The sequence below is a fragment of the Arthrobacter sp. MDB1-55 genome (genome assembly GCF_059092925.1).
The window spans coordinates 338,816-450,076 of record NZ_JBNHID010000001.1 but is presented as its reverse complement, the minus strand read 5'-3'; the positions used below and the strand labels follow the sequence as shown (position 1 = coordinate 450,076).

At 63.9% G+C, this 111,261-nt stretch carries 116 protein-coding genes and 4 tRNA genes (2 of these 120 only partly in view); 35 read left to right on the top strand and 85 right to left on the bottom strand.

Features of this window, described 5'->3' with window-relative positions:
• The 4 genes from glgX to glmS all read right to left on the bottom strand — a co-directional run.
• Positions 1-1,655, bottom strand: the 5' portion of a protein-coding gene (gene glgX / locus AC5RU3_RS02235) for a glycogen debranching protein GlgX (protein ID WP_493964761.1). 532 nt of this gene lie to the left of the window's left edge; the window shows 1,655 of its 2,187 coding nt (coding positions 1-1,655); the start codon lies at positions 1,653-1,655; its stop codon lies off the left edge, out of view.
• A gap of 111 nt (positions 1,656-1,766) precedes the next feature.
• Positions 1,767-3,296, bottom strand: a complete 1,530-nt coding sequence (locus AC5RU3_RS02230) for an NAD(P)H-hydrate epimerase (RefSeq protein WP_493964760.1) — start codon at positions 3,294-3,296, stop codon at positions 1,767-1,769.
• Between the two features lie 10 nt (positions 3,297-3,306).
• Positions 3,307-3,678 carry a holo-ACP synthase gene (locus tag AC5RU3_RS02225; RefSeq protein WP_309072614.1) on the bottom strand — a complete coding sequence of 124 codons (372 nt, stop codon included), beginning with the start codon at positions 3,676-3,678 and terminating at the stop codon, positions 3,307-3,309.
• Positions 3,679-3,686: 8 nt separating this feature from the next.
• Positions 3,687-5,609, bottom strand: coding sequence for a glutamine--fructose-6-phosphate transaminase (isomerizing) (gene glmS / locus AC5RU3_RS02220; protein WP_309072615.1), 1,923 nt, complete (start codon positions 5,607-5,609; stop codon positions 3,687-3,689).
• A gap of 123 nt (positions 5,610-5,732) precedes the next feature.
• Between glmS and coaA the strand changes: the two genes are divergently transcribed.
• The 3 genes from coaA (at position 5,733) to mscL (ending at position 8,132) form a co-directional block, all read left to right on the top strand.
• On the top strand, positions 5,733-6,713 hold the full coding sequence (coaA, locus tag AC5RU3_RS02215; RefSeq protein ID WP_375164463.1) for a type I pantothenate kinase: 981 nt from the start codon (positions 5,733-5,735) through the stop codon (positions 6,711-6,713).
• 35 nt (positions 6,714-6,748) lie between these two features.
• On the top strand, positions 6,749-7,642 hold the full coding sequence (locus tag AC5RU3_RS02210; protein ID WP_493964759.1) for a M15 family metallopeptidase: 894 nt from the start codon (positions 6,749-6,751) through the stop codon (positions 7,640-7,642).
• A 94-nt stretch (positions 7,643-7,736) separates the two neighbouring features.
• The gene (mscL, locus tag AC5RU3_RS02205; protein ID WP_458115434.1) at positions 7,737-8,132 is read left to right on the top strand and encodes a large conductance mechanosensitive channel protein MscL; all 396 of its coding nucleotides are present in this window, start codon (positions 7,737-7,739) and stop codon (positions 8,130-8,132) included.
• Between the two features lie 58 nt (positions 8,133-8,190).
• Here mscL and glmM read toward each other — a convergent pair whose 3' ends face one another.
• The 3 genes from glmM to rplM form a co-directional block, all read right to left on the bottom strand.
• Positions 8,191-9,543: a phosphoglucosamine mutase gene (gene glmM, locus AC5RU3_RS02200; protein WP_493964758.1), complete on the bottom strand. Its 1,353-nt coding sequence runs from the start codon at positions 9,541-9,543 to the stop codon at positions 8,191-8,193.
• A 112-nt stretch (positions 9,544-9,655) separates the two neighbouring features.
• Positions 9,656-10,153, bottom strand: a complete 498-nt coding sequence (gene rpsI / locus AC5RU3_RS02195) for a 30S ribosomal protein S9 (protein ID WP_458115436.1) — start codon at positions 10,151-10,153, stop codon at positions 9,656-9,658.
• A gap of 39 nt (positions 10,154-10,192) precedes the next feature.
• Entirely contained in the window at positions 10,193-10,636 is a 444-nt protein-coding gene (rplM, locus tag AC5RU3_RS02190) for a 50S ribosomal protein L13 (RefSeq protein WP_458115437.1), read from the bottom strand.
• Between the two features lie 314 nt (positions 10,637-10,950).
• Here rplM and AC5RU3_RS02185 point away from each other — a divergent pair, with 314 nt between their 5' ends.
• From AC5RU3_RS02185 to AC5RU3_RS02135, 11 genes are all read left to right on the top strand, one after another.
• A complete protein-coding gene (locus AC5RU3_RS02185; RefSeq protein WP_493964757.1) occupies positions 10,951-14,133 on the top strand; it encodes an ABC transporter permease in 3,183 nt (1,060 codons plus the stop codon).
• The gene (locus AC5RU3_RS02180) at positions 14,130-14,927 is read left to right on the top strand and encodes an ABC transporter ATP-binding protein (protein WP_493964756.1); all 798 of its coding nucleotides are present in this window, start codon (positions 14,130-14,132) and stop codon (positions 14,925-14,927) included. The genes AC5RU3_RS02185 and AC5RU3_RS02180 overlap by 4 nt, the downstream gene beginning before the upstream one ends.
• Before the next feature lie 154 nt (positions 14,928-15,081).
• On the top strand, positions 15,082-15,339 hold the full coding sequence (locus tag AC5RU3_RS02175) for a Flp family type IVb pilin (RefSeq protein ID WP_493964755.1): 258 nt from the start codon (positions 15,082-15,084) through the stop codon (positions 15,337-15,339).
• A 76-nt stretch (positions 15,340-15,415) separates the two neighbouring features.
• On the top strand, positions 15,416-15,799 hold the full coding sequence (locus tag AC5RU3_RS02170) for a TadE family protein (RefSeq protein WP_493964754.1): 384 nt from the start codon (positions 15,416-15,418) through the stop codon (positions 15,797-15,799).
• Positions 15,787-16,830, top strand: a complete 1,044-nt coding sequence (locus tag AC5RU3_RS02165) for a pilus assembly protein TadG-related protein (RefSeq protein WP_493964753.1) — start codon at positions 15,787-15,789, stop codon at positions 16,828-16,830. Before AC5RU3_RS02170 ends, AC5RU3_RS02165 begins: the two co-directional genes overlap by 13 nt.
• Positions 16,830-17,603 (top strand): Flp pilus assembly protein CpaB, encoded by a 774-nt coding sequence (gene cpaB, locus AC5RU3_RS02160; RefSeq protein ID WP_493964752.1) that lies wholly within the window; start codon positions 16,830-16,832, stop codon positions 17,601-17,603. Before AC5RU3_RS02165 ends, cpaB begins: the two co-directional genes overlap by 1 nt.
• Positions 17,600-18,802, top strand: a complete 1,203-nt coding sequence (locus AC5RU3_RS02155; protein ID WP_493964751.1) for a CpaE/TadZ family protein — start codon at positions 17,600-17,602, stop codon at positions 18,800-18,802. Before cpaB ends, AC5RU3_RS02155 begins: the two co-directional genes overlap by 4 nt.
• Positions 18,799-20,277, top strand: coding sequence for a TadA family conjugal transfer-associated ATPase (locus tag AC5RU3_RS02150; protein WP_493964750.1), 1,479 nt, complete (start codon positions 18,799-18,801; stop codon positions 20,275-20,277). Before AC5RU3_RS02155 ends, AC5RU3_RS02150 begins: the two co-directional genes overlap by 4 nt.
• 4 nt (positions 20,278-20,281) lie before the next feature.
• Positions 20,282-21,217, top strand: coding sequence for a type II secretion system F family protein (locus AC5RU3_RS02145; RefSeq protein WP_493964749.1), 936 nt, complete (start codon positions 20,282-20,284; stop codon positions 21,215-21,217).
• 9 nt (positions 21,218-21,226) lie between these two features.
• Entirely contained in the window at positions 21,227-22,111 is an 885-nt protein-coding gene (locus AC5RU3_RS02140; RefSeq protein WP_493964748.1) for a type II secretion system F family protein, read from the top strand.
• Between the two features lie 108 nt (positions 22,112-22,219).
• A complete protein-coding gene (locus AC5RU3_RS02135) occupies positions 22,220-22,669 on the top strand; it encodes an Hpt domain-containing protein (RefSeq protein WP_493964747.1) in 450 nt (149 codons plus the stop codon).
• A gap of 8 nt (positions 22,670-22,677) precedes the next feature.
• Here the strand turns inward: AC5RU3_RS02135 and AC5RU3_RS02130 are convergent, their stop codons facing one another.
• Positions 22,678-23,457, bottom strand: coding sequence for a response regulator transcription factor (locus tag AC5RU3_RS02130; protein ID WP_493964746.1), 780 nt, complete (start codon positions 23,455-23,457; stop codon positions 22,678-22,680).
• 259 nt (positions 23,458-23,716) lie between these two features.
• Between AC5RU3_RS02130 and AC5RU3_RS02125 the strand changes: the two genes are divergently transcribed.
• Complete coding sequence (locus AC5RU3_RS02125) at positions 23,717-25,387, top strand: sensor histidine kinase (RefSeq protein WP_493964745.1); 1,671 nt, start codon at positions 23,717-23,719, stop codon at positions 25,385-25,387.
• Between the two features lie 32 nt (positions 25,388-25,419).
• On the opposite strand, the gene AC5RU3_RS02120 is transcribed toward AC5RU3_RS02125, so the two are convergent.
• The 37 genes from AC5RU3_RS02120 to rpoB all read right to left on the bottom strand — a co-directional run bounded on the left by AC5RU3_RS02120 (position 25,420) and on the right by rpoB (position 56,281).
• Positions 25,420-26,349 (bottom strand): tRNA pseudouridine synthase A, encoded by a 930-nt coding sequence (locus tag AC5RU3_RS02120; RefSeq protein WP_493964744.1) that lies wholly within the window; start codon positions 26,347-26,349, stop codon positions 25,420-25,422.
• 25 nt (positions 26,350-26,374) lie between these two features.
• Positions 26,375-27,007: a 50S ribosomal protein L17 gene (gene rplQ / locus AC5RU3_RS02115; RefSeq protein ID WP_458115449.1), complete on the bottom strand. Its 633-nt coding sequence runs from the start codon at positions 27,005-27,007 to the stop codon at positions 26,375-26,377.
• Positions 27,008-27,072: 65 nt separating this feature from the next.
• The gene (locus AC5RU3_RS02110; protein ID WP_309071315.1) at positions 27,073-28,083 is read right to left on the bottom strand and encodes a DNA-directed RNA polymerase subunit alpha; all 1,011 of its coding nucleotides are present in this window, start codon (positions 28,081-28,083) and stop codon (positions 27,073-27,075) included.
• A 155-nt stretch (positions 28,084-28,238) separates the two neighbouring features.
• Positions 28,239-28,640 (bottom strand): 30S ribosomal protein S11, encoded by a 402-nt coding sequence (gene rpsK, locus AC5RU3_RS02105; protein WP_026545640.1) that lies wholly within the window; start codon positions 28,638-28,640, stop codon positions 28,239-28,241.
• Between the two features lie 52 nt (positions 28,641-28,692).
• Positions 28,693-29,070: a 30S ribosomal protein S13 gene (gene rpsM, locus AC5RU3_RS02100; protein ID WP_309071314.1), complete on the bottom strand. Its 378-nt coding sequence runs from the start codon at positions 29,068-29,070 to the stop codon at positions 28,693-28,695.
• 164 nt (positions 29,071-29,234) lie between these two features.
• Complete coding sequence (rpmJ, locus tag AC5RU3_RS02095) at positions 29,235-29,348, bottom strand: 50S ribosomal protein L36 (RefSeq protein ID WP_024475611.1); 114 nt, start codon at positions 29,346-29,348, stop codon at positions 29,235-29,237.
• Positions 29,349-29,435: 87 nt separating this feature from the next.
• Positions 29,436-29,657, bottom strand: coding sequence for a translation initiation factor IF-1 (infA, locus tag AC5RU3_RS02090; RefSeq protein ID WP_019481515.1), 222 nt, complete (start codon positions 29,655-29,657; stop codon positions 29,436-29,438).
• A 280-nt stretch (positions 29,658-29,937) separates the two neighbouring features.
• The gene (gene map / locus AC5RU3_RS02085; RefSeq protein ID WP_493964743.1) at positions 29,938-30,765 is read right to left on the bottom strand and encodes a type I methionyl aminopeptidase; all 828 of its coding nucleotides are present in this window, start codon (positions 30,763-30,765) and stop codon (positions 29,938-29,940) included.
• A gap of 2 nt (positions 30,766-30,767) precedes the next feature.
• Positions 30,768-31,340 carry an adenylate kinase gene (locus AC5RU3_RS02080; protein WP_309071312.1) on the bottom strand — a complete coding sequence of 191 codons (573 nt, stop codon included), beginning with the start codon at positions 31,338-31,340 and terminating at the stop codon, positions 30,768-30,770.
• Entirely contained in the window at positions 31,337-32,650 is a 1,314-nt protein-coding gene (gene secY / locus AC5RU3_RS02075; protein ID WP_309071311.1) for a preprotein translocase subunit SecY, read from the bottom strand. Before secY ends, AC5RU3_RS02080 begins: the two co-directional genes overlap by 4 nt.
• A gap of 259 nt (positions 32,651-32,909) precedes the next feature.
• The gene (gene rplO / locus AC5RU3_RS02070) at positions 32,910-33,458 is read right to left on the bottom strand and encodes a 50S ribosomal protein L15 (RefSeq protein ID WP_309071310.1); all 549 of its coding nucleotides are present in this window, start codon (positions 33,456-33,458) and stop codon (positions 32,910-32,912) included.
• Positions 33,458-33,670: a 50S ribosomal protein L30 gene (gene rpmD, locus AC5RU3_RS02065; RefSeq protein WP_458115451.1), complete on the bottom strand. Its 213-nt coding sequence runs from the start codon at positions 33,668-33,670 to the stop codon at positions 33,458-33,460. Before rpmD ends, rplO begins: the two co-directional genes overlap by 1 nt.
• On the bottom strand, positions 33,670-34,368 hold the full coding sequence (rpsE, locus tag AC5RU3_RS02060; protein ID WP_309071318.1) for a 30S ribosomal protein S5: 699 nt from the start codon (positions 34,366-34,368) through the stop codon (positions 33,670-33,672). Before rpsE ends, rpmD begins: the two co-directional genes overlap by 1 nt.
• A gap of 29 nt (positions 34,369-34,397) precedes the next feature.
• Entirely contained in the window at positions 34,398-34,781 is a 384-nt protein-coding gene (rplR, locus tag AC5RU3_RS02055; protein ID WP_309071308.1) for a 50S ribosomal protein L18, read from the bottom strand.
• A gap of 2 nt (positions 34,782-34,783) precedes the next feature.
• On the bottom strand, positions 34,784-35,320 hold the full coding sequence (rplF, locus tag AC5RU3_RS02050) for a 50S ribosomal protein L6 (RefSeq protein ID WP_309071307.1): 537 nt from the start codon (positions 35,318-35,320) through the stop codon (positions 34,784-34,786).
• Between the two features lie 20 nt (positions 35,321-35,340).
• Entirely contained in the window at positions 35,341-35,739 is a 399-nt protein-coding gene (gene rpsH, locus AC5RU3_RS02045) for a 30S ribosomal protein S8 (RefSeq protein WP_167994165.1), read from the bottom strand.
• A gap of 91 nt (positions 35,740-35,830) precedes the next feature.
• A complete protein-coding gene (gene rplE / locus AC5RU3_RS02040; RefSeq protein WP_309071306.1) occupies positions 35,831-36,406 on the bottom strand; it encodes a 50S ribosomal protein L5 in 576 nt (191 codons plus the stop codon).
• Positions 36,406-36,783 carry a 50S ribosomal protein L24 gene (gene rplX, locus AC5RU3_RS02035; protein ID WP_309071305.1) on the bottom strand — a complete coding sequence of 126 codons (378 nt, stop codon included), beginning with the start codon at positions 36,781-36,783 and terminating at the stop codon, positions 36,406-36,408. Before rplX ends, rplE begins: the two co-directional genes overlap by 1 nt.
• Positions 36,784-36,785: 2 nt before the next feature.
• Positions 36,786-37,154, bottom strand: a complete 369-nt coding sequence (rplN, locus tag AC5RU3_RS02030; RefSeq protein WP_026545654.1) for a 50S ribosomal protein L14 — start codon at positions 37,152-37,154, stop codon at positions 36,786-36,788.
• Positions 37,155-37,480: 326 nt separating this feature from the next.
• A complete protein-coding gene (gene rpsQ, locus AC5RU3_RS02025) occupies positions 37,481-37,774 on the bottom strand; it encodes a 30S ribosomal protein S17 (RefSeq protein WP_309071304.1) in 294 nt (97 codons plus the stop codon).
• Positions 37,771-38,118, bottom strand: a complete 348-nt coding sequence (gene rpmC, locus AC5RU3_RS02020; RefSeq protein ID WP_309071303.1) for a 50S ribosomal protein L29 — start codon at positions 38,116-38,118, stop codon at positions 37,771-37,773. Before rpmC ends, rpsQ begins: the two co-directional genes overlap by 4 nt.
• A gap of 2 nt (positions 38,119-38,120) precedes the next feature.
• Positions 38,121-38,537, bottom strand: coding sequence for a 50S ribosomal protein L16 (rplP, locus tag AC5RU3_RS02015; protein ID WP_026545657.1), 417 nt, complete (start codon positions 38,535-38,537; stop codon positions 38,121-38,123).
• Positions 38,538-39,380 carry a 30S ribosomal protein S3 gene (rpsC, locus tag AC5RU3_RS02010; protein ID WP_309071302.1) on the bottom strand — a complete coding sequence of 281 codons (843 nt, stop codon included), beginning with the start codon at positions 39,378-39,380 and terminating at the stop codon, positions 38,538-38,540.
• Entirely contained in the window at positions 39,381-39,746 is a 366-nt protein-coding gene (gene rplV / locus AC5RU3_RS02005; protein WP_026545659.1) for a 50S ribosomal protein L22, read from the bottom strand.
• 39 nt (positions 39,747-39,785) lie between these two features.
• Positions 39,786-40,067, bottom strand: coding sequence for a 30S ribosomal protein S19 (gene rpsS, locus AC5RU3_RS02000; protein ID WP_011692805.1), 282 nt, complete (start codon positions 40,065-40,067; stop codon positions 39,786-39,788).
• Positions 40,068-40,079: 12 nt separating this feature from the next.
• A complete protein-coding gene (gene rplB / locus AC5RU3_RS01995; RefSeq protein ID WP_309071301.1) occupies positions 40,080-40,919 on the bottom strand; it encodes a 50S ribosomal protein L2 in 840 nt (279 codons plus the stop codon).
• Positions 40,920-40,950: 31 nt separating this feature from the next.
• Positions 40,951-41,256 carry a 50S ribosomal protein L23 gene (rplW, locus tag AC5RU3_RS01990; protein WP_309071300.1) on the bottom strand — a complete coding sequence of 102 codons (306 nt, stop codon included), beginning with the start codon at positions 41,254-41,256 and terminating at the stop codon, positions 40,951-40,953.
• On the bottom strand, positions 41,253-41,918 hold the full coding sequence (gene rplD, locus AC5RU3_RS01985; protein ID WP_493964742.1) for a 50S ribosomal protein L4: 666 nt from the start codon (positions 41,916-41,918) through the stop codon (positions 41,253-41,255). Before rplD ends, rplW begins: the two co-directional genes overlap by 4 nt.
• Positions 41,919-41,920: 2 nt before the next feature.
• Positions 41,921-42,577, bottom strand: coding sequence for a 50S ribosomal protein L3 (gene rplC, locus AC5RU3_RS01980; RefSeq protein WP_309071298.1), 657 nt, complete (start codon positions 42,575-42,577; stop codon positions 41,921-41,923).
• 16 nt (positions 42,578-42,593) lie between these two features.
• On the bottom strand, positions 42,594-42,902 hold the full coding sequence (gene rpsJ, locus AC5RU3_RS01975) for a 30S ribosomal protein S10 (RefSeq protein WP_003803825.1): 309 nt from the start codon (positions 42,900-42,902) through the stop codon (positions 42,594-42,596).
• A gap of 400 nt (positions 42,903-43,302) precedes the next feature.
• Positions 43,303-43,905 (bottom strand): hypothetical protein, encoded by a 603-nt coding sequence (locus AC5RU3_RS01970; protein WP_309071297.1) that lies wholly within the window; start codon positions 43,903-43,905, stop codon positions 43,303-43,305.
• A gap of 72 nt (positions 43,906-43,977) precedes the next feature.
• Positions 43,978-45,168, bottom strand: a complete 1,191-nt coding sequence (gene tuf, locus AC5RU3_RS01965; RefSeq protein WP_309071296.1) for an elongation factor Tu — start codon at positions 45,166-45,168, stop codon at positions 43,978-43,980.
• Positions 45,169-45,289: 121 nt separating this feature from the next.
• Positions 45,290-47,404, bottom strand: coding sequence for an elongation factor G (gene fusA, locus AC5RU3_RS01960; protein ID WP_309071295.1), 2,115 nt, complete (start codon positions 47,402-47,404; stop codon positions 45,290-45,292).
• A gap of 83 nt (positions 47,405-47,487) precedes the next feature.
• The gene (gene rpsG / locus AC5RU3_RS01955) at positions 47,488-47,958 is read right to left on the bottom strand and encodes a 30S ribosomal protein S7 (RefSeq protein WP_026545667.1); all 471 of its coding nucleotides are present in this window, start codon (positions 47,956-47,958) and stop codon (positions 47,488-47,490) included.
• Position 47,959: 1 nt separating this feature from the next.
• Entirely contained in the window at positions 47,960-48,334 is a 375-nt protein-coding gene (rpsL, locus tag AC5RU3_RS01950) for a 30S ribosomal protein S12 (protein WP_026545668.1), read from the bottom strand.
• A 367-nt stretch (positions 48,335-48,701) separates the two neighbouring features.
• On the bottom strand, positions 48,702-52,595 hold the full coding sequence (locus AC5RU3_RS01945) for a DNA-directed RNA polymerase subunit beta' (protein ID WP_458115452.1): 3,894 nt from the start codon (positions 52,593-52,595) through the stop codon (positions 48,702-48,704).
• A gap of 176 nt (positions 52,596-52,771) precedes the next feature.
• Positions 52,772-56,281, bottom strand: a complete 3,510-nt coding sequence (gene rpoB / locus AC5RU3_RS01940) for a DNA-directed RNA polymerase subunit beta (protein ID WP_458115453.1) — start codon at positions 56,279-56,281, stop codon at positions 52,772-52,774.
• A gap of 388 nt (positions 56,282-56,669) precedes the next feature.
• Here rpoB and AC5RU3_RS01935 point away from each other — a divergent pair, with 388 nt between their 5' ends.
• Entirely contained in the window at positions 56,670-57,872 is a 1,203-nt protein-coding gene (locus AC5RU3_RS01935) for an acetyl-CoA C-acetyltransferase (RefSeq protein ID WP_493964741.1), read from the top strand.
• Between the two features lie 71 nt (positions 57,873-57,943).
• On the opposite strand, the gene rplL is transcribed toward AC5RU3_RS01935, so the two are convergent.
• From rplL to AC5RU3_RS01895, 8 genes are all read right to left on the bottom strand, one after another.
• Positions 57,944-58,324 carry a 50S ribosomal protein L7/L12 gene (rplL, locus tag AC5RU3_RS01930; protein WP_309071930.1) on the bottom strand — a complete coding sequence of 127 codons (381 nt, stop codon included), beginning with the start codon at positions 58,322-58,324 and terminating at the stop codon, positions 57,944-57,946.
• A 60-nt stretch (positions 58,325-58,384) separates the two neighbouring features.
• Positions 58,385-58,984 (bottom strand): 50S ribosomal protein L10, encoded by a 600-nt coding sequence (gene rplJ / locus AC5RU3_RS01925; RefSeq protein ID WP_309071929.1) that lies wholly within the window; start codon positions 58,982-58,984, stop codon positions 58,385-58,387.
• A 271-nt stretch (positions 58,985-59,255) separates the two neighbouring features.
• Positions 59,256-60,350 carry a GNAT family N-acetyltransferase gene (locus AC5RU3_RS01920; protein WP_493964740.1) on the bottom strand — a complete coding sequence of 365 codons (1,095 nt, stop codon included), beginning with the start codon at positions 60,348-60,350 and terminating at the stop codon, positions 59,256-59,258.
• Positions 60,351-60,473: 123 nt separating this feature from the next.
• Positions 60,474-61,181: a 50S ribosomal protein L1 gene (gene rplA / locus AC5RU3_RS01915; protein ID WP_309071927.1), complete on the bottom strand. Its 708-nt coding sequence runs from the start codon at positions 61,179-61,181 to the stop codon at positions 60,474-60,476.
• 198 nt (positions 61,182-61,379) lie between these two features.
• A complete protein-coding gene (gene rplK, locus AC5RU3_RS01910) occupies positions 61,380-61,808 on the bottom strand; it encodes a 50S ribosomal protein L11 (RefSeq protein ID WP_309071926.1) in 429 nt (142 codons plus the stop codon).
• A 119-nt stretch (positions 61,809-61,927) separates the two neighbouring features.
• Positions 61,928-62,752 (bottom strand): transcription termination/antitermination protein NusG, encoded by an 825-nt coding sequence (gene nusG, locus AC5RU3_RS01905; RefSeq protein ID WP_493964739.1) that lies wholly within the window; start codon positions 62,750-62,752, stop codon positions 61,928-61,930.
• A 59-nt stretch (positions 62,753-62,811) separates the two neighbouring features.
• Positions 62,812-63,129 (bottom strand): preprotein translocase subunit SecE, encoded by a 318-nt coding sequence (secE, locus tag AC5RU3_RS01900; RefSeq protein WP_375164425.1) that lies wholly within the window; start codon positions 63,127-63,129, stop codon positions 62,812-62,814.
• Positions 63,130-63,177: 48 nt separating this feature from the next.
• A tRNA-Trp gene (locus AC5RU3_RS01895) sits at positions 63,178-63,250 on the bottom strand.
• A 266-nt stretch (positions 63,251-63,516) separates the two neighbouring features.
• Between AC5RU3_RS01895 and AC5RU3_RS01890 the strand changes: the two genes are divergently transcribed.
• Positions 63,517-64,749, top strand: coding sequence for a pyridoxal phosphate-dependent aminotransferase (locus AC5RU3_RS01890; RefSeq protein ID WP_493964738.1), 1,233 nt, complete (start codon positions 63,517-63,519; stop codon positions 64,747-64,749).
• 119 nt (positions 64,750-64,868) lie between these two features.
• Here AC5RU3_RS01890 and AC5RU3_RS01885 read toward each other — a convergent pair whose 3' ends face one another.
• Both AC5RU3_RS01885 and AC5RU3_RS01880 read right to left on the bottom strand, forming a co-directional pair.
• Positions 64,869-65,519, bottom strand: a complete 651-nt coding sequence (locus AC5RU3_RS01885; RefSeq protein WP_309071922.1) for a LuxR C-terminal-related transcriptional regulator — start codon at positions 65,517-65,519, stop codon at positions 64,869-64,871.
• Entirely contained in the window at positions 65,512-66,756 is a 1,245-nt protein-coding gene (locus AC5RU3_RS01880; RefSeq protein ID WP_309071921.1) for an ATP-binding protein, read from the bottom strand. Before AC5RU3_RS01880 ends, AC5RU3_RS01885 begins: the two co-directional genes overlap by 8 nt.
• A gap of 124 nt (positions 66,757-66,880) precedes the next feature.
• Between AC5RU3_RS01880 and AC5RU3_RS01875 the strand changes: the two genes are divergently transcribed.
• The 5 genes from AC5RU3_RS01875 (at position 66,881) to AC5RU3_RS01855 (ending at position 70,795) form a co-directional block, all read left to right on the top strand.
• A complete protein-coding gene (locus AC5RU3_RS01875) occupies positions 66,881-68,356 on the top strand; it encodes a PspC domain-containing protein (RefSeq protein ID WP_493964737.1) in 1,476 nt (491 codons plus the stop codon).
• Positions 68,353-68,574 carry a hypothetical protein gene (locus tag AC5RU3_RS01870; protein WP_309071919.1) on the top strand — a complete coding sequence of 74 codons (222 nt, stop codon included), beginning with the start codon at positions 68,353-68,355 and terminating at the stop codon, positions 68,572-68,574. Before AC5RU3_RS01875 ends, AC5RU3_RS01870 begins: the two co-directional genes overlap by 4 nt.
• Positions 68,575-68,633: 59 nt before the next feature.
• A complete protein-coding gene (locus AC5RU3_RS01865) occupies positions 68,634-68,876 on the top strand; it encodes a PspC domain-containing protein (RefSeq protein WP_309124188.1) in 243 nt (80 codons plus the stop codon).
• A gap of 132 nt (positions 68,877-69,008) precedes the next feature.
• Entirely contained in the window at positions 69,009-70,034 is a 1,026-nt protein-coding gene (locus AC5RU3_RS01860; RefSeq protein ID WP_309071917.1) for a 6-phosphofructokinase, read from the top strand.
• 20 nt (positions 70,035-70,054) lie between these two features.
• Positions 70,055-70,795, top strand: a complete 741-nt coding sequence (locus tag AC5RU3_RS01855) for a GNAT family N-acetyltransferase (RefSeq protein WP_493964736.1) — start codon at positions 70,055-70,057, stop codon at positions 70,793-70,795.
• On the opposite strand, the gene AC5RU3_RS01850 is transcribed toward AC5RU3_RS01855, so the two are convergent.
• The 4 genes from AC5RU3_RS01850 to AC5RU3_RS01835 all read right to left on the bottom strand — a co-directional run bounded on the left by AC5RU3_RS01850 (position 70,788) and on the right by AC5RU3_RS01835 (position 73,878).
• Positions 70,788-71,189 carry an ankyrin repeat domain-containing protein gene (locus tag AC5RU3_RS01850; RefSeq protein WP_493964735.1) on the bottom strand — a complete coding sequence of 134 codons (402 nt, stop codon included), beginning with the start codon at positions 71,187-71,189 and terminating at the stop codon, positions 70,788-70,790. The genes AC5RU3_RS01855 and AC5RU3_RS01850 overlap by 8 nt on opposite strands.
• On the bottom strand, positions 71,186-72,271 hold the full coding sequence (gene ygfZ, locus AC5RU3_RS01845; RefSeq protein ID WP_493964734.1) for a CAF17-like 4Fe-4S cluster assembly/insertion protein YgfZ: 1,086 nt from the start codon (positions 72,269-72,271) through the stop codon (positions 71,186-71,188). The genes AC5RU3_RS01850 and ygfZ overlap by 4 nt, the downstream gene beginning before the upstream one ends.
• An 80-nt stretch (positions 72,272-72,351) precedes the next feature.
• Positions 72,352-72,951, bottom strand: a complete 600-nt coding sequence (locus AC5RU3_RS01840) for a nitrobindin family protein (protein WP_493964733.1) — start codon at positions 72,949-72,951, stop codon at positions 72,352-72,354.
• A 192-nt stretch (positions 72,952-73,143) separates the two neighbouring features.
• On the bottom strand, positions 73,144-73,878 hold the full coding sequence (locus AC5RU3_RS01835; protein ID WP_493965140.1) for a hypothetical protein: 735 nt from the start codon (positions 73,876-73,878) through the stop codon (positions 73,144-73,146).
• 247 nt (positions 73,879-74,125) lie between these two features.
• Between AC5RU3_RS01835 and AC5RU3_RS01830 the strand changes: the two genes are divergently transcribed.
• The 8 genes from AC5RU3_RS01830 to AC5RU3_RS01795 all read left to right on the top strand — a co-directional run bounded on the left by AC5RU3_RS01830 (position 74,126) and on the right by AC5RU3_RS01795 (position 82,603).
• The gene (locus AC5RU3_RS01830) at positions 74,126-74,830 is read left to right on the top strand and encodes a winged helix-turn-helix transcriptional regulator (protein WP_493964732.1); all 705 of its coding nucleotides are present in this window, start codon (positions 74,126-74,128) and stop codon (positions 74,828-74,830) included.
• Positions 74,831-75,048: 218 nt separating this feature from the next.
• The gene (mshD, locus tag AC5RU3_RS01825; RefSeq protein WP_309072324.1) at positions 75,049-76,032 is read left to right on the top strand and encodes a mycothiol synthase; all 984 of its coding nucleotides are present in this window, start codon (positions 75,049-75,051) and stop codon (positions 76,030-76,032) included.
• A gap of 71 nt (positions 76,033-76,103) precedes the next feature.
• Positions 76,104-78,329, top strand: a complete 2,226-nt coding sequence (locus tag AC5RU3_RS01820; protein WP_309072323.1) for an RNA degradosome polyphosphate kinase — start codon at positions 76,104-76,106, stop codon at positions 78,327-78,329.
• Entirely contained in the window at positions 78,329-79,294 is a 966-nt protein-coding gene (locus AC5RU3_RS01815; protein WP_458115463.1) for an NUDIX hydrolase, read from the top strand. Before AC5RU3_RS01820 ends, AC5RU3_RS01815 begins: the two co-directional genes overlap by 1 nt.
• A gap of 43 nt (positions 79,295-79,337) precedes the next feature.
• On the top strand, positions 79,338-80,147 hold the full coding sequence (locus AC5RU3_RS01810) for a thymidylate synthase (RefSeq protein WP_309072321.1): 810 nt from the start codon (positions 79,338-79,340) through the stop codon (positions 80,145-80,147).
• A complete protein-coding gene (locus AC5RU3_RS01805; protein WP_493964731.1) occupies positions 80,144-80,725 on the top strand; it encodes a dihydrofolate reductase in 582 nt (193 codons plus the stop codon). The genes AC5RU3_RS01810 and AC5RU3_RS01805 overlap by 4 nt, the downstream gene beginning before the upstream one ends.
• Positions 80,726-80,825: 100 nt before the next feature.
• A complete protein-coding gene (gene asd, locus AC5RU3_RS01800) occupies positions 80,826-81,980 on the top strand; it encodes an aspartate-semialdehyde dehydrogenase (RefSeq protein WP_309071442.1) in 1,155 nt (384 codons plus the stop codon).
• A 182-nt stretch (positions 81,981-82,162) separates the two neighbouring features.
• Entirely contained in the window at positions 82,163-82,603 is a 441-nt protein-coding gene (locus tag AC5RU3_RS01795) for a hypothetical protein (protein WP_493964730.1), read from the top strand.
• Between the two features lie 21 nt (positions 82,604-82,624).
• On the opposite strand, the gene AC5RU3_RS01790 is transcribed toward AC5RU3_RS01795, so the two are convergent.
• The 14 genes from AC5RU3_RS01790 to AC5RU3_RS01725 form a co-directional block, all read right to left on the bottom strand.
• Positions 82,625-83,698: a UDP-N-acetylmuramate dehydrogenase gene (locus AC5RU3_RS01790; RefSeq protein WP_493964729.1), complete on the bottom strand. Its 1,074-nt coding sequence runs from the start codon at positions 83,696-83,698 to the stop codon at positions 82,625-82,627.
• A complete protein-coding gene (locus tag AC5RU3_RS01785) occupies positions 83,695-84,135 on the bottom strand; it encodes a MaoC family dehydratase (RefSeq protein WP_493964728.1) in 441 nt (146 codons plus the stop codon). Before AC5RU3_RS01785 ends, AC5RU3_RS01790 begins: the two co-directional genes overlap by 4 nt.
• Positions 84,136-84,138: 3 nt before the next feature.
• Complete coding sequence (locus tag AC5RU3_RS01780) at positions 84,139-84,588, bottom strand: FAS1-like dehydratase domain-containing protein (protein ID WP_309071446.1); 450 nt, start codon at positions 84,586-84,588, stop codon at positions 84,139-84,141.
• Between the two features lie 65 nt (positions 84,589-84,653).
• Entirely contained in the window at positions 84,654-84,905 is a 252-nt protein-coding gene (locus tag AC5RU3_RS01775) for a hypothetical protein (RefSeq protein ID WP_309071447.1), read from the bottom strand.
• A gap of 60 nt (positions 84,906-84,965) precedes the next feature.
• Positions 84,966-87,521, bottom strand: a complete 2,556-nt coding sequence (locus AC5RU3_RS01770; RefSeq protein ID WP_493964727.1) for an AMP-binding protein — start codon at positions 87,519-87,521, stop codon at positions 84,966-84,968.
• A 5-nt stretch (positions 87,522-87,526) separates the two neighbouring features.
• Positions 87,527-88,675: an ABC transporter ATP-binding protein gene (locus AC5RU3_RS01765; RefSeq protein ID WP_309071449.1), complete on the bottom strand. Its 1,149-nt coding sequence runs from the start codon at positions 88,673-88,675 to the stop codon at positions 87,527-87,529.
• Positions 88,665-90,359 (bottom strand): ABC transporter permease, encoded by a 1,695-nt coding sequence (locus tag AC5RU3_RS01760; protein WP_309071450.1) that lies wholly within the window; start codon positions 90,357-90,359, stop codon positions 88,665-88,667. Before AC5RU3_RS01760 ends, AC5RU3_RS01765 begins: the two co-directional genes overlap by 11 nt.
• Positions 90,356-91,384 (bottom strand): extracellular solute-binding protein, encoded by a 1,029-nt coding sequence (locus AC5RU3_RS01755; protein ID WP_493964726.1) that lies wholly within the window; start codon positions 91,382-91,384, stop codon positions 90,356-90,358. Before AC5RU3_RS01755 ends, AC5RU3_RS01760 begins: the two co-directional genes overlap by 4 nt.
• Positions 91,385-91,532: 148 nt before the next feature.
• Positions 91,533-92,447, bottom strand: a complete 915-nt coding sequence (locus AC5RU3_RS01750; protein WP_458115469.1) for a DUF2797 domain-containing protein — start codon at positions 92,445-92,447, stop codon at positions 91,533-91,535.
• Between the two features lie 91 nt (positions 92,448-92,538).
• Positions 92,539-93,105: a type 1 glutamine amidotransferase domain-containing protein gene (locus AC5RU3_RS01745; RefSeq protein WP_309071452.1), complete on the bottom strand. Its 567-nt coding sequence runs from the start codon at positions 93,103-93,105 to the stop codon at positions 92,539-92,541.
• A gap of 67 nt (positions 93,106-93,172) precedes the next feature.
• Positions 93,173-94,597: a MinD/ParA family ATP-binding protein gene (locus tag AC5RU3_RS01740; protein ID WP_309071453.1), complete on the bottom strand. Its 1,425-nt coding sequence runs from the start codon at positions 94,595-94,597 to the stop codon at positions 93,173-93,175.
• A 126-nt stretch (positions 94,598-94,723) separates the two neighbouring features.
• A tRNA-Met gene (locus tag AC5RU3_RS01735) sits at positions 94,724-94,797 on the bottom strand.
• 55 nt (positions 94,798-94,852) lie between these two features.
• Positions 94,853-94,924, bottom strand: a tRNA-Thr gene (locus tag AC5RU3_RS01730).
• A gap of 152 nt (positions 94,925-95,076) precedes the next feature.
• Complete coding sequence (locus tag AC5RU3_RS01725) at positions 95,077-96,981, bottom strand: DEAD/DEAH box helicase (protein WP_309071454.1); 1,905 nt, start codon at positions 96,979-96,981, stop codon at positions 95,077-95,079.
• 424 nt (positions 96,982-97,405) lie between these two features.
• On the opposite strand from AC5RU3_RS01725, the gene AC5RU3_RS01720 reads away from it, so the two are divergent.
• Positions 97,406-99,178, top strand: coding sequence for a BCCT family transporter (locus AC5RU3_RS01720; protein WP_493964725.1), 1,773 nt, complete (start codon positions 97,406-97,408; stop codon positions 99,176-99,178).
• Positions 99,179-99,201: 23 nt separating this feature from the next.
• On the opposite strand, the gene AC5RU3_RS01715 is transcribed toward AC5RU3_RS01720, so the two are convergent.
• Together AC5RU3_RS01715 and AC5RU3_RS01710 are read right to left on the bottom strand one after the other, a co-directional pair.
• Positions 99,202-99,867 carry an MOSC domain-containing protein gene (locus AC5RU3_RS01715; RefSeq protein ID WP_493964724.1) on the bottom strand — a complete coding sequence of 222 codons (666 nt, stop codon included), beginning with the start codon at positions 99,865-99,867 and terminating at the stop codon, positions 99,202-99,204.
• Between the two features lie 35 nt (positions 99,868-99,902).
• Positions 99,903-100,652: an SDR family oxidoreductase gene (locus AC5RU3_RS01710; protein ID WP_309071457.1), complete on the bottom strand. Its 750-nt coding sequence runs from the start codon at positions 100,650-100,652 to the stop codon at positions 99,903-99,905.
• A gap of 65 nt (positions 100,653-100,717) precedes the next feature.
• On the opposite strand from AC5RU3_RS01710, the gene AC5RU3_RS01705 reads away from it, so the two are divergent.
• On the top strand, positions 100,718-101,890 hold the full coding sequence (locus tag AC5RU3_RS01705; protein ID WP_309071458.1) for an amidohydrolase: 1,173 nt from the start codon (positions 100,718-100,720) through the stop codon (positions 101,888-101,890).
• A 3-nt stretch (positions 101,891-101,893) separates the two neighbouring features.
• Complete coding sequence (locus tag AC5RU3_RS01700; RefSeq protein WP_493964723.1) at positions 101,894-102,346, top strand: hypothetical protein; 453 nt, start codon at positions 101,894-101,896, stop codon at positions 102,344-102,346.
• 6 nt (positions 102,347-102,352) lie between these two features.
• On the opposite strand, the gene AC5RU3_RS01695 is transcribed toward AC5RU3_RS01700, so the two are convergent.
• Genes AC5RU3_RS01695 through AC5RU3_RS01685 form a run of 3 tightly spaced genes read right to left on the bottom strand, consistent with a single transcriptional unit; the run spans position 102,353 to position 105,562 of the window.
• Positions 102,353-102,943, bottom strand: a complete 591-nt coding sequence (locus AC5RU3_RS01695) for a TIGR03086 family metal-binding protein (RefSeq protein WP_493964722.1) — start codon at positions 102,941-102,943, stop codon at positions 102,353-102,355.
• 60 nt (positions 102,944-103,003) lie between these two features.
• On the bottom strand, positions 103,004-104,158 hold the full coding sequence (locus AC5RU3_RS01690; protein WP_493964721.1) for a cystathionine gamma-synthase: 1,155 nt from the start codon (positions 104,156-104,158) through the stop codon (positions 103,004-103,006).
• A 27-nt stretch (positions 104,159-104,185) separates the two neighbouring features.
• Positions 104,186-105,562 carry a cystathionine beta-synthase gene (locus AC5RU3_RS01685; RefSeq protein WP_309072652.1) on the bottom strand — a complete coding sequence of 459 codons (1,377 nt, stop codon included), beginning with the start codon at positions 105,560-105,562 and terminating at the stop codon, positions 104,186-104,188.
• 75 nt (positions 105,563-105,637) lie between these two features.
• Between AC5RU3_RS01685 and AC5RU3_RS01680 the strand changes: the two genes are divergently transcribed.
• Positions 105,638-106,600 (top strand): DNA-3-methyladenine glycosylase family protein, encoded by a 963-nt coding sequence (locus tag AC5RU3_RS01680; RefSeq protein ID WP_493964720.1) that lies wholly within the window; start codon positions 105,638-105,640, stop codon positions 106,598-106,600.
• 194 nt (positions 106,601-106,794) lie between these two features.
• On the opposite strand, the gene trxA is transcribed toward AC5RU3_RS01680, so the two are convergent.
• The 3 genes from trxA to AC5RU3_RS01665 form a co-directional block, all read right to left on the bottom strand.
• Positions 106,795-107,178 (bottom strand): thioredoxin, encoded by a 384-nt coding sequence (trxA, locus tag AC5RU3_RS01675; RefSeq protein WP_493964719.1) that lies wholly within the window; start codon positions 107,176-107,178, stop codon positions 106,795-106,797.
• Between the two features lie 186 nt (positions 107,179-107,364).
• Positions 107,365-107,446, bottom strand: a tRNA-Tyr gene (locus AC5RU3_RS01670).
• Positions 107,447-107,562: 116 nt separating this feature from the next.
• Positions 107,563-107,784, bottom strand: coding sequence for a hypothetical protein (locus tag AC5RU3_RS01665; protein WP_493964718.1), 222 nt, complete (start codon positions 107,782-107,784; stop codon positions 107,563-107,565).
• A gap of 180 nt (positions 107,785-107,964) precedes the next feature.
• On the opposite strand from AC5RU3_RS01665, the gene AC5RU3_RS01660 reads away from it, so the two are divergent.
• The gene (locus AC5RU3_RS01660; protein ID WP_309071229.1) at positions 107,965-108,453 is read left to right on the top strand and encodes a YajQ family cyclic di-GMP-binding protein; all 489 of its coding nucleotides are present in this window, start codon (positions 107,965-107,967) and stop codon (positions 108,451-108,453) included.
• Positions 108,454-108,624: 171 nt separating this feature from the next.
• Here AC5RU3_RS01660 and htpX read toward each other — a convergent pair whose 3' ends face one another.
• The 4 genes from htpX to AC5RU3_RS01640 form a co-directional block, all read right to left on the bottom strand.
• Positions 108,625-109,503: a zinc metalloprotease HtpX gene (gene htpX / locus AC5RU3_RS01655; RefSeq protein WP_458115480.1), complete on the bottom strand. Its 879-nt coding sequence runs from the start codon at positions 109,501-109,503 to the stop codon at positions 108,625-108,627.
• Between the two features lie 78 nt (positions 109,504-109,581).
• Positions 109,582-110,229: a 4a-hydroxytetrahydrobiopterin dehydratase gene (locus AC5RU3_RS01650; protein WP_493964717.1), complete on the bottom strand. Its 648-nt coding sequence runs from the start codon at positions 110,227-110,229 to the stop codon at positions 109,582-109,584.
• Between the two features lie 50 nt (positions 110,230-110,279).
• Positions 110,280-111,005, bottom strand: a complete 726-nt coding sequence (locus AC5RU3_RS01645) for a GntR family transcriptional regulator (protein ID WP_309071226.1) — start codon at positions 111,003-111,005, stop codon at positions 110,280-110,282.
• Positions 111,006-111,007: 2 nt separating this feature from the next.
• On the bottom strand, positions 111,008-111,261 hold the 3' portion of the coding sequence (locus AC5RU3_RS01640) for a PTS sugar transporter subunit IIA (RefSeq protein WP_493964716.1). It continues 241 nt past the right edge of the window; 254 of the gene's 495 nt are visible here — the last part of the coding sequence; the start codon falls outside the window, past its right edge — the gene reads right to left on this strand; the stop codon is at positions 111,008-111,010.

Here is a 111,261-nt window from a genome sequence, read left to right as displayed (position 1 = left end):
TCCAGCTTGTCCCAGTGCACCCATGACAGCTCGGAGTCCTGGCAGTAGGTGTTGTTGTTGCCGTCCTGGGTACGGCCCAGCTCATCGCCATGGGCGAGCATCGGCACGCCCTGTGAGAGCAGGAGCGTGGCGATGAAGTTGCGCTGCTGGCGCGCCCTGAGGGACTGAACCTCGGGGTCGTCGGTAGGCCCCTCCACGCCGCAGTTCCAGGAGCGGTTGTGGGTTTCGCCGTCGTTGTTGTCTTCGCCGTTGGCCTCGTTGTGCTTCTCGTTGTAGGAGACGAGGTCCCGCAACGTGAAGCCGTCGTGTGCCGTGACAAAGTTGATGGAGGCCACCGGGCGGCGTGCCGAATGCTCGTAGAGGTCGGCGGAACCGGTCAGGCGTGCGGCGAACTCGCCGATGCTCGAGGGTTCTCCGCGCCAGAAGTCGCGGACAGTGTCGCGGTACTTGCCGTTCCACTCCGTCCACTGGGGAGGGAAATTGCCGACCTGGTAGCCGCCAGGGCCAACATCCCAGGGCTCGGCGATGAGCTTGACCTGCGAAACCACCGGATCCTGCTGGACCAGTTCGAAGAACGCCGAGAGGCGGTCCACTTCGTAGAACTCGCGGGCCAGCGCGGATGCAAGGTCGAAGCGGAAGCCGTCAACGTGCATCTCGGTCACCCAGTAGCGCAGGGAATCCATCAGCAACTGCAGGGCGTGCGGGTGGCCTACGTTCAGGGAGTTACCGGTGCCCGTGGTGTCCATGTAGTACTGCTTGTCGTCCTCCACGAGCCGGTAGTACGCGGCGTTGTCGATCCCACGCATGGAGAGGGTGGGCCCCATGTGGTTGCCCTCGGCCGTGTGGTTGTAGACGACGTCGAGGATTACCTCGATGCCCGCGAGGTGTAGTTCCCGCACCATCGCCTTGAACTCCTGGACCTGCTCCCCTGTGTCCCCGGTGGAGCCGTAGGCGTTATGCGGGGCGAAGAAGCCGATGGTGTTGTAGCCCCAGTAGTTGGACAGGCCTTTGTCCTGCAAGGTGCTGTCGTTGACGAACTGGTGCACCGGCATCAGTTCGATGGCGGTGACTCCGAGTTTCTGCAGGTGTGCGATGACCGAGGGGTGTGCAATGCCCGCGTAGGTGCCGCGCTGTTCCTCCGGCACGTCAGGGTGCAACTGCGTCAGACCCTTGACGTGGGCTTCATAGATGACCGACTGGTGGTAGGGGATCTTTGGCCGGCGGTCGCCGTCCCAGTCGAAGAACGGATTGATCACCACGCCGAGCATGGTGTGAGCGGCGGAATCGTCATTGTTGACGGAGTTCTCATCGCCGAAGTTGTAGCTGAACAGGGTTTGATCCCAGTCGTACTCGCCATGGATCGCCTTGGCGTACGGGTCGAGCAGCAGCTTGTTCGGGTTGCAGCGGTGGCCTTCGGCCGGGTTGTAGGGACCGTGCACGCGGTAGCCGTACTTCTGTCCCGGCACTACGTGCGGAAGGTAGCCGTGCCAGACGTAGCCGTCGACTTCCTTGAGTTCGATGCGGGTTTCGGTGCCGTCATCATCAATCAGGCACAGCTCCACTTTTTCTGCTACTTCACTGAAGAGGGCGAAGTTGGTGCCGGTGCCGTCATAGGTCGCCCCCAGCGGGTAGGCATCTCCTGGCCATAGCTCCATGTGTGCTCCTTGCTCGATGTGCGCTCCGACATCCTCGGGCGCTTGTCCTGCATCTTTTCATAGCGCAGGGATCTGACATTTTGGTGAACGTGCGTTACGGGCATGCCGAGGTTACGGCGGGTCGGGGTGCAGCAGGTCGCGGATCGTTCGGCCGATGTGGCGGGGCAGATCGCTCACCACAACGGGACCGCGTTTGGCTGCCCGCTGCCCTGCCAGCCCGTGCAGCATCGCTGCTGCCGCGGCCAACCCAGCCCAGCGTGCGTCCGGTGACAATCCCAGGGCGGCCCCGGCGTCGTCGTTTGAGGCGTTGGTGGCGACCAGTGCGCCCAGGATTCCGGCAAGGGTGTCGCCGGAACCGGCGGTGGCGAGCCAGGGGGTTGCGTTGGCCTGGCTGAAGACCTCGCCGGTCGGTGCGGCGACCACAGTGGTGTAGCCCTTGAGCAGCACGGTGGCGCCGGTGATTTCCGCCGCCCGGACGGCGAATCGGGCCGGTTCGGCTTCGATCGCGGTGCGCTCCACCGGCTCCCCGCGACGCTGGAACAGCGCCGCCAGTTCACCCGCATGGGGTGTAAGGATCACGTGGTTCCCGACCGTCTTCGGCAGCAGCGGAAGGGCACCGGCATCCACGACGGTGGGCAGTCCGAACGCGACGGCATCCCGGGCCCGCTGGCGTTGGCCGGGGTCTTCCGTGGCGCCCGGCCCGACGAGCCACGCCTGAACGTGGGATTCGGGGACTGCGCCCTGCGAGCACACCACTTCCGGGTGGACGGTGTTGATGAGCGTGGTCACCGGGGCGGGCCCGAGAAAACGAATCATTCCGACGCCGGTGGCCAGCGCAGCGCCCGTGGCCAGGACAGCGGCGCCCGGGTACATGGCGGACCCTGCGGCGATACCGAGGACGCCGCGGCTGTACTTGTGATCCGCCGGCTGCGGCTGGGAGTAGAAGTGGCTGAAGTCGTCCGGTTCCAGCGAATAGGTGCCGGGTGCAGGAAGAGTGCCGCTGAGTCCGATGTCGATGGTCGTGACCCGTCCGGCCAACCGTGCGCCGGCCCCGACGAGCAGGCCCGACTTCAGGCCCCCGAAGGTCACGGTGAGATCCGCAGCAAGTACCTCACCTGCGGCTTCACCGGTGTCGGCGTTGACGCCGCTTGGTACGTCGCAGGCGACTACCCGTCCAGTTGTTCCCTGCGAGTTCACCCTGGCGACCAACTGCGCCGCTGTGCCGCGGAGTCCGCCGACACCGCCGGTGCCGAGGATGCCGTCAAGAACGAGGTCCGCTCTGGTGGTGGGTCCGGCGATGCGGTCAATGGTGGTTTCGGTGAGCCGCTCAACCCGACCCCCGGCAGCGCGGAACGCAGCCAGCGCGTCAGTGTGCACCCGTTCGGAGGTGAGCACTGCCGTCGTGCCTGCTCCGCGGCGGTGAAGTCGGGCGCCGGCGTAGAGCGCGTCGCCACCGTTGTTGCCGCTGCCCACCAGTACGACGACGGAGCGTCCGTAGGTGCGGCCCGTCGCCTGGAGTTCCGCTGCACAGGCCTGTGCGAGGCCGTGCGCTGCACGCTGCATGAGCTCGTCGCCGAGGCCGGCCTCGAGCAGCGGGGATTCCGCTGCCCGGACCGAACTCCCGGCATAAGCACTAAGCATGCTTAGAATCCTAGCGGGTGGTGTCCGGATATTCCCCTTCGGCCACCACCATGGCGGTTGCGACACCGCCGTCGTGACTGAGCGACAGGTGCCAACGCTGCACGCCGCGCTTCTCAGCCACGGCCTGCACGGTGCCTGAAACCTGGACGGTGGGGCTGCCGTTGGCGTCAAGACCGATCCAGCAGTCCTGCCAGTTCATCCCGGCGGGAGCACCCAGCGCCTTGGCTACCGCTTCCTTGGCGGCGAAGCGCGCCGCGAGGGATCGGATGTTGAGCTCGCGTTCCGCGCCGACGAACAGGCGGTCACGCAGCCCGGGGGTCCGCTCAAGCTGGCGCTCGAACCGGGCTACGTCCACCACGTCGACGCCGATGCCGATGATCATCGGGCTGCCTACTCGACCGTGACGGACTTCGCGAGGTTGCGGGGCTGGTCCACGTCGTAGCCCTTGGCGGAAGCCAGCTCCAGCGCGAAGATCTGCAGCGGAACGGTGGTGAGCAGCGGCGCGAGCAGCGTCGAGGTCTGCGGGACGTGGATGACGTGCTCGGAGAACGCCTCCACCGAGTCGTCCCCCTCCTCCGCGATCACGATGGTGATGGCACCGCGGGCGCGGATCTCCTGAATGTTGGAGACCACCTTGGAGTGCAGGGAGTCGCGGCCACGTGGAGACGGCAGGACGACGACGACCGGCTGGCCCTCTTCGATCAGTGCGATGGGGCCGTGCTTGAGCTCACCCGCAGCGAACCCTTCAGCGTGGATGTAGGCGAGCTCCTTGAGCTTGAGCGCCCCTTCCATGGCCACGGGGAAGCCGACGTGGCGGCCGAGGAATAGCACCGACTTGGCATCGGACATCTCCCGGCCGAGCTTCTTGACGTCGTCCGCGTTGTCGAGAACCTGCTGAATCTTGGCGGGCATCTCACTGAGGTCACCCATGATGCGGTTGATCTCGTCGCGGAACTTGTTGCCGCGCAGCTGGGCCAGGTAGAGGCCCAGCAGGTAGGCAGCGGTGATCTGCGCGAGGAACGCCTTGGTCGATGCGACCGCGATCTCCGGACCGGCGTGCGTGTACAGGACGGCGTCGGATTCGCGCGGGATGGTGGAGCCGTTGGTGTTACAGATGGCGATCACCTTGGCGCCCTGTTCCCGGGCGTAGCGGACGGCCATCAGGGTGTCCATCGTTTCGCCGGACTGGGAGATGGCAACCACGAGCGTCTTCTCATTGACGATCGGGTCCCGGTAACGGAACTCGTGGGAGAGCTCGATCTCGGTGGGGATGCGGCACCAGTGCTCGATGGCGTACTTGGCGACCTGGCCGGCGTACGCGGAGGTACCGCAGGCGAGGACAACGATCTTGTCGACCGAGCGCAGGATCGACTCGTCGATGCGGAGCTCATCCAGCACCAGGTTGCCCTTGGCGTCGGTGCGGCCCAGCAGGGTCTGGCCAACGGCGTCGGGCTGGTCGTTGATTTCCTTCTCCATGAAGGAGTCGTAGCCGCCCTTTTCCGCTGCAGCGGCGTCCCAGTCGACGTGGAACTCCTTGCCTTCGGCGGGCGCACCGAAGAAATCGGTGATGGTGACGTCTTCGGGAGTGATGGTGACGACCTGGTCCTGGCCCAGCTCAACTGCACGGCGGGTGAAGTCAATGAACCCTGAGACGTCGGAGCCGAGGAAGTTCTCGCCGTCGCCGAGGCCCACAACGAGAGGTGAGTTGCGGCGGGCGGCAACGACGACGTCGGGCGCGTCCTGATGGATTGCCAGCAGGGTGAAGGCACCCTCGAGGCGCTGGCAGGCTTCCTGCATGGCTTTGGTCAGTGTGTCCTCGGTGCCGGCTTCGGCAAGGCGGCGGTAAATGCTGCCCAGCAGAACCGCTGCCACTTCGGTGTCGGTGTCGGAGATGAACGTTGCGCCGGCGTCGAGGAGTTCGACCTTCAGTTCGGCGAAGTTCTCGATGATGCCATTGTGGATGAGGGCGAGCTTGCCGTCGTCAGCGAGGTGGGGGTGGGCGTTCTGGTCCGTGGGCCCGCCGTGCGTGGCCCAGCGGGTGTGACCGATTCCGGTGAGTGAATCCGGAAGGGGTTCGGCCTCCAGCTCGGCGACCAGGTTGGTGAGCTTGCCCGACTTCTTGCGTGACTGGATGCCGTTCTCGGTCAGCACAGCCACACCCGCGGAGTCATAGCCGCGGTATTCGAGCCGGCGCAGGCCTTCCATGACAACGTCAAGGGCGCCGTGGCTGCCGTTTGAATCGACGTCGTCAATTACCGCGCTGTTCAGGGATGCGCCGCTGTTGCGGCCTACGTATCCTACGATTCCACACATGGGCTTAAGCCTACCTGCCGCGCGCCCTTTCCCCTGTCGCGGTCGCACGCGGTGAGGTGAGCCACACCGCGTGCGCCGTCCACCCGTTTGTTAATGTCCAGACCAGGGGGCAGAATTCCTAGGGTGAGTGAGCAATCGTCCGGAATCGGGCCCACGGCAACGGTGGACGCTGGTGTCACACCGTACGTCGAACTCGAACGGCAGACGTGGGCTCGCCTGTCCAATGAGATCGAGTCCCCACTGAACCTGGAGGACATCAGGCGGCTGCGCGGCCTCGGGGACGCACTCAACCTCGATGAGGTGCGCGAGGTCTACCTCCCCCTGTCCCGGTTGCTCTCCCTCTATGTTGCTGCTGCCGGTGAGCTGCATGCCGCGACCAACACGTTCCTTGGCGAGACCACCACCCGGACGCCGTTCGTGATCGGGGTGGCCGGCTCGGTGGCTGTCGGCAAATCCACGACAGCCCGTGTGCTCCGCGAGCTCCTGCGCCGGTGGCCGGGCACGCCGAATGTGGAACTGGTGACGACGGACGGATTCCTGTACCCGAACGAGGAACTGGAACGCCGCGGCCTGATGCAGCGGAAGGGCTTCCCGGAGTCCTACGACCGTCGTCGTCTGCTGCGCTTTGTCAGCGAGGTCAAAAGCGGGGCCGAAGAGGTCCGGGCTCCCTGGTACTCGCACCTGACGTACAACATCGTTCCGGGGCGGGAAGTGGTGGTCCGGCGGCCGGATGTGCTGATCGTCGAAGGACTGAACGTTCTCGCGCCCGCACGCACCCGCTCCGATGGACGCTCCGGCCTTGCGCTCAGCGATTTCTTCGACTTTTCCATCTATGTGGACGCCAAAACCTCCTATATTGAGGAGTGGTACGTCCAGCGTTTCCAGTCGCTGCGCAGCGGTGCCTTCGCGAACCCGGAGTCCTACTTCCACCGGTACGCCTCCCTCACGGATGAAGAGGCACGCGAAACCGCACTCGGCATCTGGCACCGCATCAACGAACCAAACCTTATGGCCAATGTCCTTCCCACCCGCGGCCGCGCCACCCTGGTCCTCACCAAGGAAGCCGACCACTCGATCCGAAGAATGCTGCTACGAAAAACCTGACGGCGCCCACGCGGCACCGCTCCTCCCCTGTGTGGGTGACGACGGCGGTGCTGCTCGTCGCGCTGTCAGGCTGCGGTACGCCTGCCCCTACCGTCGAGGCCACAACGACGGCGGCGCAAACGGCTCCAGCGACAACCGCACCTCCCAGCCCTGCCGCCACCCTCACTCCCGGGACCATTCCGGCTCCGGCCCAGCGCGCACCCGAGCCCGCTGACTCCCCTGCAGCCGCGCCTTCCACTGCCGCTCCGCAGGCCGTGCCGACTGCCTCGCCGACTGCCGTGCCGAGTGCAGCCCGGTCATCCGCTGCTGCGCCCCGTCCCGAGCCGGCCGAGTACAGCGACCCGTCGTCGCTGACCGTAGTGGTCAATAAGCGCCGGCCGTTGAACCCCGTTGATTACTTCCCGTCCGGGCTCGTGCTGCCGTCGGTGCCGCTCGCGGTGCAGGAACCGAATGCACTGCTGCGCGGCGAGACCGCAGCAGCAGTCGAGGACCTCTTCGAGGCTGCGGCGAACGACGGCGTCGGCCTCACCCTGGTCAGCGGGTACCGCTCCTATCAGGACCAGGTGTCCACCTACGCCCACTGGGTAGCCCAGAACGGCGGCAACACCGATGCCGCAGACCGTATCTCAGCGCGGGCCGGATTCTCCGAGCATCAGACGGGGCTCGCGTTCGACGTCGGGCAGTCCGACGGCGCGTGCACCCTGGCCCCGTGCTTCGCGGACACCGCGGCCGGGCAGTGGATGGCCGCCAATGCGCACCGGTTCGGCTTCATCCTGAGGTACCCGGCCGGGGCGGAAGCTGTCACCGGATTCTCCGGCGAGGCCTGGCATTACCGGCATGTGGGCGTGGACGTCGCCGAAGCGATGCGGAACGACGGCGCCGCCACCCTCGAAGAGTACTTCGGCCTCCCTGCCGCCCCCGGTTACTGATTCCGGTTACTGTTCCCCAGGAAGTCTTGTGTGGCCCTGGCGGCGTCGGGCCGCCTCACCGGATCCGGACAGAACATCCCGTAGCGTGAAACCCATGATCAACGGTTTCAAGGAATTCATCATGAAGGGCAACGTCATCGACCTGGCGGTTGCCGTGGTAATCGGTGCGGCTTTCAGCGCAGTGGTCAACGCCCTCGTGGAGAGCGTCCTCATGCCCCTGATCTCAGCGCTGGTGGGCTCACCGAACTTCGACGATTTCGCGAAGGTGACCATCAACGGCAACGAGATCCTGTTCGGGGTCTTCCTCACCGCCATCGTCAATTTCCTGCTCATTGCGGCCGCCGTCTACTTCCTGATCGTCCTGCCGATGAACAAGCTCTTCAGGCGGCGCGACCGCAAGCTGGAGCTCGAAGAGGACGTCAAGGCGGAGGTGGATCCCCAGGTTGCCCTCCTGACGGAGATCCGCGACAGCCTTCGCCAGCGCGCCTGACCCAGAGACACACCTGAGGACCGGAGTTCACCTCCGGTCCTCAGGTGATTAGCAGTGTCTAGGCAGGCTCGAGCGCGAGCTGGTTCTGCACGATTCCGGCCAGGGTTGCCGCAGTGCTTTCGGCGGTGGCCATGTCGGCCGCTTCTACCATCACCCGGACCACGGGTTCGGTACCGGAAGGACGGAGCAGGACGCGGCCCGTCTCGCCGAGTGATTCCTGAGCTTCGCGAACAGCGCGCTGGACCTCATCATTTCTGTTGACGCTCGACTTGTCGACGCCCTTGACGTTGATCAGCACCTGCGGCAGCTTGGTCATGATCGTGGCCAGTTCCTTCAGGCTCCGCCCGGTCTTCGCGACCTGAGCGGCGAGCTGAAGACCGGTAAGAACACCGTCTCCCGTGGTCGCGTAGTCGGCGAAGATCACGTGTCCGGACTGTTCACCGCCGAGGCTGTAGCCGCCGTCGCGCATCCCCTCGAGCACATAGCGGTCACCGACGGCGGTCTCCCGCATGCTGATGCCCGCATCGCGGAGGGCAAGCTTCAGTCCCAGGTTGCTCATCACCGTGGCAACGAGCGTGCTGTCCTTCAGCCGGCCCGCGGAGTTCAGGGCCACGGCCATGATGGCCATGATCTGGTCGCCGTCCACGACGGTGCCCTCGTGGTCCACCGCGAGGCAACGGTCAGCGTCACCGTCGTGGGCAATGCCCAGGTGCGCGCCGTGCTCCAGGACAGCTGCCTGGAGCTTCTCGAGGTGGGTGGAACCGCAGCCGTCGTTGATGTTGTTGCCGTCGGGATCAGCTCCAATGACGACGATTTCCGCTCCCGCGTCTGAGAACACCTGCGGGGAGCATCCGCTTGCGGCGCCGTTGGCGCAGTCGAGCACAACCTTGAGCCCGTCGAGGCGGTGCGGGAGGGACTGCAGGAGGTGAACCACGTAGCGGTCCTCAGCGTCGGCGAAGCGCTGGATACGGCCGACGTCGGGCCCCACCGGGCGGTGCGCGGGCGTGCTGAGTGCGGCTTCGATGGCGTCCTCAAGGGCGTCGTCGAGCTTCTTGCCTCCGCGTGCCAGGAACTTGATGCCGTTATCCGGCGCCGGATTGTGGGAGGCGGAAATCATGACGCCGAAGTCGGCCTTGAGGTCGGCAACGAGGAAGGCAGCAGCGGGCGTCGGGAGCACACCGGCGTCATACACGTCGACGCCGGCACTCGCCAGCCCGGCCTCGACCGCAGCCGCGATGAAGTCACCGCTGATGCGGGGATCGCGTGCGATGACGGCTGTGGGCCGCCTGCCGTCGGACTGTTCGTGCCCGAGGACTACTGCCGCCGCCTGGGCTAGCTGCAAAGCGAGTTCTGCGGTGAGGAGGCCGTTCGCTTGACCGCGGACGCCATCGGTCCCAAATAATCTACTCATCGTGGTCCATCCTAAGTCAGAGATGTTGCGGACCCGCGCTGGGGCAAAGAACGCGTTAAAGCGTTACGCCCGCCCGGCGATTGCCGAGCGGGCGTAACGGGTGGAGCAAGATTTAGCGCTTGGAATACTGAGGCGCCTTGCGTGCCTTCTTGAGACCAGCCTTCTTACGCTCGATGACGCGGGCGTCACGGGTCAGGAAGCCTGCCTTCTTGAGGGCGGGGCGGTTGTTTTCGCGGTCAATTTCGTTGAGCGCGCGGGCAACACCGAGGCGCAGCGCACCGGCCTGGCCGGAAGGGCCACCGCCGTGGATGCGTGCAATGACGTCGTACGCGCCGTCGAGCTCGAGGAGCTTGAACGGATCGTTGACTTCCTGCTGGTGCAGCTTGTTCGGGAAGTAGTCGGCCAGTTCGCGGCCGTTGACAATCCACTTGCCGCTGCCGGGCACAACGCGAACGCGTGCAACGGCTTCCTTGCGACGGCCTACAGCGGCGCCGCCGACGGTGAGCGCGGGGCGCTCCTTGGCCGGGGTGTCCGAAGCGGGTGCGGATTCCGAGGTGTAGCTGGTGAGCTCCTCGGTAGGTTCGTTCAGCTCTTCAGTGTTCTGAGCCACGGTTCTCCTTGAGTGATTCTTAGTCTGTGGTGGCCAGGACTACTGAGCGACCTGGGTGATTTCGAAAGTCTGGGGCTTCTGGGCCGCGTGCGGGTGCTCCGCACCGCGGTACACCTTCAGCTTGCCCATCTGCTGGGCAGCCAGGGAGGTCTTGGGGAGCATGCCCTTGATGGCCTTCTCCACAGCGCGAACCGGGTTCTTCTCCAGCAGCTCTGCGTAGGTGACGGACTTCAGACCACCCGGGAAACCGGAGTGGCGGTAGGCACGCTTCTGTTCGAGCTTGGCGCCGGTGAGGGCAACCTTCTCAGCGTTGATGATGATGACGAAGTCGCCCATATCCATATGGGGGGCAAAGGTCGGCTTGTGCTTTCCGCGCAGCAGTGTTGCGGTCTGGCTGGCAAGACGGCCTAGGACAACGTCGGTGGCGTCAATGACGTGCCACTGGCGGTTGATGTCGCCGGGCTTCGGGGTGTACGTACGCACGGTTTTTGCCTTCGTTTCTTGTTCTACGGTGACGCTGACTTACGGGAGCGTGAGCTCCAGATGCCAACGCAGCTGATGCATGCGTTACCGGAACTTCAGGTGAGGGCTGAATAAACACCGGTGATCCCTGGGTTCTCGGCCATTTCCGCGACCAGGTAGCTCTGCAACTGAGCCGTACGCGGACATGGACGTATCGAGATGGGACACGCACAACGACTTCCAAGGTTAGCGCGGACGTGACCCTCGGGTCAAAACAGGGTAGGCCCGACCAACACATAGGATGTTCTGAGGTCATCTAGGGGGAAGGGCGTGAGGTGAAGCTAGTCCATCGTGCTTCGCGTCGTGCCGGTTCCCGCCGGAGCCTCCTCGCCATTCTAGCGTTGACGCTCGCCCTCCTGACCGCCGTTCTGGCCGGCATCACCGGGTACGCGCAGCTTGCGGCAACCGAGGCTTTGCGGTCGCTCGCCACCGCGCCGGGCTCTCAGGGCTACTTCCGGGTCTCCACCACCGTGGCCGACGACGCCGGTGCGCAGCGCACGGGGGCAGATTCAGTTTTCGCGGAGCTTGGCCTTACCAATGGTCTGCAGATCTCGACCGCACCGTTCTCCGCACCGCTCCCCCTTGTTCCTTCCGGCGGCAGCGCCACCAATCTCCCCGCCGACCTCACTTTCCAGCCGGTCGGTTGGGCACCGACGACGACGCCGGTGGCCGGCTCCCTCGAAAACCTCACCCCGGACGGTGCACCTATAAGCAGGTCCGGTCCCGTTCCGGCGGCGATGGCGGCCTCAACCGCGGACTCCCTCGGCCTGGCTGCCGGTGACACCTTCGCTGTCGAAGGTGCCCAGGGAACCGTCCGGCTGGAACTGGTTGCAACCCTCAATCCCAACGGCCCGGATGCCGCATTCCTCGCCCCCGTGCCGGCGGAGGGAGTGGACTCGGCGCCGGTCGCCGTCGTCGTGCCTCCGGAAGTCATCCCGACGCTTACCGGCGAGCCGAAGCTGCAGTGGGTCTTCACGGTGGACTCGAATGCCGCTTCCGCCGCGGAGCTGTCCCGGCTTGCGGAGGGTTTGCGGAGCCTTCCAGAGCGTATGACCGACGACCCGGCCGTCAATAAGGGCGGGGCCGTTTCGTCCGGGGACCTGGCCGGCTTGCTCACTGACGCCGCCGACGCGACACAAGTCGTGCGGGCGGTACTTCCTGTTGCGCTCGTCCTGCTGAGTGCGGTGGGCGTGGTCACGGTGGTGCAGTTTGCGCGGCTGCTTTCCGAGGCCCGCTTGCGCAAAGGTCGGCCCTTGACGCAACGCGCCATGGAGGTTACGCCGCCTGTGCTGGTGGGGTGCCTGCTCGGGTGGGCCGCCGCCGTCGTTCTGGGTCCGTTGCTTTCAACGGGTAGCGAGACCTCTTATAGGGAGGGATTGACCGATTTCGCTTCGGCGAGCTGGGCTGTCCCGCTGCTGTGTGCAGGCTTTGCAGTGCCGTTGATCGTCGGAGTTGAGGTGTCCCGCGAGCGCAGATCCTCGATCAGCCCACGGACTGTGCGGATCCTGTTCCTCGGTGCGCTGGCCCTGTTGGTGGCCGTCACCGGGCTCTCGCTGTGGCAGTTGCTGGTGAACGGATCCCCAATGCTCGAGGCAGACGGCATCCTGGGCTTGAATCCGCTCGCTGTTCCGGCGCCTGCTCTGCTGCTGGTGTTCGGGGCGGCGGTGGCGATGGTGGTCGCGTGGGGGCTCGCCCGTGTGGTTGAGTCGAGGAGCGAATCCCGCGCGACGCTGGGGTTCACGCTGGCCGCGCGGCAGGTATCGCGTCGGTTCGGGTCCTCTGCCGTTCCGGTTGCGCTGGTCGCGGTCACGGTGGGCACTGCCGTGTTCACTGCCGCGTACGCGGAGACCACGAGCCGGTCCCAGCAGGCAGCTTCCCAGTTGAATAATGGGTCCGATGTGCGCGTCGCTCTTTCCGGGCCATCGGTGATCGGCTCAACGGAGGACGTTCCCGAGCTCGCGCCCTATGCCGGCGCGGAGTCGGTGACCGCGGCCTCTCTCGCTTACCGCGGTGAAGTTCAGCTGGCGTCAACCGCCGCTCCCCTGCTCGCGGTCGACACTGCCTCGTTGCCTGGGCTGCTGTCCGATGGGGCAAACCTTGTCGACATCGAGGAGCTCACCACCGCATTGGCGTTCGAGCCGCCTGTTCCCGAGCCTGCACTCGCACTGACTCCGTCGGCGACGACGGTCCGGATGCAGTTCACCTCCCGCGGCACTTCGGAGCAAACGGCAAACGACGACGGCGCAACCTCTCGCTCTGCCTCCGTCACTGTGTGGGTCCGCAGCGAGGCGGGGAACCTTGTGCCTGTCCCGGCGGGCACTCTTGTGCTGTCCGGTGCGGGCGATCAGGTGCACTCGCTCTCGTTTGGGCTCCCTGAGGGGTTGCGGCCTGCAGCAGTCATGGCGATTGATGTGGCGTTGGAGCCTTCCGAGGTCGCGCGCGGGTATGAGCTGGAGGTCACCAGCGTTTCGAGCGATGGTGGGATCGGGACCGGCCAGGGGCGCTTCACCGAGGACTCGACGTTGGGGCTGGCTCCCGACGCTTTCGGTGCTGCGCAAGCCGGCGTTGAGCCCGTCGAAGAGGGCATCGGCATTCGGTTCCCGGGGGAGGATGCTGATGCGGAGACCGCCAGGGCCCGCTTGATGGTGAGGGGTCAGGACGTCACGCCGCTGCCGGTAGCGGTCACGAGCGAGCTTGTCGCGGACCTTGGTCTTGCCGTGGGCGACTCGGTGACGCTCAGTATCAATGAGGTTCAAACAGAAGGCGTTGTAGCGGCTGTTTCGCCGATGCTTCCCGGGACTACCGAGAGCGCGGCCGTCCTCGCCGATCTTGAGGCCTACAGTTACGCATCGCTGGCGAGCTCGCCGGCACCACCGCGGCCCGGTGAGATCTGGCTCGCGTCGCAGGACTGGGACTCAACGGCCTCCGCTGTCGCTGAGCTCTCCGCCACAAGCGCCTCGGTGTCTACCGCCGATGACAGCCTCATCGGCCGGTTCCTCTCCCCCACCGGGACCGTCCTGTGGATTGGCGTGGTTGGTGCGCTACTCGTGGGTGGCGTTGCGATCGGGGCTGGCCTCGTGAACGTCTTGTGTTCACGCCGGCCCGAGGTGGCCATCCTGCGAGCGCTTGGGATGCACGCACGGGACCAGGTGCGCGGGCGCCGGTGGGAGGTGCTCAGCGTCGGCGGAGCCGCCATCGTGCTGGGGTTGCTGGCGGGGCTGGGAGTGGCAGCTCTGACGGTGCCCCTACTTGCGCGGGCGTCAGTGGTGGGTGCTTCGGCGGCGTTGCGGACGCCGATGTCCATCGACGTCGGGCCGCTGCTAGCTGTGCTGGTAGCCCAGGTCCTGATCCTAGTGCTGGCTGCGTGGATCTATGGTGACCGCGTGAAGGGGCAGTCGAGGACCGTCGAGGCGGATGATGTGCGGGCTGGACAGCAGCTTGAGGGGGCGGCGCGGTGAAAATACAGAAGACGACGCCGGCCGTCAAGGTCGTGAAGCTGAGCAAGACGGTCGGCTCTGACGAGGACGCCGTCGAGGCCCTCCGGGACGTTTCGTTCTCGGTCCAGCCGGGTGAGCTGCTGGTTGTCAAGGGGTCTCCAGGGCCGGGTGCGATGGCGCTGTTGAACTGCGTGGCTGGCCTCGAGGAGCCAGACAGCGGGAGTGTCTTCATCGGTGATCTTGAGCTGACGGCGATGCGTGAGTCAGACCGCGTGGCGCTGCGGCAGACACACATCGGGGTCTTGTTCCGGTCGGTTGGGTTGATTCCATTCCTCACCGTTGCGGAGAACGTCGAGGTGCCGATGCGGCTTGTGGGAATGCCGCCCACCGAACGCCGTGTACGCGTCGAGGAAGTGCTGGAACTCGTGGGGCTCGCGGAGCACCGACATGAACGTCCGGTGGCACTATCAGAGGACCAACAGCGGCGTGTGAGGTTAGCCCGCGCCCTGGCGAACCGGCCGAAGGCCCTGGTCGCTGACGAGCCAACGAGGCAGGTCGATAGCGCGGCCGCGTCGTCATTGATTGATTTCATGAGCGACCTCGTGCGAAATCATCAGATTCCTGCCATTGTGGCTACGGATAATTCGCTGCTCATGCAGCGTGCCGATCACGTTCTTGAATTGCATGACGGGTGTATAGTCGGTGCTTCCTCCAACGGTGATTCGATGATTCCCGAGCAGCTGGAAAAGGCGACGACAATGCTTGAGGTCCCGGCGGAAATGACCGCCCGACGACGCGGAATTACCGGGTCCTAGCGCAGGAAAAGCTCAAGGAAAAGCGCAGGAAAAGGGAACACGGATAGGGTTCGCGCAGGATTGGTTCAATCTTGGAGTTTTGGGGGATTCTCACTGTTACTTTTTTGGCAGAGCTGGTGAACGGCCAGCCACCCACTCGTACAGGAGAAATCAAATGCTGACTGCATTCCTGGCTGACGCCAAGTCCACCATCAAGGCCCGCACCAACAGCGACGAGACCGGCGCAACCGCCGTCGAGTACGGCATCATGGTCGCCCTCATCGCCATTGCGATCATCGTTGCGGTTACTTTGCTCGGCACTCAGCTCACCAACACCTTCAAGGGCGCCGCCTGCACCATGCAGGGCAAGACGTTCACCGCTGCCGCGCCTGCGTCGGGAACGACCGCCGCTGTAACCGAAAGCTGCGCCTAAAACTGCTTGACGGGTCTGGGCGAGAGCGATGTCTCCCCAGACCCGTCATTCTGCAATAGATGAAAAGGTGAACAGAATGGTGGAGCACAAGGATCGTGGCGCCGTCGCTGTGGAAATGGCGCTTCTCCTTCCCGTTCTGATCTTCCTGCTCCTCGGCATTATGGAATTCGGGCGTGCCTACAACGCTCAGGTCACGTTGACTAACGCGGCCCGCGAAGGTGTCCGAGTGATGGCGATTACCAACGATCCGGCGAAGGCTCGAGCGGCGGCAACTGCTGCAGCGTCTACGCTTCGTCCGGCATTGACGACCAGCAACTTCACTCCTGCTCCCACCCTGTGCAGCCCGACTGTCACCGGTGAGAGCACCACTTTCACCATCAGTTATTCACTCGGCACGTTGACTGGCATTGCCGGTCCTTTCACCATGACCGGCAGGAGCACGATGCTATGCGGCGGATAGCTCGCGATGATGAAGAACGGGGCGCCGTTGCCGTCATCGTCGCCATCCTCCTCGTCGTTCTGCTCGGTTCCGCCGCGATCGCCGTCGATGTCGGAATGCTCTACGCCGAGAAGGCTCAACTCCGAAACGGCGCCGATGCTGCGGCAATAGGCATAGCGCAGACCTGTGCTCTTAACGCCGCAGATCCCAAGTGCACGGCCGCGACCACCACGGGATCTCTCGCGAAGCAACTGGCAGACAGCAACGCGCTCGATGGCGCAAGCAATGCAAGCAGCGTCGCACTCGACAAGACCGCCGGCAAAGTATCGGTCACAACGGGCGCGCTTGAATCTGGCACGGCACCGAATAGGGTCTCGCTCTTTTTTGCACGTGCACTCGGATTCAACGATGCCGAAGTCACAGTTACCTCGTCCGCGGCGTGGGGTAGCCCGATCGCCGGAGAGACACCATTCCCTATCGCGTTTTCTATCTGCCAGGTTCAAGGTCACGTTGGAGGCGGCATACAGCTACTTCAAAGTCATGGCTCAGACGCCAACCCGGACTGCAACTACGGCCCCTCCGGACAGACTGTCCCGGGCGGATTCGGCTGGCTGGTGCAGGACGCCGGCAAATGCGGCGCCCAAATCGACATCTCGGTCGACGAGACGGACAGCACTCCCGGTAACAGCGGCCCTAACAACTGTGACGCAACCTTGAACGGCTGGGCAACTGCGATCAACGCTGGAAATCATCCCATCGTGATCCTGCCCGTTTTTTACAAGGTCACTGGAACGGGCAGCAGCGCTGTCTATGACCTTCAATCATTCGCCGCATACAAAGTTCATGGCTGGAAGTTCACCGGAAATGACATCCTCCCCATGACCTTCCGCAACACAGCCACCAATGTAGGTTCCGCCGCAGCCTGCACGGGAAATTGCCGTGGAATTATCGGCGAGTTCATCAAGTACGTCTCGCTTGTTGACGGTTACACCATGGGCACGCCTAACGTCAACGGCACCAATATCGTTCAATTGACCCTCGGAGCATCCTGATGAAGTCCCGCCTCATTGCCGGCGTCGCGGCAGTTATCCTTGCGCTTGTCGGAGCGCTCATGGTTTTCAGCTATGCCAACCGCGCGGAGGCGCGCGCCGTGCAGGATTTAGCACCGGTCGATGTCCTCGTCGTGCAGACTGCCGTGCCCGCCGGAACCCCCGTAGCGGACCTTGCAGCATCAGTCGCTACCACGCAACTTCCCGGCTCCTCTGTCGCCGATACGGCGCTCGCCAACCTGGACAGCTCGGCAGGAACGGTCACAGCTGTCGATCTTGTGCCCGGCGAACAGTTGCTGACGGAACGGCTCGTGAAACCGGAGGATCTCGTGACCCCTGGCTCAGTGGAAGTACCGGCGGGTCTGCACGAAGTCTCGATTCTCGTAGAACCTCAGCGCATCGCCGGCGGTCGAGTAACGGCCGGGGACTTTGTAGGCGTCTTCGTGTCCATGGCCGATAGCGGGCTCGAGGAAGCACCTGAGGAAGCATCAACCCAGCTCGTCTCGCCGCGCGTGCTCATCTCCGCTGTGCAGCGCGCCCCCGAACCGCCAGCTCCGGCCGCCGAGGACCCCGCGATGTCAGAAGAGGAGAAGGCGGAGGCAGAAGCTGAGGCGCTTCCCAGCGGCTCGCTGATGGTCACCCTGGCGCTCACCCCCGATCAAGCCACTCGTCTGGTCTACGCAAGCGAATACGAGTCCATTTGGCTCAGCAAGGCTACCGCTGCCGAGAACGACGCTCCGCCATTCATCGTCCAGGACAAGGAACTGTACCGATGAGCCGTTTCCTCCTCATCACCGCCGATACCGCCTTCGACCAGAAGGTACGTCTCGCCACCGCCGGGGGCCTTCCCGGAGAAGTGCTCTCGGTCAAACCCGAACTGCTGGCCCAGCCCGACGACTTGCTGGACCTGATCACAGTTCAGCAGCCCGAAGTTCTCGTGCTTGGTCCCGGCATGGCACTCGACGGCGCGTTTCGCCTGGCCACCATCGTCGACGTCCGATTCCCCAACCTCAGCATGGTGCTCGTCGCGCCGGAAGACTCAGGGATTGCACTAGCAGCGATGCGGGCCGGAATCCGCGACGTTGTTGATCCGACGGCAGACATCCCCACGGTCCGCCTTCTACTCGAGCGCGCCTGCCAAGCATTCGCCACACGGCACCGCACCGGACAGGTGCAGGCATCGGCGCCACAGCAGAAAGAGCATGGCCTGGTGGTTGGTGTGTTCTCTCCGAAGGGCGGAGTAGGCAAAACAACCATCGCCACCAACCTCGCCGTCGGACTCGGCAAGATTGCGCCGATGGGCGTCGTTCTGGTTGACCTCGACCTTCAGTTCGGTGACGTCGCCTCCAACCTGTATCTCGATCCCGAGTACTCGGTCCGTGACGCTGTCTCCGGTGCGGCGAGCACGGACACCATGGTCCTCAAAGCTTTCCTGACACCTCACCCGTCGGGCATCTACGCGCTCTGCGCCCCGAGCAATCCCGCTGACGCGGACACTATCTCCGCTGAGCAGCTCGGTACCCTCATCAAACAGCTCAGCGCAGAGTTCGCGTACGTGGTCCTCGACACCGGTCCGGGCCTCACCGAACATAGCCTTGCCGCCCTCGAGCAGTGCACCGACGCCGTCTGGGTGACCGGTATGGACGTTCCCAGCGTTCGCGGACTCCGGGCGGGTCTGGACATTCTCGGGAAACTCAATCTCTTCCCGGAAACCCGGCATGTGGTCCTCAATTTCGCCGACTCCAAAACAGGCCTCTCCGTCCAGGATGTCGAAGCGACGCTCGGTGCGCCGGTGGATGTCTTCGTTCCCCGGTCTCGTGCTCTGTCGCTGGCCACCAACCGCGGCATTCCCCTGCTTCAAGAGGAAGTGCGCGATCCTGCCACCAAGAACCTGAAAGGACTCGTTCAGCGGTTCAGCCCCGGGTGGCGCACCGGTAGCCAGCGCAAATCCCACCGCCGGGTGGTCATCCGATGAAGCTTTCCGAGCGCCTGAACCAGGCCAATCCGTCGGCCCCCACTTCCTCGCCGGTGCCGGTCCCAACGAAAACAGAAGAGCGCCCTCGAGCGGCACACTCCGCAACGCCGGCGGTCGACCCTGCATTCCATGGCGCCGTCGTCGTCGGCTCAGGCACGTCCATTGGTCCGGAATCTCCGGCAGCAGCCCACGTGGATGCCTTCGCCGGCCTGAAACAGCGCGCTGCCGAGGCGCTCTATGAGCGGATGGGTGCCCGCTTCAGCGACTCCACGCTGAAGGAAGAGGATCTGCGCGTCGCAGCACGTGAAGAGCTGAGCCAGGTCATCGACGCAGAGCAGGTTCCTCTGACACCCGACGAGCGTCGCCGACTCATTCAGGATGTCGCCGATGACGTGCTCGGTTACGGTCCGCTTCAGCGCCTGCTCGACGACGAGGACATCACCGAAATCATGGTGAACCGCGCCGACCAGATCTACATCGAGCGTCGCGGCCAACTGGTTCTCGCGGATACGAGCTTCAAGTCCGAGGAACACCTGCGCCGCGTCATCGAGCGCATTGTGTCCAAGGTGGGCCGACGTATTGACGAGTCCTCACCTTTCGTTGACGCGCGCCTTGAGGACGGTTCCCGCGTCAACGCCGTCATTCCGCCGCTGGCGGTCAACGGCTCGTCACTCACCATCCGAAAGTTCAGCAAGACGCCGCTGACGGTCGAGAAGCTCATCAGCTTCGGAACGCTCACGCCCGAGATGGCCGAGTTACTCGATGCGTGCGTGAAGGCGAAGCTGAACATCATCGTGTCCGGCGGCACCGGCACCGGTAAGACCACCCTGCTCAATGTGCTCTCCTCGTTTCTTCCCCACGGCGATCGCATCGTCACCATTGAAGACGCTGTCGAGCTTCAGATTCAGCAACAGCACGTAGTGCGCCTTGAGAGCCGTCCACCGAACACGGAGGGCAAGGGCGCAGTCACCATCCGCGATTTGGTCCGCAACTCCCTGCGTATGCGGCCGGACCGCATCGTCATCGGCGAGGTCCGTGGCGGTGAGTCGCTCGACATGCTTCAGGCGATGAACACCGGACACGACGGCTCACTCTCAACAGTGCACGCCAACTCGCCTCGCGACGCCGTAGCGCGCCTCGAGACCCTGGTGCTGATGGCTGGCATGGACCTGCCGCTGCGCGCTATCCGCGAACAGCTCGCCTCCGCCGTGAACCTCGTGATCCAGATTTCCCGTCTCCGCGACGGAACCCGCCGGATTACCCACGTAACCGAGGTGCAGGGCATGGAAGGCGACGTCGTGACCCTCCAAGATGCATTCGTTTTTGACTACTCGGCGGGTGTCGACGCCTCCGGTCGTTTCCTCGGCAAGCCCGTCCCCACCGGCATTCGGCCGCGCTTCATGGAGCGGTTCGAGGACATGGGCATCACCGTCTCCCCTGCGGTATTCGGCGCCGAGCTCAGCGGCAGGCGGTAGCACCATGACGCTGATGTTCTTGTACGGGACGGCGCTGTGCATTGCCGCGCTCGTGCTCCTCTTCTTTGCAACGCGCCCACAGCAGGCGGACATACCGTTGGACCGTCGACGGCCGCCGGCGGAAGCGTCAGACTCTCGCCTCAGCAAGTTCGCCGGCTCAGCCGTGCGGGCGGTGGAGCGGTACCTGAAGAAGCACCCTCAGCGCCTGTACCGCCCGGAGTTGCTTGAGACAGCTGGTGTGCGCCTGACACAAGCGGATATGTTCCTTCTCGTCTTCACCGGAGGTATTGCCGGCCTAGCGATCGGACAGCTGATCGGCGGGCCGCTGCTCGGTATTTTCTTTCTGGCCCTCTCGCCCGTCATCGGTCACCTGACACTGGTGTTTCGGATCAGCCGCCGGCGCTCGAAGTTCGAAGCCCAGCTCGGGGACACCCTGCAACTCCTCACCGGCGGCCTCCGCGCGGGCCACAGTATCCTTCGGGCCATCGACGCCGCCGCGCTGGAAGCAGATGCCCCCACCTCCGACGAGATGCGCCGTGTGATCACCGAGACCAGCCTGGGCAAGGACCTCCTAGTTTCCCTGCTGGACACGTCCAAGCGCATGGAAAGTGAAGACTTCGCCTGGATTGCCCAAGCGATTCAGATCAACCGGGAGGTCGGTGGAGACCTCGCCGAGGTACTCGACCAGGTCGGCGAAACCATCCGCGAGCGCAGCGAGATCAAGGGACAGATCCGCGCGCTGGCCGCCGAAGGAAAGTTCTCGGCCTACATCCTCGTGGCTCTTCCGTTCGCCATAGGCGGCATGCTTACCGTTGTCAGCCCCGGTTACGTGAACCCACTCTTTGAGGAACCCCTCGGCTGGGTCATGATCGGCGCCTCGGTGGTCATGATGGCCATCGGGTGCCTGTGGCTCCGCAAACTCATCGATCTGAAGTTTTAGGGGGCCGGCATGAACCCAATGCTTTTGACGTCGCTGCTTTTCGTTGCCGCTCCCCTGGGCTATCTGGGCTGGGCTTTGCTCAGCCCCGGTAACAAGTCGTATAAGACTATCCAGGCGAACCTTACCCGCGGCCTCCATGCGGCAGAGGAGGTACGCACCGACCGTTCCGGCGCGTTGGCGCGCCTCGGGTACAAGCTCACGCCGTCGTCGTACGTGGAGAAACTGGACAAGCTGCTCGCGCTGGCGGGTCGCCCTGCCTCCATGCCCCTCGGGAAGGTGCTCGGCGCCAAGCCCGCCCTTTGCATCGTGGCGGGTGCCCTCGGCTTCCTCATGGCGAACGCCGCCCAGAAGCCGACGATCACCATGCTCGCGATCTTCCTGACCCTGTTCGGCTACTTCATCCCGGATCTCCTGCTCTATAGCAAGGGACAGGAACGCCAGAAAGCGATGCAGCTGGAGCTCGCCAACACGCTGGACCAGATGCTGATCTCCGTCGAGGCCGGCCTGGGCTTCGAAAGCGCCATGCAGCGCGCGGGCGAAACCGGCAAGGGCCCCCTCTCAGAGGAACTGGTGCGAACGCTGCAGGACATGCAGGTGGGCCGCAGCCGGCGTGAGTCATACCTGGCCCTCGCTGACCGCACAAGCATTCCCGAGTTGCGCAGCTTCGTGAAGGCTGTTGTTCAGGCCGACGCTTACGGCATAGCGCTCAGCGGAGTGCTGCGCACCCAGGCGAAGGTGATGCGCGTAAAGCGGCGCCAACGTGCCGAGGAAAAAGCCATGAAGCTGCCGGTCACGGTGCTGTTCCCGCTCCTGTTCTTCATCTTTCCTGTGCTCTTCATCATCATCCTTGGTCCGGCGGTCATCAACGCGATCGCCACGTTCAGCGGACAATAAGTAGGCTCACAAAACGCTGCTAGAACACAATCCGAAGAATTCCGCAGTGTTTGCTCAGCATCCTTCCATTCACGCTTTTCTCACATCTTCAGAAAGTAGCGTTAGCTCATGGCTCTCTCCCGCCCCAGCGCAGACGACGACGCAGACTTCCTGCGCGGCGTCGGCGCTGAGCCACGGGAAGTGGTCGGCGGGCGCGGCGCAGACAGGACGCCACTCGTGGACGCGAATGTTCTTCATGATCTCGAGGATCAGCTCAACAGCGCCTCCGCAGCCCGCGCGTTCGTGCGCGACTACGTGGCTGTCTGGGATGAGAGAGACGCACGCATCTCCTCGGCAATCGCCCGGCGAAACCAGGCCGCGTCACTGGACGCAGTACTAAGCCTGAAGATTACGTCGACGATGGTGGGGGCGACCCAGCTCGTGTCCCTGGCCACCAACCTCGAGGCACTGCTTCGGGAGGGCAAGCTCGAGGAGGCAGCGGCTGCGCTGCCGCAGGTTCACCGGTGCGGCTTGCGCACCATGCGGCAGCTGACCGTCATGCACCTCGATCAAAAGTAAGCCCGAGATCAGTCAGCGCGACGCGGCACCAGCCGGTAACCAACGCCGCGGACGGTCATCAGCCAGCGCGGGCTTCGGGGGTCCTCCCCCAACTTCCGGCGCAGGTTCCCGATGTGGACCTCGATGGCTCGCTCATCGGCTTCGCTGATATAGGTCTCGGTCCGGTAGTACTGGCCCCGGACCACGCGAACCAGGTCGCCCTTCGTCCTTACAGCACCGGAACTGCGTAGCAGCTCGTGCAGCAGGTCGAACTCGCTGCGGGTGAGCACCAGTTCCTCGCCCCGCACCGTGACGGTCCGGGTGTCCTTATCAAGCTCAAGGCCGTTGTGCCGCAGCACGGAGTCCGGCCGCGCCGGTGGTGCCGGCTCCGGGGCGGGGGCGGCGGCCGTCGTCGTCGGTTGTTCACTGGTGAGGCCGCCGCGCGGGCGCCGCAGCATTGCGGCGATGCGGGCGCGGACCTCACGGGGCCGGAAGGGCTTGGTGACGAAGTCATCCGCCCCCGCCTGCAGCGCAGTGAGGGTATCGATTTCTTCATTGTGCGCGGTCAGCATGATCACGTAGCAATCGCTGAGTCCACGTATCCGGCGCAATACCTCGTACCCGTCGATATCGGGAAGACCGACGTCGAGAGTGACCAGCGTTGGGTTGTGCTCCTTGACCGCTTCCACCCCGGCGCGGCCGTCGCCCGCAGCATGGACAACAAAGCCCGATTGCGTGAGAACCGTGCTCACGAGGTTGCGAACGTCAAGATCATCCTCGACCACTACCGCCACACCTGGATCGCGCACTATTTCCTCCTGGTCCCCAACAGAACTGCAAGACCACAGTTCATCACAAAAGTACGGATCACCGCGATGACGGTGAACCGCCGAAACGTGCTTTCACAGTGTACGCGCGTACCGCTGTTCAGGGTCACAAATAGTGAACTTTGTGAACCGGTTCGGAATTATGGTGCTTCTGCTCTGTCCCGTCAGAGATAATGAACGTTATGTCGTGGTCTCAGAGGCATGTCCCTAGCGCTGTCTGCGCGCGCGCCGGGGTGGTGTCATGAGCGATCGCGTCATGTTTTTGGCGGCCAAGCGGGCCTACTCGAACCTAAGTTTCCGGGCCCGCGTGGGGCTTTGTGAACTGCCGCTGGCTCTGCTGGTTGCCGTTATCGCGATTATCGTTGTGGTCGTCTCCCCTGCCCTGCTGATGAACCCGCTTTTCCTTGGCGGCCTCGTCTTCCATGCAGTGCTGCTCGCGGCGGCGTTCCTCGCTCCCTGGGAGCGGCTGCGCGACGGCTCGTACGTGATCATCCCCCTGCTGGACTTCCTGGCCATCGCCCTCACCCGCAACGGTGCGGCAGACGTACTGCCAGGGCTGAGCCTGCTGGCCATTTTCCCGGTGATCTGGCTTTCCGCCTCGGAGATGAAACCGTGGCTCAGCCTGTTGTCATGTTTCGTCGGGCCGTTCCTCATCCTCGGCGTTTCCCCGCTGTTGGGCTCCGCCCCAAGGAGCCAGTTGGGAACCGCGCTCCTGCTGTGCCTGGCGATGGCCGTGGTGTCCATCTCGCTGCGCTTCGCCAGCCTCAACTCGGTGTACAGCCAGCGGAAGCTCGCGGCATCGAAGGCCGAGGTGGACCGGCTCCAGGGCGAAAACACCGAACGTGAACTGCTGCTCGAAGCCATCCTCGACACGATCGACGTCGGCCTCGTAGTCCTCGACGCCAATGGCAACCGCATGCTCACCAACCGTCAGCAGCGGTCCTATGACCTCCTTGTCCAGACGGGAGATTCCGACGGCGACGGCATCAGTCACCTCTACGCCGCGGACAAGACCACGCCCGTTGCAGTCAGCCGATATCCGGTGCAGCGTGCCGCTGCCGGAGAGACGTTCGCCAACTATCTGGTCTGGCTGGGCCCGGAGGACTCCCAACGGGCTGTCACCACGGCAGCCACTGCCATGTGGGACAGCGAGGACAAGTTCGCCGGCTCGGTGATCGTCTCGAACGACGTCACGGACATGGTTGAGGCGCTCACCGCCAAAGAGGATTTCGTGTCCAACGTGTCCCACGAGTTGTGGACCCCGCTCACCTCGATCATCGGGCACCTTGACCTCGTACTCGACGACGACCATCCCCTCCCCCACAACGTCACCCAGCAGCTCTCCGTGGCGCGGCGCAACGCCGAGCGCCTCTACGCGCTGGTCTCCAATCTTCTTGCGTCCGCGTCAGGCGCTGCCAGCGTCCACCTGCGTCCGACAGACCTGTCCGGGCTGGTGGAGCACAGCATCGAGTCCGCCTGGCCGCAGGCCGTCAACACCGGTGTGACCCTCGAAGCGGACGTGCCGGAGATCCTGTGGACCACCTCGGATCCGCTGCGGATCCGCCAAGTGCTGGACAACCTCATCTCGAACGCCATCAAGTACTCGCCCGACGGCGGAAAGGTCACCGTCCGCGCACGCAAGCAAAGCGACGCTGCACTGCTCGAGGTACAGGACACGGGCATCGGAATGTCGCCGAATGAGACCAAGCTGGTCTTCGGGAAGTTCTTCCGCACTGCTGCAGCGCGCGAATCGTCCATTCCTGGTGTAGGTCTTGGCCTTTCCATCACCAAAGCGATTGTCGACAGCCACGGCGGATCCATCCAATGCAGCAGCAAACCGGGTGCCGGTACCACTTTCACGGTGACGCTCCCCCTGCACCGCTCGGAACAGACCAGGACCGAACAGAACTAGCCGGGAAAGGGCTCGCCTTCGCCGCGGTGGTGTTAAGCGCCGTCCCGCTTCGCGCGGGTGAGTTCCGCCCGCAGAGCCAGCTCCGCGGCGTCGTCGGGGTAGCGCACTTCCTCCAGGACCAGCGGGTGCGCCGGTGCGAGGAAGGACCGTGAGTCCTTCCGCCGTGAGCGCAGGCGCTCCCCCAGCCACTGCGGCAGTTCCTCACCGCTTCCCACGCGAAGAGCCGACCCGATCAGGGCGCGCACCATATTGTGGCAGAACGCATCGGCCTGGATGGTCACCTTGAGGATGCCGTCCGGCTCGCGTTCAAACTCGAACCGCTGCAGCTGACGCACCGTCGTAGCGCCGACGCGTGGCTTGCAGAAGGCCAGGAAGTCCTGCAGGCCGAGCAGCGCACCGGCACCTTCGTTGAGGAGCCTCTCGTCCAGCTCCTCGGAGTGCCATAGCACTGTGGAGCGGTTCAGTGGATCCTGCAGCTCGGAACGGTCGGCAATGCGGTAGCTGTAGCGGCGCCACAGCGCAGAAAAGCGGGCGTCGAACCCCACCGGAGCAAGGCTGACGGCGCGCACGACGACGGGCGACGCCGGGTTCCCCGCGTATACCGTGCGCGCGGCGGCGCTCGGGGGAAGGAAGCGGTTGACGGTGGCCTGCAGACGCCGCTTCAGGGCAAGCGCGGGGTCGATGTCCTTGCCCCGGGTCAGGGCGAACCATTCCGCCGGCTCAAGATCTATGTGCGTGACCTGACCGCGGGCATGAACGCCGGCGTCGGTCCGTCCGGCAACGGTCAGCCTGACCGGGCGCCGGAACAGCAGCTCCAACCCCGACTCGACCGTGCCCTGGACTGTCGGCAGACCGGGCTGAACCGCCCACCCGGAGAAGGGGCCGCCGTCGTACGCAATATCTATACGGACACGCAAATGCCCGTCACCCACGGACGGGGTGACGGGCATTTGTTCGTTCATGTACTTCAGGAAGGGAGCAGAAGAATTACTTCTTCTCGTCTTCCTCCGGCACGGAGCCTTCTTCAACGACGACGGTCTCCTCGGCGTCGCCCTCAGAGGCGCTTACCGTGGTGTCCTCAGCAGCAACCTCGTCAGCCGAAGGAGCGGACTCTGCCGACTCAGGCGAATCTGCCGACTCAGGCGAATCTGCCGACTCAGGCGAATCTGCGGACTCAACCGGGGCAGCAGCTGCAGCATCGCGGGCAGCGGCGTTGCCGGCAGCCTTCGAAGCCTCAGCGACAACGGCCTGCTTGGGGGAAACAGCCTCAAGCACCAGCTCGATGACAGCCATGGGAGCGTTGTCGCCCTTACGGTTGCCGATCTTGGTGATGCGGGTGTAGCCACCCTCGCGGTTGGCTACAGCCGGAGCGATGTCGGTGAACAGCTCGTGGACGACGCCCTTGTTGCTGATGACAGCCAGGACACGACGACGCGAGGCCAGGTCGCCCTTCTTTGCGAAGGTGATCAGGCGCTCAGCGTAGGGGCGGAGCCGCTTTGCCTTGGTCACCGTGGTGGTGATGCGCTTGTGCTCGAACAGCGAGGCGGCCAGGTTGGCGAGCATCAGGCGCTCGTGCGCCGGACCGCCACCGAGGCGTGGGCCCTTTGTGGGTGTGGGCATGATGTGTTATCTCCTCATAAATGTGCCCGAGGCCGCATCCTTAGCGGCGCCAGGTTTCTAACGTTTCAGAGAGCGTCGTCGCCGTAGGCGTCGTCGTCCTCTTCAATCGCAGCTGCGCGGGCTGCAAGGTCGAATCCTGGAGGGGAATCCTTCAGGGACAGACCCAGCTCAACCAGCTTTGCCTTGACCTCATCGATGGACTTGGCACCGAAGTTACGGATGTCCATCAGGTCAGCCTCGGAGCGGGCAACGAGTTCACCCACGGTGTGGATGCCCTCACGCTTGAGGCAGTTGTAGGAACGAACGGTAAGTTCGAGATCCTCGATCGGGAGGGCCATGTCGGCGGCGAGGGCGGCGTCAGTTGGCGACGGGCCGATCTCGATGCCTTCAGCGGCGGTGTTCAGCTCGCGGGCAAGGCCGAACAGTTCAACCAGGGTGGTGCCGGCCGATGCAACGGCGTCGCGCGGTGCGATGGCGTCCTTGGTTTCGACGTCGACGATCAGGCGGTCGAAGTCGGTGCGCTGCTCGACACGGGTGGCTTCCACGCGGAAAGTCACCTTGAGAACCGGCGAGTAGATGGAGTCGACCGGGATGCGGCCGATCTCGGAATCGCCGGACTTGTTCTGCGAAGCGGACACGTAGCCACGGCCACGCTCGATGGTCAGTTCGAGCTCGAACTTGCCCTTCGAGTTCAGGGTAGCGATGTGCAGGTCCGGGTTGTGGAACTCCACACCTGCCGGAGGAGCAATGTCAGCCGCGGTCACGACGCCGGGTCCCTGCTTGCGCAGGTAGGCGACCACGGGCTCGTCGTGCTCGGAGGACACCGCGAGGTTCTTGATGTTCAGGATGATCTCGGTGACGTCTTCCTTCACACCGGGAACGGTCGTGAATTCGTGCAGGACGCCGTCAATCCGGATGCTGGTGACAGCCGCTCCGGGAATCGAGGACAGCAGCGTGCGACGCAGCGAGTTGCCGAGGGTGTAGCCGAAACCGGGCTCCAGCGGTTCGATGACGAACCGCGAGCGGTTGTCGGCGACTACTTCTTCAGTCAGGGTGGGGCGCTGTGCAATGAGCACTTACATTTCCTTTCAGGGAGCATCCGCTATATGACGCAACACAAATGGTGGAAAGGGAAAGCTAGAGAGCAGGACTCAGTAGCTAAACGACAGTCAGCCCCAGGTACGCCCGCACCCCGAATGGAGCACGGGCGAACCTGGAGCCAAGGAAGCTACTAGACGCGGCGGCGCTTCGGCGGGCGGCAGCCGTTGTGAGCGCTGGGGGTGACGTCCTGGATGGATCCGACCTCGAGGCCGGCAGCCTGCAGCGAACGGATCGCGGTCTCGCGTCCGGATCCCGGACCCTTCACGAAAACGTCGACCTTGCGCACGCCGTGCTCCTGGGCGCGCTTTGCAGCGGCCTCTGCAGCAGTCTGCGCAGCGTAAGGGGTGGACTTGCGTGAGCCCTTGAATCCGACCTCGCCAGCGGAAGCCCAGGAGATAACTGCTCCGCTGGGGTCCGTGATCGAGACGATGGTGTTGTTGAACGTGCTCTTGATATGCGCCTGGCCGAAGGCGATATTCTTCTTGTCCTTGCGACGCGGCTTGCGCACCGCTCCACGAGTCTTGGGGGGCATTACTTCTCCTACAAAGTTTTAGAAAAGAGGGAGTTGAGGGTGGAGCGCTGAATCAGCGTCCGGCCTTCTTCTTGCCTGCGACGGTGCGCTTCGGGCCCTTGCGGGTACGAGCGTTGGTCTTGGTGCGCTGTCCGCGCACAGGAAGGCCGCGGCGGTGCCGGAGACCCTCGTAGCTGCCGATCTCAACCTTGCGGCGGATGTCTGCAGCTACCTCACGGCGGAGGTCACCCTCGACCTTGTAGTTGCCTTCGATGTAATCGCGAAGCTGGACGAGCTCAGCGTCAGTCAGATCCTTCACGCGCGTGTTCGGGTCAATCCCGGTTTCGGCGAGCGTCTGGTCTGCACGGGTCTTGCCCACGCCGTAGATGTAGGTAAGCGCAATGACTACCCGCTTTTCGCGGGGGATGTCTACGCCAGCGAGACGTGCCATAGTGGCGGTTCTCCTTTTGATGACCGGAGGTCTGAAACAGCGCGACCCGGATTGCTCCGGTCCCCGGCCTCCGTACCGGGGGTGTGGACTCGCCTCATGCACGAACCCTGCACTGCTTTTTTATTGTGGTGTTACTACGCGTGGGTGACCCTCGAAAAGAGGATTCAGCCCTGGCGCTGCTTGTGGCGCGGGTTTTCGCAGATTACGAGTACGTTGCCCTTGCGGCGAACCACCTGGCACTTGTCGCAAATCCGCTTCACGCTCGGCTGTACCTTCATGGTTTTCCTTTGCGTTCTTGCAGTTGTTGCAGTGTTGCCTCCGCGTCCGGTGGGCCGGGAGGCTCGGAACTAAATACTCAGAACCGTCTACTTGTAGCGGTAGACAATACGACCACGTGTGAGGTCGTACGGGCTAAGCTCCACTACCACCCGGTCCTCGGGGAGGATTCGAATGTAGTGCTGACGCATCTTTCCCGAGATGTGGGCTAGAACAATGTGTCCGTTGGCCAACTCAACGCGGAACATCGCGTTGGGCAGAGCCTCGTTCACAGTGCCTTCAATCTCAATGACACCGTCTTTCTTGGCCATATCCTCCGCTAACTTCTGTGCCGCCACTTGCGGGGCGGACGGTCTTGGGGTTTTGATTGTCGGAACTGACCGCGTATCTGCGGCGCACACCGGGCGGGACAGCATTCCATATGAATTCCATACAGAATGACCGAACCGACGTTGGGCGCGAAAGGGCGCTGGAGTAGAGACAACCAGCAATCAACTTTACGCTACGGCGCCCGATAAGTTAAATCAGCCCGCCTCCTCTGCAGGAAGCGGGCTGACTTGATCATCCGATGAGCACCTGAGTGCGGCTACTTCAGTCGAGCGGAACGACGACGACGCCCAGCTCCGCGAGCTTCGCCGCACCGCCGTCGGCTGCACTGAGAACCCAGATGCCGGCGTCGTGCACTGCCACGGTGTGTTCCCACTGGCAGGCGCGCTTGCCGTCGACGGTGACTACAGTCCAGTCATCCTCCAGGACAGAAGTCTCCAGGCGGCCTTGAACCAGCATCGGTTCGATCGCCAGGCAGAGGCCCGGCTTGATCTTGGGACCGCGGTGGCTGCTGCGGTAGTTCAGCACGTCCGGGGACTGGTGCATCTGCGTACCAATGCCGTGGCCAACGTAGTCCTGCAGGATTCCAAGCTCCCGGCCCTCGACCGACGACACGTAGTCGTCGATGGCTGCCCCGATATCGCCCACGTACTTACCGTTGGCCAGAGCAGCGATCCCCCGCCACATGGCTTCCTCGGTAACCTTCGACAGACGAACGTCCTCCGGCCGGGGCGTACCCACAATGACCGTGCGCGCGGAGTCGGAGTGCCAGCCGCGAACCACAGCGCCGCCATCGATCGAGATGATGTCGCCGTCCTCCAGGACGTAGTCACCGGGGATGCCGTGGACCACCTCATGGTTCACGGAAGTGCAGATGCTGTTGGGAAAGCCGTGGTAGCCGAGGAAGTTCGACGTGGCGCCGGCCTCCTTGAGGACACCGGCGAACACAGCGTCGAGCTGGCGGGTGGTCACGCCCACGCGGGCAGCGGCTACCGTACGGTCCAGTGCCTCGGAAAGCACAAGGCCCGCTTCGCGCATGATCCGGATCTGGTCTGCCGACTTGTATTCGACCCGCTGCTGACGAAACATCACGACTACTGGCTGACCTTCAGGGCGGTCATGACGCGCTCGGTGACCTCATCGATCGCGCCGATGCCGTCTACGCGTGTGACGATGCCACGTGCCTCGTACTGGGAAACGACTGCCTCTGTCTGCTCGTGGTAGAGGTCAAGGCGGTGCCGGATGACAACTTCGTTGTCATCCGAACGGCCGTCGAGCCGTGCGCGGTTCAGGAGCCGGCGAACGAGTTCCTCGTCGTCGGCAGTGAGCTGGAGTACGACGTCGAGTGCGAGGTCGTTCGCCTGCAGGATGTCGTCAAGCTCGGTCACCTGTGCTGCCGTACGGGGATACCCGTCCAGCAGGAAACCGTCCAGGGTGTCGTCCTCATTGAGGCGCGCGCGCACCATGTTGTTGGTGACGCTGTCCGGGACGAAGTCACCGGCATCCATGTACTTCTTCGCCTCAATACCCAAAGGCGTCTCGTTCTTGACGTTCTCGCGGAAGATGTCGCCGGTGGAGATGGCCACAACGCCGAGCCGCTCGGAGATACGAGCTGCCTGGGTTCCCTTGCCTGATCCGGGGGGTCCAATGATGAGCATCCGTGTCATCGCAATAGTCCTTCGTAGTGGCGCTGCTGCAGCTGCGCGTCAATTTGCTTCACCGTCTCAAGACCCACGCCAACCATGATGAGGATGGAGGTTCCGCCGAACGGGAAGTTCTGGTTCGCGTTGATGGCTACGAGCGCGATCAACGGAATGAGCGCAACAATGCCGAGGTAGATCGCACCGGGCAAGGTGATGCGGGACAGGACGTACTGCAGGTACTCCGCCGTGGGCCGCCCAGCCCGGATCCCCGGGATGAAGCCGCCGTACTTCTTCATGTTCTCCGAGACTTCCTCCGGGTTGAAGGTGATAGCCACGTAGAAGTACGTGAAGAACACGATCATCGCGAAGTAGAGCGCCATGTAGAGGGGGTGGTCACCGGTGGTGAGGTAGGTGGTGATCCAGTTGACCCATTCCGGCGGCGGCGTCTGGCCGTCGGTGGGGGTGTTGAACTGCGCGATCAGCGACGGCAGGTACAGCATCGACGATGCGAAGATCACGGGGATAACGCCCGCCATGTTGACCTTGATCGGAATGTAGGTGCTGCTGCCGCCCAGGGTGCGCCTGCCGATCATGCGCTTTGCGTACTGCACCGGGATGCGGCGTTGGGACTGCTCGACGAAGATCACGAGCATCACCACGAACACGCCGATCACCAGGACTCCGATGAACACGTTCCAGCCCTGGGTGCGCAGGATCTCGCCCAGCGAGGTGGGGAATCCGGCCGCGATGGCGGTGAAGATGAGCAGCGACATACCGTTTCCGACGCCGCGCTCGGTGATCAGCTCGCCCAGCCACATGATCAGGCCGGTACCGGCCGTGAGGGTGATGATGAGGAGGATGATGGTGATGAGGCTGTCATCCGGGATGATCGGCACCGGACAATTGCCCAGCAAGGCACCCGACCGCGCCAGCGACACCAGCGTCGTGGCGTTGAGGAGCCCAAGGGCGATGGTCAGGTAGCGCGTGTACTGGGTCAGCTTGGCCTGGCCCTGCGCACCCTCCTGGTGAAGTTCCTGGAAGCGCGGGATAACTACTCGGAGCAGCTGGGTGATGATGCTGGCCGTGATGTAGGGCATGATTCCCAGCGCGAACACGGACACCTGTAGCAGGGCTCCGCCGCTGAAGAGGTTCACAAACTGGTAGAGGCCGCCCTCTGTGTTGCCGAGCTGCAAACACTGCTGCACGTTGCCGTAGTCAACACCGGGCGCCGGGATGAATGCACCCAAACGGAAGATGGTGATGATTCCCAGCGTGAACAACAGCTTGCGCCGCAAGTCTGGCGTCCGGAAAGCCCGGCCAATAGCGCTAAGCAAGCGTCCTCCTGATTAAGTCTTAGTGGCCCTACGCGGGCGATACACACCAACCGAGTCTAACGGCTGGAACCGGGCAGGCGAGAACCCGGGCATCAAACGAAGCCTGTTAAACGAAACAGACTCCCGGCGAGCCGGGGATCCCGGCCCACCAAGAGTCTAGTTGCTTCATGAGCTAGATCACAGTCGGCTCCCCCGCCGTCGTCGTCAGGCTGTCCAAAGGACGAACCGGCGGACGACGGCGGGAAAGCGACGCTGGGAACTAGAGGCCGGAGACCGAACCGCCTGCAGCGGTGATCTTCTCGGCAGCGCTGGCGGACACGGCGTGAACCTTGACGTCCACCTTGACCGCGATGTCGCCCGTTCCCAGCACCTTGACGAGCTGGTTCTTGCGCACTGCGCCCTTGGCGATCAGGCTGTCTACCGACACCTCGCCGCCTTCGGGGTACAGCTCGTTGAGCTTGTCCAGGTTGACTACCTGGTACTCAACGCGGAACGGGTTCTTGAAGCCGCGCAGCTTCGGCAGGCGCATGTGCAGCGGCAGCTGGCCGCCTGCGAAACCTGCCTTGACCGAGTAGCGTGCCTTGGTGCCCTTGGTACCACGGCCGGCGGTCTTACCCTTGGAACCTTCACCACGACCAACGCGGGTCTTGGCGGTCTTGGCTCCGGGGGCGGGACGAAGGTGGTGCACCTTCAGCGCGTGGACGCGAGGCGTGCTCTCAGTAGTTTCCTGAGCTGCAGCAGCCTTGGCAGCAGGCTTGCGGGCCGGCTTCGTCTCGGTGGATTCCTCCACCGTCTTCTTCTCTGCCATTACTTGGCCTCCTCAACCTTCACGAGGTGCGGAACCGTGTTGACCATGCCTACGGTCACCTCGTCAGCGTTGCGGACAACGGTGTGTCCGATCCGCTTCAGGCCGAGTGAACGAAGGGTGTCCCGCTGGTTCTGCTTACCGCCGATGGCGGACTTGATCTGTGTGATTTCCAGCTTTGCGGAGCTGGCAACCAGACGCTTCGGAGTTGCCATTACGCACCTGCCTTCTGATCCTGCATTGCGCGCAGCATCGATGTTGAGGCAACCTCGTCCAGCGGCAGGCCGCGGCGTGCAGCCACTGCCTGAGGCTCTTCGAGCCGCTTCAGCGCGTCAACGGTTGCGTGAACAATGTTGATGGCGTTGGAGGAACCCAGCGACTTGGAGAGAACGTCGTGGATACCGACGCATTCCAGTACGGCGCGCACAGGACCACCGGCGATTACACCGGTACCCGGCGATGCCGGACGCAGGAGCACGACGCCGGCCGCTGCCTCACCCTGAACCAGGTGGGGAACGGTGCCGCCGATGCGGGGAACCTTGAAGAAGGACTTCTTGGCTTCCTCGACTGCCTTGGAGATAGCCGAGGGAACTTCCTTGGCCTTGCCGTAACCCACGCCGACCATGCCGTTGCCGTCGCCGACAACAACGAGTGCGGTGAAGCTGAAGCGACGGCCGCCCTTGACGACCTTCGCGACGCGGTTGATCGACACGACGCGCTCTACGAACTTGTCCTTGTCGTCGCCGCGGCCGCCGTCACGTCCGCCACGGCCGCCATCGCGACCGCCACGGCCGCCATCGCGTCCGCCGCGCTCTCCACGACGTCCGCCGCGGCCGTCGGTTGCCGACGCCGTCTCGGTGGACTCAGCCGCGGGAGCGTCAGTTGCAGGCTGCTCAGCCTTTGCGGTGTTCAATGAGGCTTCCTTTGCGTTGTTCTGCTCGGTCACAGTGCCAGCCCACCTTCACGTGCGCCGTCTGCGATTGCGGCAACCCGGCCGTGGTACTTGTTACCACCACGGTCGAAGACGACTGCCTCAATGCCTGCAGCCTTTGCCCGCTCAGCGACGAGCTCGCCAACGCGCTTGGCCTTGGCAGTCTTGTCACCGTCGAACGAACGCAGGTCGGCCTCGAGGGTCGACGCCGATGCAACGGTGATGCCCTTGGTGTCGTCGACAACCTGCACGAATACGTGACGGGCTGAACGATTGACCACCAGGCGGGGGCGAACAGCGGTACCGGTGATGCGCTTGCGGACGCGAAGGTGACGGCGTCCGCGCTGGGCGGACTTGCTCTTCGACGTGCGCTTCTTGTTGATGCTCAGTGTCATGATTACTTACCAGCCTTTCCGACCTTGCGGCGAATAACTTCGCCCGCATAGCGGATGCCCTTGCCCTTATAGGGATCCGGACGGCGCAGCTTGCGGATGTTCGCAGCAACTTCGCCGACCTGCTGCTTGTTGATGCCGGAGACAGAAACCTTGGTGGGGCTGTCTACGGTCAGCGTGATGCCTTCCGGTGCCTTGACGGGTACAGGGTGGCTGTAGCCCAGCGCGAACTCCAGGTCGGAACCCTTGGCCTGCACACGGTAACCGGTGCCGACGATCTCGAGGTTCTTCTTGTAGCCCTCGGTGACTCCAACGATCATGTTGGAGATCAGGGTGCGGGTCAGGCCGTGCAGCGAACGCGCTTCGCGCTCGTCATTCGGGCGGGAGACGGTGATGGTGCTTTCCTCAAGCGAAACCTGGATCGGGCTGGCTACAGTGTGGCTCAGCTCGCCCTTGGAACCCTTGACGGATACAACATTGCCGTCGACCTTGACCTCTACGCCTGCAGGCACGGTGATGGGGAGACGTCCAATACGTGACATGTTTCTCTTTCCCTTTCCCGCTACCAGACGTAGGCGAGGACTTCCCCACCTACACCCTTCTTGGCTGCCTGGCGGTCTGTGAGCAGACCGGAGGACGTGGACAGGATGGCGATGCCCAGCCCACCCAGAACGTGCGGCAGGTTGGTGGACTTTGCGTACACGCGCAGACCGGGCTTGGAGATGCGCCGGATGCCCGCGATGGAGCGCTGACGGTCGGGACCGAACTTGAGGTCGATGGTGAGCTTCTTGCCTACCTCAGCCTCTTCTTCTTTCCAGCCGGCGATGTAGCCTTCGGCCTTCAGGATGTCGGCAACGCGTGCCTTCAGCTTGCTGTATGGCATGGACACGGTGTCGTGATATGCCGAGTTGGCGTTGCGGAGACGCGTAAGCATGTCTGCAACTGGATCTGTCATTGTCATTGGGCTCTAGCCCTTCCTCGTAACGGTTTCCGGTCTCCGGCGAAGTCCAGCATCAGCTGGCCGTCGCGGAACGGACCTGCAACGTAGTTGATTAGTCTTCGGATTTGAACGGGAAGCCGAGCGCCTTGAGCAGTGCGCGGCCTTCGTCATCGGTCTTGGCGGTGGTCACAACGGTGATGTCCATGCCGCGGACACGGTCAATCTTGTCCTGGTCGATCTCGTGGAACATGGACTGCTCCGTGAGGCCGAAGGTGTAGTTGCCGTTGCCGTCGAACTGGCGCCCGTTGAGGCCGCGGAAATCGCGGATACGGGGCAGTGCCAGCGTGACCAGGCGATCAACGAATTCCCACATGCGGTCTCCGCGCAGCGTGGCGTGCGCACCGATCGGCATGCCTTCGCGGAGCTTGAACTGCGCGATGGACTTGCGTGCCTTGGTGACCTGCGGCTTCTGGCCGGTGATCTGGGTGAGGTCACGGACCGCACCGTCGATGAGCTTGGAGTCCTTGGCGGCATCTCCGACACCCATGTTCACAACGACCTTGACGAGCCGGGGAACCTGGTTGACGTTGCTGTAGTTGAATTCCTCCAGCAGCGCCGACTTGATCTCGGATGCGTAGCGGGTCTTCAGGCGGGGGGTGATCTTTGTTTCTACGGCTTCAGCAGTCATTACAGATCCTTCCCTGATGCCTTGGCGACGCGGATGCGGACCGTGCGCTCACGGCCGTCCCGCTCCACGGTTTCGGTGCGGTAGCCGACACGGGTGGGCTTCTTGGTCTCCGGGTCTACCACTGCGACGTTACTGATGTGGATTGAGGCCTCAACGGTCTCGATGCCACCGGTCTTGGTGCCGCGCTGCGACTGTCCGACCTTGGTGTGCTTCGTGATGCGGTTGATGCCCTCGACCAGTACACGGTTGCTCTCAGGGAATACCTTGAGGACCTTGCCCTGCTTGCCGCGGTCTCCGCCGCGATCCTGCTTGGCGCCGGTGATGACCTGAACGAGGTCACCCTTCTTGATCTTCAGCTTCGAACGGGTCTGAGCCATGACTACAGCACCTCCGGAGCCAGTGAAATGATCTTCATGAAGCGCTTGTCGCGGAGTTCGCGACCGACCGGGCCGAAGATGCGGGTACCACGAGGATCGCCGTCGCCCTTGAGGATGACAGCTGCGTTCTCGTCGAACTTGATGTAGGAACCATCCGCACGGCGGCGTTCCTTCTTGGTGCGGACGATGACGGCCTTGACCACATCGCCCTTCTTGACGTTTCCACCTGGGATAGCGTCTTTGACGGTGGCGACAATGACGTCACCAATTCCTGCGTAACGACGTCCGGAACCGCCGAGAACACGAATGGTAAGGATTTCCTTAGCACCAGTGTTGTCGGCGACCTTGAGTCGTGACTCCTGCTGAATCACTATTTACTCCTTGCGTCGCGCTGGTTCTCAGACCGAAATACTGCATACGGAATGAGCCTTGCGGAACGGTTGATCGGGGTGTCTCTGGACCCACCTGGATTTTGCCAGTGGAGGGCCTAAACGCCCGTGCCCGAGGCATTTGCCTCCCAAGCGCGGGGCGCAGGGAAGTACTATGCCGGAGCACGATTGTTTACGAGGTTTCAGAATGGCGCACGGAAGGCACCACACAAACTCAATATCTTAGCACGGATTTAAAAGCAAGCAGTCCCCCGCTCCTGTCGGAACGAGGGACTGCTCGGTGTGAAACGACTCGTGTGAACGAGGGTTTACTTGGCCTTCTCGATGACCTCGACCAGACGCCACCGCTTGGTAGCGGACAGCGGGCGGGTCTCGCTGATCAGGACCATGTCGCCGACACCAGCGGTGTTCTGCTCGTCATGGGCCTTGACCTTCGAGGTGCGGCGGATGACCTTGCCGTAGAGGCCGTGCTTTACGCGGTCCTCAACCTCGACGACGATGGTCTTCTCCATTTTGTCGGAGACGACGTAGCCGCGGCGGGTCTTGCGGTAACCGCGCTTTGAGGACTCCAGTACTGCAGCCTCATTCTTCTCTTCACTCATTTGGCATCCTCCTCAGAAGCCTGTGTTTCCACGGACTTTTCGTCCTTCGTGGAGGCAGCCTTGGAACCCTTCGATTTCTTGCCGGCCTTTTCAGTCTTTGCTTCTTCTACCGGGGCAACGACGTCGGGCCGAATTCCCAGCTCGCGCTCACGCAGCACGGTGTAGATGCGGGCGATATCCCGCTTCACAGCGCGCAGGCGACCGTGGTTTTCAAGCTGACCGGTGGCTGACTGGAAGCGCAGGTTGAACAGCTCTTCCTTAGCCTTGGCGAGTTCCTCCACCAGACGGTCCTTATCGAACCCATCCAGCTGGTCGGTTGCCAGTTCCTTTGAACCGAGTGCCATGACTATTCACCACCCTCACGACGCACGATACGTGCCTTCAACGGCAGCTTGTGGATCGCCAGGCGCAGGGCCTCGCGAGCTACCTCTTCATTGACACCGGAGAGTTCAAAAAGAACACGGCCCGGCTTGACGTTGGCTACCCACCACTCAGGGGAACCCTTACCGGAACCCATACGGGTTTCAGCAGGCTTCTTGGTCAGCGGACGGTCCGGGTAGATGTTGATCCACACCTTTCCGCCACGCTTGATGTGACGGGTCATTGCAATACGCGCAGATTCGATCTGGCGGTTGGTGACGTATGCCGGGCTCAGAGCCTGGATACCCCACTCACCGAAGCTGACCTGCGTGCCGCCGGTAGCAGCGCCCGAACGACCGGGGTGGTGCTGCTTGCGGAACTTTACTCGACGTGGGATAAGCATTTAAGCCTGTCCTCCTTCCGCTGCAGCAGCGGACTCAGCCGGTGCGGACTCGGCGGGAGCGGCGGTAGCCTCACCCTGGCCGGGAGCGCGGTCGGCATTACGACGACGGCGGTCACCACGGTCGGCGCCGGCAGGGCCGCGACCGGGGCGATCCCCGCCACGTCCGCGCGACGGCGCAGCAGCTGCCTGGGCAGCCAGTTCCTTGGCGGTGACGTCGCCCTTGTAGATCCATACCTTCACGCCGATGCGGCCGAAGGTGGTCTTGGCCTCGAAGAAGCCGTAGTCGATGTTCGCACGGAGGGTGTGCAGGGGCACGCGGCCTTCGCGATAGAACTCCGAACGGCTCATCTCAGCGCCGCCGAGGCGGCCGGAGCACTGTACGCGGATACCCTTGGCACCGGCACGCTGTGCCGACTGCATGGCCTTCTTCATGGCGCGGCGGAAAGCCACACGCGAAGAGAGCTGCTCAGCGATGCCCTGGGCAACAAGCTGTGCTTCGATCTCGGGGTTCTTGACCTCGAGGATGTTCAGCTGAACCTGCTTGCCGGTGAGCTTCTCGAGCTCCCCGCGGATGCGGTCTGCCTCGGCGCCGCGGCGACCGATGACGATGCCCGGACGTGCCGTGTGGATGTCCACGCGGACACGGTCGCGGGTGCGCTCGATCTCTACCTTGGCGATGCCGGCGCGGTCCATGCCCGTGGACATGAGCTGGCGGATCTTGACGTCCTCGCGGACGAAGTCCTTGTAGCGCTGGCCGGGCTTGTTGCTGTCAGCAAACCAGTGTGACCTGTGGTCAGTGGTGATGCCGAGTCGGAACCCGTGCGGGTTTACTTTCTGTCCCACTTAGCGGTCCTCCACTTTCTCAGGGGTAGCGACAACAACAGTGACGTGGCTGGTCCGCTTGTTGATGCGGTAGGCGCGGCCCTGGGCACGCGGCTGGAACCGCTTCATCGTGGGACCTTCATCGACGTATGCTTCGCTGATGATGAGGTCGCCTTCGTCGAATGCAACGCCGTCGCGGTCCGCGAGGACACGGGCGTTTGCAACTGCCGACTGAACTACCTTGAATACCGGCTCCGAAGCTGCCTGGGGGGCAAACTTCAGGATTGCCAGAGCCTCATTCGCTTGCTTACCACGAACAAGGTTGACGACGCGCCGGGCCTTCATAGGCGTTACGCGCAGATGACGCGCAATAGCCTTGGCTTCCATTGCTTTCCTTCTCTCGTCTTAGCCGTAGAAACAGGCGCCTTAGCGGCGCTTGCCCTTGCGGTCGTCCTTAACATGGCCGCGGAATGTCCGCGTGGGAGCGAATTCGCCGAGCTTGTGCCCGACCATCGACTCGGTGACAAACACCGGAATGTGCTTGCGCCCATCGTGCACGGCAATCGTGTGGCCGAGCATGTCCGGGATGATCATGGAACGGCGGGACCACGTCTTGATGACGTTCTTGGTGCCCTTCTCGTTCTCGCGGTCCACCTTGACGAACAGGTGCTGATCGACGAAGGGGCCTTTCTTCAGGCTGCGTGGCATGTTTCCAGGCTCCTATCGCTTGTTCTTGCCGGAACGACGGCGACGCACAATGAGCGAGTCGCTTTCCTTGTTGGGACGGCGGGTACGGCCTTCGGCCTTACCGTTCGGGTTGACGGGGTGACGTCCACCGGAAGTCTTGCCTTCACCACCACCGTGCGGGTGGTCAACCGGGTTCATGGCGACACCGCGGACGGTCGGGCGAACGCCCTTCCAGCGCATGCGGCCTGCCTTGCCCCAGTTGATGTTCGACTGCTCGGCGTTGCCGACCTCGCCGATGGTTGCGCGGCAGCGCACGTCAACGTTGCGGATTTCACCGGACGGCAGGCGAAGCTGCGCGAAACGGCCTTCCTTGGCGACGAGCTGTACCGAAGCACCAGCGGAGCGGGCCATCTTGGCACCGCCACCGGGACGCAGCTCCACCGCGTGGATAACGGTACCCACGGGGATGTTGCGCATCGGCAGGTTGTTGCCGGGCTTGATGTCGGCACCGGGGCCGGCCTCAACGAAGTCGCCCTGCTTGAGCTTGTTCGGCGCGATGATGTAGCGCTTGGTTCCATCAACGTAGTGCAGGAGCGCGATGCGCGCGGTGCGGTTGGGATCGTATTCGATCTCAGCAACGCGGGCATTTACGCCGTCCTTGTCGTGGCGACGGAAGTCGATGAGACGGTACTGACGCTTGTGTCCACCACCCTTGTGTCGGGTGGTGATCTTACCGGTGTTGTTACGGCCGCCCTTTTTGGGGAGCGGACGCACCAGGGATTTCTCCGGCGTCGACCGTGTGATTTCTGCGAAGTCGGCAACGCTCGAGCCACGACGGCCCGGTGTTGTCGGCTTGTACTTAAGGATTGCCATTTTTCAGTTCCTCGTTAAAGTGGTCTCCGCTCTAGCTGAGCGGACCGCCGAAGATGTCGATCGTGCCTTCTTTGAGGGTGACGATTGCGCGCTTGGTGTCCTTGCGCTGTCCCCATCCGAATTTGGTGCGCTTGCGCTTACCGGCACGGTTGATGGTGTTGATCGAGTCGACCTTGACGGAGAAGATTTTCTCCACGGCGAGCTTGATCTCGGTCTTGTTGGAGCGCGGGTCGACCAGGAAGGTGTACTTGCCTTCGTCGATCAGGCCGTAGCTCTTCTCCGACACGACGGGCGCAATGACGACGTCGCGGGGATCCTTTGCGATGGAGCCACTCACTTGGCGTCCTCCTCAGTTGTAGTCGCGACGGAGTCAGCGGCAACATCCTCGCTCACAGCCGAACCGACGAATGCGTCGTAAGCGGCCTTCGTGAAGATCACGTCGTCGGATACGAGCACGTCGTAGGTGTTCAACTGGTCCACGTAGATCGTGTGGACCTCGACGAGGTTGCGCACGGAGAGTGCGGCCATGTCGTTTGAACGCTCGATGACGACGAGCAGGTTGGGACGCTCGGAGACGGAGCGCAGGGTAGCCATTGCAGCCTTGGTCGAAGGCTTCTCGCCACCAACCAGGGACTCGATGACATGGATGCGTCCGTTGCGTGCCCGGTCGGAGAGGGCACCGCGCAGGGCGGCTGCCTTCATCTTCTTGGGGGTGCGCTGGCTGTAGTCACGGGGGGTGGGTCCGTGAACGATGCCGCCACCGGTCATGTGAGGAGCGCGGATCGAGCCCTGACGAGCGCGGCCGGTGCCCTTCTGCTTGAACGGCTTGCGACCGGCTCCGCTGACCTCAGCGCGTGTCTTGGTCTTGTGCGTACCCTGGCGGGCAGCAGCAAGCTGAGCCACGACGACCTGGTGCAGCAGCGGAACGTTGGTCTGTACGTCGAAGATCTCGGCGGGGAGATCAACGCTCACAGTGTTGGCTTCAGTGTTCGTAGCCATGACTATGCTCCCTTCACGGCGGTGCGTACGAGTACGACCTGTCCGCGGGCACCGGGGACGGCACCCTTGATCAGCAGCAGCGACTTCTCGACGTCCACAGCGTGAACGGTGAGGTTCAGTGTGGTCTGGCGAACGGCGCCCATACGGCCTGCCATACGCATGCCCTTGAAGACGCGGCTGGGGGTGGATGCTCCACCGATCGAGCCGGGCTTGCGGTGGTTCTTGTGCGCACCGTGGGAAGCACCGACGCCGGAGAAGCCGTGACGCTTCATGACGCCTGCAAAGCCCTTACCCTTGGTCTTGCCGATGACGTCGACCTGCTGGCCGGCTTCGAACAGCTCAACGGAGAGTTCCTGGCCGAGCGAGTAGGAGTCGACGTCAGACGTGCGCAGCTCAACCACGTGGCGGCGCGGCGTGACGCCGGCCTTCTCGAAGTGACCGGCGAGCGGTTTGGTGACCTTGCGCGGATCGATCTGGCCGAAGCCGATCTGCACAGCGCTGTAGCCATCGGCATCAGCGGTGCGCAGCTGCGTGATGACGTTGGAGTCAGCCTGCAGGACGGTTACCGGAACCAGACGGTTGTTTTCATCCCAGACCTGGGTCATGCCGAGCTTGGTAGCAAGCAGTCCCTTGACCTGGCGCGTAAGCGAAGTAGACATAGTTATCTTCTCTCCCTTACAGCTTGATCTCGATGTTCACGTCCGCGGGAAGGTCGAGGCGCATGAGCGAGTCGACGGCCTTGGGCGTGGGGTCAATGATGTCGATCAGACGCTTGTGCGTGCGCATTTCGAAGTGCTCGCGGCTGTCCTTGTACTTGTGCGGCGACCGGATAACGCAGTAAACGTTCTTTTCCGTCGGCAGCGGCACAGGGCCAACTACCGTCGCGCCTGCGCGCGTCACCGTCTCAACGATCTTCCGAGCTGAAACGTCAATGACCTCGTGGTCATACGACTTCAGCCGGATGCGGATCTTTTGTCCCGCCATGGCGTCTCGACTCTCTCTCTGTCATGAAGAACGACACCGTGCGGTGACGCTCCTGGCTACTTGCATGCGCCCGTTGCTGTGGCGCTCCTCCAACAGACTGAATCCGGATAGTTCCGGGTTCCTCACCCTGCTGAGGCTCCGACCCCCGCGCTCGGGCGTGTCGCGTATCTTTCACATAAGAGTGCGAAGAATTCCGCAGTAATCCGAGCTATTGGATTGGGGTGGGTTATATTTGGGCCAGATTCCGCGGTGGATGCGACCCTGCGTCAGGCATTATCCTGACCGGGACTACAGCTCAAACCGCGCGCAAAGGCGCTTGAACAACTCAACTAGTCTGCCAGATTATGAAGCACAATGCGAATCCGGCCTCGTGTTAGCTTGCCGACACGCCGCGTTGATGCTATCTGGCCCGTACACCTTCGCGTCGCAGAGCAAGCTGCGCCAGACCGTCCAGGGCTGCCGGATCACCTTCGCGCCAGGCACGTACCGGGTCTTCGGAGACCTTCCGCAACTGGGCGGGTTTCGCCAGCACCAGCGCCCGCAACGCCAGGAGCTCCCTGCCGCCGTCTTCACCATGCAGCCGCCGCGCCCGAGTAGACCGGACAACGAACTGCACGCGGGGAACCAGCCACATCGGGATAAGAATGAGAACCGGAAGAAGGAAGATGGCCCATCCCACCACCGTTGCTGCCTGAGCCACCGAATTCTGCTGGTCCTGGCCGGCATCGATGAGGAACCCTCCGGCTTCCGCAGCATTCAGGAAGGGGGCACTTGCCTCGTCGCCGATCACGGGTACTCCCCCGATGCTTTCAGCAGCATCACTCATGGTGCTCCGGAATCCGCTGCCGGCATCCTCCATGCCCCGACCGAACACCGCGAGTCCGGTAATAGCTTCAAAGGTCGCACGCGAGAAAAGCCAGGCAACGACGACGGCGGCGACCGCAAGAAGGTCGGTCAGGATCTGCCAGCCGCGCTGGAGTGGAATGCTCGAGTAAATTTGCACCGCCTCACTCTACGTTAAAAGGCGAAAGCCCCGCTGCGCTGACGCAGCGGGGCTTTGCGAAGTAGTCAGGAACTACTTGATGATCTTGGTAACGCGACCTGATCCAACGGTGCGGCCGCCTTCGCGGATAGCGAAGCCGAGGCCCTCTTCCATAGCGATCGGCTGGATGAGCTCAACGGTCATCTCAGTGTTGTCGCCGGGCATGACCATTTCGGTGCCCTCGGGGAGGGTGATGACACCGGTCACGTCCGTGGTACGGAAGTAGAACTGCGGACGGTAGTTGGAGTAGAACGGGTTGTGACGACCGCCCTCGTCCTTGGCCAGGATGTAGACGTTGGCCTCGAAGTCGGTGTGCGGGGTGATCGAACCCGGCTTGACGATAACCTGGCCACGCTCTACGTCTTCGCGCTTGATACCGCGGAGCAGCAGACCACAGTTCTCGCCGGCCCAAGCCTCGTCGAGCTGCTTGTGGAACATCTCGATACCGGTAACCGTGGTCTTCTGGACCGGGCGGATGCCGACGATCTCGACCTCAGAGTTGATGGCGAGGGTTCCACGCTCGGCGCGGCCCGTAACAACGGTTCCACGGCCGGTGATGGTGAAGACGTCCTCAACAGGCATGAGGAACGGCTTGTCCTTGTCGCGAACCGGGTCAGGAACGTTGTTGTCAACGGCTTCCATCAGGTCCTCAACGGACTTGACCCACTCGGGGTCACCCTCGAGGGCCTTCAGGCCGGAGACGCGAACCACGGGAGCGTCGTCACCATCGAAGCCCTGCGAGCTCAGGAGCTCACGAACTTCCATTTCAACGAGGTCAAGCAGTTCCTCGTCGTCGACCATGTCGGACTTGTTCAGCGCGACCAGCAGGTAGGGAACACCAACCTGGCGGGCGAGCAGAACGTGCTCGCGGGTCTGGGCCATCGGACCATCGGTAGCGGCAACAACGAGGATGGCGCCATCCATCTGAGCCGCACCGGTGATCATGTTCTTGATGTAGTCAGCGTGACCGGGAGCGTCGACGTGTGCGTAGTGACGCTTCTCGGTCTGGTACTCAACGTGCGAGATGTTGATGGTGATGCCGCGCTGCTTCTCCTCGGGGGCCGAGTCGATCGACGCGAAGTCACGCTGCTCGTTGAGGGTGGGGTACTTGTCGTACAGCACCTTGGAAATGGCAGCCGTCAACGTGGTCTTTCCATGGTCAACGTGACCAATGGTGCCGATGTTAACGTGCGGCTTAGTCCGCTCGAACTTTGCCTTCGCCACGGGTTCCTCCTAGAACGTTTTTAGAAGACTTACTCCCCAGCCACGCTTTTCGCGGCTGAAACTCATGCAAGTCTACTGGGGGCTTTTATTTTGGTGAAATTACGGTCCGGACGAGCCGGGGTTACTCTCCGCGGGTCTTCTGGATGATCTCGTCGGCTACTGCCTTCGGGACCTCAGAGTAGCTGTCGAACTGCATTGAGTAGACGGCGCGGCCCTGAGTCTTCGAGCGAAGGTCACCGATGTATCCGAACATGCCGGACAGCGGCACGTGCGCACGGATAACCTTGACACCGCTCGCGTCCTCCATGGACTGCATCTGGCCGCGGCGGGAGTTGAGGTCGCCGATCACATCACCCATGTACTCCTCGGGCGTGCGGACTTCCACCTCCATCAGCGGTTCGAGCAGCACGGGCTTTGCCATGCGGGCCGCCTCCTTGAACGCCATGCGACCGGCGATCTTGAAGGCCATTTCGGAGGAGTCAACATCGTGGTAAGCGCCGTCGAGCAGCGTTGCCTTGATGCCGACCACCGGGTACCCAGCCAGAATGCCGTCGTTGAGGGCATCCTGGATGCCGGCGTCGACACTGGGGATGTACTCACGCGGAACACGGCCACCGGTGACCTTGTTCTCGAAGGCGTACAGCTCGCCTTCGGACGTGTCCATGGGCTCGATCATGATCTGGATCTTCGCGAACTGTCCGGATCCACCCGTCTGCTTCTTGTGGGTGTAATCGTGCTTCTGGACCGTACCGCGGATGGTCTCGCGGTAGGCAACCTGAGGCTTGCCGACGTTTGCCTCAACCTTGAACTCGCGGCGCATGCGGTCCACCAGGATGTCCAGGTGGAGCTCACCCATGCCGGCGATGATGGTCTGGCCGGTGTCCTCGTTGAGGGAAACCTGGAAGGTGGGATCCTCAGCCGAGAGCTTCTGGATAGCCGTGGACAGCTTCTCCTGGTCACCCTTGGTCTTGGGCTCGATCGCAACAGAGATGACGGGCTCCGGGAAGCTCATCGACTCGAGGACGATCTGGTCCGAAGCGTCGGACAGGGTGTCACCGGTGGTGGTGTCCTTCAGGCCGATCGCAGCGTAGATGTGTCCGGCGAAGGCTTCCTCAACAGGGATTTCCTTGTTGGCGTGCATCTGGAAGAGCTTTCCGATGCGCTCCTTCTTGCCCTTGGTGGAGTTCACAACCTGCGTGCCGGCAGTGACATGTCCGGAGTAGACCCGGATGAAGGTCAGCTGACCGAAGAACGGGTGGGTTGCGACCTTGAACGCCAGGGCCGAGAAAGGCTCCTCCGTGCTGGGCTTGCGGGTCAGCTCGGTTTCCTCGTTGCGGGGATCGTGACCAACCATGGCCGGAACGTCCAGCGGGGAGGGCAGGTAGTCGATGACAGCATCGAGCATCGGCTGCACGCCGCGGTTCTTGAACGCGGAACCACAGAGAACAGGGTAGATCTCCGAGTTGATCGTCATCTTGCGGATGCCGGCCTTGAGTTCCTCGATGGTGGGCTCTTCGCCCTCGAGGTACTTGTTCATCAGCTCGTCAGAGGACTCAGCAACCGCCTCAACCAGGGCTGCACGGTATTCCTCAGCCTTGGCCTGGAGGTCAGCGGGGATCTCCTGGACCTCGTACTTGGCGCCCATGGTCACGTCACCCTTGGAGTCACCGGGCCACACAAGTGCGCGCATGTAGAGCAGGTCGACGACGCCGACGAAGTCGTTCTCGGCACCGATCGGCAGCTGCATGACCAGCGGCTTTGCACCGAGGCGGCTGATGATCGTGTCTACGGTGAAGTAAAAGTCAGCGCCCAGCTTGTCCATCTTGTTGACGAAGCAGATGCGGGGAACTTCGTACTTGTCGGCCTGGCGCCAGACGGTCTCGGACTGGGGCTCAACGCCCTCCTTGCCGTCGAACACGGCAACTGCGCCGTCGAGGACGCGCAGTGAGCGCTCTACCTCAACGGTGAAGTCAACGTGACCGGGGGTGTCAATGATGTTGATCTGGTTCTGCTCCCAGAAGCAGGTCACCGCGGCGCTGGTGATGGTGATGCCGCGTTCCTTTTCCTGTTCCATCCAGTCAGTCGTCGAGGCGCCGTCGTGGGTCTCGCCGATCTTGTGGTTTACACCCGTGTAGAACAGGATGCGCTCGGTAGTAGTGGTCTTGCCGGCATCAATGTGGGCCATGATGCCGATATTGCGGACCTTGTTGAGGTCGGTAAGCACGTCCTGTGCCACGGTGTCTCCCTTTTCTAAGATGGAGTTCTACTGGACCGCCGGCCCCTCGCCCCGCATTACGGAGATCAGGACCGGCAGCGCGATTACCAGCGGTAGTGAGCGAAGGCCTTGTTGGACTCGGCCATCTTGTGCGTGTCTTCGCGACGCTTCACAGCGGCACCGAGACCGTTCGAAGCATCGAGGATCTCGTTCTGGAGGCGCTCGGTCATGGTCTTCTCGCGGCGAGCCTTCGAGTAACCGACCAGCCAGCGGAGGGCGAGGGCCGTGGAACGGCCCGGCTTGACCTCGACGGGCACCTGGTAGGTGGCGCCACCAACACGGCGGGAGCGAACCTCGAGGGTCGGCTTGACGTTGTCCATAGCCTTCTTGAGCGCTGCAACCGGATCTCCCCCGGTCTTGGCGCGGGCACCTTCGAGTGCACCATAGACGATGCGCTCAGCGGTGGACTTCTTGCCGTCGACGAGCACCTTGTTGATCAGCTGCGTGACCAGAGGGGAACCGTAAACGGGATCTACAACGAGCGGCCGCTTCGGGGCCGGGCCCTTACGAGGCATATTACTTCTTCTCCATCTTTGCGCCGTAGCGGCTGCGAGCCTGCTTGCGGTTCTTCACGCCCTGGGTATCCAGTGCGCCACGGACGATCTTGTAACGCACACCGGGGAGGTCCTTCACACGACCGCCGCGCACGAGCACGATGGAGTGCTCCTGGAGGTTGTGGCCGACGCCCGGGATGTAGGCAGTTACTTCGATGCCGCCGTTGAGGCGAACACGGGCAACCTTCCGCAGAGCCGAGTTCGGCTTCTTCGGGGTGGTGGTGTAAACACGGGTGCAGACACCGCGCTTCATGGGGCTGCCCTTCAGTGCGGGCGCCTTGGTCTTGGAGACCTTAGGTGACCGGCCCTTGCGGACCAGCTGGTTAATGGTAGGCACTTCTCAGTTCTCCGTATGTTGTCTTGAGATCAGATCTCTGCTGACTCCGCGCCGCACTCCCGGCACATGGCCGTGAACAACGGATCAGAGCTTGTCAGTCGCTTGGCGTGCCTACTGAGGACGTAAGCAAAACGACCGTAGGCGTGCAAAAATGTGGCATTCGTTGTACAAGTTCCCTACAACACGGAGATACGTCCGAAGAGACGCCAATCCACTGCCACACAAACAATTCCAGACAAGTCTACCAGATTGCGGCCTTCGGCTTTGCCGGCATGGTAGAGGGACGCCGGAGGGGCCCGGACTGCAGTTCGCAAACTGCGGTCCGGGCCCCTCCAAAGTCAACAGCGTGAACTGCCTATCGGGCTACTCAGCGGAAGTCGCCCGACCCCATGTCGTAGTCATCCAGCGGGATGGCGTGGAACTCGGGGCTGAGTCCGCCGTCGACACCTGCGTAGTCGAAGTCGCTGAACGCGCTCGGACCGGTGAACAGGTTGGCCTTGGCTTCCTCGGTGGGCTCGACCGTGATCTTCGTGTAGCGGTCCAGGCCGGTACCGGCCGGGATGAGCTTACCGATGATGACGTTCTCCTTGAGGCCGAGCAGCGGATCGCTCTTGCCTTCCATGGCGGCCTGCGTGAGGACACGCGTGGTCTCCTGGAAGGAAGCGGCCGACAGCCAGGACTCGGTGGCAAGCGATGCCTTGGTGATACCCATGAGCTCGGGACGGCCTGATGCCGGCTTCTTGCCCTCGGATACCACGCGGCGGTTCTCGTCCTCGAAGCGGCGACGCTCGGCCAGCTCACCCGGGAGCAGGTCGGAATCGCCGGACTCGATGACCGTGACGCGGCGCAGCATCTGGCGGACGATGACTTCCACGTGCTTGTCGTGGATGCCTACGCCCTGGCTGCGGTATACGCGCTGCACTTCGTCCACGAGGAACTCCTGGGCCTTACGCGGGCCGAGGATACGGAGGATCTGCTTGGGATCCACCGCACCGAAGACCAGCTGCTGGCCGACCTCGACGTGGTCGCCGTCGGCAACCAGCAGTCGTGCACGCCGCAGGACCGGGTACGCAATCTCCTCGGATCCGTCGTCCGGAGTAACCACGAGGCGCAGCTGCTTCTCTGCATCCTCGATGGTGACCCGTCCGGCAACCTCCGAGATCGGCGCGACACCCTTGGGCGTACGTGCTTCGAAGAGCTCCTGGATACGGGGCAGACCCTGGGTGATGTCTTCAGCAGAAGCAACACCACCGGTGTGGAACGTACGCATGGTCAGCTGGGTACCGGGCTCACCGATCGACTGGGCAGCGATGATGCCGACTGCCTCGCCGATGTCGACGGTCTTGCCTGTGGCCAGCGAGCGGCCGTAGCACAGTGCACAGGTACCGACGCTGGACTCACAGGTCAGGACCGAGCGGACCTTGATGTCCGTCACTCCCGCTGCGAACAGCTTGTTGATCAGCACGTCGCCGACGTCGGAACCTGCCGGAGCCAGCACCTCACCGTTGGAATCAACGACGTCGGTGGCCAGCGTGCGTGCGTAGGCCGAGTTCTCGACTTCCTCATGCAGGACGAGCTCGCCGTCGTGGTTCGGAACAGCGATGGTCACGTTCAGGCCGCGCTCGGTACCGCAGTCGTCCTCGCGGACGATGACGTCCTGCGACACGTCAACGAGACGACGGGTCAGGTAACCCGAGTTCGCGGTACGCAGAGCGGTATCGGCAAGACCCTTACGGGCACCGTGGGTCGCGATGAAGTACTCCAGAACCGACAGGCCCTCGCGGTACGAGGACTTGATCGGGCGGGGGATGATCTCGCCCTTCGGGTTGGCCACCAGACCACGGATACCCGCGATCTGACGAACCTGGAGCCAGTTACCACGGGCACCGGAGGACACCATGCGGTTGATGGTGTTGTCCTTCGGCATGGCGCCGCGCATGGACTCGGCGACCTCGTTGGTTGCCTTGTTCCAGATGTCGATCAGTTCCTGACGGCGCTCCTCATCAGCAATGAGGCCCTTGTCGAACTGAGCCTGTACCTTGGCAGCCTGGGTCTCGTAGCCCTCCATGATCCCGGCCTTGTTGATCGGCGCGGAGATGTCGGAGATGGCAACGGTGACGCCCGAGCGGGTTGCCCAGTAAAAGCCTGCGTCCTTCAGGTTGTCCAGCGTCGCCGCGGTGACAACCTTCGGGTAGCGCTCCGCGAGGTCATTGACGATCGTGGAGAGCTGGCCCTTGTCCGCAACCTGCTCTACCCAGGGGTAGTCCGCAGGCAGGGTGTCATTGAAGATGACCTGCCCGAGCGAGGTTTCGATCAGAGCCGGCGTGCCTTCTTCCCAGCCCTCAGGAGCCTTGGTGTCCGGACCCGGAACGAAGTTCGGAACGCGGATCTTCACAACTGAGTTCAGGTGCAGCTCACCGGCGTCGAACGCCATGATCGCTTCAGCCGGGCTCGAGAAGACGCGCCCCTCCCCTGCCGAACCCTCACGCTTGGTGGTGAGGTGGTGCAGACCGATGATCATGTCCTGTGAGGGCAGGGTCACCGGGCGGCCGTCCGACGGCTTCAGGATGTTGTTCGAGGACAGCATCAGGATGCGCGCCTCAGCCTGGGCTTCGGGGCTCAGCGGCAGGTGCACTGCCATCTGGTCGCCGTCGAAGTCAGCGTTGAACGCACCACAGACCAGCGGGTGGAGCTGAAGCGCCTTGCCTTCAACCAGCTGCGGCTCGAATGCCTGGATACCCAGGCGGTGCAGGGTTGGTGCACGGTTCAGCAGCACGGGGTGCTCGGTGATGATCTCTTCGAGAACGTCCCAGACCTGCGGGCGGTAGCGCTCGACCATACGCTTGGCGCTCTTGATGTTCTGTGCGTGGTTGAGGTCAACCAGGCGCTTCATCACGAACGGCTTGAAGAGCTCCAGGGCCATCTGCTTGGGCAGACCACACTGGTGCAGCTTCAGCTGCGGCCCGACGACGATGACCGAACGGCCCGAGTAGTCAACGCGCTTTCCGAGGAGGTTCTGGCGGAAACGACCCTGCTTGCCCTTGAGCATGTCAGAGAGCGACTTCAGCGGGCGGTTGCCCGGTCCGGTGACCGGACGGCCGCGGCGGCCGTTGTCGAACAGGGAGTCAACAGCTTCCTGGAGCATGCGCTTCTCGTTGTTCACGATGATCTCGGGAGCCCCGAGGTCGAGCAGGCGCTTCAGGCGGTTGTTGCGGTTGATCACGCGGCGGTACAGGTCGTTCAGGTCGGAGGTCGCGAAGCGGCCACCGTCCAGTTGCACCATCGGGCGCAGTTCCGGCGGGATCACCGGTACGGCGTCGAGCACCATGCCCAGCGGGCTGTTGGTGGTGGTGAGGAACGCGTTGACGACCTTGAGGCGCTTCAGGGCGCGGGTCTTGCGCTGGCCCTTGCCGTTCTGGATGATGTCGCGCAGCAGCTCTGCCTCAGCCTGCATGTCGAAGTTCTCAAGACGCTTCTTAATCGCCTCGGCACCCATTGAGCCTTCGAAGTACAGACCGTAGCGGTCGCGCAGTTCGCGGTACAGGCCCTCATCGCCTTCGAGGTCAGCGACCTTCAGGTTCTTGAAGCGGTCCCAAACCTGCTCGAGGCGCTCGATCTCGGCGTCGGCGCGCTTGCGCACGTTCGCCATCTGGCGGTCGGCGGAGTCGCGTGCCTTCTTCTTGTCTGCAGCCTTGGCGCCTTCGCCCTCGAGACGGGCAAGCTCGTTCTCAAGGTCGCGGGCAATCGCGGCGATGTCGGAGTCACGCTGGTCGACGAGCTGCTTCTTCTCGAGGTCGTGCTCGGCCTGGAGGTTCGGCAGTTCGGCGTGGCGGTTCTCCTCGTCAACCGAGGTGATCATGTAGGCGGCGAAGTAGATGACCTTCTCGAGGTCCTTCGGTGCCAGGTCAAGGAGGTAGCCGAGGCGTGACGGAACACCCTTGAAGTACCAGATGTGCGTTACGGGAGCGGCGAGCTCGATGTGGCCCATGCGCTCACGGCGTACCTTTGCGCGGGTGACCTCAACGCCACAACGCTCACAGATGATGCCCTTGAAGCGCACGCGCTTGTACTTGCCGCAGTAGCATTCCCAGTCGCGGGAAGGACCGAAGATCTTCTCGCAGAAGAGTCCGTCCTTCTCGGGCTTGAGCGTGCGGTAGTTGATGGTTTCCGGCTTCTTGACTTCGCCGTACGACCATCCGCGGATCTCTTCCGCGGTGGCCAGGCCGATTCGCATGAGGCCGAATGAGGATTCGCTGGACATATGGTCCCTGTCTCTCTTTATTCTCTAAATTCAAAAAGTCTTATGGGGTGCGGCGGGAGGCCGGCATGGGGCCCGCTGGGCGGTCCGGGGAAGGCGGCTTTAATACTCCGTAGCGAGCTCTGCGAGCGCAGGAGTTTCGTTGCCGCCGTCCGGATCGCCCATCGGGCGGACCAAACCTAGACCTCTTCGACAGAACTCGGCTCGGCCCGTGAGAGGTCGATGCCCAGCTCTTCCGCGGCCCGGAAGACTTCTTCATCCGAGTCACGCATCTCAATCGTGGTGCCGTCGGTGGATAGGACTTCCACGTTCAGGCACAGCGACTGCATTTCCTTGATCAGAACCTTGAAGGATTCCGGAACACCCGGTTCGGGGATGTTCTCGCCCTTGACGATGGCCTCGTACACCTTGACGCGTCCGTGGATGTCGTCCGACTTGATGGTCAGGAGTTCCTGCAGCGTGTAGGCCGCACCGTAGGCCTCGAGGGCCCACACTTCCATTTCACCGAAGCGCTGTCCGCCGAACTGTGCCTTACCGCCCAGCGGCTGCTGGGTGATCATGGAGTACGGGCCGGTGGAACGGGCGTGAATCTTGTCGTCCACCAGGTGGTGGAGCTTCAGGATGTACATGTAGCCGACGGAGATCGGATCCGGGAACGGCTCGCCGGAGCGGCCGTCGAACAGGCGGGCCTTGCCGGACTCGCCGATGAGGCGCTGTCCGTCGCGGGTCACGTTCGTGGAACCGAGCAGTCCGACGATCTCGTCCTCGGTGGCGCCGTCGAACACGGGGGTTGCGACGGTGGTCGAGGAAACCTCACGCGGAAGGTTCGGGAGGTTCTTCAGCCACTCAGGCTCGCCCTCAATCTTCCAGCCCTGCTTCGCAGCCCAGCCGAGGTGGATCTCCAGAACCTGTCCGACGTTCATACGGCCCGGAACACCCAGCGGGTTCAGGACGATATCGACGGGGGTGCCGTCCTCGAGGAACGGCATGTCCTCGATCGGGAGGATCTTGGAGATAACACCCTTGTTGCCGTGGCGGCCGGCAAGCTTGTCGCCGTCCGTGATCTTGCGCTTCTGGGCAACGTAGACGCGGACCAGCTGGTTGACGCCCGGGGGCAGCTCGTCGTCGTTGTCGCGGTCGAAGATGCGCACGCCGATGACGGTGCCCGACTCGCCGTGGGGAACCTTCAGGGACGTGTCGCGGACCTCGCGGCTCTTCTCACCGAAGATGGCGCGCAGCAGGCGCTCCTCCGGGGTGAGTTCCGTTTCACCCTTGGGGGTAACACGGCCAACGAGGATGTCGCCGGCCTCGACCTCGGCACCGATGTGGATGATGCCGCGCTCGTCCAGGGCACCAAGGACCTCTTCGGAGACGTTCGGGATGTCACGCGTGATTTCCTCGGCACCGAGCTTGGTGTCGCGGGCGTCAACTTCGTGCTCTTCGATGTGGATCGAGGTCAGCACATCGTCGGAAACGATGCGCTGCGACAGGATGATCGCGTCCTCGAAGTTGTGGCCTTCCCAGGACATGAACGCAACGAGCATGTTCTTGCCGAGCGCCAGTTCACCCTGATCGGTGGACGGGCCGTCAGCAATGATGCTGTTGTACTCAACACGGTCGCCCTCGGCAACCAGCACGCGCTGGTTGTAGGCGTTGCCCTGGTTGGAGCGTGCGAACTTCATGATCGGGTAGTTGGTCTCGGTGCCGTCGTCGTTCAGCACCGTTACCAGGTCAGCCGAAACCTCGGAGACTACACCTGCCTTGTTGGCGGTGACTGCGTCACCGGCATCAACGGCTGCGTTCCGCTCCATGCCGGTTCCGACGAGGGGACGCTCGGAACGGAGCAGGGGCACGGCCTGACGCTGCATGTTCGCACCCATCAGGGCGCGGTTGGCGTCGTCGTGCTCCAGGAACGGGATCATCGCGGTTGCGACGGACACCATCTGGCGCGGGGAGACGTCCATGTACTCAACGTCTGCAGCCTCGACCAGAACAGGCTCGCCAGAACCACCACGGGTACGCACGAGGACCATGTCCTCTTCGAACTTGTTGTTCGCATCGAGCGGCGCGTTTGCCTGGGCAATCAGTCGCTCAACCTCGTCGTCTGCCGTGAGGTAGTCGATCTGGTCGGTGACGATGCCGTTCTCGACCTTGCGGTACGGCGTCTCGATGAACCCGAAGGTGTTGATGCGGCCGTAGGACGCGAGCGAACCGATGAGGCCGATGTTCGGGCCTTCAGGGGTCTCGATCGGGCACATACGTCCGTAGTGCGACGGGTGGACGTCACGAACTTCCATGCCTGCACGGTCACGGGACAGACCACCCGGGCCCAGCGCGGACAGACGACGCTTGTGCGTCAGGCCGGCGAGCGGGTTGTTCTGGTCCATGAACTGCGAGAGCTGGGAGGTTCCGAAGAACTCCTTGATCGCAGCAACAACCGGACGGATATTGATCAGGGTCTGCGGTGTGATCGCTTCGACGTCCTGAGTGGTCATCCGTTCGCGGACAACACGCTCCATACGGGACAGGCCGGTGCGGACCTGGTTCTCGATGAGCTCGCCGACGGCGCGGATGCGGCGGTTGCCGAAGTGGTCGATGTCATCGACCTCGACGCGCAGCTCTACGTCTTCGCCGTCGCGCTTGCCGGTCAGTGTGGTCTCGCCGGCGTGCAGGGCAACCAGGAACTTGATCATCGCGACGATGTCGTCGATGTTCAGGACCGAGGCGTCAGAGTCACCGAGGTTCTTGTCGATGCCGAGCTTGCGGTTGATCTTGTACCGGCCAACCTTAGCCAGGTCATAGCGCTTCGGGTTGAAGTACAGGTTGTCCAGCAGCGTCTTGGCGGCTTCGACCGTGGGCGGCTCTCCCGGACGGAGCTTCCGGTAGATGTCCAGCAAGGCGTCTTCCTGGGTCTCCGTTGCATCCTTCTCGAGGGTTGCACGAATGGAGTCGTACTCGCCGAAGGTTTCGAGGATCTGGCCTTCGGTCCAGCCGAGGGCCTTCAGGAGCACAGTGACCGACTGCTTGCGCTTGCGGTCGAGGCGAACGCCGACCTGGTCGCGCTTGTCGATCTCGAGCTCGAACCAGGCACCACGCGACGGGATGATCTTCGCGCTGAAGATGTCCTTGTCGCTGGTCTTGTCGGCAGCGCGCTCGAAGTAGGCACCGGGCGAACGGACAAGCTGGGAGACAACGACACGCTCGGTGCCGTTGATGACGAACGTTCCCTTTTCGGTCATCAGCGGGAAGTCGCCCATAAACACGGTCTGCTGCTTGATCTCGCCCGTGTTGTTGTTCATGAACTCGGCCTTGACATACAGGGGCGCCGCGTAGGTTGCGTCGCGGTCCTTGCACTCGGCCATGGTGTACTTGGGGTCAGCGAATTCAGGCTCCGAGAAGCTCAGGGACATGGTTCCCTGGAAGTCCTCAATCGGAGAAATCTCTTCGAAGATGTCAGCCAGGCCGGAGGTGGTGGCCACGCCGGGAATGTTCTGCTCCAGCGCCTCTTCTACGCGCGCCTTCCAGCGCTCGTTGCCGACAAGCCAGTCAAAGCTGTCTGTCTGGAGGGCGAGAAGATTGGGAACATCCAGCGGTTCGTGAATCTTTGCGAATGAAAGCCGAGGTGCGGCGCCGTCGGCGTCGACCTGGCTGGTAGCGGTTGCATTAAGTGAGGTGCTCGGGGCGACCAAGAGGGATCCTTCCACAGACCAACAGGCGTGTTCTTACGATCACTCCCCGCACCGTGAAAGGTGCCAACCTGACGCCTGCATTCGCTCACTGAACAGCCCAACGGGGGAACCGACGGGACTATCCGTTAAATGACGAATGCGTGGCAAAGCCCACCGCTATATGAAGGCTGAGGTTATGAGGGAAGACGCAAATATCTACTGTACGCGAGGGTAGCGACAATGTCCAACCGGATGTGGTATATGGGTTCTGAAGCCGAGGCGTACATGGACAGCAGCTCAGTGAATGGCCATTAGCTGAAATTGCAGCCCACTCCGGTAAACTTGGGGACGAGACGCCGGGAGCAATCCTCCCCCTCACATTCAATGACGAAAGCGAGCACAACATCCCATGAACAGTCTTGAGCAAACCCCCCAGGACGTCGTCATCGTCGGGGGTGCGCGTACTCCCACTGGGCGGCTCAATGGCCAGTTGGCGGCTTTTACCGCGGTCGAGCTCGGAGCCTTCGCTGTGAGCGGGGCCCTGGAACGGTCCGGAGTTGCAGCCGGCGATGTGGACGCCGTCATCATGGGCCACGTAGTGCAGGCTGGGTGCGGCCAGAATCCAGCGCGCCAGACCTCCATCAAGGCAGGAATCGGTTGGGATGTTCCCACCGTCACCGTGAACAAGGTCTGCCTGTCAGGTCTCACCGCAGTGATCGACGCCGCCCGGCTGATCCGCGGCGGTGAGGCGGACGTCGTCGTCGCCGGCGGACAGGAATCGATGTCACGCGGACCCCATCTGCTGCCGGGTGTACGGCAGGGCTGGACTTATGGGACCATGCCGGCCGTTGACTCCGTTGCCCATGACGGGCTGACCGACGCCTTCGACGAGGAATCGATGGGCGCATCAACCGAACGGGGTAATGTCAGGCTGGGCATCGACCGTACGTCGCAGGATGAAGTCGCCGCGCATTCCCACCAGCGCGCAGCGGCCGCAATCGAATCCGGCGTGTTCAAGGATGAGATCGTCCCCGTGCACGTACCCCAGCGCAAGGGTGATCCCCTGGTGGTCTCCACCGATGAGGGGGTCCGGCCCAACACTACGGTGCAGACTCTTGCCAACCTGAAGCCCGCCTTTGCGAACGACGGCACGATCACCGCGGGAAACTCGTCTCCCCTATCCGACGGCGCGGCCGCCCTTGTGCTGACCAACAGGCAGAACGCAGAGGCCAAGGGTTGGGAGATCCTTGCGGTCGTGGGGCGCCCGGGGCAGGTGGCCGGCCCTGATAACTCACTGCACTCACAGCCATCGCGCGCGATCGAGCAGGCTTTGGAACGCGCGGGGTGGACTACCGCAGACCTCGATTTCATTGAGATCAACGAGGCTTTCGGTTCAGTCGCCTGTCAGTCACTGAAGGACCTGGACCTGCCGCTTGAGAAATGCAACCTCCATGGCGGCGCGATCGCGCTGGGTCACGCCATCGGGTCATCGGGCGCCCGGCTTGCCCTTCATGCAGCGATGGAACTGCAGCGCAGGGGCACCGGCAAAGCCGCCGTTTCCCTGTGCGGCGGCGGCGGCCAGGGCGAGGCCTTGCTCCTCTACCGCGACTGATTCCTTTGTACTGACAGCAAAACAGCCCCGGAACCAAACGGTTCCGGGGCTGTTTTGGAAGTTCGAGGAACTTACTTGAGGGTGACAGTGGCGCCAGCGGCCTCGAGGGCCTCCTTGGCCTTTTCTGCCGTCTCCTTGTTTGCACCTTCGAGGACAGCCTTGGGTGCGCTGTCAACCAGGTCCTTGGCTTCCTTGAGGCCGAGGGAGGTGAGTGCGCGAACTTCCTTGATGACTGCAATCTTCTTGTCACCGGCAGCTTCGAGGACGACGTCGAAGGAGTCCTTCTCTTCCTCGGCAGCTTCGCCAGCGCCGCCACCGGCGGGGCCTGCAACTGCAACAGCAGCAGCGGTAACGTCGAAGGTCTCCTCGAACAGCTTTACGAAGTCCGAGAGCTCGATGATGGACAGTTCCTTGAAAGCTTCAATGAGCTCTTCGTTGGTGAGCTTCGCCATGGCAAAAGCATCCTTCCTGATATGGTGCGCGCGGCACCGGGAGTTTGGTGGGTGAGAGAATTACTTCTCTTCGGGGGCAGCTGCTTCTTCTGCAGCCTCGGCAGGAGCGGCATCCGCTGCAGCGGGTGCTTCCTCTGCCGCGGGAGCTTCGGCGGCTGCCGCAGGTGCAGCGTCCCCGTTCTCCTCCAACTTGATGCGCAGGGCATCGACGGTGCGGGCCAGTGCGGACATGGGTGCCTTGAGGACACCTGCAACACGGGCCAGCTGGAACTCACGCGACTCAAGAGCAGCAAGCGCGGCTACCGCCGAAGCGTCGAGGGCCTTGCCCTCGAAGTAACCGGTCTTGATGACGAGCTGTGGGTTGGTCTTCGCGAAATCCGTCAGGCTCTTTGCCGCAGCAACGGCGTCACCCTTGATGAAGGCGATTGCAGTGGGGCCGGCAAGCTGGCCATCGAACGCATCGATGCCGGCTTCCTTGGCTGCAATGCCAGTCAGGGTGTTCTTGACGACAGCGTATTTGGTCTCTGCACCGAGCGAGCGGCGCAGTTCCTTGAGCTGTGCAACGGAGAGCCCACGGTATTCGGTTAGGACAGCAGCAGTGGATTCCTTGAAATCGGTGGTGATCTCATCCACGGCCGAAACCTTTGTTGGCGTTGCCATAACCCTCCTTCCGGGGAATTGGTGCCGGTGAGCGGTTCCAATAAAAAACGCCCCGCGCAGCTGCACGGGGCGAAACCTGGTCAGAACAGAATGCTCTGCGGAAGGAATTGCTTCGTTCACCTGCGCTGGCCGCCCTTACGGGAACTTTCAGATGCACACAGCACTTCCGAACGAATTCAGGGGGTGAGTGTTCATCGACCGACGGTCTTTGGTTCCTCAAGCTTACGGGACCCGGCCGAGGCAGCCAAATCGGCCGCCCCTGCCGGTCACCTCACACGGAGCCCAGCTTCTTCTGCCACGCTGCTGTGTAACCTTCCGGGGCGAACCCCAGCTCGATATTCACGGCAAGCATGTGGTGGTTCTCCTCCGCGTTCCAGGTGTAGATGCGCTTCGCCTCGGGCCAGATGCCGACGACGGCGAGGAGGTTGGCCGCCTTGAGCCACATCCCCAGACGGTGGCCCCGATACCGGGAGAGCACCAGCGTGTCCTCCTGATAGACGGTGTCGGGTTTTTCGGCACGTCGTTCGAGGATGGTGTGGCCCACCAACCGCCCGCTTGGCCTGTGCAGCACGGCGCGGACAAGACTGCTTCCGCCTTCCCGTGCCAACCGGTGCTCGCCTTCCCGGACACGCGCACCGTCCCAGCTCTCTTCTTCCCACTCGAGATCACCCATCGGCACATCGGTGCTCATGGTGCTGCGGAGCTGCGCATATTGCTCAAGCAGCTCCTCCGGGCAGCTATCCAGCCAGTCAACGAGTTCGTAGTCCGAGCCGGCGGTCGTCGCAGCGTCATGCGCCAACGCGTTGAGCCTTCCATTATCCGCCTCCACCGGCAGAACACTGCAGCGGTCCACCTGGGCAAGTGCGAACCCGTGGGCGGTTGCGAAACGGGCAGCGAGTGACGCCGCTGGAAAAGCACCTGCACCTGTTGCTGGAACGAGCACATCATGGGCAGCATCAAAACCGGCTCGATGGTCCGTCCAACCCATGACCGTGTTCCGCCCCCGACGCCGCGCATGCTCCTCGACCGCAGCATACAGAGCGGAACCGAGACCGGTGCGCCGGCGGTCAGGATGAACCAGCACCGACGCGTAAGTGGTCTGAAGGTTATCGGCGAGCGGTATATCGACCACGGCTTTGCCAACCACCCCCTCGCCCTCGAACGCGAGGAACGTCGTGCGTTCCTCGTAGTCGTTCGGCCGGGAACTCTCGAAGCGCGTCTGGGCCGAATGGCAATGGTCATCATTGCCCCACACCTCACGCTCAATGAGGTTGCTCAAATCAGAAGCGGCGATGAACGGGCGGGCTTCGGGGACGTCCAGCGACTCAGGAAGCGCATACTGCTGGATGCTCACGGTAGCGGTCATAGCAAGTATCATCCGCTAGCGATTGGGAACTGTCAATCACTGGCGCCCGGTCATCGCCCGACGCCGAGCATGCAAAAGGCGGGTGCAGCAATCGCTGCACCCGCCTTTTGATCAATGAGAACCTTACGCGTCGGCCAGAACCTTGGTAACGCTCGGGTCGACCGAGATGCTCGGTCCGAAGGTGGTGGTAACCGTTGCCTTCTGGATGTAGCGGCCCTTGGAGGCGGACGGCTTCAGACGAAGCACTTCCTCCAGAGCGATCGCGTAGTTCTCAGCGAGCTTGCGGGCGTCGAAGGACACCTTGCCGATGATGAAGTGAAGGTTGGAGTGCTTGTCGACACGGAAGTCGATCTTTCCACCCTTGATGTCATTGACAGCCTTGGTGACATCCGGAGTAACGGTGCCGGTCTTCGGGTTCGGCATCAGGTTACGGGGACCGAGAACCTTACCGAGGCGGCCAACCTTGCCCATCAGATCGGGCGTGGCAACTGCTGCGTCGAAATCGACCCAGCCGCCGGCAACCTTCTCAATCATGTCATCGGAACCAACGAAGTCAGCGCCGGCAGCGATTGCTGCTTCTGCCTTTTCGCCGGTTGCGAAGACCAGAACGCGCTTGGTCTTGCCGGTGCCGTGGGGCAGGTTGACGGTGCCGCGCACCATCTGGTCTGCCTTGCGGGGGTCGACGCCGAGGCGGAAAGCCACCTCAACCGTTGCGTCGAACGACGAGGGGTTGGTTTCCTTCGCCAGGGCTACTGCCTCTACCGGCGCGTACTGCTTGTTCGCGTCGATCTTGGCGGCAGCTGCCTCATATGCTTTGCTGCGCTTTGCCATCTGCTCTTTCTCCTTATGCAGTCGTGGTCTGCGGACCGCGCTGGGCCCTGCCACAGACATCCGATGCCGGTGAGGCTCGGTGTCGTAAATGATTTATTGAGTGCCGTCTTAGTCGACGGTGTTCGATTGTCGACTAGCTCGCGGGGCTTACTCCCGGCGGTTCCTCGTTCCTCGGCTCCACCGTACGTAAACTCCTCGTTAGTCGACCGTGATGCCCATCGACCGGGCAGTGCCGGCAATGATCTTGGCTGCTGCCTGGACATCATTTGCGTTGAGATCTTCCATCTTCATGGTGGCGATTTCCTCAACCTGTGCCTGGGTCAGCTTGGCAACCTTGACGGTGTGCGGCGTCGCCGAACCCTTCTGAACGCCTGCAGCCTTCTTGATCAGTTCGGCAGCCGGAGGGGTCTTGGTGACGAAGGTGAACGAGCGGTCCTCGTACACCGTGATTTCAACGGGGATAACGTTTCCGCGCTGGGATTCTGTTGCGGCGTTGTATGCCTTGCAGAACTCCATGATGTTGACACCGTGCTGACCAAGCGCGGGACCGATAGGAGGAGCCGGGTTGGCGGCGCCTGCCTGGATCTGCAGCTTGATGAGGCCGGTGACCTTCTTCTTGGGGGCCATGAAAGGGTCCTTTTCTTACATTTCGTTCCTCGGGACAGGAGCGTCCCGGGGATAGTGACCGCCATGGCGTGGCGGTCGGCCGTCCGTGCCGGCTCAAAGCAACCCGGCGAGGACGAAATCTACTGGATTTTGGTTACCTGGTTGAAGGAGAGGGTAACCGGTGTCTCGCGCTCGAAGATCGAAACGAGGACCACCAACTGCTGCGATTCCGGCTTGATCTCCGAAATGGTCGCCGGGAGGGTCTCGAACGGTCCCTCGTTGACCGTTACCGACTCGCCGACCTCGAAGTTCACCAGGGTTGGCGTGGTCTGGGTACGGGCCGGCTTTCCAGCCTCCGTGCCGGTCTTCACGATGGTGTGCTCCAGCATGGAGAACACCTCATTGAGGCTCAACGGCACCGGATCATGTGCGTTTCCGACGAAGCCGGTGACGCCAGGCGTGTGGCGAACGGCGCCCCAGGACTCATCAGTGAGGTCCATGCGCACCAGGACATAGCCGGGGATACGGACGCGGTTGACGATCTTCCGCGTCGTGTTTTTGATTTCCACAACTTCTTCCATGGGCACCTGGATCTCGAAGATGAAATCTTCCATGTCCAGAGTCTGGATGCGGGTCTCGAGGTTCGCCTTCACGCGGTTCTCGTAGCCGGCGTAGGAGTGGATGACGTACCAGTCGCCCTCCTGGCGACGCAGCTTGGCCTTGAACTCGGCCACCGGGTCAACCTCGGGCTCCTGGACCTCTTCGGTATCGCTGACAGATCCCTCTTCAGCGGAATCTTCAGCCGGCTCGTCAGCTGAAACCTCGTCGAAGGAGAAGTCCTCGCTGTCCGCGGGCACAGCGGCATCAGCAGAAGCGTCTTCCGCCTCTGCTGCAGTTACCTGATCCTCGGTACCCAGATCTTCCTCGTCGGGGGTGATCTGTCGTTCGAGTTCTTGCTCGGACACCTAGCTGCCTGCTTTCTGGATTGCTGTGCTTGCTCGATACTGCCGCTGTGGGGCAGAAACTAGCTGTTGCCGCCGAAGACCCACACCGCACCGGTGCCGAACAGGAAGTCCAACCCGGTCACAATGAGCATCATGATGACCACGAACACCAAGACGGTGATGGTGAATCGGATCAGTTCCTTGCGGGTGGGTACAACCACCTTGCGCAGTTCGGCGATGATCTGCCGTACAAAAAGGATGATCCGGCCGAAGAATCCTCGCTTCGGATCCTGCTTGCCGGCGGGGCTTCCCTTGGAGCTGCTCGCAGCCGTATCGGTCACCTTCAACCTCACCAATCTTGTAGGTACCTGAGCTGGCCGCACTGACCCATCACTCATAGAGCGTTCAACGCCGCACTGCCGCATGCTGTCCATGACGGTGATGCGCAGGGCAGACAGGACTCGAACCTGCAACCTGCGGTTTTGGAGACCGCTGCGCTACCAATTGCGCCACTACCCTTTGGAGTGAATTTTCGCCACGCTTCGATACCCTGCGGCTACCGCAGTGCAGGCACGAACCATCATGGCGACTTCAACACCGAGGAACTAGTCTACGCAATCAGAGACGCAACGTCGAACCGGGCCGTACGCACCCTTCGAGACACGGTCAGGGAACGCCATCCAGCGCGTCATGACCGTCTTGCCCGGGGCGATAAGCCCTAAGCTGGGATGAGGCCTGCGCCTGATGCTTTTTCACCCCAATCAACCACGACTGACGGGAAGACCATGACTGCCGCCGACGCCCTGTCCCAGCAATCGAACGGACGCGTGTCCCAGCGAATTGGCGCTATTGCGGAATCCGCGACGCTGGCCGTTGATGCGAAGGCCAAGGCACTCAAGGCTGCCGGGCGCCCCGTCATCGGTTTCGGTGCCGGCGAACCTGACTTCCCCACGCCCGAGTACATCGTTGAGGCAGCAATCAACGCCGCACGGCAGCCCCGCTTCCACCGCTACTCCCCCGCCGGAGGGTTGCCCGAGCTGAAGCAGGCCATCGCCGAGAAGACGCTGCGAGATTCCGGTTATCAGGTTGACCCCGCCCAGGTTCTGGTGACCAACGGCGGCAAGCAGGCGGTCTACCAATCCTTCGCCACGCTGCTTGATCCGGGCGACGAGGTCCTCGTTCCCACCCCGTACTGGACCACCTACCCGGAAGCTATCCGGTTGGCCGGGGGCGTGCCCGTCGAGGTCTTCGCAGGCCCGGAACAGTCCTACCTGGCAACCGTCGAGCAGCTCGAGGCGGCCCGCACGCCCCGGACCAAGATCCTGCTGTTCGTCTCCCCGTCCAACCCGACCGGCGCTGTGTACTCCCCCGAGCAGGTCCGGGAGATCGGCGAGTGGGCCGCCAGCAACAACCTGTGGGTGGTCACCGACGAGATCTACGAACACCTCACGTACGACGACGTCCCGTTCACCTCCATCGCGACAGCCGCCCCCTCGCTCGGTGACCGCGTGGTCATCCTCAACGGCGTCGCCAAGACCTACGCGATGACCGGCTGGCGCGTGGGCTGGATGATTGGCCCGAAGGACGTCGTCAAGGCGGCCACCAACCTTCAGTCGCATGCGACGTCGAATGTCGCGAATGTCTCCCAGATGGCGGCCCTTGCGGCTGTTTCCGGCCCGCTGACCGCGGTGGAGGAGATGAAGAAGTCCTTCGACCGCCGTCGTCGTGCGATGGTTTCCGGACTGAACGGGATTGACGGTGTCCAGTGCCCCACACCGCACGGTGCCTTTTATGCGTACGCGGATGTTCGCGAACTGCTCGGCCGTGAGCTTGCCGGCGCGCGTCCGCTCACGTCGGCGGAACTGGCTGCCCTGATCCTCGACAAGGTTGAGGTGGCCGTGGTGCCTGGTGAGGCCTTCGGTCCAAGCGGCTTCATTCGCCTCTCCTACGCGCTCGGCGACGAGGACCTGTCGGAGGGCGTCGGCCGGCTCCGGGAGTTCCTGGGCAAAGTCCGCTGACACGGCGACCACTGGACGCGCGTTACACGGCGGCCGCCGCGACGCCCCGGAGTGGTTGGGTATCGCGGAGCAGGCAGGGCCCGCGGCGGCCGTCGGGTAGCGCACCCACCGCAACCCGGTCAGAGCAGACGACGCTCGGCTGCCCAGCGCGTGAGCTCGTGCCGTGAGGAGAGCTGCAGCTTGCGCAGGACCGCCGAGACATGGGTTTCCACGGTCTTGATCGAGATGAACAGTTCCTTGGCCACCTCCTTGTAGCTGTAGCCCCGTGCGATCAGCCGCATGACCTCCAGCTCCCGCGCGGACAGCCGGTCGAGTTCGCTGTCCGCGGCCGCAACGGCTGCTGTGCCGAACGCGTCAAGAACGAACCCCGCAAGCCGCGGCGAGAACACCGCGTCCCCTGAAGCCACCCGCAGTACGGCGTCTGAGATATCTGCCCCCGAGATGGTCTTGGTGACGTAACCGCGGGCACCGGCACGGATGACCGTGACCACGTCTTCAGCCGAGTCCGAGACACTGAGTGCCAGGAACCGCGTGGACTGGCGCACATCGGCGCAGCCGGCGATCACCTCAGCACCGCCGCCGCCCCGTCCGCCGGGCAAGTGTACGTCGAGGAGGACGACCTGCGGCTGGTGCTTCCGGATGACCGCGATCGCTTCCTCCACGGTGGCTGCTTCGCCGACCACCTGCACGCGCCCGTCGAGGTCTGCCTTCACTCCGGACCGGAAAATGGCGTGGTCATCCACCACGACGACGGTGATCGGCTCAGTCATGGTTGGTTCCTGCTTCCTCTTCGGGCATGGTGAGGTGAACTTCCGTTCCGGAGTCCGAGCTGCGGATCCGGGCAGTGCCGCCATGGCGCTGCATCCGGTTGATCACCGATTCCCGAATTCCGAGCCGATCCTCCGGCACGGTGTCGAGATCGAAACCGGATCCGCGATCGCGTACGAACACCTGTGATACAGCGGTCCCCGCTTCAAGATAGACGGAGATCGCGCCGCCTGCGTGCTTGGCCGCGTTGACAACGGCCTCGCGCGTTGCCTGCACCAGTGCATCCTGCCGCGGGGTGATCGGCGTGTCCCCGACGGATACGACGTCGACCGGATGCCCATAGGCCTCTTCCACCTCCGCTGCGACCGCCTTGATCCGGTCGGCCAGGTTGCCGGTGCGCTCAGCGGCATCAACATAGAGCCATCGCCTCAGCTCCCGCTCCTGGGCGCGCGCAAGACGGATGACGTCCTGCTCAGAAGCTGCACGGTTCTGGATCAGCGCCAGCGTCTGCAACACGGAGTCGTGGAGATGAGCGGCAATCTCGGCGCGCTGGGTCTCACGGACACGCGCTGCCCGTTCGGCTTCGAGGTCCTTCCAGAACTTCAGTCCCCAGGGCGCCAGCACCAGGGCGACACCGCCAAGCACAGCCGCCGCTGCCAGCAGCGCCGGCCACGTGAATTCCCAGGACAGTGAGCCGGACACGAGGATGAGTACGCCGACCATCACCAGGACCAGACCGGCCGCGAGACGGGCAAGCCCTTCAGCCCGGGTAGCACCCGCGTGGTCCATGAGCCGCGCGCGTCGTGCCTCGTCGAGCTGGGACCACGCAAGGACCGCCCCGAGCGCCACCACCCCGACCGGAAGCAGCCATCCCCACTGGACGTTGACTCCCAGTTGCTGGGCGACCAGAGCGGCAGCAACGACCAGTAGCCCCACGCCGATCAGTACCTCGTGCCCGCCCGGAGTACGCAGTGACCGTGCCGGACGCGTCTCGGGTGCGGCAAGGGCAGGCGCACCCAGCCGCAGGCCGGCAGGTGTGGCAACACCCCGGCGTCGTTCCTCCGCGGTGGGCACCAACAGCCACAGCCAGCCGTACAGAACGACGCCGGCACCTCCCAACAGGGAGAGCACCACCATCCCGATTCGGGCGGCCCGCAGTGACATTCCGAGGTGTGCCGCCAGACCTGCGCAGACGCCGGCGATCAGGGCGTCGCTGGAGCGAAGCAGCGGGGGTCTCATGAATCAATCCAAGCACGCTCAGGGCCCGGTGCTACCCGTTCTCAGGGGAATCCCGGCGGGGGTCAGGGGAGGTTCAGGGTCAGCCCCGATGGTTGGGCGAACGGCCGAAGACAAAGATGAAGATATGAACTCGCAACAAGACCCTTCCTCACCCAGGGACGCGGACGACGTCCCACAATCCCCCGCCGAATCCGCAGCCGGCGGCGGCGCCCATGGCATTCCTCCCGGTGGCCCTGACGCCCAGGGCAATCCGGCCGGACCCGGCGTTCCTCCTCATGCCGGAGCCGGCAGCGGCTTCTTCGGCTGGGTGAGGAGCCTGAGGATCGTCCGCGGCCAGGATCGCTGGATCGGCGGCGTGGCAACAGGTATCGCCGCCCGGACCGGCCTGGACGTCATCCTCGTACGCGGCATCTTCGTGGTGCTTGCGGTCTTCGGCGGGATCGGCCTGCTGGCTTACGGCTTGGCTTGGGCGCTGCTGCCTGAACCGGACGGCCGTATCCATCTCGAGTCCGCCGGCCGCGGCAGCTGGACCTCCGGCATGACCGGTGCCCTGATCGTGTCGCTCCTCGGCCTTTGGCGTCCGGACGCACCGTTCTTCGGAAACTCCGGCGGGTTCGGGGGCTTCCTCTGGAGCCTGTTCTGGATCGGCGTGGCGGTCTTCATCGTCTACTGGATTTCCAACTCAAACAGGAACAAGAAAAACGGCGTCACCGGCACCAGCGCGCCGAACGCCTTCTCCACGAGCGCATCCGCATCGAGCACGTCACCCACCGACTTCTATCCGCAGGGTTCAGGTCCGGGGACCTTGTCAACTGACGAGTACCCGCCGGCTACCGCACCCACTGATACATATTCGTGGACCACTCCTCCCACCCAGCCCTTCACCACCCCGACAAGACCTGTAGCGCAGGTTCCCTCAAAGCCTGTCGCACCGCGCCCAACGGGCGCCGACGTCGCAATTTTCCTTGGCGGGGCGCTCCTCTTCGCAGCACTCGTCCTCGTCCTGGATTACGTGGGGGTCCTTGACCTTGGAGGCAGTGTCATCCCTGTCGCACTCGCGACCGCCGTCGTCGTGCTTGGTATCGGCATTGTCCTGCTGGGTATCCGCGGACGTACGTCCGGGGCGCTGGGATTCCTGGCCGCCGTGGGAATAGTGGCGACCATCATCTCGTCATCCGCCCCGGCGACGGGCAATTGGGTCCTCGCGGACCATGGCAGATGGTCCATGACCGCCGCGAGTCCGCAGTCTGAGGGATACACCGTCGTCGCCGGTCAGGGCAGGGTGGATCTCACCCAACTCGGGACCATCACCGAGGACGTCGTCATTCCCGTGAGCGCGGCGGCAGGAAACGTGGGAATCCTCGTTCCCGACAATGTCCCCGTGGAGGTTCGCTCACGCACCGCGCTGAGCTCAACCGAGGTCGTGTCCTCCGAGGAAACCACGAGCGTCGGCGGCATCTGGCAGCCGGGCACCCTCCGCCTGAACGATGACGCGGACGGCCCCCGCATCATCCTCGACGTTCGCGGCGTGGTCAGCCACGTCACCATAGCCACCACAGAAGACGCACTTGTCGACACCGAAAGCGGACAGGAACCATGAGCACCCTCTATTCACACCAGCACGACGACGACACACGGCCCCGCGCCGGCACCATCATCTGGGGAGCACTGGCCATCATCATCGGCACCCTCGTCCTCGCCGGTGAGCTCATCGGCCTGGTATTTGACCCCGTGCTCGTGGTGATGGTGCTCCTCGTCGGAACCGGCCTGGCGCTGATCATCGGCGGCGTCCTGTCAATGAACCGGCGCAACCGATGAGCGAGCCGGCCGGCCCCGCTTCCCGTGACATCGCCATCCCGATACGAAAGCATGGACACATGAACTCCTTCTTCAACGCCCTCCGCTCCTCGCCCATCAAGCGCGCTCCCGGTGGGTGGCTCGGAGGCATCGCTTCCGGCATTGCCCTGAAGTTCGGCTGGTCGGTAGGGCTGGTGAGGATCGGTATCCTGCTCAGCTTCCTGCTTCCCGTCATCGGTCCGCCGGTGTACGTGGCGCTCTGGCTGCTCCTTCCCAAGACGGACGGAACAATCGCCCTGGAGAGGCTCATCTCCAACCGTTGATCGCAGCATTCACGCACCGCCGCGGGAGGCTTCATAAACTCCCGCGGCGGTTAAGTGTGTCTAGAATCATATCTGGCTCAAGGAGGCGCCTCACCAAGTCACCCGTCCACGATTGATTGGAAAACGCCTTACATGAAGATCGGAATCCTCACCAGCGGTGGCGACTGCCCCGGGCTCAACGCAGTGATCCGCGGAGCTGTCCTCAAGGGGATCAAGACCGACCACCTCGAGTTCGTGGGATTCAGGGACGGCTGGCGCGGCGTGGTCGACGGGGACATCATCGATCTTCCCCGCCACGCGGTACGCGGCATCTCAAAGCAGGGCGGCACCATCCTCGGCACGTCCCGCACCAACCCGTTCGAGGGCAAGGGCGGTCCGGACGCCATCAAGGCCAACCTCGACCGTCTCGGCATCGACGCGATGATTGCCATCGGCGGTGAGGGCACACTTGCCGCCGCGAAGCGCCTGACCGACGCCGGACTGAAGATCGTGGGCGTCCCCAAGACCGTGGACAACGATCTTGATGCGACCGACTACACCTTCGGGTTCGACACGGCAGTACAGATCGCCACCGAAGCGATCGACCGCCTGCGCACCACCGGTGAATCGCACTCGCGCTGCATGATCGCTGAAGTGATGGGCCGTCACGTCGGATGGATCGCACTCCACGCGGGTATGGCATCCGGCGCCCACGCCATCCTCATCCCCGAACAGCAGACCTCCATGGACCAGATCTGCGAGTGGGTCACCGATGCCCGCGACCGTGGCCGCGCTCCTCTGGTAGTCGTTGCGGAAGGCTTTGTGCCCTCGCATCTGGAGCAGGCGCACTCGGAACGCGGCCTGGATACCTTCGGCCGGCCCCGGCTCGGGGGCATCGCCGACCAGCTGGCTCCTGAGATTGAAGCACGCACCGGCATCGAGACCCGCTCGACGATCCTCGGTCACATCCAGCGCGGAGGTGTCCCTTCCGCTTTCGACCGGGTGCTGGCTACCCGGCTCGGCATGGCTGCCGTGGACTCGGTCATCGACGGGCTCTGGGGCACGATGGTCTCCCTTCACGGCACGGAAATTGCGCACGTGGGATTCGAAGCCGCGCTGGGCAATCTGAAGCGCGTCCCGCAGCACCGCTACGACGAGGCGGCCGTGCTCTTCGGGTAAGCACGTCGTAACGTGGCTGTATGACTCTCGAGATGAATCTCGAACCCGGCACCATCGCCATCATCCAGCTTGCCTGGTCGAGGCGGCTCGGGCTCGATGATGAGGCCCTCGCCGGGAGCGGCGCGCGTATCTATCGCGAGGACAATGCTGCGCCCCTCCTGACCTTCGTTTCGCTCTTCGGGAGGGAAGCGCTGGTGGGACCCGCCTGGGCATTGGATGCGGCGAAGGATCTGTCCGGCGTCGAACTGGCCAGGCACTCGACGCTGCTGTCCATGAGCCGGACCCACGGCGGCCGGGGCCTGGGCGAAGCATCGCTGCTCTTTTGCGACACCCTGCCGTCGTTCCCGGACGAGGGGCCGCCGGTGAGCAGCGACCCCGACGATGCCCTCGCGCTTGAGCGCCTCTGCCCCCCGGACGACGTCGCCGAAGTGGGACTGAGCAGCATGGAACACAGCTGCGTGCTGGTGGACGAGTCCTCCGACCCGCCGCTGCCCCTCGCCGGCGCCGGTTACGACATCTGGGAGGGCATCCTCGCGCACGTCGGAGCTCTCACACCTCCTGACCAACGACGGCGGGGACGGGCCACCTACGCAGTGGCAGTCGCCGTCGAGGAAGCAATGGCGGCCGGCCTCATTCCACAGTGGCGGGCCAGAACGGACAACGTGGGGTCGCAGCGAACAGCGGTACGGTCTGGGTTTGTCCGTGCGGGGACCCAAACCTCCGTGGTGTTGGAGGGCGAGCCAGGGCGCAGGGCTAGTTGAAGAGCTCCAGCATGTCTGATCGGCCGAACATGCCGGCGGCAGCCCGCGCGGAGGGCGTCCCGGCATCGGGATCTGCACCTGCACGCAGCAGCGTGGCCACCACATCGGTGTAGCCCTTGAAGACCGCTCCGGCCAGCGGGGTCTGGCCGCGGTCATTGGCCGCGTTTGCGTCCGCGCCGCGGGCGAGAAGATCGCTCACCACCGCCGCGTGCCCGTTGTAGGCAGCAAGCATCAGGAGGCTGTCCCCGGCTGTGTTGGTCAGCGTGGCAGGGACACCTGCATCGAGGTAACGGCGGAGGGTAGCAACATCGCCTTCGCGTGCCGCGTCCATGAGCCGGTGGGCCAGCGCGATCGCCGCGTCGGCTGAGGGGTCCGGCGTGTCCTGTTCCGTCATGCTCTTCCACCCTTCAGCAGCCCGGTTGGCCGGCCAACGACCTGCCCGGCATCCGTCGCAACGATCAGTTCCTGAGCGGCCGCGTAGCGCTCTTCACCGTCCACTACCTCCAACGCTGCATCGGGATCGACGCTGCGCTTGATGACGGCCAGTCCCACCGCCCCCATCTCGTAGTGCTGGCCGACGGAGGTCAACGTGCCGACAGTCCGTCCACCGACGACGACGGCGCTCCCCCGCGCCGGCAGGGTGTGCTGGCTGCCGTCCAGCTGCAGGAAGACGAGGCGCCGCGGCGGGTGCCCGAGGTTATGCACCCGTGCGACGGTCTCTTGCCCCTTGTAGCAGCCCTTCGCCAAATGGACTGCAGTACGCAGGAGGTCAAGCTCATGCGGGATGGTGCGCTCGTCGGTCTCGATGCCGAGACGCGGCCGCCAGGCCGCGATGCGGAGGGCCTCGGCCGCCATCATTCCGGCCAGCCGAAGACCGTGCAGCGTGGCGGGGAGGTCTGCACGGGGAACAAGGTACTCGTACCAGGGCCGTTCAGCACCAGGGTGGGAACCTTCAGGCACAACGCTGTAGGAGTAGCCGCCCGTGCGGACGTGCGGCCAGGCATCGACCCAGGTGAGGTGACTGCCCAGGCTCTCAACGGGCTTCACGGAACCGATCGTGGCCCATTCGCCGGTGACGTCGGCAACCTCCACGCGAAGCATGAACTTCATGCGCTCGAGCCATTGCGCGAGCGGACCGGCTTCCCAGCTCTCCGTCAGCAGCCAGGTGGTGGCGCCGTCGTCGACCACCTTGGGGCTGTACTCAATACGCCCCTGAACTGTGAGGAGAAGCGTCTCGGTGGACTCACCGGGCGCAAGGTTCAGCAGAAGCTGGGAGGAAAGCGTGTTGAGCCAGCTCAGCCGGTCCGGGCCGGAGACGGTGACCACGCCGCGGTGGGACAGGTCGACGACGGCGTCTCCGCGTGCCAGGGAGCGCTGTTCGCGCAGCGGGTCACCGTAGTGTGCCGCCACTCCTGCGTCGGGCGCACCGGCAGCCACGGCGCCGGGCAGGGAAAGAAGCGGACTTGAGAAGGTCATACCGTGTGCAACGCCCCTGGTGGTGAAGGGTATTCCGCCCGACGCGGCATCAGCGGCGATGCCGGTACCGGCGGACTGGTTCAGGAAGTCTTCTTGAGAATGGCGGACGCGTGCGGTTCCAGCGAGTTGCCGTCCGCAGCAATGTCCCAGCGCCAGTACAGGTCCCCGTTGACCAACCCGAAGAGGCGCGTGGCGGCCGAGTAATCCTTCGAGTGCTGCCCGCGCATGACGAGGTCGGTGCTGAGCTGGATCTGCGGTCCCTTGATGTTGCCGTAGTACAGCTCCGCAATGCCGCCGGGATGAACGATGGTGGCAGTGATGTCGAACCCGCCCGCTTCGTTGCGGAACTGCTCAACATCGTCCGCGCTCTTCAGCGCGGGCACGATGTCCGCCGGTGATAGACCGGGGCCGACGTCGGCGTCGTTCAGTTTACGGTCAAGCGCCCAGAAGCCGGTTTCCACGGACAACGGGCGGAGGGTGTTCCCCTCCTCATCCGTCAGCCAGCTCTCAGCCGTGTACTGCACGAAAGGCAGCCCATGCTGTGTGAAGACGGCACGCTGGTAGAAATGCTCCGAGTCGGCGTTACCCTCACCCAGCCGGCCGGAGCCCTCCCAGGTGCCCAGCAGCCAGGACAGCGGAACGAGCTCGGGTGTCAGGTCTGTGGGGATCTCAAAGGACATGGATCAGCGGAGGTTACTTCTGGCCCTTGTACAGGCGTGCGATGACGAGTGCAGCGAAACCGGCCATACCCAGCCCAGCAATGACCAGCAGCGAGATGAAGAAGATTTCCAGCGCAAGAATTGACATGGCTCCATCCTAACGCCGGGCTTCCACCGCTTTCGCCACTATGAACAACCTTGGAAGGGCGAGTCTCAGCTCAGCAGGAGCCGCTGAAGGAAGTACGCAAGCGACCCGATGGCCAGGATCGGCGCAGTCCCCACGGAGAGGAGCGCGGCCGTATCAAGGGGCTCCTCCCGGCTCATGACCAGGCGGCGGCCTGCCATCACGACGGCTCCGCACACCGCACCGATGATCACGGCGGGGCCCGGCTCCACCTCGGGAAAAGCCAGTGCAACCAGCGGGCCGGCGAGCGCGGCCAGGAGTACGCCCAGTGGGCCGACCACCCGGTTCGGCCAGGGAAGAACCGCAGCAGCGACGGCCGCCAGCACGCTGGTCCCGGTGGCGAGAGTGACGGCGGAGGCCCCGGAGTTGATGCTGAGGTTTTCGGCTGCGATCCAGCCGGCACCGAGGGCGATGATGAGCACGCCGGAGCTGGCGCCGAGTGTTGATTCGAGCCGGAGACTCTGGCCGGTTCCGCGGACGAGCTGAATGAGGAAGACCGCTCCCACACCCAGCGCCACTGCGACCGGCAACCAGGTCAGCGCCGTCCCGGAGGGAGACAGGTAAGCGGCGGCACAGGCGGCGAGCGCGCTGATGGCTATGGCCGCGGACTGGCTCTTGCGCGCCGGCACTCCCAATACGGAGGGCCAACCGATCGCGGCCACAAGAATCAGGACGACGATGACGCCGGCGGTCACCGCCAGTGACGCATAAGACGCGCCGACCACAGCGATCAGAGCTACCGCCGCGACCAGTGCCGCCATCATGATTCTCACCCCTGCAATACTGCCCTACCGGTGCGGAAGGCGTCGAAAGCGGGCGGTGCGGCGCTCAGGAGCCCGGTTGTGGGAGAGTCCCTTATGAGGTGGCGCCCGCCGAATATTACGGGGTGCGGAGAGTCACACCGGTATACTGGTGCGAATCCGCTGCCGGCCTGCCGGAACGCTCCCGTTCGCGGCACGCCCGGTCACCGCTGCCCGCCCGATGATGCGCGTCCCTACCTTTGGAGGACACATGCCGCACATCCTGATGCTCACGAACAGTCAGGGCTCGTCCGTGGATGTCCTCCCTGCGCTTGAGCTCCTGAACCACAAGGTTCATATCCTTCCCGCAGAACCAACCGCCCTGCTCGAAACCGAACCCTGCGACGTCGTGATCATCGATGCGCGCAAGGACCTCGTCGGTGCCCGGTCCCTGACTCAACTGCTGAGGGCCACAGGGTTGAGCGCACCGCTGATGCTCGTGCTCACCGAAGGCGGGATGGCCGCTGTTGCGGCCAACTGGTTGGCGGACGACGTAGTCCTCGACTCTGCGGGACCCGCGGAAGTGGAAGCACGTCTGCGCCTCGTCATCGCCAGGGCCAACACCGCCGCCGAGGAAGTCACAAGCGAAATCCACGCATCCGGCGTCATCATCGATGAGGCCAGCTACACCGCACGGGTGGGAGGCGAACCCATGAACCTCACCTACAAGGAATTCGAGCTTCTGAAGTACCTCGCGCAGCATCCCGGACGGGTCTTCACACGTGACCAGCTGCTGCACGAGGTGTGGGGCTATGACTACTACGGGGGCACCCGCACCGTCGACGTCCACGTCCGCCGGCTCAGGGCCAAGCTCGGCGCCGACCACGAGCAGCTGATCGGCACGGTGCGGAACGTGGGCTACCGGTTCACGCTCTCCCGGCAGCCGGAAGATTCCACGGTCAACCAGAAGGCGTAAGAGCCAACCAGAAGACACAAGAGAAGGCTCCCCCGCCGCTGCTGCGGAGAGGGAGCCTTCCTTATTCGTGGAGGACATACGGGTCGAACGTATCGCGGGCGCCCCACTGGCGCATCCCCCCGGTTGCACTCTTTCGAGCGCTTGAAAAGCCTACAGCACGGCGACGATGCCACCAAAAAGCCTCCCGGAACCGCAGTCCTCACGGCTACGCTGATCAGATGACAGCAGCCCAGACACCCACCTGGCCCATCCTCACCATCGGCGGTGCGCCGCGCGGTGAGGTACTGGAAGACATCGTCGGCCTTGCACACGCTGCCGAGGACGCGGACGGCAACCCCCCACTGTCGGAACAGACGCTGGTGAACCTGCGCACTTCCCACACCCACCCGGAGTCCCTGCTGGTTTTCACCACGTATGCGAGCGACGGTGATGAGAACGATGAAGAACTTGCAGGCGTCGCCGTCGTGAGCCTTCCCCGTATTCCCGGACAAGTGGGGGTCCTTGAGCTCGTGGTGCGGCCCACCTACCGGAACCAGGGCGTCGGCACCAGCCTCGTGCGGGCGCTGCAGGACCACCAACTCCCCGAGCTGCGGGCCTGGTCACACGGCAACCACGCTGCCGCCGTCGAGCTCGCCGTCAAGGCCGGATTCACTCCCGTCCGCGAACTATGGCGCATGCGACAGACCCGTGCAGCGCTTGAGGCGACAGTTCCCCAGGCTGTCGTTCCCGAAGGCGTGACGTTGCGTACCTTCTCGCCGGGCCAGGACGAGCAGGCCTGGCTCGAGGCAAACGCTGCTGCGTTCGCTCACCATCCGGAGCAGGGTTCCCTGACCCTTGAGGACCTGCAGGCTCGCATGGCGGAGGACTGGTTCGACCCCAAGGGTTTGATATTGGCCGTTCGGGAGTCGGATGGGCAGCTCCTCGGCTTTCACTGGACAAAGGTCCACCCGCGAAGCGGCAAGCACCCGGCCATCGGCGAGGTGTATGTGGTGGGTGTGACCCCCGCTGCCCAGGGCATGGGACTCGGCAAGGCTCTGACGATCGCGGGGATTGAGCACCTGCATTCGCTGGGGCTTCAGGCGATCATGCTGTATGTCGACGCGGACAACACTCCCGCCGTGGCGCTCTATCGGTCACTCGGCTTTACCCGGTGGGACGTCGATGTGATGTACGCACCCGGGAACACCGCGGACAACTTGTAAGGTTGAGGAGGGCTCCAACGGCCCCTTTTAAGGCACGCTCTGTGCCTCGCCCGAACCACAAAGGAGACACTATGGAAGCCGAAACCGCCGCGCGCGTCCCGGCCCGGTATGGATCGTCGGAAGTGGCTCCCGCGCGGGCAACACAGGACCGCATCGACATCCCCGATTTCGCCCCAAGCCTGCTGCCCTCAGGCGAGATCTCGGCGGATCGTTTCCTCGACCGTGAACTGAGCTGGCTCCACTTCAATGCGCGGGTCCTGGACCTGGCGGAGGACCCGGACCTTCAGCTGCTTGAGCGCGTCAACTTCCTTTCAATCTTCGCGTCGAACCTGGACGAGTTCTTCATGGTGCGGGTGGCGGGACTGAAACGCCGCATCGCCACGGGACTGGCGGTACCCTCCGCAGCCGGGCTGAGCCCCATCGAGCAGCTCGAGACGATCATGTCCGAGGGGTTGGCGCTGCAGCGACGCCACGCCGCTGTCTTCTCGGAGCACATCCGGCCGGCGCTCGCGGCCGAGAACATTCATCTCACCACCTGGGACGAACTGGACGCTGCCGCGCAGGCCGACCTCAACAAACTCTTCGCGGAGAAGGTCTTCCCGATCCTGACGCCGCTGGCTGTAGATCCGGCCCACCCGTTCCCGTACATTTCCGGGCTCTCACTGAACCTCGCCGTCGTCGTGCGCAATCCGGTGAGCGACAAGGAACTGTTCGCCCGTGTGAAGGTGCCCGACCAGCTGCCCCGCCTCGTTTCCGTCGACGGGCCACGCGCCGGAAATGTCGCCCGCCGGACCGCGCGCTTCATCCCCCTGGAAGAAGTCATCGCCGTCCATCTGGACCAGCTGTTCCCCGGCATGGAGGTCCTCGAGCACCATACCTTCCGAGTCACCCGGAATGAGGACCTTGAGGTCGAGGAAGACGACGCCGAGAACCTGCTCCAGGCGCTTGAGAAGGAGCTCCTGCGGCGCCGCTTCGGACCGCCGGTCCGGCTTGAGGTCACCACCGACATCAACCCGAGCATCCGGGCGCTGCTCTCCCGCGAGCTCGGCGTGGAGGAAGCCGAGGTCTACGACCTGCCGGCACCGCTGGACCTGCGGGGGCTCTCGGTCATCGCCGGCATCGACCGCGGCGACCTGCATTACCCGAAGCACGTGGCGCACACCAGCCGTGACCTGAATGAGAGCGAAACGTCCAAAGCTGCGAACGTGTTCGCAGCGATGCGCCGGCGGGACATCCTGCTGCATCACCCGTATGACTCCTTCTCCACCTCGGTGCAGGCGTTCCTTGAGCAGGCGGCGGTGGACCCCAAGGTCCAGGCCATCAAGCAGACCCTGTACCGCACCTCGGGCGACTCCCCCATCGTCGACGCATTGATCGACGCCGCGGAGGCTGGCAAGCAGGTGCTGGCGCTGGTTGAGATCAAGGCCCGCTTCGATGAGCAGGCCAACATCTCCTGGGCCCGGAAGCTGGAACAGGCCGGCGTTCATGTGGTGTACGGCATCGTGGGCCTGAAGACCCACTGCAAGCTCTCCCTCGTGGTTCGCCAGGAGATCGACGGGCTGCGCCGCTACTGCCACATCGGCACCGGAAACTACCACCCGCGTACCGCACGCTATTACGAGGACCTCGGACTTCTCACCGCCAATCATCAGGTGGGCGAGGACCTTTCGCGGCTGTTCAACCAGCTTTCCGGCTACGCCCCGAAGTCGACGTTCAAGCGCCTCCTCGTCGCACCGCGCTCCGTCCGGTCCGGCCTGATCGAACGCATCGAACAGGAGATCACGAACGCCCAGGCCGGCCTCGAAGCGCGGGTCATCATCAAGGTGAACTCGATTGTTGACGAGGCCCTCATCGACTCCCTGTACCGGGCGTCGCAGGCCGGTGTCCAGGTCGACGTGATCGTTCGCGGCATCTGCTCGGTGCGCCCCGGTGTACCCGGCCTCAGCGAGAACATCACCGTTCGTTCCGTGCTTGGCCGGTTCCTGGAACACTCGCGTGTCTTTGCTTTCGCCAATGCGGGCGATCCCGCCGTCTTCATCGGCTCGGCGGACATGATGCACCGCAACCTCGACCGCCGGGTGGAGGCGTTGGTCCAGCTATCCGCGCCGGAGCACATCACTTACCTGATCTCGCTCATGGATCGCTACCTCGACAGCGGAACTGCCAGCTGGCATCTGGACAGCGACGGCGAGTGGATCCGCCATCACAAGGATGACGACGGCGAACCACTCGACGACGTCCAGTCGTGGCTGCTTGCCTCCCGTTCCCGCAGCCGGCTGCGGCCCGCTCGACGGTGATGACGCAGCCCGATACGGCGGTTGACAGCAAGCAGAGCAGGCGGGGAGCCGCCGTCGTCGCTGCCGGTGCCCTGTGCTGGCGCAAGCGGTCCGGCGCGCTGGAAGTCCTGCTGATCCACCGCCCCCGTTATGACGACTGGTCCTGGCCGAAAGGCAAGATCGATCCGGGCGAGACCACTCCAGAGTGCGCCGTCCGCGAGGTCTTCGAGGAAATCGGCCTGTCGGTCAAGCTCGGCATCCCGTTGCCGACCATTGAGTACCCGGTCACCTCCGGGCTCAAGGTGGTGCATTACTGGGCGGCCAAGGCGGAAGGCATGACGCCGAAGCCGGACGGCAAGGAGGTCGATGATTTCCTCTGGTGTTCCCCGGAGCGGGCGGCCGAATTGCTGAGCAAATCATCCGACCGGGAACCTCTGAATGCCCTTACCCAGGCGTTCGCAGAGGACAACCTGGCCACCTGGCCGCTCATTGTCGTCCGCCATGCGAAGGCCAAGCCGCGGTCTTCCTGGACGCGTGCCGAAGGGGAGCGCCCGCTCGCAGCCTCCGGACGGCGCCAGGCCCAGGCGGTCAGCCGCCTGCTGCTGGCCTGGTCGCCCGATCGCATCGTCAGCAGCCCCTGGGACCGCTGCGTCCAAACCGTCATGCCGTACATCAGGCGCTCCGACGCGAAACTGAAGCTCGTGGACGCCATCACTGAACGCGACGCCGCCCGTAAGCCCGGACGCGCCGCCGGCACTATCGAGAAGCTCTTCGACCGGCGGAGCCCGGTCGCCGTCTGCAGTCACCGGCCGGTGCTGCCGCTGATCCTTGATGTCCTCAGGGCACATATGCCCGCGCATCTCGGACGGCTGCTGCCGACGTCGGATCCATACCTCGCGCCCGGTGAGGCAATCATCTGCCAGGTGAGTTGCAAGAAGGCGGGACAAGTGGTCTCGGTCGAGCAGTTCCGTGCGTATGACGACTGAGTCTGTTCATGCTCCTGCCGGTGATACTCCTAGACTGGATCCCGTGACTACCCCGGTTCCGACACCCTACGAAGACCTGCTCCGAGACGTCCTGGCCAACGGCACACCCAAGTCGGACAGGACCGGTACGGGCACGCGCAGCGTCTTCGGACGGCAGCTGCGGTTCGACCTCTCCGAGTCCTTCCCGCTCATCACCACCAAGCGGGTCCACTTCAAGTCCGTCGCCCTGGAACTGCTCTGGTTCCTGCGCGGTGACTCAAACGTCCGCTGGCTGCAGGAGCGGGGCGTCCGGATCTGGAATGAGTGGGCGGACGACGACGGCGAATTGGGCCCGGTCTACGGCGTACAGTGGCGCTCCTGGCCGACGCCGGACGGCGGTCACATTGACCAGATTGAGCGTCTGATTGACGGGCTCAAGGCGAACCCGGACTCGCGTCGGCACATCGTCTCTGCCTGGAACGTGGCGGAAATCGAGAACATGGCTTTGCCCCCGTGCCATGCCCTCTTCCAGTTCTACGTGGCGGACGGAAAGCTTTCCTGCCAGCTGTACCAGCGCTCGGCGGACATGTTTCTGGGAGTACCGTTCAACATTGCGTCCTACGCGTTGCTCACGCTGATGGTGGCCCAGCAGGTGGGCCTTGAACCGGGCGAGTTCGTGTGGACCGGCGGTGACGTGCACATCTACGAAGACCACGTGGAGCAGGTCACGGAGCAGCTGTCGCGGGACCCCTACCCCTATCCGACCCTTCGCCTGATCCGCAAGCCGGAGACCATCTTCGACTACGAGCTCGAGGACTTCGCGGTCGAGAACTATCAGCACCACCCCACCATCAAGGCGCCGATCGCCGTATGAGTGGCGACTGGGATTTCGCGAGGACGGCCGGCACGCCCCTGGTCGGAATGATCTGGGCCCAGACCGTCGACGGTGTCATTGGCCGGAACGGCAGCATGCCCTGGCACCTGCCCGAGGACCTGGCCCACTTCAAGCGGACCACGCAGGGGCACCCGGTCATCATGGGACGGCGCACCTGGGAGTCCTTCCCGGAAAAGTACCGTCCGCTGCCGGGCCGCACCAACATCGTGGTGAGCCGGCAGGAGCTGGACCCGGCCCGCTATCCGGGCGCCGTCGTCGTACATTCACTTGAGGACGCCTTCCGCGAGGCGGGGATGAGTGACGGCAGTGACCAGATCTGGGTCATCGGCGGCGGCCAGATCTACGCGGAGGCGGCTCCGCATGCCCATGTGGCGCTGGTGACAGTGATCGATTCCGCTATGGAGGGCGACACTCACGCACCGGTCCTGGCGAATGCCTGGAACCTCACGGGCGTTGACCCCTCGGAGGGATGGAGCACCTCAGCCAACGGCACTCGCTTCAGGATCAGTTTGTGGACCCGGTCCGATTCGGGCGGCAGGGAACCGCTGAGGCATTAGGCGTCGTCGTACTCGCTCGTGGCCCGGCGTTGTTTTCGGGATGTTTCGGTGTTGGCGTAACCGACCGGGGCAGTTTGACCCGCTCCCCTAAACTTGATCCATGACTTCCGCAGCGAATCTGTCCTCGTCCGTGCCCTCCGTCGGTCTGGTCGGCTGGCGTGGAATGGTCGGCTCGGTCCTGATGCAGCGAATGCAGGACGAGGGCGACTTCCGACGCATCAACCCGGTCTTCTTCTCGACCTCCAACGCCGGTGGCGCTGCGCCGTCGTTCGCTGAGGGCGCCGGCGCTCTTGAGGATGCTTACGACGTCGAGACTCTCGCGAAGCTGCCGATCATCGTCACGGCCCAGGGCGGCGGGTACACCTCGGAGGTATACCCGAAGCTGCGCGACGCAGGATGGGACGGCCTGTGGATTGATGCTGCTTCCACGCTGCGTATGGAGGACAGCTCCATCATTGTGCTCGATCCGGTCAACCGCGACGTCATTGACGCCGGTCTTTCCCGCGGTGTGCGGGATTTCATCGGCGGCAACTGCACGGTCTCCTGCATGCTCATGGGCCTCGGCGGCCTGTTCAGGAACGGCCTGGTCGAGTGGGGCACCTCCATGACCTACCAGGCAGCATCCGGCGGCGGTGCACGGCACATGCGTGAGTTGCTGAATCAGTTCGGTTCAATCCACGGCACTGTGGCCGGGAACCTGGCAGACCCCGCGTCGGCAATCCTTGACATCGACCGCGCCGTTCTGGCGCAGCAGAAGAACCCTGACATGGACGCCTCCCAATTCGGTGTGCCGCTCGCGGGTTCCGTCATCCCGTGGATCGATGCCGATCTGGGCAACGGACAGTCGAAGGAAGAGTGGAAGGCCGGCCAGGAGACGAACAAGATCCTGGGAACCGACGTGGCCGACGGCTCCCGGATCCCGTTTGACGGCCTGTGCGTACGGATCGGCGCTATGCGCTCCCATTCCCAGGCCTTGACGCTGAAGCTCACCCAGGACCTCTCGGTCGGTGAGATCGAGAACCTCATTGATCAGGACAATGAGTGGGCAACCGTGGTGCCGAACACCAAGGAAGCAACACTCCAGGGGCTTACCCCGGTGGCGGCCAGCGGAACCCTGCAGATCCCGGTCGGGCGGATCCGCAAGCTCGAAATGGGCCCCGAGTACATCAGCGCATTCACGGTAGGAGACCAGCTTCTGTGGGGTGCAGCCGAGCCGCTGCGCCGCATGCTTCTCATCGCCACCGGCAACCTCTGACAGTTCGCGCGGCCGGGCCTCACCTGACGGACCGGGAGCGGAATCTTCTCGAGAAAGAACATGCGCTGCAGGCAACACACACGCGTTGCCTGCAGCGCATGTTCTTTATGTAGGTCGTGCCTGGCGGGCTTTCGAAGCTGTGTACTAGAAAAATGTCAGAGGCAGGGTGCAGACTGTCCTGCATGAATCAGATTCCAGTAGACATTCCAGTAGACAAGGTCCTGACGCGGTACTTCTCTGCGAGCGCTTCAGGCAGGCACCCAGCCACGGTTGAGCGCTACGGGCGCGTCCTGGCCCACTTGCGTCTCTTCCTCGAACAGGAGGGCGATTCCGTCGTCAGCGCCGAGACAGCCTCGCTGCTGGCCCTGGAGCGGCAGTTTGAGGCGGAGGGCGCCTTCGAGCGAATACTTGGCGCCGAGCAGCTGGTCTTCGCTCTCCCACGCTTCCTCAGCAGCACATGGCTCCTCGAGGACTTCCACGATCGCCTCGCGCAGATAAGCCTCGTGTCCCGTCTTGTGCAGTGGCTGTGCAGCCGGGAGCTGGTTGACAGCCGCTGGCACCGGCACGCAGTCATGCAGACGCGTGCAGCGGCGGAGAAAGCACGACGGCATGCAACCACCTGAGAGGTCCGGCGGGCCACACGCTCAGTTCAGCGCGCAGCCGATCAGCAGCGGTTCCGGGTGAAGGCGGATGCCGAAGCGCTGGTCCACACCATCGGCTACCAGTCGGGCGATGCTCAAGAGGTCCTCTGCGGAGGCATCGCCACGGTTTGTGACGGCGAGAGTGTGCTTGGTGGACAGCGCGGCCCTACCGCCTGCCGCCTGGTAGCCGGCGTCGTCGATGAGCCCGAAGCCCTTACCGAAACCGGCCTGCTCGATCAGCCAGGCCGCACTGAGCTTCACCGAGTCGTCCGGCATCGGGTATCTCGGGGCGCCGGCAGGCAGGGACTCAGCCACGGCGGCGTCAACGATGGGATTCGTGAAGAAGGATCCGGTGCTGTACGTATCGCGGTCGGCCGGGTCGAGCACCATGCCCTTCGCCGCCCTGAGTTTCAGCACGGCCCGCCGCACATCGTTGGCGTACGTCCGTTCGCCCACTTCGATGCCCAGTTCCCGGGCCAATTCCGCGTACCGCACCGGCGCGCTCATGCGGCCAAGGCCAAGCTGGAACTGGACCGTGAGCACCACGTAGCGGGGAGATCCGGAGTCGGTGGTGCGCTTCAGCAGCGAATCCCGGTACCCGAACTTGAGGTCGAAGTTGGCAAGCGACGTGATGGACCGAGTCTCGCGGTCGTACGTGCGCACCATGGCGATGGTCTGCGAAACCTCCGCACCGTACGCGCCGACGTTCTGCACCGGAACGGCACCGGTGGAGCCAGGGATGCCGGACAACGCTTCCAGCCCGGAGTACGCATGACGCACCGTGTACTCGACGAGCTCATCCCAGGGCTGGCCTGCCTGGGCGGTGACCATCACGCCTCCGCAGGTGGCGTCGTCGTCGTTCACGGTGAAGCCCGTTGAAGCGATCCTGACCACGGTGCCCGCGAAGCCGCTGTCAGCAACCAGCAGGTTGGAGCCACCGCCGATAAGCAGCAGGGGCTCCCCCGCCTCGTCGGCGGACCGAACCGCGTCGATGAGCTCGGCCTCCGTGCGCGCCTCAATCAGGGTGCGGGCCGGACCTCCGACCGCCGACGTCGTGAACTCCGCAAGCGATGTCACCAAATCCGCACCACTGCCTGGGCCTTGACCAGGACCTTTTGGCCGCCTGCCGAGACCGTGAGGTCGATGCGGGCGGTGGAGTTATCCGGATCAAGTGCACCCACAATTCCGACCACCTCGATGGCCGCACCTGCCACACCTGGCTGGTCAGTGGTGTCCTCGACGACCACCGGCCGTGTGAAGCGGGTCTGGTAGTCAATGACGGCGGCCGGATCGCCAACCCAGTCGGCCACCACCTGAACCGCTGAGCCCATGGTGAACATCCCGTGGGCGATGACGCTGGGCAGGTCCACGCTCCGGGCGAAGGATTCGTTCCAGTGGATTGGGTTGAAGTCACCGGACGCACCGGCGTACTTCACGAGGTCGAGTCGGGTGACCCCAAGGGAGGTCCGGCCGATCTCCTGGCCTACTTCGAGGTCTGTCAGCGTGATTGCCATGATTTACTGCTCCTCACCGCGCACCAGGATGGACGACGTGGTTGTTGCGGTCTTCTCGCCCTCCACCGTGGAGATCTCGGCGCGGGTGGTGATCATCGCGCCGCCGCCCATGGCACGGACCTGGTCAACATGGAGCTCGGCAACGAGCTCGTCACCGGCGACGATCGGCCGGTGGTGGGTGAACCGCTGGTCAGCATGGACGACCCGGGTGAAGTCGATGCCGGCCTCCGGGTCGTTGATCAGCTGCGCATCGGCGCGCTGGGCGACGATGATTGCGAAAGTGGGAGGGGCAACGACGTCCCGGTGGCCTAGTGCCCGTGCAGCTTCCGGGTCGAAGTGCGACGGATGCGTGGCTTTCACGGCCTCGGCGAATTCACGGATTTTCTCGCGTCCAACGGTGTAGACCTCGGCAGCCGGGTAGCTGCGCCCCTGAAGGTCGGGATTGATCGTCATGGAACTCCTTGTAATCGGGGCCTCTCAGGCGCTGACGCGCCTGTCCAGCGTAACTGTTCGTCCGGCTACCGGCCGGTCCGGGGGTTACCGTTCCCCGGTCGCGCACGACGACGGGCGTCCCGTCCGCGTACCACCAGGCCTGCGAGATGGGCCGCCATGCCCGCGACGATGATGGGCAGTGCGGCGAACACGAGCGGATCGGTCTGCAGCATCGCCCCGGCGACGGCCAGGAGAATACCGACGCCGGTAAGGATCAGCGCGCTGATGACCAGCTTCCGGTACAGCGGCGATCCGGTGTCCCAGGGTGTATTGAGCATGGTTCCATCCTAGAGTCCGGGACCCTGAGCCCGGGCATCACAGAATGTGGCACCACCGGATCAGACGGCCACTTCGTGCCGTCCACGCAGTCGGCTCGAAGACCACCGGACCCAACCCGGCACCCGCATCACCAACACCCAATAGAGCACCCCGGCAACGAGCGAGGCGGCCACGGCCACCGCAGGATGCATGGCTTCCAGATGCGGGAACACCAGCCAGTGGGTGAGGTAGATGTACAGAGACGCACTGGCCAGGACCACGGTGAAGCGCTGCAGACTCCGGGGAACCGGCAGGGTCCGCAACCAGACGAGCACCAGCAGGCCAACCAGCAGTGTCATCTCGCGGAGCTGGTCGTGGAAGAAGAAGCCCGGCACGCATGAAAGAACGACGGCGGTGATGAGGCACCGGTGCACGACCGTCCGTGACTGGGCGGCCGCCCACCCGAGAGCGAACAGCCACAGCGCGGGAGCGGTATTTGGCAGGTCCAGATCGACGATGTTGAACCGCGTCAGCAAGCCGATGGCCACCAGCCCGAGCGGGAAACCCAGGGGGAAGCGCCGCTCCAGGCGCGCGACCGGCGGAATAGCGAGCAGCACAACGGCGCAGACAAGGAGGTAGGTCAGAACCTCCACGAACCAGAAGTGCCACTCCGGGGTCACCTCCTGGGGACCCACCATCGCGTTCAGGAGGAAGATGTTCGCAACGCTGTAGTGATCCGTGATGACGTAGCCGACGGCGATGAGCGCCATGCTGGGTACCACAATGCGGGCGATGCTGACCAGCTGTCTGCGCAGCCGTTCACCGCGCTCGCCCTGCAGCTGGAACCGCGCGAAGTTATAGCCGGCGGCAGCCATCAGCACGTGGGCTGTGCCCTCCCAGTGGAACAGTCCGATGTGTGTGCTGATGATGAGGATGATGGCAACTGCGCGCAGAACGATGCTCGATTCGATGGCGGCGAAGAACCGGCGGCGCCGGCCCGGGGAGCCGCCTTGCTCGAGTTCAGCGGCAGTTCGCAGGTGCCAATCGGCAGGCAGGGTGCCAAGAGCATTCTCCAGCCGGACCGACGTCGCGACATATGACAGTGAGTCGCCTCCCAGCGACACAAAGGTGCTGTCGCCGCTGACGGCGGAAACCTCCAGCTGCTCCGCCAGAATGGTTCGTACGTCCTGCGGTCCTTCCTTCCGCCCCGGCTGTGCCCTGAGCGATGGCTCCCCAGGTTCTGCAAGGGCCAGCACAGCCTGATAATCCGCTTTCCCGCTGTTGAGCCGCGGAAGGCTCTCCACTGCGTACATCTTCAGGGCGCCGCGCGGGATGCCGAGCTCGCGGGCCAACACCTTCCGGAGCAGGTCGGGTTCGTGATCGCCCTGGACAGCGACGACCAGGAGTTCGTCCTTGCCAGCGCAGGTGGAGTCGACTCCGAACCCGGCGAGGATTTGCTCTACGCGTCCAAGGTCGACGCGCAGGCCGGCGATCTTGATGAACCGGCTGCGGCGCCCTACCACCTCGTACAGGCCGTCCGGGTGACGCCGGGCAAGGTCACCGGTCCGCAGCTCGTTCACGGTGCGCCCGTCGGCGAGGTCGGCAGGGTCCATCGCGTAGCCGAGCATGACGTTGGGACCGGTGTAGACGAGCTCTCCGTCCTCCAACCCCGGAACCGGGTCAATCCTGAAACTTCCTCCTGGCACCGGGACGCCGATCCTGGACGGATTCCGCGCTGCAAGGGCGGGCGGCAGGTAAGCCATCCGCGCGGTGGCTTCGGTCTGCCCGTACATGACGAACAGCTCCCAACCCCGTTCCTCGCCCAGCTGCGCGTACCGCTGCACCAGCTCGGGAGCGAGTCTGCCGCCGGCCTGCGTCACGTACCGCAGCGTCGGCAGGTCCATAGCGTCGAAGCCCACGCGTTCCAGCAACTCGAACGTGTACGGCACGGCTGCAAAAGCGGTTGCCTTGGTGCTGCGGAACAGCTCCCAGAAGCAGGGGTCCACCACGGAGAGGTCTGTGAGGACCACCGATGCACCGCTGAGGAGGTGGCTGTTGATGACCGAGAGGCCGTAGCAGTACGACATGGGCAGAGTGGTCACGGCGCGGTCTGCCTGTCCGATCCTGAGGTACTCCGCAATCGCCGCGGCGTTGGCCTCCAGGTTCCGGTGCGAGAGCCGGACCAGCTTGGGTGAGCCCGTCGAGCCGGACGTGCTCAGCAGGAGGGCGAGATCAGGATGGAGGTCATGTCCTGTCCCAACGCGAACTTCCTTCAGGCTCGGTCGCCCGTCCCCCTCCCCTGCTGCCATGACAACGTCGGGATCGAAGTTATCCCTGATCGAATCGGCGGCTGAGGGCTTGTCCCCGGGAACCAGGATGACAGGATGCCCGCCGGAGAGTGCAGCAAGGTACGCGACGAGAGAGTCGACGTCGTTGGTTGCGGCGAGCAGTACCAGGCGACGGACGGGACCGAGGCGGTCCGCGACCGCTTCCACCCGCTCCGCCAGCTGCCGGTAGGTGAGAGTCCCGGACTCAGTGACGACGGCGGGCCGGTCGGCGAAGCGGGCGAGTCCGGCTGCGAAAGCCACAGAACGGGTTGCAGCTTCCAGGGGCAGAGTCTGCGTTGTGATCGACACGGGTGCTACCTCGAGGTGGGGACGGGCGACGGCTCCGGCAGCTGCAGTGCGCGGCCGGCGGCGGCAATCGGGGGCTCGGTGACGGCTCGGTCATTGACCAGCAGGGTGGGGGATGTTCCGGGAGCGACAGTCACGCTGACCCGGGTCCCGGGTGCATAGCGGACGTGGTGCGGCTGCCAGGACCGCAAGGTCCTGCCGGATGCCAGACGGACGTGGTGCAGGACGAAGGCGCCCCGATACTCCTGGGACACGACTTGCGCAGACGCACTCGGATCGAGGGCGAGCGCTACTTCGTGAGGCCGGAGCACAACGTCGACATCGACGTCGCAGTTCGCCCAGCCCGGCACCGTCGAGACCACACCGATCTCGCAGGTCAGCAGCGCATTGTGAACATTCGCCGGGAGGAAGTCCGCGTCTCCCATGAAGGACGCCACGAATCGTGTGCTCGGTTGCTCGAAGACCCGTTCGGGCGTATCAGCCTGCTCAATCACGCCGTCACGCATCACCACCACGCGGTCCCCCACGGAAAGCGCTTCGGTCTGGTCATGGGTTACGAGCAGGCTGGTGGTGCCCGTTTCCTGTAACACCGCGACAATATCCGAGCGCACCCTGCCGCGCAGGGTCTCGTCCAGGCTGGAGAACGGCTCGTCCAGGAGGACGACGGCGGGGCGGGGCGCCAAGGCACGCGCAAGGGCGACGCGCTGCTGCTCTCCACCCGAGAGCTCGTGCGGATAACGGGCAGCAAGGTGGTTCAGGCGCACCAGTTCCAGGACCTCGGCAACGCGCTGCTCCCTTTCTCTGGCCGGCAGGCGATTGACCCCGAAGGCGACGTTCCGGGCGACGGTGAGATTGGGGAACAGTGCGTGGTCCTGGAAGACCAGTCCCACCCGGCGTCGTTCGGGTTCCTGGAACCGCCGCCGGTCGGCAACCACCTCCCCAGCGATCGAGATCGATCCGGAGTCCGGGCGCTCAAGGCCGGCAATCAGCCGAAGCATGGTCGACTTTCCACACCCTGACGGCCCGATCACGGTCACCAATTCACCGGCTGCCACCGTCAGATCCAGTGCTTTGGCTGCCGAGACTCCGCCGTACCGCCTGCTGATTCCCTCAAGCATCAGCGCCGGCGTCGTGACGTCGATCAGGTTACTGGCCATGCGCCACCGCTCCGTTCTTGAGGCCGGCCGTCCGGCGGAAAAGGAAGTACACGGGAATCACTGCCACCACGACGATCCCCAGGGCGGGCAGCGCTGCCTTCTCCCAGAAGTTTTCACGGGCGAGCTCGTAGACCCATACAGAGATGGTGGTGAAACCGAACGGCCGAAGCAGGAGCACGATCGGCAGTTCCTTCACGGCGTCGATCGCCACCAGAACCAGCGCTACGGCTGCACCGCGGCGGGCCAGCGGGAGGTGTACGCGGGTCAGGAGCCTGCGCGGCGTCGACCCGAGACTCAGCGCCGAGAAGGTGAGGGCGGGAGAGATTTTGGCGAAGCTGGCGTCCACAGCCTGGTAGGCAGGGGCAAGGAACCTCACGAGGTAGGCGAAAAGGATGCCGGCTACTGAGCCGGTCACGAGCAGTCCGGTCCCACCCGGGACTCCTGCAACCTCGAGCCACTCATCCAGCCGGGCGAAAGCAATGAGCACACCGATACCGATCACCGCGCCCGGCACGGCATAACCGAAGGTGGTGAGCTGCGCTGCCGCTGCCACAACCGGGCCGCCGCCCAGCCGCTGTGCGTGTCCGATCATCAGCGCGAGCGCTGCACACAACAGGGCAGCAATCGAGGCAACGGCAATGCTGTTCACGAGGTATTCGGCGAAGCGCGGATCCAGCAACGGCTCGGAACCGCCGACGGCCTCGCCGATCGCCCATCCGACCAGCTGGGCAACAGGAAGGGCGAAACCCGCGCCGAGCACGGCCAGGCCCACGAAAGCGGCTGCCCAGCCGGTCCAACCGGTGAGCCGCCGGGCACGCAGCCCTTCGCCGCGGCCATGCTTCTGGTGGAAGCGGGAGCGTCCGCGGAGGAGCCGTTCGCCGGCCAGGACCGCGACCGCGAACAGGAGCACAAGCATCGAGAGCTGCGTTGCTGCCTGGAACTCGAAGCTGCCCTTCCACACCAGGTAAACCCCGACGGCGACGGTCTGGACATTGAAGTACTGGACGGTTGCGAAGTCCGTCAGGGTTTCCATCATCACCAGCGCAAGGGCAGCTGCAAGCGAGGGCCTCGCCATGGGCACCACCACTCTCCACAGCGTCCGTGAGCGGCTGGCACCGAGGGTGCGTGCGGCGTCGTACGTTGTGGCGCTCTGCTCAACCAGCGCCGAACGGGCCAGGAGGTAGACATACGGATAGAGCGTCAGTGACATCACGACGACGGCGCCGAGCAGGGTTCGAACCTCCGGCAACCAGGCGCCGGGGCCAAGGACCGTGCGCAGGAATGACTGCACCGGTCCGCCCACGTCGAAGGTGGAGAGGAAGACAAAACCGAGGATGTAGGCCGGCATGGCCAGCGGCAGCACCAGCGCCCACGAGAGCAGGTTGCGGAGGGGAAAATCGTAGGCGGTGACCAGCCAGGCCAACCCGCCCCCGATCAGCAGCGTGCCGGTGCCCACCCCCGCCATCAGGAGAACCGTGGTGAGGATCATGGGACCGATGTCCTGCGGCAGGCTGCCGGAGTTCAGGCTTCCCAGCCCGTCGATCACCACCGCGACGACCGGAGTTGCCACCAGCAGGGCTGCCAGCAGGACTGCCGCCGACCACAGCGGACGGCCGTTCCCGGTCAGCAGGCGCCGGCGCCTGCCGGAAACGGCGGCGTCAACCAGGACAGCCGGGTCACTCACTTGTAGCCGGCCTCAGCCAGTACGTCGATCGCTTCGGCATTCAGGTCACCGTACGCTTCAGCGTTCAGCGGCATGCGGTTGAACTCACCGAATCCGGCGATGACCGGTTCGGGCTCGGCCTCCGGATTGACCGGAAACTCATGGTTGGCGTCGACGAAGGAATTCTGTCCCGTCGTGGCGAGCCACTCGATCAGTTGCTGCGCCTGCTCGGCGTTGTCGGAGTCGGCGACGATGCCCGCCCCGGAGATATTGACATGGGTACCGGCGCCCTCCTGGCTTGCCCAGTAGAGGTCCACGGCAAGGTCAGGGTTTTCTCCGAGGGTGCGGGCCAGGTAGTAGTGGTTGTTGATTCCCACGTCGCAGGCGCCGGCGTCGATCGCTTCGAGCAGCAGGACGTCATTGCTCATAATGTCCACCTCATTGGCGACCCACCCTTCGACGATTTCGAGGGCACGGTCGCGTCCGTGCAGGTCGATGAGGCTCGCAACGAGTGACTGGGTGTACGACGAGGTGGCGTCGCGCATGCAGAGCCGCCCCTTCCACTTCGGGTCGGCCAGTCCCGCGTAGCTGTCCGAGGCGTCGAATTCTGCCGGATCGACGTTGTCCGGGTTGTAGGTCAGGGTCCTCGCCCTCATGGCGAGTCCGAACCACTGCCCTTCGGGGTCGCGAAGATCCTCCGGCACGGCTTCGTCCAGCGTGGCCGACGACGTCGCGGCCAGCACATCCTGACGGGCAGCGTTCCAGAGGTTGCCGGCGTCCACGGTCATGAAAACGTCGGCAGGCGTGTCGCTTCCTTCCGCCTTGAGCCGCTCGAGCAACTCGGCATCATCACCGGTGATGAACTCAACGCTGATGCCGGTTTCATCGGTGAATTCGCCGAACGCACCCTCCAGGTCATAGTGCCGGGCCGTGTAGATCTGCAGGTCGGCAGGCGCACTGCCAATGCCAAGGACGCCGCAGCCCGACAGCGCCAGCATGGGGATGGTGAATGCAGCGCAGGCAGCAGCGAGCTTCGGTCGGTTCATGAGTTGGTACTCCTGGAGGTAGCGGCAGCGGCCGCAGGCAAACGAACAAAGGTAAGCCTAACCGAACCTGTGTTTGCCCAGCGAATAGTGTTTCCCCAGGTGCTTCACATCCGCCTTCCCCCTCGTGTGGGATTCCCGGGCGGAGTCCTCAGAACAACTCGTCCTGGACGGCAACCGGCGCGGACCGGAATTCGCCAAGCTCAATACGGCGTCCGCGCAACAATGTGAGGTTCAGCAGGAAGCGAGCTTCCGGAAGCTCGAACAGCGCGGTCTGCCCGAGGAGCGCCAGCACCCGTCCCCCGTGGTCCCCGGCGTCAAGGCTGAGAGGGTAGACCGGCGCCCGCGCCGTGAGCACCACGGGCCAACTTTCCGGTGCCTCCCACTGCTCCTCCACCGCCTCGAACCCGTCGATATCCATCCCCTGGGCAAGCAGGGCCTGGACGACGCCGGCGGCCTCCCGGTTCTCTTTGTCCACTTCCGGCGATGCCAGGGGGCGGAAGAGCGCGGCAGTCTTCGTTGCCGACCGCACAGCCTGCGGCAGGCCGGCATGCCGGGTGACTGCGTCTTCAAGGACCCGGACAACGCGGCCGTCCTCGGCGTGGGCAACGTAGCGGGCGACGACGGCTCCCTGTTCCGCGAGCCGGGTCCACTTGCTGCGGTCCGATGCCGTGCCCACCTTGGTGGAGCCGTCAGCGAATGTGGCGACATACAGCCAGTGGTCCTGCGCGAGGTAGGCGGTGAGGCCCTCGGGCGCCACACCCGAGCGGTGCACGTCGTGCATGAACCGGAAGTCGTCCCGGGCGAAGCAGGGTCCGCACTGGTAACCGCGGTCAGCCGTCCGTTGTTCGGGACAGGGAAAGGATCGGCGTCCGTTGGCGCCAAGCGCCTTGGAATAACCGAGGCAGAACCGCTCTCCGCTGCGGCTGAGGATCCGGAAGCCCAGGAAAGTCGGCAGACCGGTCAGAGGCATGGGCGTCACAGCGCCCTGCGGGCTGGCGAGCGTCAGTGATGGGCCGGACCTGCTCCAGGACACGCCGTGGCACAGGAAAGGTCCGGTAAGCATGTCGCCACGCTACCGGACCTGTGGTTGAAGCCGCCCGGCCGCCACGCAAACCGTCAGGGACGGGGCAGCCGGGCGAAACAAAGGAGGAGGGTCAGGCGGTCTGCCCCTCGTGCGGACCCTCGGCGATCTCCTCGAGCACCTTGTCGTTGAAGGCCGGGAGGTCATCGGGGTTACGGCTCGTCACGAAGCCCTGGTCCACCACAACCTCATCATCGGTCCACTGCGCGCCGGCATTTCTGAGGTCGGTCTCAAGCGTGTGGTAGGACGTCATGGAGCGTCCGCTCACCACACCGGCCTCAATGAGCAGCCACGCCGCGTGGCAGATCGCCGCGACGGGCTTGTGCTGCTCGAAGAAGCTGCGGGTGAAGGCCTGCGCGTCCTTGTCAACGCGCAGGTGATCGGCGTTGACGACTCCACCGGGCAGTACCAGCGCGTCGAAGTCCTCAGCCTTCGCCTGGCTCACCGTGAGGTCGACGGGGAACGTATCGCCCTTCTCGGTGCCGTTGAAGCCCTGCACTGAACCCTCGCTGGGGGCTACGAGCGTTGGCACTCCACCGGCGCCCTTGACGGCTTCCCAGGGGCTGGTCAGCTCGACCTGTTCGACGCCGTCCGTGAGCAGGAAGGCCACTTTCTTGCCCGAAATATCGTGCATAGTCATGCTTCCTCCATTCCGTTGGCTTGCATATCCAGCCTAGGAATGATCGGAATGATAAGCAAGCTGAGTATCAGAGCCCGTCGGCAACAGCGGCGGCGGCGGCGAGCCACGAGCTCTGGGTCGCCGGCTTGAGAGCCCCCCATCGGATGCGGCCCTTCAGCAAGGCCACGTCGTACGGGATGGTCACTGCCGCGCGGGCCAGCTGTCCGAATCCATCGGCGATGTGCTGCGCCTGCGCTGCGGTACCGTTCTTGTCCGACTGGCTGACTATGACGACGGCGTTCTGCGACAGTTGGGCGTACTTGCCGCCGCGGCCGCGCAGCGCCTCGAGCAAAAGGGCGCCGGCTTCCGCATGTTCCTCAAGCGTGGTGGTAGCGATCACCAGCTGGTCGGTGTGGTGAATCATGCGCAGCCAGCGCTCTGCCGTTTCATCGTTCCCGGAGTCGACGATGTTCAGGCGGAAATACTTGGACGCCACCTCGTGGAGAGCGTCGAAGTCGTCAGCGGTGATCTTCTGTTCGGAGGCGAGCACGTCCGGCTTGGACCGGAGGACGTCGTACTTGTCTTCCGTCTGGTGGTGGACATACCGGGCGAGCAGCGCGGACTGCGCCGAGGGTGCCAGCAGCTGGCTGGTCTCGGGCAGCAGATCCATGACCGAGGAGTTGTGCGGGCCCTGCTCGGTCCGCCAGCCGAGGGTGCCGCGGGTTTCGTTGTTGTCCCAGGCGAGCACCGGTCCCCCACCGTTCCGCGCGAAGACGGCGGCAAGCATCACGGTGGTCGGGGTCTTGTTGGCGCCGCCCTTGCCGTTCACCACGGAGATGGTGCGCGGGCCGGGCCAGTGCTGGCTCACGGCGCGGGTATGGGCACGTGCAGTGAGCTCCCGCTGTGACGGGGCCATACGGATGCCCAGGCGCGAGAGCAGCCCCCGCAGTCCCGTTTCTGCGGGGATAGTGCCGTTATCTGCGGCGAGGAAGGAACGACGTCGGCCCTCTTCCTGCCTCCGCGTCTGTCGGGGAGGATCGGCGGGAGCGCTCGGGACGGTGGGAACAACCGGCACCTCAGTGACCGGCGTCGTGGTTCGGGTACCCGTTTCCGACTGCATTGCGTCCTCGGATGCTGCGGAAGGGGCTGCCACCGGTGCCGGGGGCACCGTACTCACCGCGACCGGTGCCTGCTGGGGAAGAACAACGGGGACCGACATGGTCCGGACGCTGTGGGCTGACTCGTCGAAACGGATGTCGAGCACCGGGCGGCGGACTGTGTCCTCGACCGGCTCTGCCGCCGGAGACTGGGCTGGTGCCGGCTGGGCTGGCGCCGGGGACTGCGCTGGTACCGGCTGGGCAGCCTGCGGTGCGGGTGTCAGGCGGTCCGCGAACCGAGGGACTTCCGAGATGGGACCTGTGCCCGGTTCACGTCCGGAGCGGCGTCGGCTTGCGCGGGTCGGAAAATCTTCCGGGTTTTCGCCCGGCCCCCAGGCCGAATCGTTATCAGTCATGGTTCCTTGTCCTGTCGATGTGCCTCGGGCCCATACTATAAGGAGGCTGACCACAGCCCGCCCGCAGCGGGACCAGCCGAAAACACAGCAGGCCGACAGCTCTCTGAGCCGCCGGCCTGGTATCTGTAGCGGTGGCGGGACTCGATCCCGCGACCTCACGATTATGAGTCGTGCGCTCTAACCAGCTGAGCTACACCGCCACAAATGAGACTGCCCGCATTCAATCTTACGATCTTCAGCGGGCCTCCCATTTCGAGCCCCCCACCGGAATCGATCCGGTGACCTCGTTCTTACCAAGAACGCGCTCTACCACTGAGCTAGGGGGGCAACAGCAGAAAACTTTACCAGCTAAATCGCGTGCTGAAAAATCGAGCCCCAGGGGCCCGTTTGGGAGCTGAACCGACCCCAGAAACAACGACGCCGGTCTCCGCAATTGCGGAAGACCGGCGTCGTTCTAGTTCCCTACAGGGAGAGCAAAATCACCACTTGTCGCGACGGCCGGTGCCGGCGCCGGCACCCTTCTTGTGACGGGCCTTGCGGTCGTCGGAGCCAAAGCCGCGGTCATTGTGCGTTCCCTCGCTGCGGAAGTCACTGCCGTGGGAGCGCTCGGCGCGGAAGTCGCCGTCCCCCTTGCGGTGCGGCTTCTTGAAGTCGCCGGCGGGACGCTCGCGGTTGGGGCGGCGCCCCTTGTCCAGCTCGAGGTGGATCAGCTCGCCGCCGATGCGGGTCTTGGACAGCGCACGCCACTGGTCCTTGGAAAGCTCGGCTGGGAGCTCGACCAGGGTGTGGTCCGCACGGATGTCAATCCCGCCGATTTGCGACGACGATAGTCCACCTTCGTTGGCGATGGCGCCAACGATGGAGCCGGGCATGACGCGCTGGCGACGGCCGACTGCGATGCGGTAGGTCGCATTGCCCTCGGTGAGGGTGCGCGTGGGGCCGCGGGAGCCGAAGGCGTCCTTGCGTCCGCCTGCGCGTTCCTTCTGACCGACAGGTGCCTGCGGGATGTCCTTGACCAGGAGCGGGTTTCCGCCCTGAGCCATGACGGCCAGTGCAGCAGCAATCTCCGCCGCGGGCACATTGTGCTCATCCTCGTAGTTCGCGATCAGGTCACGGAAGATCGAGACGTCCTCGGTGGCGAGGGTCTCCGTGATGCGCTCCGCAAACTTGTTCAGGCGCAGCTCGTTGACGGCCTCCGTCGACGGCAGGTGCATCTGTTCCACCGGCTGGCGGGTTGCCTTCTCGATGGAGCGCAGCAGGTACTTCTCACGCGGCGTGATGAACAGGATGGCGTCACCGGAACGGCCTGCACGGCCGGTGCGGCCGATGCGGTGCACGTAGGACTCGGTGTCATGCGGGATGTCGTAGTTGACCACGAGCGAGATGCGCTCGACGTCGAGGCCTCGGGCTGCGACGTCCGTTGCAACGAGGATGTCGATCTTGCCGTCGCGCAATGCCTCGATGGTGCGCTCACGCTGCTGCTGCGGGATGTCACCGTTGATGGCAGCGGCCTGGAAGCCCCGGGAACGCAACTTGTCCGCCAGGTCTTCAGTGGCCATTTTGGTGCGCACAAAGGCGATGATTCCGTCGAAGTCCTCGACCTCAAGGATGCGGGTCATGGCGTCGAGCTTGTGCGGGCCCATGACCTGCAGGAACCGCTGGCGTGTGTTGGCGCCGGTAGTGGTCTTGGACTTGACCGTGATTTCCTGCGGGTTGTTCAGGTACTTCTGGGCGATGCGGCGGATAGCACTCGGCATGGTCGCCGAGAACAGCGCGACCTGCTTGTCCTCCGGGGTTCCGGCGAGGATCTGCTCCACGTCGTCAGCAAAGCCCATGCGCAGCATCTCGTCGGCTTCATCGAGCACGAGGTACTGCAGGTTGGACAGGTCCAGCGATCCCTTGGACAGGTGGTCGATGACACGTCCCGGGGTACCGACAACTACTTGGGCGCCGCGGCGCAGGCCTGCAAGCTGGGGGCCGTAGGCGGAACCGCCGTAGACGGGCAGCACGGTGAAGTTGTCGATGTGCTTGGCGTACGAGGTGAAGGCCTCGGCAACCTGGAGCGCGAGCTCGCGGGTCGGAGCCAGGACCAGGACCTGCGTGAACTTCGCGGGACCGTTGAGGTCTGCCAGCTCGGCCATCTTCGACAGTGCCGGGATGGCGAATGCTGCGGTCTTACCGGTTCCGGTCTGGGCCAGACCGACGACGTCGCGCCCTTCAAGCAGGGCCGGAATGGTGGCTGCCTGGATCGGCGAAGGCTTCTCGTAGCCGACGTCGGAGAGGGCAGCAAGGACGCGGCCATCCAGGTTGAAGTCGGTGAACTTCACGTCCGGAGTTTCGGTTTCGGGGGTGACGGAGGCGTCAGGGGACAGGTTTTCAGGCATGGGGAAGTTGACCTTCACTAGGAGCCGGGCGGCTGCGATGAGCCGTATGAACAGGAAATCCAGCGCTGTTTCAATCCCGCGGCAGGACCTTACATTCCAGCTTCGGCCGCTCTCACAGCGGTGAAGTGCAATGTTCTGATGACCGGCGCTCCCTGAATGAATCTGCCCGCTTTGCTTATCGCTGCGGGCCCCAACACAACCAATCCATGCCGCTTCAGGGCAGGAATAAAGGGAAAACCGGTGTGGGGGATGTTTCAAGTGTAGCGTACTCGCCTGATCCGGTTCCCCACTTCGGCGCCGTCCCGGGCGTGAGGATGCCCACAGGTTGCGATCGGGCGATCTACCGCTCGTTTGCAATGCCTATCCAAGCGCGAAAAACTGGTGATCCGAATTTGCTCACAGCTCGCAGCTTTGAAGGGTCGTCATGAAATCAGAACGGGAATCATCCGCGGAGGAAATGTCGTCCGGGAAGCAGCGAGGCGGCCGCAAGGGCGTGATTCTCGCTCCGAGGATCTTCTGGCCCGCTCTGGTCATCATCCTCGCTGCCGCACTGCTGGCAATTGTCTTTCCCGAGGGCACCGGGTCTGTCCTGTCAGCCGCACAGACCGGAGTGGTAGCGGTCTTCGGCCCCTACTACATTCTTGCCGTCGCAGGATTTGTTGTCTTCTCCGTGTGGATGGGGCTGAGCCGGTTCGGCGATATCAAGCTGGGCAAGGATGACGGCGAGCCGGAGTTCAAGCTGCTCTCCTGGTTTGCGATGCTTTTCGCTGCCGGGATGGGAATTGGTCTCGTCTTCTGGGGCGCAGCGGAGCCGTTGAACTTCTTCGTCAACCCCAAGCCCGGGGTCGAGGGGGATGCAAGGGATCTCGCGAACGCGGCCATGACGCAGACCTACCTGCACTGGGGTTTCCACGCGTGGGCCATCTACGCCGTCGTCGGCCTTTCGCTGGCTTACGCCATTCACCGCAAGGGCAGGCCGGTTTCCATCCGTTGGGCCCTTGAGCCGCTCCTAGGCAACCGGGTGCGCGGACGTGTCGGAGACGTCATCGACATCATCGCGATTGTTGGCACCGTCTTCGGTGTGGCAACCTCGCTCGGGCTCGGAGTGCAGCAGATCTCGGCAGGACTGGTTCAACTGGGAGCGTTCAGTGAGACCTCTGATGCGCTCCTGGTGGGGCTCATCATCGTCATCACCTTCATCGCCATCTTCTCCGTGGTCAGCGGGGTCGACAAGGGCATCAAGTGGCTCTCGAACATCAACCTCGGGATGGCCGGGGTCTTCCTGATCGCTGTCCTGCTCCTCGGCCCCACACTCTTCCTGTTCCGAGAGTTCGTCCAGGCGCTCGGAGGCTACCTGCAGTCCGTCGTGGGACTGACCTTCGATTCGAGCGCGTTCGCCGGACAGGAAGGCCGCGACTGGCAGGGCTCCTGGACCATCTTCTACTGGGGATGGTGGATGTCCTGGGCGCCGTTCGTTGGCCTCTTCATCGCCCGTATCTCCCGCGGGCGCACTGTTCGCGAGTTCGTACTAGGCGTGCTGCTCGTTCCCTCGATGGTCAGTTTCATCTGGTTCGCCGTCATGGGCGGAACCGCAATCGATCGCGCATTCGAGGACTTCAACGGCGGACTGTTCGATCCCGCGGAAGGCATCGTCTCGGAGAACGTTCTGTTCAATCTCCTCGAGGGCCTGCCCCTGGGCGGACTTCTGTCCGTCATTGCCATCGCGTTGGTGGCAATTTTCTTCATCACCTCTTCTGACTCCGGCTCCCTGGTGGTGGACATGCTCGCCTCCGGCGGCGAGACCAATCCACCGAAGTGGAGCCGGGTGCTATGGGCTTCCCTGGAAGGAGCCCTGGCGATCGCACTGTTGCTCGCCGGCGGTCTTGCTGCCCTTCAGACCGGATCGATCCTCACGGCGCTACCCATCAGCGTGGTGATTATCGGCATGTGCATCAGTCTCTACAAAGCCCTACATGCCGAGCACCAATTACTGGTGCGCGCGGAACGTCGTCAACGCCGGGAGGAGTTGCAGCGGGAGATCGGCGAAAGCGTCACCAGTGAATTGTCCGAGAACTTCAGCGAGCACTTCGGCGACCAGGTGGACGACCGCATCGAGACCGCGCTGCCCAGCGAGATCGACACTCGTCCCCGTCCCTGGCTCCCCCGCCGCAGGTCCCGGCCGGAATCACGCACCTAGGCACGCAGTCCGGCACCCAGCGGCTAGGCGGAAACCTGCTGTGCCGGCGCGCGCTGCGCCTGCACGCGGGCGAGCACCTTGGTGACGTCGGGGGTGAGCTTGGCCCCGGCGTCGTGCGCTGCCTGCAGCCTGTCCGCCTGCTCCGGCGAGAGACCGGCAAAAAGCTGGCCGACGGTCACACCGTGCGCCGGGCGGTGTTCGACGACGACGGGGTTCCCCGCCTCGATCTGGCCGCCCTTGACCACGCGGAGATACGTGCCGATCCGGCCCTCGCCCGCGAAGCGCTTCACCCAGTTCGGCTCACCAAGGTAGCGGGCGAAGTTGACGCACGGGGTCCGAGGCTCGGTCACTTCCAGCAGCACCTCCCCGATACGCCACCGTTCGCCGATGACCGCGTGCGACGCCTCAATTCCGGAGACGCGCAGATTCTCTCCGAACTTGCCGGGCTCCATTTCGCGTCCCAGTTCTGCTGACCAGAAGTCGGCGTCCTCCTGGGAGTAGGCATACACGGCCTTGGACGGACCGCCGTGGTGTTTGCGGCTGGCCTGGATGTCGCCGGTGATTCCGAGGGGGTGCACCTTCACAGGCCCTTCGGCCGCCCGTTTGTCGATAGCGGTGACGCCGGTGGAGTCCCTGGTAGGCAGCAGGGCGTGAACGCGGCACACGGCGAGAAGGAGACCAGCAGTCATGGAATGATCCTAACCGGCTGCTTCCGACGGGAACTTCAGGCGGAGAACCCGCCGTCAGCCTTGACGAGCTGACCGCTGATCCAGCGTCCCTGCTGTGAGAGGAGGAAGGCGACGACGCCGGCCACATCCGCCGGTGTGCCCAGCCTTCCGGTTGGCTGCTGCCGGGTAAGCGCTTCGCGCACGTCATCGGTCATCCACCCGGTATCCACCGGACCCGGATTGAGCACGTTGGAACTGATGTTCCGGCCGCCGAGTTCGCGGGCAGCGGCGATGACGATGCGGTCCAGCGCGCCCTTTGACGCACCATACGGGAGGTTATGCACGGTGTGGTCACTTGTCAGTGCGACAATGGCGCCGCCGTCGTCCGGGCACTGCAGTGCGAAGGCGCGGATGAGCTGCCAGGCCGCGCGGACGTTGACCGCGAAGTGACGGTCGAAGCTTTCCAGGGTCGTGTCGAGAATGGACGAGTCAACACTTTCTGTGTGCGAGAGCACCAACCCGGTCAGCGGCCCCAGCTCTGCTGCGTCCTGGATGAGGGCTTCGGCAGCGTCCGGCTGCTCAAGGTCCGCAGGCAGGAGCGTCACCCGCGATCCGATCGCTTCCAGTTCCGCCGCCAGGTCACGGAGCTCCCCGTACGGATCCTCGGCCTGGTTCACGCGCTGGTCGTAAGGGTGCCAGTAGGAGAGCACCAGGTCCCATCCGTCAGCAGCGAGTGCACGGGCTATTCCTGCACCCAGCCCCGCGGTTCGCCCTGCACCTGTCACCAGGGCTGATCGTCGCATCATCGCATCAGTGTAGGCAGACGGTAAGTTTGAGTGTGACCCCCATCATCGGCGAAAGGTCTCCACCCATGACTGTCACAGCATTCATCAACGCGCACGTCGTCCCGATCGAGGGTGAACCCTTCGATGGCACCGTCGTGATGGAAGACGGAAAGATCTCCGCGCTCGGCGCCGACGTCGCGGCACCGGAAGGGGCGGATGTTGTCGACGCCGCCGGCAAATGGCTTCTTCCCGGTTTCGTCGACGCCCATGTGCACCTGGGTACGCACGAAGAGGGCGAAGGCTGGGCGGGCGATGACACCAACGAGATGACCGACCCGGTCACCGCCGGTGTCCGCGCTCTGGATGCCGTGAACCCATTCGACCCCGGCTTCGACGACGCCCTTGCCGGTGGAGTGACAGCCGTAAACATCAATCCCGGGTCCGGCAACCCCATCGGAGGGTTGGCCGTCGCTATCCACACTCACGGCCGGTATATCGAGGAGATGGTGCTCCGCTCCCCCAGCGGGCTAAAGTCGGCTCTCGGCGAGAACCCCAAGCGTGTGTACGGGGAGAAAAAGCAGACGCCGTCCACCCGCCTCGGCACCGCGATGGTGATCCGCAAGGCCTTCATGGACGCCCAGAACTACATGGGCAAGGCGGACGAGAACGCCCGGGACCCCAAGCTGGAGGCACTGGCCATGGTGCTGCGACGCGAGATCCCCTGGCGCCAGCATGCGCACCGCGCGGACGACATCGCAACCGCGCTGCGCATCGCTGACGAGTTCGGCTATGACCTGGTCCTTGACCACGGCACCGAAGCGCATCTGCTCGCGGACGTGCTGGCCGAGCGCGGCGTACCGGTCCTGATCGGTCCGCTGTTCACCACGAAGTCGAAGGTGGAGCTGCGCGGGCGTTCCATTGCCAATCCGGGCAAGTTGGCGAAGGCCGGAGTCGAGATCTCAATCATCACCGACCATCCGGTCATCCCGATCAACTTCCTCGTGCACCAGGCGACGCTGTCCGTGAAGGAGGGCCTGGACCCCGTTACGGCGCTGCGCTCCATCACCATCAACCCCGCAAAGGTGCTCGGGCTGGCAGAGCGCATTGGTTCCCTGGAGCCGGGTAAGGACGCCGACATCGTGCTCTGGAGCGGTGACCCGCTGGACGTCATGCAGCGTGCCCTCACTGTCTGGATCGGCGGCAAAGAGGTCTACCGCTACGACGAAGACGCGCGCACCGGCGTCGTCGCCCCCCGCTGATCCATGGCACGCAAGCCCCGCCCGGACCTTCCCCCGCGGCCGCTTACCATCCGGGCTGCGATCGCCGTGGCGGCGCTGGTCGGCGTACTTTTCCTGATTGCCGCGGGCTCATTCCTGCTGTCGGCGGCTTCGCAGGAGATTGACCGGGCGGGGCTTATCGGCCTCGGCGCACTGCTGGGAAGCATCGCACTTGTTCAGTTGACCCTGGTACTGGGGTTGAGGCGGGGCAAGCGCGGCGCCCGGGAACTTCTGACAACCATCGCGATCATCGTCGGCGTTCCGATCCTCGTGCGCAGGACACCGGGGCTTTCCGTGGTCTCCGCCGTCATGCTCATCGGGGTGGTGCTGATGTGGTTGCCGACGTCGACCGCCTGGTTCCAGCGCATCAGCCCCAAGCCGCAGAACAAGTGGGTGCGGCTAGCCAGCCGGACGGTCAGTCCCTTCCGGAAGCGCTGACAGTGGTCAGCCGGCCGTCGTCCAGTGGGGGTCCCGGCCGCTGAGAGCGATGACGCGTTCGAGTTCGGAGGCGCCGCCTGGCACCGGAACCGCCGGGCCGAATAACCCGTCGCGGGATTCGCCGGGGGCGGACATCGCCTCCACGAACTGGGTTGCAAGGCCGAGCGCGCCGGGATCGCACTCAAAGGCTTGGCCGGTCGCCCGGGCGAGGTCCCAGCCGTGGATGACGAGTTCGTCGGCGGCGACCATCGCGGCTACCGGTCCCGGCAGGTCGACTCCCCCGGCCTGGGTCATGCCCTCCCAGGCGTCGGGGGCACGCCACGCCTCAGCCATCCCCTGCAGCTGAGCTTCGATACGACGGCGCCAGGCTTCACCCAGCGGCGGAGCTTCACCGGTTGGCGGCGCGGACGTCATCGGTCCGAGGTCCTTTGCCGCCGCGGCGGTGAAGGCAAGTGACAGCCCGTCGATGTGCTGCAACAGGACCTCAACGGGGTACTCCCGGCACGGAGTCGGCAGTGCGAGCTGCTCATCAGCGACGCCCTTCACCAGAGCAGCCAGATGCGCCGCTGCCGGACCAAGATCAACCTGTGTGTCCATGCGACCCAGTATGCCGACAACCGCAACTGTTGTTGAGAGGTTCGCTGCCGTAGGTTCCCGTTAGAGGTTCGTGAACGCTTTCTCGAGGTCCGCGATAAGGTCTTCGACGTCCTCGATACCCACGGAGAGGCGCACGAGGTTTTCCGGTACGGCGAGCTCCGTCCCCTTCACCGAGGCGTGAGTCATTTCCGACGGGTAGTTCATCAGGGACTCAATCCCGCCGAGGGACTCCGCAAGCGTGAACAGTTCGGTGGATTCCGCGACAGTGCGCGCAGCTTGTTCACCACCCTTGAACGACACCGAGATCATTCCGCCGAAGTTCCGCATCTGACGGGCAGCGAGGTCGTGCCCCGGGTGGTCCGGCAGACCCGGGTAGTAGACCCGCTCCACTTCCGCACGGCCGGAGAGCCACTCCGCGATCGCGAGGGCGTTGGAGCTGTGCCGGTCCATGCGGACCCCGAGGGTCTTCAGCCCGCGCGTGGTGAGCCACGCTTCCATGGGCGCGGAAACCGCGCCGACCGCAAACTGCACGAAACCCACCTTCTCGGCCAACTCCGCATCATTCAGTACGACGGCGCCGCCACTGGCATCGGAGTGGCCCCCAATGTATTTGGTGGTGGAGTGCACCACAACGTCAGCGCCGAAGGAGAGGGGCTGCTGCAGGTAGGGAGAGGCAAAGGTGTTGTCGACGACCAGCAGTGCTCCCGCGTTCTTCGCGACGGAGACGATAGCTGCGATGTCCGTGATTTTCATCATCGGGTTGGACGGCGTCTCAACCCAGACCATGCGGGTGTTTCCGGAAGCGACCGCCTGCTCAACGGCGTCGAGGTCCGACATGTCGACTGCCGAGTTGGTGATCCCCCACTCCGACAGGATTCGGTCGATGAGACGGTAGGTGCCGCCGTATGCATCATTGCCGAGCACGATGTGATCGCCGGGACGGAGCGCAGCGCGGATCAGGGCGTCTTCCGCCGCAAGCCCGGACGAGAAGCTGAACGCGTGCGCGGCTCCCTCCAGGGCGGCGAGCTGAGCCTGCAGCGAGTCGCGGGTCGGGTTGGTGCCGCGACCATACTCATACCCGTTGCGCAGCTTGCCGATGCCGTCCTGGGCGAAGGTGGTGGTCTGGTACAGCGGGGGAATGACCGCACCTGTGGTTGGATCCGGCGTCTGCCCGGCATGGACAGCGCGTGTGTTGAAGCCGTTTCCTGAAGTCACTGGATGCTCTCCAAACGTAAGGGGGTTTTAGCTGCTCAAGTACGTCAGCAGGTCGTGGCGCGTAAGTATTCCCACGGGCGCCCCGACGAACGTCACCATCAGCGTGTCGCTTTCCTGCAGTCGTTCACGCGCCGTGGTCACCGACTCCAGCGATCCGATGATCTGCATTCTCTCCCCCATGTGCTGGGAGATTTTGTCGGTGAGCTTGGCCGTGCCGTGGAAGATCTTCTCGGTCAGGAGCCGCTCGTCAACCGATCCGAGGACCTCACCCATGACCACGGGCGGCTCCTGGGACAGGACCGGGATGTTGGAGACTCCGTACTCGTTCATGATCTGGATGACGTCGCGAACGGTCTCGTTGGGGTGGGTGTGCACCAGGTCCGGGAGAGCGCCATTCTTCGAGCGGAGGACTTCGCCGACCGTTGCCTCGTCGCCGCTGTCCATGAAGCCGTAGGACTTCATCCAGTCGTCGTTGAAGATCTTGCCCAGATAACCGCGGCCGCTGTCGGGCAGGAGGACGACGACGACATCATCCGCTGTGAGGTCCTTGGCCGCCCGCAGCGCGGCCACGACCGCCATGCCCGACGAGCCGCCCACCAGGAGTCCCTCCTCACGGGCGAGCCTGCGCGTCATGGCGAAGCTTTCGGCGTCGTTCACTGGAATGATCTGGTCCGGAACCGAGGAGTCATAGGCATCCGGCCACATGTCTTCACCGACGCCCTCGACGAAGTAGGGACGCCCGGTGCCTCCGGAATAGACCGAGCCCTCCGGATCAGCACCGATGATGCGCACCGGTCCCGACTCCCGGTCCTTGGAGATGTCTTTGAGGTAGCGGCCGGTGCCGCTGATGGTGCCGCCGGTGCCGACGCCGGCCACGAAGTGGGTGAGCCGCCCGTCGGTGTCCCGCCAGATTTCCGGCCCGGTGCTCTCATAGTGGCTGAGTGGGCCGTTGGGGTTGGAGAACTGGTCAGGCTTGAACGCTCCCGGGATCTCGCGGGTGAGCCGGTCCGAGACGCCGTAGTACGACTGCGGACTGTCCGGCGCCACAGCCGTTGGAGTGACCACGACCTCGGCACCATAGGCGGCAAGGACATTCCGTTTGTCCACGCCCACCTTGTCGGGGACCACGAAAATGCACTTGTACCCGCGCTGCTGGGCAACCAGAGCAAGCCCGACGCCGGTGTTCCCGGACGTGGGCTCGATGATGGTGCCGCCGGGCTTGAGCTTGCCCTCCCGCTCTGCCGCGTCGATGATCTTCACCGCGATGCGGTCCTTCACCGAACCGCCGGGGTTGATGTACTCCACCTTCACCAGAACCGTTGCGGCTATCCCCTCGGTCACCTTGTTGAGCTTGATGAGTGGGGTGTTACCGATCAGATCCACGACGGAGTTGGCAAACTTCATGGTTAACAAGTTACCGCGCGAGTGTGACAGTCCCGGACGGGCGAACTGTCGGGGGTACGTGCGAGCATTAACGGCATGACCCTCACCGCTTCCGCTCCGGCCGCTCTGTCGGCAGTTCTGGAGCCGGAGGGCGCCTACTCATTGCTGGCCTCGGTGGGCCCGCTGCAGTGCGGCCCGGGCGATCCCACGCTCATCTTCCGGGATGGAGCGGTCTGGCTTGCTTTCCGGAACGACGACGGCGCTGCCACCCTCCGCCTCAGCCACCGAGGCGGGCTGCGCTCTGCTTCCATTCATGCGACCGCCTGGGGTCCCGGTGCTGTCCTTGCGCTTGATTCAGTCCCCCGGCTGATCGGACTCCACGATGATTGGAGCTTGTTCGATTCTCCCGGGTTTTCAGCCGGTTTGCCTGAGTTGGCGCGGAAGGGCCGCTATCTGCAGCCCGGTGTCCGGTTACCGGCAACCGGGAGGATGCTCGACGCCGTCGTGCGCGTGATTCTGGAGCAGAAGGTGACGGGGCTCGAGGCAAAGCGTGCGTGGCGGTACCTGGTGACCCGATTCGGCGATCCTGCACCGTCTGTTCCGGGTGCCCCCCGGGAACTGCGGCTGCCTCCGACGGCGGCGCAGTGGCGGCGGGTTCCGTCGTGGGAGTGGCATAAGGCCGGGGTCGATTCCAAACGGTCGGCTGCAGCTTTGCGGGCCGCCGGCGTTGCGTCCGGGCTGGAGCGGTTGGCGTCGCTGGATGCTGCCGGAGTATCCGCCGGCTTGTGCTCGATTCCGGGGATCGGGGTGTGGACGACGGCTGAAGTGTTGCAGCGGACGCACGGATGCCCCGACTCGATCTCGGTCGGGGACTTCCACCTCGCGGCCTTCGTGGGAGCGGCGCTCACCGGTGAGCGCACGGATGACGCCGGGATGATTGAACTGCTCAAACCCTGGGCAGGGCAGCGCCAACGGGTCGTCCGGATGCTCTACGCAAGCGGTTTCCGGAAGCAGGCCTACGGTCCGCGGCTCTCGCCGGAGGACCACCGGCGGCGGTAGGTTCTGTTCGGACGCGGACGCAATCCTGCACCTTCTGGCCGGCCGGGCCCTTCAGCTACCCCTGCTTCCGTGGTTCTGCTCCGCCGTCCACCCCTGACTGCACTGGAACCTGCACGATTGTGCTCGCGTCCGAAAGGCACAAAGGCTCCGGCTCCCGATGTCGATGAGAGCCGGAGCCTTTGTCGTGAAGCTTGTTATGCCTGCGGCTGCGTGCCCTGGGCCTGCTGCTCGGCGACCTGAGCGTGGACTTCCTTCATGTCCAGTGCCTTGACGGCGTCAACCAGTTCACTGAACTGGCTGTTGTTCAGTGCGCCCGGCTGGGAGAAGACGAGGACCTTCTCGCGAAATGCCATCAGCGTAGGGATAGAGGTGATGCCTGCTGCCGCGGCGAGCGACTGCTCGGCTTCTGTGTCCACCTTGGCGAACGTGACGTCGCTGTGCTGCTGGGAGACGGCGTCGTACACGGGAGCAAACTGCTTGCACGGGCCGCACCATTCAGCCCAGAAATCGACGAACACGATGTCGTTCGACTCGATAGTCTCGGGGAAGGTTGCCTCTGTGATGTCAATAGTTGCCATATCTTCACGCTAACGAGAATCGGCCTGGATGTCGCCTCCTGTTCGCTGAGCGCGAGGTTGCTTGGTACAACGAGACCGTCAGGAGGCGTTCGTGATGCGATCGATCGTCGGGCAATCACAGGGCGGAAATATGGAAAGCAAAAGGCCCGCACCCAGTTCCCTGGAGTGCGGGCCTTTCGTGGCGAGTGGCAGATGAGGGATTCGAACCCCCGTAGGCAGTGCCAGCTGATTTACAGTCAGCCCCCTTTGGCCGCTCGGGTAATCTGCCGAACGTCCCTCGAAGAATTCTCTTCAAGAAGACCACCTGCGGATCGCCGTCCGCAGGCAAAACAACTTTACAGAACATCCCGCCCAGAATCGAATCGGTGGTTTGGCGGGGCAAAGTCACAGGCCGGCAGCTATCCGACGCTCGATCTGTGCAAAGAAACTTCCTGCCTGGTCAGCAGTGACAAGCCCCAGCGCGACAGCGTTCTCGAGCTCAGTCCGGACACCCTCCAGCCGGTCCGTCACCGTGCGGTTCTCGGCATCCGGTTCCTGCGGTCTCGTCACTATGGGCGAGGAAGCAACCGACGGCGCCGCCCCGATCCCGGTCAGCGATGCGGCCATGATCAATGACCCAGCGACAGCATGACGAGCACGAACAAAATAGCGACGCGATTGCGCGGTCAAAAGTTCCTCCTGAGAACACCGTGATCTCCACGCTTTCACCCGGTAATGGGAGCCGCCTGTTGTGAAGCTGTGAATTAGGGTAGAAGCAGGAAAACACCAACCCAGAAGGAGGCAACGGTGGCCAGCGAATCCACATTCGACGTTGTGAGCAAGGTAGACAAGCAGGAAGTCGCCAACGCGCTGAACCAGGCGCAGAAGGAACTCGCCCAGCGCTACGACTTCAAGGGCGTCGGAGCCGAGGTCGATTTCAGCGGCGAGAAGATTCTCATGAAGGCAAACTCGGAAGAGCGCGTCCTCGCGGTGCTGGACGTCCTGCAGTCCAAGATGATCAAGCGCGGCATCTCCCTGAAGTCCCTCGATACCGGTGAGCCTTACCCTTCCGGCAAGGAGTTCCGCCTGGAAACCTCCATTAAGGAGGGCATCGCCCAGGACGTTGCCAAGAAGATCAACAAGCTCATCCGCGATGAAGCGCCCAAGGGTGTCAAGTCCCAGATTCAGGGCGACGAGCTGCGTGTCAGCTCCAAGTCCCGGGATGACCTTCAGGCCACGATGGCACTGCTCAAGAACTTTGACGAGGCTGACCTGCAGTTCGTCAACTTCCGCTAGGAAAACCAGCCACCCACGACGACGGCGACGCTCCCCTTCCTGGGTGCGTCGCCGTCGTCGTACGTGGTGGAGTATCCCGGCGAAGTGCCGGGATCAGCGGGATAGTCCGGATAGTCCCACCGAAGGTGTGAGTTCGATGGGATCTCCCACCGACCGGGGAAGCTCCAGGAACTACTGGATCGCCCGGCCCGCCATACCCTCCAGGCGGGCTATCCGCTGCGCCATGGGCGGGTGGGACGCGAAGAGCTTTTGGACGCCGCCGCCGCGGAACGGGTTCGCAATCATCAGGTGCGAGGTGTTCACCAACTGCTGGCTCTGGGGCAGCGGCGCCTGCTGGGTTCCGCGCTCGAGCTTGCGGAGCGCCGAAGCGAGGGCCAGCGGGTCACCGGTGAGGCGGGCGCCGTCCTCGTCTGCGTCGTATTCGCGCGTCCGGCCGATAGCCATCTGAATCAGTCCTGCGGCGAGCGGTGCGAGGAACGCGAGCAGGAGTGCGGCGATCGGATTACCGCCCGAATTGCGGTTGCCGCCCATCATGCCCGTGAAGGCGAACATCTGCGCCACTGACGTGATCACGCCGGCGACGGCGGCAGCAACGGACCCGGTCAGGATGTCGCGGTTGTAGACGTGCATCAGCTCGTGTCCAAGGACACCGCGCAATTCCCGTTCGTTCAGAATCTGCAGGATGCCCTGGGTGCAGCAGACCGCTGCGTTCTCCGGGTTACGGCCGGTGGCGAAGGCATTCGGAGCCATGGTCGGCGAAACGTACAGGCGAGGCATCGGCTTGCCCGCCTTGGTACTCAGCTCACGCACGATCCGGTACATCGCCGGTGCCTGCTGTTCGGTCACCGGAACGGCCTTCATGCTCCGGATAGCCAGCTTGTCGCTGTTCCAGTAGCTGTACGCGATCGAGCCCACGCCGATGAGCGCAAAAATCCAGAGGAATGCCGAGCTGCGCGTCGCCGATGCGACCACGGCCCCGAACAGCAGGAAGATGCCCATGAGGGAACCGAAAAGCAGGGCCGTCTTGGCTCCGTTGAAGTGGTTGTGCACCTGTTCTCCTTGTTGAACTTACCTACCGGTACAACGGCGATGCGGGTCGCGCTGTTCCACGACTGTTTCTGCAGCCCGTCAGCGCTCCAGCACGGTGCACACGCAGGCCCGGTTTCCTTCACCGTCGGCGAGCACCGTGAAGGACGGCGCGTGCGAATCATCGACAACGGTTCCACCAGCAGCAACAGCAGCTGCGATGCGGGCCTCCGCCATGTCGTGGGGAACCCATACGTCCAGATGGAACCGTTGGCGTGGAGTTTCGTGGGCATCGGTGCCCTGGAACCACAGCAGCGGCACACGGCCTGAGGGATCGACGACGTCGTCACCGGCCGTATTGCCGGCGTCACCTGTGAGCAGCGCCGCCCAGAACGGTCCAGCGGCGGCCAGCGCGGCGGTATCCAGCGCGAGTTCCACCTCGGCGAGCGTCTCGGGCTGCGGCGTCAGCCCTCGCTCCCGTGCGATGGAACTGATGGCCCGCGCGAGGTCGACGTCCCGCTGCGTCAGGGCACCGGCGTCGTGACTGATCAGTTTCAGGTCGACGTGAGGATAGGTGAGGGTGACATCCGGGTGGTGGTTGGCGGCTTCGGCGGCATCGCTGACGGCAGTCACGAACCGCAGGCCTGTGGTGAAGCTGCCGGTCCGGAAGCGGGCGTGAATGCCCTGCGCGAGTTGGCGCCAGTCGTCGAGCCCGGCATCGAGAATCTGCTTGCTGGTGAGCTTGTCCATGACCCCAGTATGTCGCGGTATGGAACCGGTGCAACGGCCCGGAGGAGGTCCTACTGTGCGAGCGTCATCGAGATCTGGTAGCGATCGGACCGGTAGGTGGAAATTGAGTATTCGATGGGCACTCCGGGTCCTTCCGGGCCCGTGAAGGATCGCCGGTGGAAAAGCAGGACGGGGGCACCCGGAGCGATATCCAGTAGCGGCGCTATCTCCTCGGAGGCGGCACTGGCCTGGACGGTCTGTTCCACCCGCCGTACCGGGTGGCCGGAGGTGGACAGCACCCGGTAGAGCGAGCCGGTGAGGTCCTCGGCGAGCAGGTCGGGAAGCAACGCGGGAGGGAGCCATGATTCGTCCACGCTCACCGGCGCATCATTGGCGAGCCTGAGTCGGCGCAGCCGGTACGCCGACTCGTCCGTCCGCAGTCGCAGATGTGCAACGGCACCTTCGGGCGGTTCATCGAGGTCGGCCGTGATCACCCGGGTGCTGGGCACGAAGCCGGCGGCGCGCATGTCCTCATTGAAGGAGGCGAGGTGCAGCACCGACCGCACCATGCCGTGGGAAACAAACGTTCCCTTGCCCTTCTCACGAACCAGTTCGCCGTCACGGACAAGGTCTGAGATGGCCCTGCGGACGGTAATCCGGGAGACCTCGAACATCTCCTCGAGCTGCCGTTCACCGGGCAGCGCTTCGCCGGGCTTCAGCGTTCGCGCCAGTTCCTGGAGTTCCCGGCGAAGACGAAGGTGCTTGAGCTCTCCCGATGCCGGGCCGCTTCCAGGCACCCTCACACCTGCGGAAGGCTGAACAGGGGCTGTCCGGCCAGGACGTAAGCTCCGGGGTTGCCCACCGCCACTGTCCCCTGCTTCGAATCGAGCACAACCACGGGGCAGCACGGGCTGAGCCCCCGGCCGCGCAGGAAAGTCACATCGACGTCCACCATGGGGTCCCCCGTCCGGACCTCGTCGCCCTTGGCAGCCCGGACTGTGAAGCCTTCTCCCTTCAGGTGCACGGTGTCGATTCCGACGTGCACCAGGACAG

Excerpts from the sequence above, each read along its gene's own strand:
- AC5RU3_RS02230 (WP_493964760.1), bottom strand. The coding sequence starts at position 3,296 with ATGCTTAGTGCTTATGCCGGGAGTTCGGTCCGGGCAGCGGAATCCCCG.
- AC5RU3_RS02225 (WP_309072614.1), bottom strand. The coding sequence starts at position 3,678 with ATGATCATCGGCATCGGCGTCGACGTGGTGGACGTAGCCCGGTTCGAG.
- glmS (WP_309072615.1), bottom strand. The coding sequence starts at position 5,609 with ATGTGTGGAATCGTAGGATACGTAGGCCGCAACAGCGGCGCATCCCTG.
- mscL (WP_458115434.1), top strand. The coding sequence starts at position 7,737 with ATGATCAACGGTTTCAAGGAATTCATCATGAAGGGCAACGTCATCGAC.
- glmM (WP_493964758.1), bottom strand. The coding sequence starts at position 9,543 with ATGAGTAGATTATTTGGGACCGATGGCGTCCGCGGTCAAGCGAACGGC.
- AC5RU3_RS02175 (WP_493964755.1), top strand. The coding sequence starts at position 15,082 with ATGCTGACTGCATTCCTGGCTGACGCCAAGTCCACCATCAAGGCCCGC.
- AC5RU3_RS02170 (WP_493964754.1), top strand. The coding sequence starts at position 15,416 with ATGGTGGAGCACAAGGATCGTGGCGCCGTCGCTGTGGAAATGGCGCTT.
- AC5RU3_RS02165 (WP_493964753.1), top strand. The coding sequence starts at position 15,787 with ATGCGGCGGATAGCTCGCGATGATGAAGAACGGGGCGCCGTTGCCGTC.
- cpaB (WP_493964752.1), top strand. The coding sequence starts at position 16,830 with ATGAAGTCCCGCCTCATTGCCGGCGTCGCGGCAGTTATCCTTGCGCTT.
- AC5RU3_RS02155 (WP_493964751.1), top strand. The coding sequence starts at position 17,600 with ATGAGCCGTTTCCTCCTCATCACCGCCGATACCGCCTTCGACCAGAAG.
- AC5RU3_RS02150 (WP_493964750.1), top strand. The coding sequence starts at position 18,799 with ATGAAGCTTTCCGAGCGCCTGAACCAGGCCAATCCGTCGGCCCCCACT.
- AC5RU3_RS02145 (WP_493964749.1), top strand. The coding sequence starts at position 20,282 with ATGACGCTGATGTTCTTGTACGGGACGGCGCTGTGCATTGCCGCGCTC.
- AC5RU3_RS02140 (WP_493964748.1), top strand. The coding sequence starts at position 21,227 with ATGAACCCAATGCTTTTGACGTCGCTGCTTTTCGTTGCCGCTCCCCTG.
- AC5RU3_RS02135 (WP_493964747.1), top strand. The coding sequence starts at position 22,220 with ATGGCTCTCTCCCGCCCCAGCGCAGACGACGACGCAGACTTCCTGCGC.
- AC5RU3_RS02125 (WP_493964745.1), top strand. The coding sequence starts at position 23,717 with ATGAGCGATCGCGTCATGTTTTTGGCGGCCAAGCGGGCCTACTCGAAC.
- AC5RU3_RS02120 (WP_493964744.1), bottom strand. The coding sequence starts at position 26,349 with ATGAACGAACAAATGCCCGTCACCCCGTCCGTGGGTGACGGGCATTTG.
- rplQ (WP_458115449.1), bottom strand. The coding sequence starts at position 27,007 with ATGCCCACACCCACAAAGGGCCCACGCCTCGGTGGCGGTCCGGCGCAC.
- rpsK (WP_026545640.1), bottom strand. The coding sequence starts at position 28,640 with ATGCCCCCCAAGACTCGTGGAGCGGTGCGCAAGCCGCGTCGCAAGGAC.
- rpsM (WP_309071314.1), bottom strand. The coding sequence starts at position 29,070 with ATGGCACGTCTCGCTGGCGTAGACATCCCCCGCGAAAAGCGGGTAGTC.
- rpmJ (WP_024475611.1), bottom strand. The coding sequence starts at position 29,348 with ATGAAGGTACAGCCGAGCGTGAAGCGGATTTGCGACAAGTGCCAGGTG.
- infA (WP_019481515.1), bottom strand. The coding sequence starts at position 29,657 with ATGGCCAAGAAAGACGGTGTCATTGAGATTGAAGGCACTGTGAACGAG.
- AC5RU3_RS02080 (WP_309071312.1), bottom strand. The coding sequence starts at position 31,340 with ATGACACGGATGCTCATCATTGGACCCCCCGGATCAGGCAAGGGAACC.
- rplO (WP_309071310.1), bottom strand. The coding sequence starts at position 33,458 with ATGGCAGAGAAGAAGACGGTGGAGGAATCCACCGAGACGAAGCCGGCC.
- rpmD (WP_458115451.1), bottom strand. The coding sequence starts at position 33,670 with ATGGCAACTCCGAAGCGTCTGGTTGCCAGCTCCGCAAAGCTGGAAATC.
- rplR (WP_309071308.1), bottom strand. The coding sequence starts at position 34,781 with ATGACACTGAGCATCAACAAGAAGCGCACGTCGAAGAGCAAGTCCGCC.
- rplF (WP_309071307.1), bottom strand. The coding sequence starts at position 35,320 with ATGTCACGTATTGGACGTCTCCCCATCACCGTGCCTGCAGGCGTAGAG.
- rpsH (WP_167994165.1), bottom strand. The coding sequence starts at position 35,739 with ATGACAATGACAGATCCAGTTGCAGACATGCTTACGCGTCTCCGCAAC.
- rplE (WP_309071306.1), bottom strand. The coding sequence starts at position 36,406 with ATGACTGCTGAAGCCGTAGAAACAAAGATCACCCCCCGCCTGAAGACC.
- rplX (WP_309071305.1), bottom strand. The coding sequence starts at position 36,783 with ATGGCTCAGACCCGTTCGAAGCTGAAGATCAAGAAGGGTGACCTCGTT.
- rpsQ (WP_309071304.1), bottom strand. The coding sequence starts at position 37,774 with ATGAGTGAAGAGAAGAATGAGGCTGCAGTACTGGAGTCCTCAAAGCGC.
- rpmC (WP_309071303.1), bottom strand. The coding sequence starts at position 38,118 with ATGGCACTCGGTTCAAAGGAACTGGCAACCGACCAGCTGGATGGGTTC.
- rplP (WP_026545657.1), bottom strand. The coding sequence starts at position 38,537 with ATGCTTATCCCACGTCGAGTAAAGTTCCGCAAGCAGCACCACCCCGGT.
- rplV (WP_026545659.1), bottom strand. The coding sequence starts at position 39,746 with ATGGAAGCCAAGGCTATTGCGCGTCATCTGCGCGTAACGCCTATGAAG.
- rpsS (WP_011692805.1), bottom strand. The coding sequence starts at position 40,067 with ATGCCACGCAGCCTGAAGAAAGGCCCCTTCGTCGATCAGCACCTGTTC.
- rplB (WP_309071301.1), bottom strand. The coding sequence starts at position 40,919 with ATGGCAATCCTTAAGTACAAGCCGACAACACCGGGCCGTCGTGGCTCG.
- rplD (WP_493964742.1), bottom strand. The coding sequence starts at position 41,918 with ATGGCTACGAACACTGAAGCCAACACTGTGAGCGTTGATCTCCCCGCC.
- rplC (WP_309071298.1), bottom strand. The coding sequence starts at position 42,577 with ATGTCTACTTCGCTTACGCGCCAGGTCAAGGGACTGCTTGCTACCAAG.
- rpsJ (WP_003803825.1), bottom strand. The coding sequence starts at position 42,902 with ATGGCGGGACAAAAGATCCGCATCCGGCTGAAGTCGTATGACCACGAG.
- rpsG (WP_026545667.1), bottom strand. The coding sequence starts at position 47,958 with ATGCCTCGTAAGGGCCCGGCCCCGAAGCGGCCGCTCGTTGTAGATCCC.
- AC5RU3_RS01945 (WP_458115452.1), bottom strand. The coding sequence starts at position 52,595 with ATGTCCAGCGAATCCTCATTCGGCCTCATGCGAATCGGCCTGGCCACC.
- AC5RU3_RS01935 (WP_493964741.1), top strand. The coding sequence starts at position 56,670 with ATGAACAGTCTTGAGCAAACCCCCCAGGACGTCGTCATCGTCGGGGGT.
- rplL (WP_309071930.1), bottom strand. The coding sequence starts at position 58,324 with ATGGCGAAGCTCACCAACGAAGAGCTCATTGAAGCTTTCAAGGAACTG.
- rplJ (WP_309071929.1), bottom strand. The coding sequence starts at position 58,984 with ATGGCAACGCCAACAAAGGTTTCGGCCGTGGATGAGATCACCACCGAT.
- AC5RU3_RS01920 (WP_493964740.1), bottom strand. The coding sequence starts at position 60,350 with ATGACCGCTACCGTGAGCATCCAGCAGTATGCGCTTCCTGAGTCGCTG.
- rplA (WP_309071927.1), bottom strand. The coding sequence starts at position 61,181 with ATGGCAAAGCGCAGCAAAGCATATGAGGCAGCTGCCGCCAAGATCGAC.
- rplK (WP_309071926.1), bottom strand. The coding sequence starts at position 61,808 with ATGGCCCCCAAGAAGAAGGTCACCGGCCTCATCAAGCTGCAGATCCAG.
- secE (WP_375164425.1), bottom strand. The coding sequence starts at position 63,129 with ATGAGTGATGGGTCAGTGCGGCCAGCTCAGGTACCTACAAGATTGGTG.
- AC5RU3_RS01890 (WP_493964738.1), top strand. The coding sequence starts at position 63,517 with ATGACTGCCGCCGACGCCCTGTCCCAGCAATCGAACGGACGCGTGTCC.
- AC5RU3_RS01885 (WP_309071922.1), bottom strand. The coding sequence starts at position 65,519 with ATGACTGAGCCGATCACCGTCGTCGTGGTGGATGACCACGCCATTTTC.
- AC5RU3_RS01880 (WP_309071921.1), bottom strand. The coding sequence starts at position 66,756 with ATGAGACCCCCGCTGCTTCGCTCCAGCGACGCCCTGATCGCCGGCGTC.
- AC5RU3_RS01875 (WP_493964737.1), top strand. The coding sequence starts at position 66,881 with ATGAACTCGCAACAAGACCCTTCCTCACCCAGGGACGCGGACGACGTC.
- AC5RU3_RS01870 (WP_309071919.1), top strand. The coding sequence starts at position 68,353 with ATGAGCACCCTCTATTCACACCAGCACGACGACGACACACGGCCCCGC.
- AC5RU3_RS01865 (WP_309124188.1), top strand. The coding sequence starts at position 68,634 with ATGAACTCCTTCTTCAACGCCCTCCGCTCCTCGCCCATCAAGCGCGCT.
- AC5RU3_RS01860 (WP_309071917.1), top strand. The coding sequence starts at position 69,009 with ATGAAGATCGGAATCCTCACCAGCGGTGGCGACTGCCCCGGGCTCAAC.
- AC5RU3_RS01855 (WP_493964736.1), top strand. The coding sequence starts at position 70,055 with ATGACTCTCGAGATGAATCTCGAACCCGGCACCATCGCCATCATCCAG.
- AC5RU3_RS01850 (WP_493964735.1), bottom strand. The coding sequence starts at position 71,189 with ATGACGGAACAGGACACGCCGGACCCCTCAGCCGACGCGGCGATCGCG.
- ygfZ (WP_493964734.1), bottom strand. The coding sequence starts at position 72,271 with ATGACCTTCTCAAGTCCGCTTCTTTCCCTGCCCGGCGCCGTGGCTGCC.
- AC5RU3_RS01840 (WP_493964733.1), bottom strand. The coding sequence starts at position 72,951 with ATGTCCTTTGAGATCCCCACAGACCTGACACCCGAGCTCGTTCCGCTG.
- AC5RU3_RS01835 (WP_493965140.1), bottom strand. The coding sequence starts at position 73,878 with ATGATGGCGGCACTGGTCGCGGCGGTAGCTCTGATCGCTGTGGTCGGC.
- AC5RU3_RS01830 (WP_493964732.1), top strand. The coding sequence starts at position 74,126 with ATGCCGCACATCCTGATGCTCACGAACAGTCAGGGCTCGTCCGTGGAT.
- mshD (WP_309072324.1), top strand. The coding sequence starts at position 75,049 with ATGACAGCAGCCCAGACACCCACCTGGCCCATCCTCACCATCGGCGGT.
- AC5RU3_RS01820 (WP_309072323.1), top strand. The coding sequence starts at position 76,104 with ATGGAAGCCGAAACCGCCGCGCGCGTCCCGGCCCGGTATGGATCGTCG.
- AC5RU3_RS01815 (WP_458115463.1), top strand. The coding sequence starts at position 78,329 with ATGACGCAGCCCGATACGGCGGTTGACAGCAAGCAGAGCAGGCGGGGA.
- AC5RU3_RS01805 (WP_493964731.1), top strand. The coding sequence starts at position 80,144 with ATGAGTGGCGACTGGGATTTCGCGAGGACGGCCGGCACGCCCCTGGTC.
- asd (WP_309071442.1), top strand. The coding sequence starts at position 80,826 with ATGACTTCCGCAGCGAATCTGTCCTCGTCCGTGCCCTCCGTCGGTCTG.
- AC5RU3_RS01795 (WP_493964730.1), top strand. The coding sequence starts at position 82,163 with ATGAATCAGATTCCAGTAGACATTCCAGTAGACAAGGTCCTGACGCGG.
- AC5RU3_RS01785 (WP_493964728.1), bottom strand. The coding sequence starts at position 84,135 with ATGGCAATCACGCTGACAGACCTCGAAGTAGGCCAGGAGATCGGCCGG.
- AC5RU3_RS01780 (WP_309071446.1), bottom strand. The coding sequence starts at position 84,588 with ATGACGATCAATCCCGACCTTCAGGGGCGCAGCTACCCGGCTGCCGAG.
- AC5RU3_RS01775 (WP_309071447.1), bottom strand. The coding sequence starts at position 84,905 with ATGCTCAATACACCCTGGGACACCGGATCGCCGCTGTACCGGAAGCTG.
- AC5RU3_RS01765 (WP_309071449.1), bottom strand. The coding sequence starts at position 88,675 with ATGGCCAGTAACCTGATCGACGTCACGACGCCGGCGCTGATGCTTGAG.
- AC5RU3_RS01755 (WP_493964726.1), bottom strand. The coding sequence starts at position 91,384 with ATGAACCGACCGAAGCTCGCTGCTGCCTGCGCTGCATTCACCATCCCC.
- AC5RU3_RS01750 (WP_458115469.1), bottom strand. The coding sequence starts at position 92,447 with ATGCTTACCGGACCTTTCCTGTGCCACGGCGTGTCCTGGAGCAGGTCC.
- AC5RU3_RS01745 (WP_309071452.1), bottom strand. The coding sequence starts at position 93,105 with ATGACTATGCACGATATTTCGGGCAAGAAAGTGGCCTTCCTGCTCACG.
- AC5RU3_RS01740 (WP_309071453.1), bottom strand. The coding sequence starts at position 94,597 with ATGACTGATAACGATTCGGCCTGGGGGCCGGGCGAAAACCCGGAAGAT.
- AC5RU3_RS01725 (WP_309071454.1), bottom strand. The coding sequence starts at position 96,981 with ATGCCTGAAAACCTGTCCCCTGACGCCTCCGTCACCCCCGAAACCGAA.
- AC5RU3_RS01720 (WP_493964725.1), top strand. The coding sequence starts at position 97,406 with ATGAAATCAGAACGGGAATCATCCGCGGAGGAAATGTCGTCCGGGAAG.
- AC5RU3_RS01715 (WP_493964724.1), bottom strand. The coding sequence starts at position 99,867 with ATGACTGCTGGTCTCCTTCTCGCCGTGTGCCGCGTTCACGCCCTGCTG.
- AC5RU3_RS01710 (WP_309071457.1), bottom strand. The coding sequence starts at position 100,652 with ATGATGCGACGATCAGCCCTGGTGACAGGTGCAGGGCGAACCGCGGGG.
- AC5RU3_RS01705 (WP_309071458.1), top strand. The coding sequence starts at position 100,718 with ATGACTGTCACAGCATTCATCAACGCGCACGTCGTCCCGATCGAGGGT.
- AC5RU3_RS01700 (WP_493964723.1), top strand. The coding sequence starts at position 101,894 with ATGGCACGCAAGCCCCGCCCGGACCTTCCCCCGCGGCCGCTTACCATC.
- AC5RU3_RS01695 (WP_493964722.1), bottom strand. The coding sequence starts at position 102,943 with ATGGACACACAGGTTGATCTTGGTCCGGCAGCGGCGCATCTGGCTGCT.
- AC5RU3_RS01685 (WP_309072652.1), bottom strand. The coding sequence starts at position 105,562 with ATGAAGTTTGCCAACTCCGTCGTGGATCTGATCGGTAACACCCCACTC.
- AC5RU3_RS01680 (WP_493964720.1), top strand. The coding sequence starts at position 105,638 with ATGACCCTCACCGCTTCCGCTCCGGCCGCTCTGTCGGCAGTTCTGGAG.
- trxA (WP_493964719.1), bottom strand. The coding sequence starts at position 107,178 with ATGGCAACTATTGACATCACAGAGGCAACCTTCCCCGAGACTATCGAG.
- AC5RU3_RS01665 (WP_493964718.1), bottom strand. The coding sequence starts at position 107,784 with ATGGCCGCATCGCTGACCGGGATCGGGGCGGCGCCGTCGGTTGCTTCC.
- AC5RU3_RS01650 (WP_493964717.1), bottom strand. The coding sequence starts at position 110,229 with ATGGACAAGCTCACCAGCAAGCAGATTCTCGATGCCGGGCTCGACGAC.